Raw genomic sequence first — 115,343 nt, forward strand, 5'->3', positions numbered from 1 at the left:
TATTATGGGTGGGTATCCGCATACAGGAGCGACAGTGCGCTACAATATCAGTCAGAATGACCGTGATAAAACATTTGAATTTGCACAGGGATGTCCAAAAGGAACTATGATTTATAACAACACAATTTACTCAGATCAGCTTTTAGAGAGGGGAGTCTTCTTCTTATCAAATACAGGAGCTGGACAAGGGGTAAATGATACCTTTGCATTTAATAATGTGTTCCACTACCCAGAAGGACAGAAATTCTATGGAGGAGAAACACAAAATCTAACAACGTATATGAAATTATATAATAATGCATATACTGGTGGGATAGAGGCGTTTGAGGGGGATGATAACCCATTGAAAGCGGAAGATGCAGGTCTGACAGCACCTGGAACCGGCCCGGAAGTAAATGAGAGTAAAACAGCAGTAACCGGATCCTCTGGAGCGCTGGATGGATATAAATTGGAAGATACTTCCGTGTTGATCGACAAGGGAATTACAGTAGACGAAGCATGGAAACATTTTGGAGGTACAGAGTTAGTTGACGGAAGAGGTATGTCTCCAAGAAATCTTTTTGAGCAGGCGAAAAATGGAAATAGTATTGACTATGTGATGGGAAATAACTTCCCGCAAATCAATGGGGTTGGATATGACAAAGATTTCTTTGGAAACAGCCTTGCCGATGGAAAGCCTGATATTGGAGCTGCTGAATTTTTGGCATCTGTTCCGGAACAACCAGATCCAGAGCAGCCAAACCCAGAACAGCCAAACCCAGAACAGCCGAACCCAGAGCAGCCAAATCCAGAGCAGCCAAACCCAGAACAGCCGAACCCAGAACAGCCAAACCCAGAACAGCCGAACCCAGAGCAGCCAAACCCGGAAAAACCAAACCCAGAACAACCAAAACCGGGACAGCCAAAACCGGATGGAGAAAAGCCGAATGGGCAAACAGCTCAAAAACCAAGTAAGGGAGAGTCGGTAAAAACAGGAGACCCTGTTGTAGTTACCGGGTTGATTTTGCTGCTGATAGTATCGGGAGGCGTTATTATGATTTGTTTTTGTGTTTCAAAAAGAAACAGGAAAACAGCAAATAGAAAAGAAAATTAATAATAGATAAAAGTATTTATGAAAAGTACACCTTGCTGAGAGATTTTTAGTAAGGTGTATTTTTTAGTTGATGGTATACGTTGCTAATGGAGAAAAAAGGGTGACTCTTATGCAACATTATAGTTTATTTTGTTGATGAACAACTTTTGATGACTTTCTTTTTTTCCTGTGGTAGAATAAGAAATAGCAGTTGCAGGAAATGGGAAAGGCAAGAAAGGATGAACAGAAGATGAATCAAAAACAGATCATAGGTGCGGTTGTTGCCGCAGGACTTTTTATTGTGACAGGAGTTTCCAGTGTGCTGACAAATACATTATCTGAGCGAATGTTGGCGGATACGGCAAAAAAGACAGAGGATGCGCTGTTAGGAGGAAATACGACAACCCTTCCGGGAGAACCATATATTGGAATTGTTGCTGTGGAAGGGACGATTCAGGAACAGACTTCTTCCGACGGTATATTTGATACTGTGGCAGGCTATCAGCATGATACCACATTGGATTATATTGATCGGATGATGGAGGATGAGAAAAATCAGGGGATTTTACTTCGAGTTGATTCCCCGGGAGGAACCGTATATGAGTCGGAGGAACTATACCGGAAATTAGTAGCATATAAAGAAGAAACCGGACGTCCGGTTTGGACTTACATGGAGCATTATGCAGCGTCTGGCGGGTATTATATTTCTGCACCATCCGATAAGATCTATGCGAATCCCAATACGACAACAGGGTCGATTGGTGTGATTATGTCCGGATACGATATGAGTGGACTGTATGAGAAACTGGGAATCCGCTCTGTGAGTATTACTAGCGGAAAAAATAAAGATATGAGTAAGCTGACAGAGGAACAGATTGCGATTTACCAGAGTTCTGTTGATGAGTCTTTTGATCGGTTTGTGGAAATTGTTGCAGATGGAAGAAAGATGACAGAAGAGACTGTCAGAGAAATTGCAGATGGGAGAACTTACACCGCAAAACAGGCAAAAGCAAATGGGTTGATCGATGAGATCAGTCTGTATGAGGAAATGCAGGAAGCAATGGAACAGGAAACAGGATGTACAACATTTTATGAACCTGAGCAGGGAGTGTCTCCGCTCGCATCTTTGTTTTCTAAACTGGAGACACTCAAACCAAAATCTGAGGCAGAAGTGCTGACGGAATGGAATGAGGATCTTGGAAGCGGGGTGCTGATGTATTATGCAGAACAGTTACAATAAAGCCGGAGAGCCGGCTGTATGTGCAGGATTTTTTGTCCGGATGGCGGCGCACTTGATTGATATGCTAATAGTTGGAGGAATCTTGTTGTTTGCAAGGATTCCGCTTGCTTTGCTTTCGCTGTTCCTTCCGACGGAACTTTTGGAGTATAGGGTGTTGTTTTCGTATACGATCAAGGATATTTATCTGTATCTTGGCGGAGTGTTGTATTATATTTTGCTGACGTATTATACCGGCACAACACTTGGGAAAAAGCTGATGAATCTCCGTGTAGTCTCGGAAACGGGAGAGAAACTTACACTTTTTAATGTAATCTACCGGGAAACAATCGGAAGATTTCTGTGCAGCTTTTTTGGGGGAATCGGATATATCATGGCAGGAATTGATGGACAGAAGCGGGGATTGCATGATATGATTTGTGGTACGCGCGTGATTTACGAGAAGCGAGTGAAAGTGACAGTTGTCAATAGCGGAGTACCGCAGGGATCATATGGGATGCCACATCATCCTATGCAGAATCCAGCTGTGCGGGCAGGATCAGAGCAGAGACAGAGCGTGGAGAAAGAAGATAAAGAAGTTTGCCGGCAGATGCAGGGAGACAGAATGAATGAGAAGATAGAAGAACGGCAAGAAGTGAAGGAGACGGAAGATGAGAAAAGAAGATTTTAATTTTGATTTACCGGAGGAATTGATTGCGCAGGATCCGCTGGAGGATCGATCCAGTTCCAGATTGCTTGTACTGGATAAGGAGACGGGAAAGACAGAACATCATGTGTTCCGAGAAATCATAGATTATCTTGAGACGGGGGATTGCCTTGTGATCAATGACACAAAAGTGATCCCGGCAAGGCTGATTGGTTCCAAAATCGGAACAGATGCAAAGATTGAAGTATTGCTGTTAAAGAGAAAGGAAAACGATGTCTGGGAGACATTGGTAAAACCTGGGAAAAAGGCTAAGATCGGAACAAGGATCAGCTTTGGGGACGGATTGTTAGTCGGAGAAGTGGTGGATATTGTAGAAGAAGGAAATCGTCTGATCCATTTTGAATATGAAGGGATTTTTGAAGAAATCCTTGACCGGCTTGGACAGATGCCGCTTCCGCCGTACATCACACATCAGTTGGAAGATAAGAACCGATACCAGACGGTTTATGCAAAACACAGCGGTTCTGCAGCGGCGCCGACAGCAGGACTTCATTTTACACCGGAGCTGTTAAAGAAGATTGAGGAAAAAGGAGTGCAGATTGCGAGAGTGACCTTGCATGTAGGTCTAGGGACATTCCGCCCGGTGAAAGTAGATAATATTTTAGAACACCATATGCATTCTGAGTTCTATCAGATTGAGGAAGAGGCAGCAGAGAAGATTAACACTGCAAAAGCAAATGGCAAAAGAGTCATTGCGGTCGGTACTACAAGCTGCCGCACTATTGAGTCTGCGGCAAAAGAAGATGGAACGATCGCCCCAGTGAGTGGATGGACGGATATTTTTATTTATCCGGGATATCAGTTTAAAGTACTGGATTGTCTGATTACAAACTTCCATCTGCCAGAGTCCACACTTGTTATGCTTGTTTCGGCATTAGCAGGAAGAGAGCATGTATTAAATGCATACGAGGAAGCAATTAAAGAAAGATATCGTTTCTTTAGTTTTGGAGATGCGATGTTTATCCGGTAAAAAGGCAAAGTGATCAGTTGGTAGGATTGATCACTTTTTTCTATTGATAAAATCGATAAACAATAAGTTTTTGCAGAAAAAATCAATTAGACGAAAAAAGAATCTTCCGTTAAAATAGGTATGGTTCCGGTAGGATGCCGGATATCAAGATGTTACAGAGATTTTTCAAGGAAAAATTTAGGAGGAAATACGTTTATGAAAAGAAAAGTAATAGCAGGTCTTCTGGCAGCAACGATGTGTATGTCGCTGTTGTTTACAGGATGCGGTGGTGCAAAGGAGAATAAGGGAACCGCAGAAAAGAAGGAAACAAAAGAATCAGAAATGCATATTGCAATTTCTGCGAATCCACCATCTCTTGACCCTCAGTCAATCAATTCCAATATTGTAGGAGGGCTTGGAGTTCATATTTATGAGCCGTTGTTTGCAATGAGTGAAAATTATGAACCGACACCAGTGCTTGCAAAATCTTATGAAGTCAGTGAGGATGGAACGGTCTATACGATCAAACTTCGCGAGGGTGTAAAGTTTCACAATGGAGAAGAGATGAGGGCAGATGATGTCGTTGCTTCTATGAACAGATGGTTGGAAGTTTCTGCAAAAGCAAAAACATTGATCGGAGGCTCTGTATTTGAGAAGGTGGATGATTATACAGTGACATTGAAAGTGAATCAGGCTTCCTCAGATATCATCATGATTCTTGCAAGTCCAATCCAGTTTGCAGCAATCTATCCGGCAGACGTGGCAGAGACAGCCACAGCAGAGGGAATTAAGGAATATATTGGAACTGGTCCGTATAAGGTAGCAGATTGGAAGCAGGATCAGTATGTAAAGCTTGAGAAGAATGAAGCATATCAGCCGGCAGAAGAGGTATCTACCGGACTTGCGGGGGAGAAGAAAGCTGCCACAGAAACACTTTACTTTGACGTTGTGACAGATACTGCAACAAGGATTGCCGGAGTACAGAGCGGACAGTATGATATTGCGGAAGAGATTCCAGCAGATAACTATGAAGAACTTTCCAAAGATAAAAATTTGGAAATGAGTGTAGAACGCGGCGGTACACTGAATCTGTTCTTAAATACAACAGAAGGAATCATGGCAGATGTCAATATGCGACAAGCAGTTTTGGCGGCATTAAATTGCGAAGATATTTTGCTTGCAAGTTATGGAAATCCAGACCTCTTTGAAGCAAATGCAAGTTGGAGCATTCCAACAGATGCACAGTGGGGAACGGATGCGGGAAAAGAATATTACAATCAGAATGATGTAGACAAAGCAAAAGAGTTACTTCAAAAAGCGGGATACAATAACGAAAAACTTGTGCTTGTTACAACACCAGATTATCAAGAAATGTATAATGCAACACTTGTTGTTCAGGAACAGTTAAAGAAAGCTGGAATTAATGCGGAAGTAGAAAGCTATGACTTCAGTACATTCATGGAACATCGTGCAGATCCGAAGCAGTTTTCTATGTTTATTACAAGTAATAGCTATAACATGTTGCCAATCCAATTATCTGTACTAGATAAAGGATGGGCAGGGCTTGACAGACCGGAAGTATCAGAAGGAATCGAGAAGATCCGTTCTGCAGCAAATGCGGAAGATGCTTCTGCTGCATGGGCAGATTTGCAGACATTCTTATACGAATACGGAGCAGCAACGGTTATTGGACATTACACAGGAATCAGCGCGATGCGTGCAGAGGTAGAAGATGTGGGATATTTGAGATTTCCGATTTACTGGAATGCGACAACGACAAAATAGTAGAAAAAAAGAAGACGGCGGGATGCAAAAAAAGGCACTCCGCCGCTTTTCGGTGAAGGAGAGGGAAAAACAATGTTATCTTATATATGGAAACGATTTTTATCTTTGCTCCCGGTGCTGTTTGTGGTATCCTGCGTGGCGTTTCTCGTCGTCTATATGATTCCGGGAGGACCGGCGACAGCGCTACTTGGGATGGAAGCTACACCGGAGCAGATTGCAGAATTGAATACGGAACTAGGATTTGATCGGCCGTTCCTTGTACAGTATGTGGACTGGTTTGGCAATGTACTGCAGGGAAACTGGGGGGAGTCTTATTTTCTGCACCAGTCTGTGCTGGAGTCAATCCGGGAATATTTTCCACCTACATTAAGCCTTGCTATTTTTGCGCAGGTCATTGCTATTGTACTTGCAGTGCCAATGGGAATTATTGCAGCATACAAAAGAGGAACCGCATTTGATTTGACAGCAGTATCTGTTTCGCTGCTAGGGGTGGCACTTCCGGGGTTTTTGCTGAGTATGTTTCTGATGTTATTTCTCAGTGTATATAATCAGTGGTTTCCGGTTGCAGGCTATGCGGTGCTGTCGGAAGGTCTGGGGGAACATTTGAAATATCTGTTTGTTCCGGCATTGTCACTTGGAATTGTGCAAGCTGCTTACATTACAAGAATGACAAGGGCGGCGCTTTTGGATGTACTTTATAAAAATTATATCCATACCGGCAGAGCGAAAGGATTGAAAGAGTGGGCAGTCATCATGAAATATGGACTGAAAAATGCAGCTCCGGCTATCCTTACGGCGGTTGGACAGTCTTTTGGCAGTCTGATCACTGGAACGATTGTGACGGAAACGCTCTTTAATATTCCGGGACTTGGAATGCTGACAATTGGATCTATCAACCGGAGAGATGTGTTTGTGATACAGGGAGTTGTTTTGTTTGTCACATGTCTATATGTGTTTGTTAATCTTGCGGTCGATATTTTATATGGATTTGTAGATCCGAGACTTCGGCCGGGGCGCAGATAGGAGGAGATAAGATGCATTTTACAAGAAAAACTATTTCAGAATCGAGTGGACTGATTATAAAAGAACAGCGGCAGATTCGAAAAGAACGTTTGCTTGCAAGTCCGGCGCTGATAATTGGATTTACCGGATTTATGCTGATCTTGCTTGCGGCAGTTTTGATTCCACTTTTTAGTTCTGTTGATCCAAATGCGATGACAGTGGCAGAGAGATTGAAAGCGCCGGGAGGAAAATATCTTCTCGGGACAGACGAGTTTGGAAGAGATATTTTTATCCGTCTGATGTACGGAGCGAGAGTGTCGTTGTGGGTGGGGGGCTGTGTGGCTGTGTTTTCCTGCCTGCTGGGAACAATTATTGGAATATATGCAAGTTACTTTAAAATATTGGATCAGATTTTGATGAGAATCTGCGATGGATTGATCGCAATTCCGGGAATCCTTTTGGCAATCGCATTGATTGCAGGACTTGGAGCATCAAGCTGGAACGTCGTGATTGCTCTGACTGTTGTCTATACGCCGAGTGTGGCGAGAACGGTGAGGGCAAGTGCGATGGTCATCCGGGAACAGCCGTATGTCGAGGCGGCAAAGGTGCAGGGATTCGGTACACTCCGCATATTGTGGAAATTAATTTTGCCGGGAGTTGTGTCACCATTGATTGTGCAGGCATCTTTCATTTTCGCACAGGCAATTATATCAGAGGCATCACTCAGTTTTCTAGGGGCAGGTGTTCCGGCTCCTGCGGCGAGTTGGGGAAATATGCTTCAGGCAAGTAAGCTTGTGTTTTCAAAGGCACCATGGACAATGCTCTGTCCGGGTATAGCAGTAATCCTATGTGTACTGAGCCTGAATCTGTTTGGGGACGGGCTAAGGGACTATCTGGATCCAAGAGTAAAAGGAGGGGCGAAAAAATAATGGAAGAGCAAATGAAACAGAGCGAAGAGACAATACTGGAAGTAAAAGACTTAAGTGTTTTCTTTTCGGTTCATAAGAAATGGCTTGCAGCGGTAGACGGTGTGAGCTTTTCGGTAGCACCGGGGGAAATCACAGGCATTGTAGGAGAGTCTGGTTCTGGAAAAAGTGTGATGTCACAGTCTATCTTGAGGCTGAGAGATCATGATACAGTGGTAAAGTATAATGGAGAGATTCTTTTTGAGAGAGAAGATCTTTTGAAAAAATCACTTTCAGATATGCAGGAGATCAGGGGAAATCAGATTTCTATTATTTTTCAGGATCCACTAAATTCGCTAAGTCCAGTACATACAATCGGTGAACAGTTAAGTGAAATTTTAATGCTTCATAAAAAAATGGGAAAGCAGGAAGCAGGAAAGCGTGCAGTCCAAATGCTGGAACTTACAGGAATTCCAGGTGCAGAAGCATGTATGAAGAAATATCCTTTTGAGCTGTCAGGAGGAATGCAGCAAAGGGTAATGATTGCGATGGCACTGGCATGTGAGCCGAAACTTTTGATTGCAGATGAGCCGACTACTGCACTTGATGTTACCATCCAGGAGCAGATTTTATATCTGATTCAGGAACTGAATGAGAAACTGGGAATGTCGGTGTTGTTTATTACGCATGACATGGGAGTAGTGTCTCAAATTTGTCACAGTGTAAAAGTAATGTATCTTGGTCAGATTGTAGAGGAGGCGAAGACAGATCGGCTGTTTGCTGAGCCGCTTCATCCATATACAAAGGGGCTTCTGGCAAGTATTCCGCATTTAGGAGTAGAAAAAGGGAAAAAACTTCCGACAATTCCGGGAACGGTGCCTCCTCTTTCGAAAGTTCCGGAAGGATGCCACTTCTGCACGCGATGTTCGGAAGCAACGAAACAGTGCAGAAGCGAGCAGCCACCATCTGTGGAAGTACAGCCGGGACATTTTGTAAAATGTTGGAAATACGCAGAGAAACAAGGACAGAAGGGGGGAGCATAGGGATGGAAGAATGTTTGCTGGAAGTCAAAGGATTGAAAAAAACATATCCGTTACATGGGAGTGGAGGCAGGTTTTTTGGAAAGAAAGAACAAATGTATGCGGTAGATGGAATAACATTTGAGATTAAAAAGGGAGAAACATATGGGCTTGTCGGGGAGTCTGGATGTGGAAAGTCTACAACTGGGCGTGCAATCGTAGGCTTGGACAAACCGGATGCCGGTTCAATCTTTTATCAGGGGAAAGATCTCTGTAAACTGAGCGAAAAGGAATTTCGCCCTCTACGAAAAGAGTTACAGATGGTGTTTCAAAATACACTTTCTGCATTAAATCCACGTCAGAGGATTGGTTCGATCCTTGAGGAGATTTTGATTGTTCACGGAGAAAAAAATGCTTCAGCACGGAAAGAGCGGGCGCTAAAAGTGCTCCAACAAGTTGGACTTTCTGAGGAGCATTATTTCAGATATCCACATGAACTTTCTGGAGGACAGGTACAGCGGCTTGGGATTGCAGGTGCACTGTTGATAGAGCCTAAGTTAATCGTATGTGATGAGCCGGTATCAGCGCTCGATGTATCGATACAGGCACAGATTTTAAATATGTTGGTGGAAATTCAGAAGACATCAGGAATTAGTCTTTTATTTATTTCCCATGATATCGGTGTGATTCGATTTATTTCAGACAGAATTGGAGTGATGTATCTTGGCACACTTGTTGAAGAAGCAGATGCAGAAAGTCTTTTTGAAAATCCTCTGCATCCGTATACCAAAGCATTGCTTGCTTCCGCACCGGATCCATATGTTGTGCGAGGGAAAAGAAATATTCTGCGGGGGGAGCAGCCAGTTCGCACAGGTGAAATGAAAGGATGTGCATTCTGCGGGCGCTGTCCATATGCGGAGGAGATTTGTAAAGAAAAGACACCGGAAATGAGAGGGGTACAGAAAGGGCATCGAGTGGCATGTCATCTGGTGGGAGCGAAGTAGATTTTGTATAGTGACAGTGAGAAAGAAGCGATAGAAATAATTGGGAAATCACTCCGGAGAGGTTGACAGCAGGGCAAAAGATGAGTAACATAGAAATGATTAGACTCAGATATATTTTAGAGACAGAAATAGAAATAAGGGGAGAAACTAGATGAGACCAAATCGGAAATATCGGGAAACCCTCAGAGTAGGATGCGCTGCTTTGTCGTTATCGATGGCGTTAAGCTGCGCACCGTTGGCAGTATCTGCTGCCGAGACTGAGAATGCAAAAGAGAAGGCCGAGATTCACTGGACGATTAGTGATGCAGCAGAGATACAGACCTCACTTCCGCTTATGATAGAGAATCAGTTCTATGTGACTGTTGGAAATGTACTAAAAGTAATTGATGTCACAACCGGAAAGGAGACTGCTTCCACAGAACTAGCAGCGGATGCATCCGAATCGGCAGTCATCGAAAATGGGGAGGGCATGTTGTTTGTCCCACTTTCAGACGGAAGGATTCAGGCGGTGAAGACATCTGATCTAAGCTCTGTATTTTTGACAGAGAAGCCTGCGGAAGGATTTTCGGTACAGAGCCAGATTTTATATCATGATCATATGATTTATGCAGGTTTTAGTCCGGTGGCACAGGAGCAGAAAGTATCAGGATATTTTGCCGCATTTAAGACAGACTCTAGGACAGGAACTGATGCAGTTGCACCGGAGTGGAAGTCAGCAGAACAAAAAGAAGGAAATTATATCGGTACAAAAGCAGCTATTCTCGGAGAGAATGTACTATTTGCAGGAGACTCTGGAAAACTGGTACTTGCAAATGCAAAGACCGGAGAGGTGAAAGACAAGAAGGATGACATCACGGGGAAAGTGAGAAGTCCGCTTGTAGAGGCAAATGGATCTGTGTGGTTTGCGACAGATGAAGGAATTCTTTACAAGGTTACACTCAGCAGTGATGGGAAGGTGACAGAGAAAGCGACTATTTCGCTGCCAGATAAAGGAAATGCGATTATTTCGATTCTGGAAGGGAAGGTGTTTGTGACAGGCGGAAGCGGTCAGGGTTACATAGCGGTGTACTCTGAATCGGATGCTACTGAGATTCTGTCACAGAAGACAGATCATCCAGTCGTTAGCCAGGCGGTCACAAAATCAGGTGAGAATTTCTATGTGTATTTTACACAGGAAGAAGACTATGCAAATTTGTATGTGGCCAAGTTTGACGCAGACAAAAAGATGACGGTGGAGACCGTCTATACTTCGGAGACGAAGAAAAATGGAGAAGATTATCTTCTGATTGGCGATGATGGGAAAGTGTATTATGGAAATACCGGAAATGGAACGATCACATCTGTGGATGTTCCGAAGGAGGAAAATCCAGAACCAAAACCTCCGGTAGAGCCAGATCCAAAACCCCCAGTAGAGCCAGAAAATCCAGATCCGCAACCTCCGGTAGAACCGGAAGAGCCAGAGAAACCGGAGACAGATCCACCGCAGGAGAATCAATCATCGAAACCAGATGGGAACCAGCAGGGCAATACACAAGGAACTACGGACAACAGCGGGTCGGAGAATCAGAATACAACGAGAAATCCTTCCAAGAGTCAGTCCACAGGAAGTTCAGGTGGAACCTCAGCAGGAAACACAGTGGGAAGTATTGCTGAACCGACATTGCTTGAGAATATCAATGCAGCGATCAAGGGTGGGAGCAATTCTCTTGTCAACGGAAGTAAGCTATATAAGCTTGACAAGGAAATTTTGACTGTCCTTGCTAAAAATCCGAACTTTGAGCTGACGTTAGAGTACGATAATTACTCTATCAAGATCAAAGGGGCAGATATAAAGAATCCGGAAAATGAGCTTTTTACAAAACTTATCGAGAAAAATGTTACGCTTTCCAAGAAGGAATCGGACAAAATCGGTGCGTACCAAGTATTGGAATTCATGATGAGCAAAAACTTTCCGGGGAAAGTGACGGTTATCTACCAGCTTCCAGAGCAGTTAAAAGGTGCAGAGAAATTGTTCCTCTATGAGAGAAGCAATCTGGACAAAGGAACAGAGATTGTGGTAGATCGGGATAAGGTGACTTTGATCTTTGAAAAAGGCGGGGAATATGTGCTCGCAAAAGAGAAAGACAAAGCTGCTGGCGAGACAGAAAAAGAAGATACAGAAGATAAAAAAGAAGTGTCAAAGAATACAGAGAAAGAAAAGAAACACTCTTTTCAGTTGCCGAAGCTTCCGACACCGGTACTTGTGGCGGCAGGGGTAGCACTTGCGGCGCTGATCGGTTTGATTGTTATTATGCTGATGGAGGCGAGAGCAAGAAAAATCCGCGAAGCCAAACGCCAGAAGATTCGTGGAGAGAAAGGGGAACTTTCGGGAATTATAGAAGAGATTAGTTCTGAAGAAGCAGACCCAGAGCTGGAGAAGGAACTGGACAGTGAGCTTGCTGAACTTGAGGAAGAAGCAAAGGAACTGTCAGAATCACAACTAGATGAGGAAGAAAAGGCGGAGACATCTTTAGAAGGTCTGGAAGAAGAGAAGACACAGGTATTGCCGGCGCTTCCGCTTGTAGAGAATATCCCGGATCCGGAAGAAGAAGCACTTTTGAAGAAAGAAGAAGAAGACTGGAACAAGATCCATGAGGCACAGAGTCAGGGTGCAGCAGAAGTGTCTGAAACAGAGGAAATGCCTGAAACAGAGGTAATACCTGTGGAAGAGGCAGAAAAACCAGATGATTCAGAGAAGATAGAACAGAAGGAATCCGAGGAAGAACCAGAAGTTCAGAAATCTGAACCAGAATCTTCCAAGAAAGAGAAGGACGATACGCAGAAAGACGAATAAATCATTTTTTAGATGAGGCGCAGTCGGAAATGTGATAAGATAGCATTTCCGACTGTTTTTTTGTATGAAAATTTGAAACGATATGGCAAAAAGCGCCTATTTATGATACGATGAATGCAGTATACTGACATAGTTATAAGAACAAGGGAGGTTTTTCAGATGGCAAATAAGTCGACAGTTCCATTTCAGGGAACGAAAGAACAGGAGACGGTACTGCGTGAAGTGATCGAAAAGAGAAAAAGCGAACAGGGGGCATTGATGGCAGTATTGCAGCAGGCACAAGAGATTTATGGATATGTTCCTACGGAAGTACAGACGATTATTTCGGATGAGATGGATATCCCGCTTCACAAGATTGAAGAGGTTGTTGATTTCTATCCACAGTTTACGTTGAGCCCGAAGGGAAAATATCAGGTATCGATCTGTCTTGGAACGGCATGTTTTGTGAAGGGAGCAGGAGATGTCTACAATAAGCTGACAGAAGTACTTGGAATCGGTGGTGGAGAATGTACTGCCGATGGAAAATTTTCGCTGGACGCAAGCCGGTGCATTGGAGCATGTGGCATGGCACCGATTCTGATGGTGAATGACGATGTGTACAACCATGTGAAAGCGGAAGATGTAGAAGAGATTCTTGCAAAATATGAATAACAAAAAGAAGGGACCTTGCGATAGGAAAGGTCCTTTTTTTGAATGGAGTGAATGGAATGAAAGTAATTGATTTTCAGAATGCGAGCTGTAAGCACTGTTATAAATGTGTGAGAAATTGCAGTGTCAAGGCAATCTCTGTCCGACATGAGCAGGCGCACATTATGAATGATCACTGTATTCACTGTGGGAAATGCCTGGAAGTCTGTCCGCAGAATGCAAAGCGTTTCGCAAGTGACCTAGAACTGATCAAAGCCTATATTCGACAGAATATGAAGATTGTCGTATCAATTGCACCATCGTATTTGGGAGTGATGAATTATCGGACGCCGGGACAGGTTGTCGGAGCACTTCGGAAGCTTGGATTTGATGAAGTGCGGGAGACATCAGAAGGTGCGGCACTTGTCACGAGAGAGTATCAGAAACTGCTGCGGGAAGGGACGTATAAAAATATCATTACAACTTGCTGCCCAAGTGTGAATGAACTTGTGGAGAAGTATTATCCGGAATTGACAGACCAGCTTGCTCCGGTTGTCTCTCCGATGATCGCGCACGGAAGACTGATCAAAAAAATGTATGGGGAGCAGACAAAGGTAGTCTTTCTCGGTCCCTGTATTGCGAAAAAGCAGGAGGCAATGGGAGATTCCCGCGTGTTTGGCGCAGTGGATGCGATTCTGACATTTGAGGAATTGGAACAGTGGCTGGAGGAAGAACAGATTGTTCTGGAAGAATGTGAAGATCTTCCGATGGCAAACCCGGATTGTGGTGTGAACCGTCTTTATCCGGTCAGTGGTGGAGTTCTTCAGTCTGTGATGGTGGATTCTTCCGAAATGCGGGAGAAAGAGCAAGGTGAAGAAAAAAAACAATACCACAAAGTGTATGTCGATGGACTGGACAATTGTATGGAAATGCTGGAAAGTTTGAAAAGAGGCGAATTGGAGCACTGTTTTATCGAAGCGAATGTCTGCGATGGTGGCTGTGTCAAGGGACCGGCATCTGGAAAATGGAATGTGTCGTTTATCAAGGCAAAAGTGGAGATGGAGCGGAGAGTGGCTGCCCATCAGAAGGCACAATATGAGCCACAGTCTTTGGAAGTCGAACTTTCCAGACAATTTGCGCCGCATCCGCCAAAAGAGCAGCTTCCGACCGAGGAGGAACTTTCTGCAATTTTAAGAGAGACAGGAAAGTATTCTGAGAAGGATGAATTAAACTGTGGTGCGTGCGGATACGCAACCTGCCGGGAGAAGGCGATTGCAGTTTTTCAGAAGAAAGCAGAGAATAGTATGTGTCTGCCGTATGCACTTTCCAAAGCAGAGTCCATGTCGAATGTAGTGATGGATGTGACGCCGAATCTTATTTTCATTATAGATAGGGAGATGCGGATCCGGGAATGCAATAAGAAGGCGCAGGAGTTGCTCGAAATCAGCAGAGAAGAAGCGCTGGAAAGATATCTGTATGACTTTGTGGATACAGCAGATGTAGAGGACGTTTTCCAGACGAGAGAGTCGATTACATACAAGAAAGTGAAGCTGGAGCAGTTAGGCATGAAAGCTGAGGAAAAGATCATATATATTCCGGAGATGGAGTCGGTGCTGATTATTTATCAGGACATCACAAAAGAAGAAAAAGCAAAAGAGAAACACTATAATCTGAAAATGGAGACGGTGGAGATGGCACAGCGTGTCATTGATAAACAGATGATGGTCGCACAGGAAATTGCCGGGCTGTTAGGAGAGACGACCGCAGAGACAAAAGTGACTCTGACAAAGCTTCGGGATTCGATTCTCCTTGATGGAGAGGGGGACTAGCCATGGGAATCAGTGTAGATGTTGCGTGGAAAAGCCTGAATAAGCACCACGAGGAGCTATGCGGGGATAAAGTGGAAGTATTAAAGACTGCGGATTCGGATATTGTGATTTTGGCAGATGGTATGGGGAGCGGTGTCAAGGCGAATATTCTGGCTACGCTGACCTCAAAGATTCTTGGAACAATGTTGTTTAACGGGGCGACGATCGAGTCTTGTGTGGAGACGATCGCAAAGACGCTACCGGTCTGTAAAGTAAGGGAAGTTGCCTATGCAACATTTAGCATTCTCCAGATTTTTCGGAATGGAGAAGCATATCTGGTGGAATTTGACAATCCAAGCTGTATTTTTATCCGGGATCATAAAGTACAGTCTTATCCATACGAGGAGCGGAATATAGAAGGAAAGCAAATCCATGAATATCGTTTCCGGGTAGAGTTGGGTGACTACTTTGTTCTGATGAGTGATGGGGTGCTCTATGCAGGTCCGGGAGATTTCCTGAATTTTGGTTGGACATGGGACAGTATGGCGAAGGCGGCGATCCGCTGCCTGTCGGAGGAGATTTCCGCATCAAGATTGGCGGTTTCGCTTGCAGATACCTGTGATGAACTTTATGGACATCGTCCGGGAGACGATACGACAGTTGCTGTTATGCATGTGATCCCGCGGCAGATCGTCAATATTTTTACCGGGCCGCCGGAGAATAAGGAGGACGATGAGCGGGTTGTGAAGTCGTTCATGAAGCAGGAAGGAAAAAAGGTGGTATCCGGAGGGACAAGCGCCAATATTACAGCAAGGGTGCTTGGCAAAGAAATTTACACTTCATTGAAAGACTATGATCCGAAAGTGCCGCCGATGGCGCTCATCGAAGGAATCGACCTTGTGACAGAAGGAGTACTGACGCTTGGATTGGCGTTGAAGCTCTTGAAAAAATATGTGAAGAAGGAGATTGACGCCACATTTTTTGAGGAGCTGGACAAGAATAATGGAGCATCCAAACTTGCCAAAATGCTGATTGAGGAATGCACAGAGATTCATCTGTTTGTTGGAAAGGCAATGAATGTGGCACACCGGAATTCTAATCTTCCATTTGATCTGAGTATTCGCATGAATCTCGTTGAACAGCTGGAAGAAGTTGCCGAAAAGATGGGGAAATCAGTTACGATCCAATATTTTTAAGTTGACAGGTTTTTCAAAACTTTGTAGAATAACCGTATATTGACTTTGGCAGATGCCAATGAAACAGGGAATGCGGTGAAAGTCCGCAACAGCTCACTCTACTGTAAGGGATGACGAACCCTGCATACCACTGTGTTCGGATGAGTTTCGGATGCGGGAAGGGCAGGAAGTAGGTTTTAGTCCTAAGTCAGGATATCGGTCAATAGGTAAGTAACATCTTTCGGTGAGGAGAAGAGTATACACAGCTTAGAATGATTTTACAAAATGATTTTATGAGAGATGCGGAAGCATTTCTTTTCCGTGTATAAAAAGACAGCCGAAAGGCTGTCTTTTTATCGTTGAGAGATGGGCCATTTGTTTTTAGAAGACTGGAAAAGGAGATGGACAGATGGAGAAAAAAAGGCTTCGCGCAGGATATACAACAGGGACATGCGCCCAGGCTGCGACAAAAGCAGCAGTATGGATGTTGCTTTCCGGAGAAGAGAAAACATCGGTGGATGTAATCCTCCCGAAAGGAAAGGAACTGACGCTTCTTGTCTGTGAGATTGAGATGAAAAGGCAGGGAGAAAAGATTGAGCGTGTCAGCTGTGCCGTCAGAAAGGACAGCGGAGATGATCCGGACATTACAAACGGTATATTTGTCTATGCATCGGTCAGAAGAAAAGATGGAACGGAAATTGAAATTGACGGAGGGCGCGGAGTTGGGAGAGTGACCAAAAAAGGATTGGACCAGCCGGTAGGAGCTGCCGCTATCAACAAGGTGCCGCGACAGATGATCAGAAAAGAGGCAGAGGAGATCTGCGACTGTTATGGATACGAAGGAGGACTTGAGATCATCATTTCTATCCCGGAAGGAGAACAGCTTGCGAAGAAGACGTTCAATCCTAAGCTTGGAATTACAGGTGGGATTTCCGTGCTTGGGACAAGTGGGGTTGTGGAACCGATGAGTGAACAGGCATTGATCGATACGATCCGTGTGGAAATTCAGATGCAGCTGGCAAATGGGAACGGTTGGCTTTTGGCTGCACCGGGAAATTACGGGTTAGATTTTCTGAAGGAAACTTATGGGATCAGCCCGGACCGTGCAGTCAAATGCAGCAATTTCGTCGGAGAGACGATTGATCTGGCAGCGCAGTTTGGAGCAAAAGGGATATTATTTGTGGCGCATCTTGGTAAATTTGTGAAAGTGGCGGGAGGAATTATGAACACACATTCCCGGTGTGCGGATGCAAGGATGGAAATTTTCGGGGCGGCAGGACTTCGGGCAGGGATAGATTCTGCAGTGGTCCGGAAGATTCTGGACTGTACGACGACGGAAGAGGCTTTGGAACTTCTGGGCAGAGAAGAACGTGACGCGGTAATGAAAGAGCTGATGGCGCGGATGGAACATTATCTCGAATGGCGGACAAAAGGAGAACTGCCAACTGCCGCGATTGTATTTTCCAGCGGGATAGGGAAGATTGGAGAGACCGCATGCGCGGAAGCATTTTTAAAGAAGATTGCAGAAAATGAGGAGACAATAGAGGAATGATAGGAAAATTATATGGAATTGGAGTAGGACCGGGAGAGGCAGAACTTTTGACTTTGAAGGCACTGCGGATCATGCGGGAGAGTGATGTGATCATTGTTCCCGGAACAGATGTAGAAAAAAGTGTGGCATATCAGATTGTGCTCCCGGTATTCCCGGAGATCACAGAAAAAACAAGGGTTGCGGTAAAGATGCCGATGACGAAAGATCCGGTGCGCTTAGAAGAGAGCCATCAAAAAGCGGCAGAGGTTATTGAGATATTTTTAAGGGAAGGAAAGCAGGTGGCCTTTTTGACACTGGGAGATGTCACAATCTACTCAACTTACCTCTATGTTCACCATAGAGTGGCAGAAGCAGGCTATCCTGTGGAAATCGTCAATGGAATTCCATCGTTCTGTGCAGTGGCAGCGCGGCTGAATATGGGACTGGTGGAAAAATCAGAAATGCTGCACATCATTCCTGCATCGTATCAGATCGAGGAAGCATTGAAGCTTCCGGGGACAAAAGTATTGATGAAGGCAGGAAAACAGATGGGACATGTCAAAGAACTGTTGAAGCAGGCAGATGCCACGGCAGTCATGATTGAAAATTGCGGGATGCCGGGAGAGAAAATTTATAGTACTATCGATGAAATCCCGGAAGATGCAGGTTACTATTCACTGATCATTGTAAAGGAGAAAAAGGAATTATGATACATTTTGTAGGGGCAGGCTCCGGGGCGAAAGATCTGATTACCGTCCGGGGACAGCGGCTGCTTGGAGAAGCGGATATTATTATCTATGCAGGATCCCTAGTCAATCCGGAGTTGCTGGATGAGAAAAAAGAAGGATGTGAAGTCTTTAACAGCGCAAAGATGACACTGGAGGAAGTGCTGACGGTGATGGAAGAAGGCGATCAAAAAGGGTGTGAAATTGTCCGCCTGCATACAGGGGATCCTTGTGTGTATGGGGCAATCCGGGAGCAGATGGATGCACTGGATGAAAAAGGGATTGTCTATGATTACTGCCCGGGCGTTAGTTCTTTCTGCGGTGCAGCGTCGGCGCTGAATCTTGAATACACACTGCCGGATATTTCTCAGAGTGTGGTCATCACTCGCATGGCAGGGCGGACACCGGTACCGGAAAAAGAGTCGATTGAGTCGTTTGCAGCTCATCAGGCGACGATGGTCATTTTCTTAAGCACTGGAATGTTAGAAGAATTGTCTCGGAGGCTGGTTGAAGGAGGTTATCAGGAGAATACTCCCGCGGCGATCGTCTACAAAGCTACATGGGCGGACGAGAAGAAATATGTTTGCACTGTAGGAAGTCTGGCACAGACCGCGAGGGAACATGGTATTACGAAGACGGCGTTGATCATTGTAGGTGATGTTATTTTGCCGCAACAGTATCGCAGATCGGATTTATACCATCCGGAATTCACGACAGAATTTCGAGAGGGGAGAAGTCAGGAAGCAAGTGAGCGAGAAAGGACAAAGTAAGAAGCATTGACAGAGCAGCAGAAAAAAATAGAAAGCAAAAAGAAAAGGCTTGTGATCGTCAGTTTTACCGAGGCGGGTACCCGGCTTGCAAGACAAATAGAAACACTGGCAAAAAATACCGCATATGAAGTTTCTCGTTATGTGAAGAGCCGGTATGTCATGGAAGAAGAGGTGCCGGAAACAATGAGGGCAACGGCCATTTTTGGGAAACTAAAAGAGCAGGTGCAAGTATGGATGCGGCAGATGGATGGAATTGTGTTTGTCGGTGCTGTCGGGATTGCGGTGAGAAGTATCGCGCCGTTCATCGAAAATAAAGCGAAAGATCCAGCGGTGATCGTTTTGGATGAAGAAGGCATGTTTTGTATTCCGATTCTTGCAGGGCATCTGGGGGGCGCCAATGCATTGGCACTCTGGATTGCAGATGCAGTGGGTGCAGTTCCGGTCATTACGACGGCGACAGACAGAAAGAAACGGTTTGCAGTCGACTTGTTTGCAAAAGAAAATGATTTAGAGATTTCTGATCTGAAATTGGCAAAAGAGATTTCCGCAGCATTGCTTGCAGGAAAAAAGATCCCGATATGTTGTGAGAAAGAATTGCCGGAGATTCTTCCGGAAGGACTTTACTGCTGCGAGGATTTTGCAGAAGAGCCAGCACGTCCGGGAATCTATATCGGAATTAAAAGATGCGGGGAAAAAGGAGTATTATCGCTGATCCCCAAGGCAGTGACGGTAGGAATTGGATGTCGGAGAGGGACAGATAAGGAAAAAATCGATCGGTGTGTGTATGAGGCTTGCAAGGAAGCGGATATCGACAAAAAAGCAATCAGCCGGGTGGCGAGTATTGACTTGAAAGCGAGGGAGCAGGGCATTTTAGAGTGGTGCAGGGAATCAGGGATTCCGTTTGCGATCTATCCGGCAGAAGTTTTAAACGATGTGGAGGGAAGTTTTACTTCTTCTGCATTTGTAAAAGAGACAACGGGAGTAGACAACGTGTGCGAGAGAAGTGCACTTCTTGCAAGTGACGGTGGGAAATTGATACAAAGAAAGACAGCGGTGGATGGTGTGACAGCGGCACTGGCTGTGAGAGAATGGAGGATTCATTTTGCATAAACTATATATTGTTGGAATTGGACCGGGAAACTATGAACAGATGACAATCCGGGCTGCGGAGGTATTAAAGACATGTGATGTCATTGTTGGTTACACGGTGTACATAGATCTGATTCGGGAACATTTCGGAGAGAAAGAATTTTTGACAACACCGATGCGGCAGGAAGTCAAACGATGTGAAATGGCATTTGAGACGGCGATGGAAGGAAAGACGGTCGCAATGATCTGCAGCGGAGATGCAGGAGTCTACGGCATGTCGGGGTTACTTTACGAGATGGGTGCGCGTTATCCCGAGGTAGCGTTGGAAGTGATCCCGGGAGTGACGGCAGCCACCGCAGGGGCGGCGGTACTTGGAGCGCCGCTGATGCATGATTTCTGTCTAATCAGTCTTAGTGATCTTCTGACGCCGTGGGAGAAGATTGAAAGACGGCTGCGGGCTGCAGCGGAGGCAGATTTTGTCATTTGTCTTTACAACCCTTCGAGCAAAAAGAGAAAAGATTATCTGCGGCGGGCCTGTGAGATTTTACTGGAGTATCAGAGTCCGGACATTGTCTGCGGAACTGTGGTCAATATTGGAAGAACCGGGGAACAGAAGAAGGTTCTGTCGTTAGAAGCGCTGAAGGAAGAGCAGGTTGATATGTTTACAACAGTATTTATCGGTAATTCACAGACGATGTCACTGGAAGAGATGATGGTAACACCGAGAGGATATCGGAATGTGTAGGGTAATAGTATTTGCCGGCACAACCGAGGGGAGAAAACTGTCAGCATTTCTGGAGGAAAGACAGATTCCAGCCATGATCTGTGTGGCAACAGAATACGGGGAATCTGTTCTGGAAGAATATGCACAGCTGGAAGTACACCGCGGGAGAATGGATCAGGAAGATATGAGGAAACTTTTTGAAGAAAAGAGGCCGGAAGTTGTCATTGACGCTACTCATCCCTATGCGGTGGAAGTGACAAAAAATATCCGAACTGCTTGTGAGAAAGGTGGAAGAACATATATCAGAGTTGTCAGAAAATCCGAAGAATATAAAAAATATGGAAAGAACATCTATGTAGATTCTGCTGCGGAGGCAGCCCGGTACTTAAGTGGGACAGCCGGAAATATCTTTTTGACAACTGGAAGTAAGGAGCTTGGAGCATTTACCGAGATTCCTGACTATGAAGAGCGGGTTTACGCGCGAGTTCTGCCGGCTCCGGAGATTATCAGTGTATGTGCCAAGCTTGGAATCCGTGGAAAACATGTAATCTGCATGCAAGGACCGTTTTCAGAAGCATTGAATGAAGCAATGTTTGCACAGTGTCATGCGGCTTATGTCGTGACAAAAGAGTCGGGAACAGCAGGTGGATTTCGAGAGAAGGAGCAGGCAGCAGAACAGCTTGGAATTCCGCTTGTGATCATAGGAAGACCAAAGAAGGAAGAAGGGCTTTCTTTGGAGCAGTGCAAAGAAATGCTAGAAAAACAGTTTCAAAAGGAAATAGACGGAAGAACAAAGGAAATGAGAAATCAGTCGGAGAAAGGCAGAAGACGACGGGTATCTCTTGTGGGAATCGGGATGGGATCTGCTGAGACGATGACTGGGGAAGCCAGCCGTATATGCAGGGAGGCAGATCTTCTGATCGGTGCGAAGCGGATGACAGAGGCAGTCAGACAAGAAGGACAGCAGATTTTCTGCGCCTACCGTGCGGAGGAAATACTGGAATATATCAAAGAACATCCACAGTACGAAAATGTTGCGGTTGTACTTTCTGGAGATGTTGGCTTTTTCAGTGGAGCAAAGGATTTCCTTGGCCATGTAAAAGAACAGGAGGAGAACTTGGAAGTCCGCGTGATCCCCGGAATTTCGTCTCTTGTCTATTTCTGTGCGAAGCTGCATGTCCCATGGGAAAAAGTGAAGGCGATCAGTGCCCATGGGAGAGAGGAAGGGCTGGTTTCCGGTGTACGGGAACATCCTATGGTTTTTGCGTTGGCAGGAGGAAAGAATCAGATTGCAGAACTTTGTAAGAGATTGACAGCGTACGGCTTTGGGGACTGTGAAATTGCAGTTGGGGAGAGACTTTCTTATCCGGAGGAGCGAATTTTTCAGGGAAATGTGAGGGAATTCTGTGAGTTGGAAACCGATTCGCTCGCAGTTTTTCTAATCTGGAATCGGAGAGCAGAGCGGCGTGAGGTCGTTTGCGGGATTCCGGACGAGCAGTTTTGCAGGGGAAAGGTTCCGATGACGAAAGAAGAGGTTAGAAGTATCTCCATTTCTAAGCTGAGGCTTTGGAAGGATGCTGTGATCTATGATGTGGGTGCAGGAACCGGATCGGTTGCTGTGGAAATGGCGTTGCAGGCTCCTGATGGTGTCGTTTATGCGGTGGAGAAAAACGAGGAGGCAGTAGCGCTTCTGGGGAAAAACCGAGTGGCATTTGCTGTAGATCACTTGAAGATTGTTCACGGAAAAGCGCCGGAGGCACTGGAAAATCTTCCCGCCCCGACACATGTATTTCTCGGAGGTTCCTCGGGAAATCTCAAAGAAATTCTGGATATCGTCCGCAAAAAAAATAAAGCGGTCCGGGTTGTGATCAATGCAATTACCTTGGAGACCGTCACAGAGGCGCTTACTTATCTGAAAGAGCAGGAAATTTCCGGTGCAGAGGTTGTCTCTGTTCAGACAGCGCGTGCACGGGAAGTCGGAAGATATCATATGATGACCGGACAAAATCCGGTCTATGTCATTTCGTTTGGAGGAGAAAGGCAGGAAGGATAAATGAAAGGAGAAAAAATGCCACGATTTCTGCTTGGAGCACCTGCGAGCGGGAGTGGAAAAACGCTGATCACCTGTGGGATTTTACAGGCGTTGCAGGCACGGGGAAAAGCGGTGGCTTCCTTTAAATGTGGACCGGATTATATCGATCCGATGTTTCATACAAAGATTATTGGAGCGAAAAGCCGGAATCTGGATGGATTCTTTTTAAATCAGGGGCAGATCTGTCGCGAACTTACTTCTGTAGATTGTGATATTGCAATCCTAGAAGGGGTTATGGGGTATTATGACGGAATTGCAGGAATTTCCACGCGCGCAAGTGCGTTTGAAGTGGCAAAGTGGACGAAGACACCGGCGGTGCTGATCGTGGATGGAAAAGGAATGAGTGTATCAGTCACAGCCTTGATCCAGGGGTTCCTTACCTATCAAACAGACAATCAGATCGAAGGAGTGATTTTCAACCGGGTATCCCCAATGCTGTATCCGAGACTTCGCAAGATGGTGGAAGAGCAGTTGGGAATTCAGGTGTACGGATATGTGCCGGAACTGAAAGGATTCAAACTGGAAAGCAGGCATCTGGGTCTGAAACTTCCGGAAGAGATCAAAGAGTTGAAAGACCAGATGCATCTGTTGGGAAAACAGATGGAAAAGACGGTTGATCTGGATGGACTGTTAAAACTGGCAGCGCAGGCGGAGGACATCCCTGTGGCAGAGAAGAAAGATGATCTTGTAAGAAAAGGAGATCAGGGGAAAAGGGGAAAAAGCATTGTGCAAAGAGAGAAAGTCCGCATCGGGGTGGCAAAAGACGAGGCATTCTGCTTTATCTATGAGGAAAATCTAGAAGCGCTTCGTCGGGCAGGGGCAGAAGTTTGTTTCTTTTCACCAATACATGATGCCGAACTGCCGCCAGAGCTGGAAGGAATTGTGCTGTATGGAGGGTATCCGGAACTTTTTGCGGAAAGGCTCAGCACAAATGTATCAATGCGGACGGCGGTTTGCGAGGCAATTCGGCAGGGCGTGTGCTGCATTGCAGAATGCGGAGGATTTATGTATCTGCATGAGACTTTGAAAGATATGGAAGGAAAGGAATATCCGATGGTAGGTATCTTTCCGGGAAATACTTTTTATACCGGAAAACTTTCGAGGTTTGGGTATGTGACACTGACGGAAGGGACTGTGTTCGGAGAAAAGACAGATCCGATCACTGCGCATGAATTTCACTATTTTGACTCTACAAACTGTGGAGACGATTTTCTCGCAGTGAAACCACTCAGTGAACGATCCTGGAGATGTATGCATGCAGGAGAGCGGATTTTGGCGGGGTATCCACATATTCATTATGGGGGAAATCCACAGATCGCAGAACTTTTTATTAAAAAATGCAAGGAAAGAAAGAGGTAAGAGATGTCAGCACAGTCCCTTCAGACAGAAGGAAAACTTCTGAAAGAAACAATGAAAAAAATATGTCCGCCGGATACAGCGGCAATGGAGCAGTGTCAGCAGCGGTGGGATAGTATTGCAAAGCCCCTTCACAGCCTTGGAAGGCTGGAGGAAGTACTGATTCAGACGGCGGGAATGACAGGAAGCGATGAGGTACATTTTGGGAAGAAAGCGCTTATTGTCATGTGTGCCGACAATGGGGTCGTGGAGGAAGGAATTTCCCAGACCGGGCAGGAAGTCACTGCGGTTGTAGCGGAAAATTTCCTGAGTGGTGACACGAGTGCGGCAATCATGTGTAAGGCGGCAGGGGCAGATTTGTTTCCGGTGGATATTGGAATTGCAAGAGATACGAAGCTGCGAAATGAAAAGATTGCATACGGCACGAAAAATATGGCGCGGGAGTGGGCGATGACAAGAGCACAGGCAGTCTGTGCGATAGAAACAGGAATCCGTATGGCAGAGGAACTCGCAGAGAAAGGATATGAGATTCTTGCCACCGGAGAGATGGGGATCGGAAATACGACAACAAGCAGCGCGGTAGCAGCAGTACTGTTAGAAAAGCCGGTCGAAGAGATGACAGGCAGAGGGGCAGGACTGACAAGTGCGGCACTGAAGCGAAAGCAGGAAGTCATCAAAAAAGCAGTGGAATTGCATCAACCAGACCGGACAGATGGGATCGATGTTCTTGCAAAAGTGGGCGGATTTGATCTCGGAGGGATGGCAGGCATCTTTCTAGGAGGGGCGGCAAAGAAAATTCCAGTGATCATCGACGGATTTATCTCGGCAGCGGCAGCCCTTCTGGCAGCGACTATTTGCCCGGAAGCCAGGTCATATATGCTAGCTTCACATTTGTCAAAGGAGCCGGCGATGCAGATGATACTGGAAGCGCTGGGCAAGAAGCCACTGCTCACATGTGAGATGTGTCTTGGAGAAGGAACTGGAGCGGTAGCGATTTTTCCGTTGCTTCAGATGGCGGAGGACGTTTACAAAAAGATGAGTACGTTCGGGGAGATTTCGATAGAAAGTTATAAGGAGTTGAAGTAGATGTTTCAGATTGTGACCGGAGGAAGCGGAAGCGGAAAATCTGCTTTTGCGGAAGCGCTGGCAATGGAACTTGGAGAAAAACGGTATTATATTGCGACGATGTATCCTTTCGGGGAAGAATCTAAGCAAAAAATTGCAAGACATCGGGCAATGCGGGCAGAAAAACAGTTTGAGACAATTGAATGTTATACAAACCTGAAAGCAGTACGGTTGCCATCGGAAAGCACAGATGGAAAATATTCAGATGGTCACTGGGATACTGGAGAAAGACTACAGGAATGTGTAGTACTTCTGGAATGTATGTCCAACCTCCTGGCAAATGAAATGTATTCTGAGGATGGGGCGAAGGAGCGGGCAGTAGAAGAAATCCTTCAGGGAATCCATATGCTCCAAAAGCAGGCAGCGCATCTGGTCCTTGTGACAAATGAAGTATTTTCTGATGGGATCGTCTATGATCCCGATACGATACAGTATCAAAAACAGTTGGCGAAGATCAACCAGGTACTGGCAGCAGAGGCAGATGAGGTTACAGAAGTTATCTATGGAATCCCGTGGAAGTTAAAAGCAAAGAAGGAAGAAGGAGTATAGGGAAGATGGAAAAGGGAAAAAGACTGTATGAAAGTTTTAAAATCGCATGCTCGATGTACTCAAAGCTTCCGGTTCCACAAAGCGACTGGACGGAGGAAAATATGCGGTATGTCATGTGCTTCTTTCCATGGATCGGCGCAGTGATCGGACTTTTCTTTGCGGGAGTGTGGAATGTAAAAGAGTGGCTGGCAAGTTGCGGAATCTATTATCACGAATTGTTTTATGCGGCAATTTTGACAGTGCTTCCGATCTTTGTGACCGGAGGGATTCATATGGATGGTTTTCTGGATACGTGTGATGCGCTCAGCTCGTGGCAGGAAAAGGAGCGGCGGCTGGAAATTTTGAAAGACTCTCATGCCGGTGCATTTGCGATTCTTTCGTGTGCCGTCTATCTGATTTTGACTTGTGGTGCAATGACGAGTCTGCGGACAGAGCTCATCCCGGTAGTCGGACTTGGTTTTTTGATGTCAAGAAGCTTAAGCGGACTTTCTATCGTTACTTTTCCGATGGCAAAAGGAAGCGGACTTGCTGCGATGTTTGCCGATCGTGCAAAAAAGAAGATCGTACGAAATACAATGGCCGTCTATTTGGTGATGCTTGCAGTGCTGATGATTGTGGTCGGAAAACTTTCAGGGCTTCTGGCTGTTGTGGCAGCCGGGGGGATATTTTTCTACTATTATAAAATGTCTGTCAAAAATTTCGGCGGCATTACCGGAGATCTGGCAGGATGGTTTCTGCAAGTCTGTGAACTGGGGATTCTGTTGTCGGCAGTGATCGGTGGAGGAATTTTCCGGTAAAACGATGGAAGAGATAAAAGGAGGCAGAGCAGATGAAATTAGTGATTGGAGGAGCCTATCAGGGAAAGCGTGCCTATGTGGAAGAACATGACTCTATTCAAAAATGGGCAAACGGGGAGATTTGCCCTGAGGAAGAAATTTTTTCCTGCGAAGGAATGGTAGATTTTCATCTATATTTGCGCAGGCTGCTGCAGGAAGGAAAGGAGCAGTATGTAAGAGAACAGCTGATTCCAAAGCTTTTGCAGGAAAATCCCGGGATTGTTCTTGTGACAAATGAACTCGGTTATGGAATTGTGCCGATCGATCCATTTGACCGCAGTTGGCGGGAGCTGACCGGAAGAATCTGCACAGAACTGGCAGAACATGCCGACGAGGTCACTCGGGTTGTCTGTGGAATTCCGGTTGTACTAAAATAAGATGAAAGGGAAATAGAAATCGCATAAGACGACAAATAGAAACAGTGATAGATTCCTTGTAAATTGATGGAGAAATATGAAAGAAAGAAATTTAGAACAGAAGAAAACACCGATGTGGATCGATTTGGTCCGCCACGGAATGACAAGGGGCAATGAGGAGCGCAGATACATCGGGATCACCGATGAACCGCTTAGTGAGAGAGGAAGAAAACTGGCAGAACAGTGTATGTATGAGATGCCGGAGATTGTGTTTTCCAGTCCGCTGAAGCGCTGTGTGGAGACGGCAGAAATTTTATATCCCGACCAGGATATTTATATTATAGAAGAATTAAGAGAGTGTGATTTTGGAATCTTTGAAGGCAAAAATGCAGAAGAACTGTCCAAAACAGAAGCTTATCAGAGGTGGATCGACAGCAATGCAACGATTCCTTTTCCCGGTGGAGAAAGCAGGGAGGGGTTTCGCAGTCGGTGTCTTTTGGGCTGGAAGAAAGTGATTTCTGTCTGCCAAGAGCAGCAAAAAAAGTCTGCCGCTGTCGTGACACATGGTGGTGTGATTATGAATTTGATGGAGACCGTCACAGCGTTTGAAAAGTCGTTTTATGAATGGCATGTCAAAAATCTGTGCGGATATTCTATTTATATAGAAAAGGAGTTAGAAAAGAATGGGAAATTGGATCTTACCTGCGGTACTGACGGGTTTTCTTATGGATCTTTGCATTGGTGATCCAAGATGGATGTATCATCCGGTCTGTATGATCGGAAATGCCATCACTGCCTGCGAAAAGTGGCTGCGGGCGTGGTTCCCGAAGACAAAAAGAGGGGAACAGATGGCGGGAGGAGTGCTTGTACTTTGCATTGTGAGCGGGTGTGTTCTGATTCCGGGAGGGCTTTTATTTCTCGCATACCGTCTGCATCCTGCAGCAGGATTTATCCTGGAATCGTGTATGTGCTGGCAGATGTTGGCGACAAAATCTCTGAAAACAGAAAGCATGAAGGTCTATGAACGATTACAGGCAGAAGATATCGAGGGGGCGAGAAAGGCTGTTTCGATGATTGTGGGACGAGATACTGCCGCGCTTACCGAGGAGGGAATCACAAAAGCTGCGGTAGAGACAGTTGCGGAAAATACTTCCGATGGGGTGATTGCGCCACTGCTCTATATGATGCTTGCAGGAGGTGTGGGAGCTTACTTTTATAAGGCAATTAATACCATGGATTCTATGGTTGGATACAAAAATGAGAAATATAAAAATTTCGGAACTTGCGCCGCCAAACTGGATGATCTTGTTAACTACATTCCAGCAAGGCTGTCTGCATGGTTTATGGTTGCAGCGGCGGCGGTAGAAGGGCATCACTGGAAAGATGCGATCCGAATTTACAGAAGAGACAGAAGAAATCATGCCAGCCCGAATTCTGCTCAGACAGAGGCTGTCATGGCAGGGGCGCTTGGAGTGCAGCTTGCGGGAAATGCATGGTATTTTGGAAAATTATATGAAAAGCCGACAATCGGAGATGACAAACGAAAGATAGAGGCAGAAGATATCCGGAGGGCAAATCAGATGTTGTATGGAACAGCGGTGATCGCAGTGCTTGCATTTACTATGCTGTATATAGAAATTTGTCTGTAAGAAAGCATGAAAAAGAGATGGAAGTATCAAGAGAAGAAAGGCAGGAGAAGAGAATATGAAAAAACTGATCCACGGAGGAGACGTTTACCGGAATCCGGATTGTATCGATTTCTCGGCAAATATTAATCCGCTGGGACCACCGGACAGTGTAAAAAAGGCGGTGGCAGCGTGTGTAAATGACATCGCACATTATCCGGATGTGCAGTGCAAAGAGTTAAAAAAAAGGCTTGGATGGGCAGAGCAGATGGAAGAAGAGGCGCTGATCATTGGAAATGGTGCGGCGGAGCTGATCTTTGCGCTTGGATACAGTCTCAGACCGAAGCGGGCGCTCCTGCCGCAACCGACATTTGCAGAATATGAGCAGGCGCTTCTGGCAGCAGGCTGTGAAGTTTTCTATTACCCACTATCAGAAGAAAATGGATTCCGGCTCACAGAAGACTTTTTGCAGGTGCTGACCGGGGAGATAGATATGGTATTTTTGTGTAATCCAAACAATCCGACCGGAGTTTTGACGGAGAGAGATCTTCTGATACAGATTCTGAACCGGTGTAAAGAGAAACAGATTTTTTTAGTTGTAGATGAATGTTTCCTCGATTTTGTAGAGGAGGCGGAAGCATTTGAATTAAAGGAAATGACAGAGTTATACTCAAATTTGTTTCTTCTCAAAGCATTCACAAAGCGCTACGCAATTCCGGGGCTTCGGCTTGGGTATGGAATTTGCCAAAACAAGGAACTGCTAGAAAAAATGGAACAGGCAGTGCAGCCGTGGAATGTCTCGGTTCCGGCTCAGGCGGCAGGAATTGCGGCATTGGAAGAGGATGCGTATGTAAGAAGAGCAAAAGCGTTGATTCGGGAAGAGAAAGCATATCTCAGAAAAGAACTTATCCGGCTTGGGATGAAATGCTACGCATCTGAGGCAAACTATATTTTTTTTCGGGGAGAAAAAGGGATGTGTGAAGGGTGCCGCAGGCAGGGGATTCTTATCCGGGATTGTCAGAATTATCCAGGGCTCTCGGAAGGGTTTTATCGTGTGGCAGTGCGGACGAGAAATGAAAATAAAAAGCTGATAGAAGGGATAGAAAGATGGCAAAAGCAATTATGATACAGGGCACGATGTCCAGTGCAGGAAAGAGTTTGATTGCGGCGGGGCTGTGCCGGATCTTTCGGCAGGACGGATACCGGTGTGCGCCGTTTAAATCACAGAACATGGCACTGAACTCCTTTATCACAGAAGATGGTCTGGAAATGGGAAGAGCACAGGTAATGCAGGCGGAAGCAGCAGGGATTGAGCCGTCTGTATGGATGAATCCGATTCTCTTAAAACCGACCAACGATATGGGATCTCAGGTCATCGTAAATGGAGAAGTGATCGGTACGATGAAGGCCAGAGATTATTTTGCTTATAAGAAACAACTGATCCCAGATATTCTGCGCGCATATCAAAAATTGGAGGCAGAATATGATATCATCGTAATCGAAGGTGCCGGAAGCCCGGCGGAGATCAATCTGAAGCAAGATGATATTGTGAATATGGGTATGGCAAAATTGGCCAAAGCGCCGGTTCTTCTCGTGGGAGACATTGATCGTGGAGGTGTGTTTGCACAGCTTCTTGGGACACTTCTTTTGTTAGAGGAAGAGGAAAAACAGATGGTCAAAGGTCTGATCATCAATAAATTCCGGGGAGATAAGACGATTTTGGATCCGGGTGTCGTGATGCTGGAAGAAAAAGGAGGGATTCCGGTTGTAGGAGTTGCTCCGTATCTGCAGGTGCAGTTAGACGATGAGGACAGTCTGACCGAACGGTTTTGGATGAAAGAGGCGGCAGGAAAGATTGATATCGCCGTGATCCGTCTTCCGAGGATTTCCAATTTTACAGATTTTAATGCGTTGGAAGTGGCAAAGGAAGCGTCTGTCCGCTATGTGGAACATGTGAGAGAATTGCAGAAGCCGGATTTGATCATTCTGCCAGGCAGCAAGAATACAATGGAAGATCTCAGATGGCTTAGGGAAAGCGGTATGGAGGCAGCAATCTTAAAAGCACACGCAAAAGGGACAGTTATTTTCGGGATCTGCGGAGGATATCAGATGCTTGGGGAGACAATCAAAGATCCCGAGCAGATGGAGGCTGGAGGAACGATCCAGGGGATGGGACTGCTTCCGGTGGATACTGTATTTTCCACAGAAAAGACAAGAACTAGGGTGGAAGGAACCTTTAGTATGCCGGGAGGAACATTAAAAAGGCTTGCGGGGATTCCGCTTTATGGATATGAGGTGCATATGGGACAGACCGTATGTCGAGGGCAGACGCTGACAAAATTACAGGAAACATCCCATAAAAGAGAAGCATTCCAACTAGAAAAAGAAGGGGAGAAGGCAGATGGATGCTGGAAAGAAAATGTATATGGCACTTATGTGCATGGCATTTTCGATGGGGAAGGCGTTGTGCCGGCAATCTTAGAAGCGCTTGCAGAGAAAAAGGGGATTACACTTTCCGATTTGGAACAAGTGGATTTTGCAGCTTTTAAAGAAACGCAGTATAATCTTCTCGCAGAAGGATTGCGTGCACATCTGGATATGGAAAAAATCTATGAGATTTTGGAGACAGGAATATAGAATCTGTCAAAACTGAGAAAAGGAGATATCGATGAAGATTGCATTAGAAAAAGTAGAACCGGCACAAATCGAAAAGAGAAGTTTTGAAATCATAGGAGAAGAACTGGGTGAGCGGAGCTTTCCAAAACTGCACGAGCCGATCATTAAAAGATGTATCCACACAAGTGCAGATTTTGATTACGCAGACAACCTGGTCTTCTCAGAGCATGCGGTGGAAACAGCTCTCGCTGCGCTGAAGCGGGGAGAAGCGATCATCACTGACACAAACATGGGAAAAGCAGGGGTCAATAAAAAAATCTTGCAGAAACTAGGAGGGGAAATCTATTGCTTTATGGCAGAGGAAGACGTGGCGGCTGCGGCCAAGGAGCGAAAAGAGACACGTGCGGTAGTCAGCATGGAGAAGGCGGCAGAATTAGGAGGACATCCGATCATTGCAGTAGGGAATGCTCCGACAGCGCTTGTGCGCCTCTATGAATTGATTCAGGAAAAGAAAATTTCTCCGTCATTGGTCATTGGAGTTCCGGTAGGTTTTGTCAATGTGGTGCAGTCCAAAGAGCTGATTATGGAAGCTGGAGTGCCATATATTGTGGCAAGAGGAAGAAAAGGGGGAAGCAATATTGCAGCTTGTATCTGCAATGCACTGTTGTATATGATTGAGAGAGATGGAAAATAAAGAGAAACACACGCCTTGTATAGACTGAAAAGCAGCCTTACAAGGCGTGTGTTGCATTTGAGATCACCAGGGAGTATACAGCTCTAAAATGGCCTATGCTTCTGCCAGTGCATCTTCGATATGCTGGAGAAATATTTTACGGATCGCTTCATATTCTCCAAGTCCCTTTAAGATGCATGTCACCGGATATCCAAGTGACTGAAATTGTGATTGCCAGGAATCTTCGTCTTCTCCAGCCATATCGTTTACAGCGTGATCCCCTGCAACGATCATAAAAGGAGCAAGATAAATCTGCTCTGGGTGGGTTTGATCAACGAGGCGCAGCAGCGTATCCATATCGGGATAAGCTTCTACTGTTCCGACAAAGATATTTGGATATCCCATCTCTTTGAATTGATAATCCAAAGCAGCATAGATTGCATTGGAATAATGTGTAGTTCCATGTCCCATAAGTACGAGAGCATCTTTTGGGGAGAGAGACGAGAACGTCTCGGTCACTGCGGCGATCACGGCCCGATTATCTGCTTCGCTTGTCAGAAGTGGAGTCCCAAACCGGATGGAGCGAAAAGCGTCACGGAAAGAGAGGGCATGCTCTTTCATCAGATCATTCTCAATTCCGTTAATAACATGGGTTGGCTGGATAATGACATCTGTGATCCCATCTGCGAGCATCTGCTCCATCGCCTCGATTACGGTGAAGATTTTCACATGGTCACGCTTCAGGATTTTTCTGATGATCATCCCACTTGTCCATGCACGGTAAATCGCAAAGCCCGGAAAAGCGGATGCGATTTCAGATTCAATCGCATCGATCGTAACTGCGCGGGTGTTTTCATGACTTGTGCCAAAGCTGACAACAAGGATTGCTTTTTTTTCGATAAAATTCATAATACAGTCCTCACTTTATATGGATGAAAATATGGTTTGCTTTCGGTGATTGTTTATTTACTGGATGCTTTTTTGCATCATCGGGTAATGCTTCCAGTCGTTGTTCAAGTTCTGTTAAAGTTCTTGGGACGGGAAGTTCTTTTGATAAAATATGCTTCCTGCACAGTGTCTGAAAAAGCGGAAGGACCGATGGCGGTCTTAAGTTGGTCCGTGCCAGTGCTTCTGTATCTGAAAAAACATCAAGCGGTGTCCCGCTTTTTAAAACACTGCCTTCGTGGATCAGAACCACTTCATCTGCCCAGGCAAATGCGTAGTCGGCATCATGAGTGGCAATTAAAATCGTCATATCATTGTCGCTAAGTTGATCGATCGATGCCCGCACAATATCGGTATGTTTCGGGTCAAGAGAAGCGGCAGGTTCATCGAGGATCAGAATTTCCGGCTGCATAACAAGAATATCTGCAATAGCAACCTGCTTTTTTTGTCCACCGCTCAGTGCATGGGTCGGTTTCTCCTGAAATGGTGTGATCTCCAATTTGGAAATGATATTGGAGACAGCCTGTCTCGCTGTATCTTTTGAAACGCCGAGATTTAAAATTCCAAAAGAAATTTCTTCATAGACACTGGCGGAAAAGAGTTGGTTATCCGGATCCTGAAAGACGATACCGATGTTACTCCTTAGCTCCAGAAGTTCTCTGCGGGAATAACCGATTTCTTTTCCGTGAAAAAACAGATTTCCGGAAGAAGGGCGGTGGATTCCGTTGCAGCAGAGGAAAAAGGTAGATTTGCCGGAACCGTTAGATCCCATCACTGCAATTTTCTTCCCTTTTTCAATTTTCAATGAAAAATCATTGAGAGAATGTGTCTGATCATTGTCATAAGAGAAATATAAATGTTTTGCTTCTAAAATCGTTTCTGACATTATGGCAGTCCTTTCCATGAAAAGTAGAGTAACAATAGTTCGTAACCGATGCAAAGAAAGAGTTCTTTTCTCTTAACAGGATACTGTTGATGGAGAACACGAATTGTTCCATCATAGCAGCGTGATTCCATAGCATCATACAGCCTGCCCGATTTCTGAATGGCACGGATGAACAGAACGGATAAAAGTGCACCGAAGGAAGAAAAGGAAGTGCGAAAATTCCGGTTGCCAAGCCGTGCCTTCTGGGCTGTGGAAATAGAAGAGGCAAGCTCGGCGAGAACAAAGAGAAATCGATAGATCAAAAGCATCAGTTCGATGAACAGAGAAGGGCAGTGCAGTCTTTCTAAAACGGCGATCAAATCAGTCATCGGTGTGGAAAGTGATAAAAAATAAAGGCAGGACACAGCTCCGAATGCGGTGCAGAAAATCTGAACGGCAAAGAGAATCGTATCCTTTCCGGCTGTGATGTAAAAAGTTCCGAGGCAGATCGCATATCCTGACAGTGGTGTCTTTGAAAAATTAATGACCACTGTCAAAGTACTCAAAAGAAGGAAGAAAAACGGAATACATAAAAGCCGTATGTAGCGGGTAGCAGGAATGCCACCCACACATACGGTCAAAAATCCGGTAGTTGCAAAGACGATCGCTGCGATCACAATGGAGCGGTTCCAGACACAGATGAACAGTGTCAGCACGGTGAAAGCAAATTTTATCTCTGCATTTCTCTCTCTTAGTTTTGAATGATAACAAAGTGTGTCGATTTCAAACATAGACAGTCCTTTCCGGGAAAATGATAATATAGGAAATAAAAAACGGTCGTCCGTCTTTATTTTGCAGGTTGAGATTCTGCTTTGGATTCGTGTTTTGCGCGTTCTCTCAGCACACCGAGCAGATATCCAAAGACTCCTGCACCAAGCCCGGCCTGAAGACAGAACAGAAGACTTTCTGTCTCACCTCCCGGTGGCTCCAGAATCGGGGAAGCCCATGCTTCATAATCTGGGTTGATTTCTGTGATGGCAGTTTCTGCTTCGCCGTCTGCACCGCCAAATTCAGAACCTTTATTTTTGCTCATCGTAAGCGGGATTACGGCAATTAGTACGCAGAGCAGTAATAAAATAATGATAGATTTTGCTTTACTTGACATTTGCAGCACCTCCTTTGAAGTATCCAAGTGCAGATAATTCAGATTTTGCGTAAGATTCCAGACTCATGATAACGACAACCGTCAGAAGTCCTTCGATGATTGCAAGTGGCACCTGAGTCGCTGCAAAGATCCCCATGAACTTCACTAAAGAAGCAGAAAATCCACCGACTTCGGAAGGGTAGGCGAGAGCGAGCTGGAAGCTTGTAATACAATAAGTAAATAAATCGCCGAGAGAGGCCGCAAGAAAGATTGTGACCATTCGATTCAGTTTTAATTTCTGACAGAGCTTATAGATTCCAAATGTCAGAAGCGGACCGGCGATTGCCATGGAAAATGTATTTGCTCCAAGTGTCGTAAGACCTCCGTGAGCGAGAAGTACTGCCTGAAATAGGAGGACGATCAGTCCTAAAATTCCGGTGGCACATGGTCCGAACAAGATCGCACCGAGTCCTGTTCCTGTCATATGAGAACTGCTTCCTGTAACAGATGGGATTTTCAGGGCAGATAAAACAAAGGCGTAAGCTCCTGCCATTGCTAAAAGGATCAGAGTCTTCCGGTGTTCCTGAATTGTTTTCTTCAGAGAGAAGAATCCTGCGATCAGAAATGGAATACAGAGAATGCCCCATGCGATGCAATAAGTAACTGGAAGATAGCCTTCCATAATGTGCATTGCATTTGCGGCAGGATAAATACCAAAACCGATGGCAAGTATGGTTGATAAAGTGACGAGTTTCTTTTGTGTTTTGTTCATTGATTATTCCTCCTGCATTTTGCTGCTTATTTTGTAAAAGAAAATTTTTACAAAATAAAAACCTGTCATGCAAAAAAAGCAGACAGGTATGCGCGATAAAGGGGCTGTCATAAAAGAAAGTTTTACAAAAGAAGCAACCGGTATCTGTCCAGATACAGGCTGTCACTTGCTCAGATCTTCTATATTTATGACACCCTCTTTATACACCTAGTCATCGCTCGTAACTATGTGTGAATCTTATGCAACAGACAGGTCTTCTGACTCAGGTATCAACACCGTCAGCCGCCTTCCCAGTATCCCAGTGGCATATTGGCTGACGATTCCTCCAACACAGTGGCGGGACCGTATGAGAATCTCACTCATTTCCCTATTATCCCTTGCGGGCATCTGATTGCACTCAATTATATCAGAAGTGTATCGTGTTTTTTCTTCTCTGTCAATGGTGAATGTTGTAAGAAAACAAGTGTTTCTGCTATACGGACAGTAAAATAAAAATGTTCGCGATATGCGGAAAAAAGTCTTGAAAAAAATGTCAAAATAGAGTATGATAAATACAAATGGTGATAATACTGAATCACAATTACACGGAGGGAAAAATAAGATGAACGATAATAAAATGTGGGCACTTGTAAAAGAAACAGCAGCTCCGGGACTTGCATTAAAAAGAGTACCGATTCCGGAAGTTGGTACAAACGATGTGAAGATCAAAATCCATAAGACAGCAATCTGTGGAACAGACGTACATATCTACCAGTGGAATGAATGGGCACAGCACACCATTGCCGTAGGACAGACAGCTGGACACGAATATGTTGGAGAGATCGTAGAGATGGGATCTGGCGTAGAAGGATTCAACATCGGAGATATTGTATCCGGAGAAGGACATATTGTATGCGGAAAATGCCGTAACTGTCTGGAAGGGCACAAAGAGAACTGTAAAGATGCAAAAGGTGTCGGCGTAAACCGCGATGGAGCATTTGCAGAATACCTTGTCATCCCTGCTGCTAACGTATGGCCGACAAATCCGGCAATCCCGGAAGAGATGTATGCAATCTTTGATCCATTTGGAAATGCGACACATACAGCACTTTCTTATGAAGTATTAGGAGAAGATGTGCTGATCACAGGAGCAGGACCGATCGGAATCATGGCAGCGGCAATCGCAAAATTTGCAGGAGCAAGACACGTTGTTATCACAGATTTTAACCAGTATCGTCTGGATCTTGCAAAGAAACTGGGAGCAACAAGAACAGTAAATCTTGCAAATGAGAAATTGGAAGAAGTCATGAAGGAAATCGGAATGACAGAAGGATTCGACGTTGGTATGGAAATGTCCGGAGCACAAGCTGGATTTAGAGACATGATCGACAACATGAAGCACGGCGGTAAGATTGCAGTATTAGGACTTCAGAGACCAGATGCACAGATCAACTGGGAGACAGTTATCTGGAATGGACTGAATATCCGCGGAATTTACGGACGTAAAGTATGGGATACATGGTATAAGATGACTACAATGCTTCAGGCAGGACTGGACATCTCTGATATCATCACACATAGACTGAATATTAAAGATTACAAGGCAGGATTTGAAGCAATGATTTCCGGACAGTCAGGAAAGGTTATCCTGAACTGGGAAGACTTAGATCAGTTAGAGGCACAGTCACAGGAATTTTAAGATCGAAAACGACAAAAAAGTTGTCTGAAAGAAAGGAAGATTTCAACATGGCACGTAAAAATGATATTTTAAGTATCTACACAAAAGAAGTAGAAGACATTAAAGCAGCAGGATTATTTAAAGGAGAAGCTCCGATCGTTTCTCCACAGAGCGCAAAAGTAAAACTGGAGGACGGAAGAGAAGTTATCAACATGTGTGCAAATAACTATCTCGGACTTGGAGACAACCAGAGACTGATCGATGCAGCAAAGAGAACATACGATGAGAGAGGATACGGAGTTGCATCTGTACGTTTTATCTGTGGAACACAGGATATTCACAAACAACTGGAAGCGAAGATTTCAGGATTCCTCGGAACAGATGATACGATTCTTTACTCTTCTTGTTTTGATGCCAATGGTGGGTTGTTTGAGACAATTTTAACAGCAGACGATGCCGTTATCAGCGATGAATTAAATCATGCTTCTATCATCGACGGAGTACGTCTCTGCAAAGCAAAACGTTTCCGTTACAAAAATAATAACATGGAAGATCTGGAAGCAAAATTGAAAGAAGCAGATGAAGCCGGAGCAAGAATTAAACTGATCGCAACAGACGGTGTATTCTCTATGGATGGAATTATCTGTAACTTAAAAGGTGTATGTGATCTTGCAGACAAATACAATGCACTCGTGATGGTAGATGACAGCCATGCGGTAGGATTTGTCGGAGCTCACGGACGTGGAACAGCAGAGCATTGTGGTGTAGAAGGATGTGTGGATATCATCACAGGTACTTTAGGAAAAGCACTTGGTGGAGCGTCAGGCGGATACACATCAGGAAGAAAAGAAATCATCGATCTGCTTCGTCAGAGAAGCCGTCCGTATTTATTCTCCAACTCTCTTGCTCCGGCAATTGCAGGTGCAAGTATTGAAATGTTCAATATGTTAGAGGAAAGTACAGAACTTCGTGACCACTTAGAAGAAACAACAGCATACTATCGTAAACAACTTGTAGACAACGGATTTGATATCATCATGGGAACACATCCATGTGTACCTGTAATGTTATATGATGAAGTGACAGCAGCAGAATTTGCAGAGCGTATGAGAGCAAAAGGGGTATATGTTGTTGCATTCTCTTATCCGGTAGTTCCGAAGGGAAAAGCAAGAATCCGTACACAGGTATGTGCAAGCCATACAAAAGAAGATATCGACTTCATTGTAAAATGCTTCATCGAAGTAAGAGAAGAAATGGGATTGAACAAATAAATATTGCTTACGCCATGATTAACTATTATAAAGAAAAGGCATCCACGATAAAAAAGTGGGTGCCTTTTGTGTTATTGCTTTTGCCTAAAATGGAAAAATGGTCAGTGAAAAAAGCTAAGGAAATCAGTAAAAATAAATTGATACAACATGATTGAAATTCATATAAACATAATAAATGCAATATTTATTGTATAAAATACACAAAAATGTAAATATAAAATAAGTAAAATATACAAATTATATTATTTACTTAGTAAAAATGTTGACTTTTTACTAAGTAAATAATATAATAAGCACATATTAAAAAGCGAGGAGGAAACGATATGAAAAAGAAACTGGTGGGAATGCTTATTTTGGCAATGACAGCGACGACAATTTTAGGTGGCTGCGGCAGCAAGGAAGGAAAAGAAGAGACAAGTGACGGAAAAGTGAAGATTCGTTTTGCTTCCTGGGATACTGCCGAGGATGTAGAGCGTCAGCAAAAACTGGTGGATCAGTTTAATGCAGAGCATGATGATATTGAGGTGACGCTGGAGGCATACGGAAGTGATTTTGATACGAAAATCAGTGCGGGTATGGGTTCAGGAGATACCCCAGATGTGATGTATATGTGGAATTATCCTGCATATGCAGATGGGCTGGAACCGTTAGACTCATATATCGAAAAAGAAGGGGAAGATTATAAATCTAATTTCTATGATACATTGTGGAATTACAATTCACTGGATGATACAACTTATGGTATTCCAGTAGGATTTACAACACATGCATTATTCTATAATAAAGATTTATTTGCAGAGGCGGGAATTGAAGAACCGACAAACGACTGGACATGGGATGACCTTCAGAAAGCAGCAAAGACCATTTATGAGAAATGTGGTGTCAAAGGTTTCTCCTTCCAGATGAAGCCGGATCCATATGATTTTGAAATGTATCTGTGGAGTGATGGAGCAGCTTACACAGATGAAGACGGCAATCTTGAGAAGAATCTGAACTCTAAGAAATCAAAAGAAGTATTTGAAATGTTCCAGGAGATGGAAAAAGAAGAATACGCAGTTGCTACAGAGAAAACAGGTACGGATGAATTTCGTGCGGGAAATACAGCGATGTATGTATATGGATCCTGGGCGATTAATTCACTGGAAGAAGACGGCATGAACTATGGTGTAGTGAATATTCCGTCATTTGCAGATGCAGATCATCCGTCCGTAAGTATTCTTAGTTCTTCGGGAATCTCAATTTCAAAAGATTCAAAACACAAAGAAGAGGCATGGGAATTTGTAAAATTCTGGACAAGCGAAGAGATGAACAAAGAAAGAATCGGCCTGGAACTTCCAGTGTTAAATAGTGTTGTGGAATCAGAGAAAATTATGGAACAACCACAGTATGCACCATTCTACACGATGTTGGAACAAAGTGACGGATATACTCCTGCAAGTTTTATTATTGACGAATGGTCAGAATTATCAGAAAGTCTGTCTTTATCTTTTGAACAAGTATTTAATCCGAGTGTGTTGGAAAAACCATCTGATGTACTAGATGAAGCCGCACAGCAGTAAATAATGATAAAGGAACCCGAATGGGAGGAAAGAGAGAATGAAACAAAAGAAATTTCTGAAAACTGCAACTCCGTATCTGTTTATTATGCCGTGGATTATTGGATTTGTAGTGTTTACAGTAGGACCGTTGATCTTATCTCTGATCATGAGTTTTTTTGACTGGCCTCTTACGGCTACGCCGGAATTCAGAGGACTTGGCAACTATATGGAGATGTTCACAAGTGATAAGCAGTTTTGGAAATCGCTGACGATTAGTTTGAAATATGCAGCAATCTTTGTGCCACTGAACATGGGAATCGCATTGTTTCTTGCAATGCTGATCACACAGCCGGTCAAAGGTGTGAAGATTTATCGTACAATTTTCTATATTCCGGCAGTAATCTCTGGTGTTGCAACATCGATTATCTGGGGATGGATCTTAAACGGAGAGTATGGAGTGTTAAACTATCTGTTATCTCTTCTTGGAATCAAAGGACCGAAATGGCTCGTCGATCCTGCGTGGGCACTGTTCGCGGTAATACTTGCCAGTGCGTTCGGTGTTGGTACAATGATGCTGATCTTTTATACAGATATTAAAAACATTCCGATTGATGTGTATGAGGCTGCTTCCATAGATGGAGCAAGTCCGGCAAGACAGTTTTTTAGTATTACACTGCCAATTATCACACCGACGATTTTGTTTAATCTGATTACATCGATTATCAGTTCCTTCCAGCAGGTAACACTTGTTATGCTGCTTACAGGAGGAGGTCCGCTGAAATCTACTTATTTCTATGGGCTGTATACATATAACAATGCGTTTAAGCATCATAAGCTTGGATATGCCAGTGCAAATGCATGGGTTATGTTTATTATCATTCTGCTTCTGACAGCTCTTGTATTTAAATCTTCTTCTGCATGGGTATTTTACGAGACAGAGGCGGGAGGAAGTAAAAAACAGAAGAAACACAAAAGAGGGGGTAGAAAGTAATGAAAATGTCAAAAAAATCAAAAGTCATTATTTATGCACTGCTGACACTTGTTGCCGTTTACTTCTTGGCACCTTTTGTGTATATGCTGTTTACAACATTTAAGACAGAGGCAGAAGCGATCGCATATCCGCCAAAGCTTTTTCCGGAAAAATGGCTTTTTGGAAACTTTAAAGAGGCGTGGGAGGCACAGCCTTTCGGAACTTATTTATTGAATTCTATACTGGTAACAGTCGGAACAACGGCAGGTCAGGTGCTTTCCTGTTCACTTGTTGCATATGGATTTGCTAGATACAATTTTAAGGGAAAGAATATTCTCTTTATGATCCTTCTCTCTACAATGATGATTCCATGGGATGTTACAATGATCCCACAGTATATGGAGTTTAAAATGTTTGGATGGATCAACACATTGAAACCGCTGATTATTCCGGCATGGTTTGGATCGGCATACTATATATTCCTGATGAGACAGTTCTTGATGGGAGTGCCGAGAGATTTTGAGGAGGCAGCAAGAATTGACGGTGCGAATGCATTTCAGATTTACTGGAAGATCTTTATGCCAATTTTGAAACCTTCCTTAATTCTGGTCGGTGTGCTCAATATGATTAGTGTATGGAACGATTACCTTGGCCCATTGATTTTCTTACAGGATAGAAGTAAATATACACTGGCGCTTGGACTTGCTTCCTTTAAAGGAGTACATGAAACACAGATCATTCCGATGCTCTGTATTACCGTTATCATGATCATTCCACCGATTCTGATTTTCATTTTTGCACAGAAGTATATTGTGGAAGGTACAAGTGGTTCGATTAAATAAGAAAAAAAGAAAATAGAGTCGCAGGAATTCCTGTTTGCAACAGGTACAAGGAACCAGGTATCAAAAATAAGAGGAGTTTCCTGCGAACATAAGAAAAATAAGATAAGACGAGGAGATTTATACATGGTAAGGCGAGAAAGAAAAAGATGGGAAGATATAGCAGTAGAACAGATCGGGAGACGAGAAGCGAGAACTGCCTTCTATCGGGATTCCGCTCCGAAAATGACATTGAATGGAGTGTGGAACTTTTTATATCTAGAAGCGCCGGAATTATCTCCTGAAGGGTTTATGAATAAAGAAATAAGCAAAGAGGGATGGGATCAGATTGATGTCCCATCCGTTTGGCAGTTACGCGGATACGATCATATGCACTACACGGATGTATTGTATCTGTTTCCGGTTAACCCACCATTTGTTCCGACAGAAAACCCGACAGGAATTTATAAGAAAACGATAGTTCTGGATGAAAACTGGATAAAAAATGATACAATTTTAAAATTCCACGGAGTGGACAGTGCATTTGATGTGTGGGTAAATGGTGTTCATGCAGGATATAGCAAAGTAAGTAGACTTCCGAGTGAATTTGATATCACAGAACTTGTGAAAGAAGGAGAAAATGACATTACAGTCCGAGTGTATAAATGGTCGGATGGAACCTATCTGGAAGATCAGGATATGTGGTGGATGTCCGGGATTTTCCGGGATGTAGAACTGATCAATGAGCCAAAAAACAGTATCTTGGACTGTGCTGTCGAAGGAACACTGGATGACAGTTACAAAAACGGAATTTTAAATGTTTCTGTAAAAACAAAACATAATGTGACACTGACTTGGAAACTGGAAAAAGACGGACAGATAATCGCAGAGGGCGAATGCCGAACAGAAGAAAAGAAGGCAAATTGGTCAGAAAATGTTGGGGAAATCAGACCGTGGACAGCAGAGACACCGGAACTTTATGTGTTGACTGTTTCAGCAGGAGAGCATGAAGTGCAGGTGAGAACTGGATTTAGAAGAATTGAGATCATTGACAATAATTTCCGTGTCAACAATACTGTAATTCTGTTAAATGGAGTGAATCATCATGATTATAATCCAAAGGAAGGAAGATGTGTCACCTATGAACAGACAAAGGCAGACATTGTTCTGATGAAACAGCACAATATCAATGCAGTTCGGTGCTCACACTATCCGGCAAATGAATATCTCTATGATCTGTGTGATGAATATGGATTGTATGTGATCGACGAGGCGGATCTAGAATGTCATGGATTTGAGTGGACAGGGAATTACAAATGGATCACAGATGATCCGGAGTGGGAAAAATCTTATGTGGACCGGAGTGTCAGAATGGTCAAACGAGATCGCAATCATCCATGCATCATTATGTGGTCGATGGGAAATGAGTCAAGTTTTGGACATAATTTTCGCAGTGCAGCAGAAGCCATTCGTGAATTGGATGATACAAGACTTGTACATTATGAGGGAGACTTTGAGGCAGAAGTGTCGGATGTTTACTCTACGATGTACACAAGATTAAAACCACTCAAAGAGATTGCAGAATATAAAATCAAAGGAGATAAACCGCATGTGATGTGTGAATACGGACATGCGATGGGAAATGGACCAGGAGGTCTGAAAGAACATCAGGAGTTGTTCCGGAAATATAAAAGACTTCAGGGCGGATTTATTTGGGAATGGTATGATCATGGAATCTACACGGAAGAGAATGGGTATGAATATTACCGTTATGGAGGAAATTATGGAGATTTTCCGACAAATGGAAATTTCTGTATTGACGGACTTCTGATGCCAGACCGCACTCCGTCCCCGGCATTGGCAGAATATAAGCAGGTAATCGCACCAGTGGAAGTGACAAAAGTACCTGGAAAATATAGAGAAATCCAGCTGAAAAATTATTATGATTTCCGCAATCTATCCCATTTGGAACTGAGATGGTGGATTCAGGCAGAAGATCAGACAGTGCAGGAAGGAAGAATTACAGAACTTGCGGCAAAACCTCAGGAGGCACAAAAGATTCAGATTCCATATGTACCGTTTGAGGCTGAGAAAAATGTAGACTACTATCTAAACATTTCTATCTGTGAGAAAGAGAAAACGCTTTATGCATCGGCAGGACATGAAATTGTAAGAGCGCAGTTCCCGATGGAAATCCACTCTGAAGTACTGGAAGAACGTCCGCAGGGAGAGGCACTTAAGGTGACAGAAAAAGAAGGAATCCTGACTGTACAAAATGAGAAGATTACAGTGCAGTTCCACTCAGTATTTGGGAAATTACTTTCTGTTTCTGCTGATGGCAGAGAATTTTTAACTGCAGGACCAGAGATGAGTGTCTACCGTGCAACAATTGACAACGATATGTACAAGAAAGAAGACTGGATGAATAAATATTTTATTCAGAAACCGTGTGAGCAGACAGAATACTTCCGTTATCATGAAAAAGAAGATTGTGTGACAGTAGAGATTGGAAAGTATTTTGGATGTTATAATCAGTCATGGGGATTTATATGTGACTATGAGTACAGAGTCTATTCTTGCGGACAAGTGAAAGTAACACTCAACGCAAAGACTGTGCAGAATGGGAAAGAAGAACCAGAATTTCTCCCGCGTATTGGAGTTCAGATGAAAGGAAACAGAGAACTTCAGAATGCGATGTGGTATGGAAGAGGATTTGGAGAAAACTATGTGGACAGCAAAGAGGCTGCCTTTATGGGAATTTATAAGAGCGGTGTAGACGGTATGATGACAAATTATGTATATCCGCAGGAGAATGGACACCGGGAAGATGTGAAATGGTTCTCAATCGGAGATGGCAAAAATGCAATGCTTTGCATGATGGAAGCACCGCTCGGATTGAATCTGTCCAATTATACGGACGAGAGTCTGGAAAAAGCCGGCCATGCATGGCAGATGGAGAAAGCAGAGAATGTGATTATTCATCTAGATTACAAACATTCCGGACTCGGAAGCAACAGTTGCGGAGAAGAGCAGATTGAACGTGCCAAAGTAAAACGCCAGGATTTTTCGATGGCATTTACACTGCAGATGATAGAAGCGGGAACAGAAAAAGAGACTGCAAAGAAAAAATATCTTGACTAAAGGAGTGAAGGAAGATGATAAGAGATAGATTTTCAGAGAAATTACAGACATTGCTGGGTGGTGACGAATGGCTGATTCTCCAGGATGAATATGATGCGGCGGAGAATCTGAACTATGAGAGTCTGTTCTGTCTGACAAACGGGTATCTGGGGACAAGAGGAAGCTATGAGGAAGGGACGGTGAAGAGTCTTCCGTGTACATTTGTCAATGGTGTGTTTGACAAATCCGAGACATTTATGCGGGAACTGGCAAATCTTCCAAACTGGCTTGGAATTAGATTGTATGTAGAGAAGGAACTGATTGGGATCGAGAATTGCAGTATTCTGGAATTTAGCCGGGTACTGGACATGAAACATGCGATGCTTGTGAAGCGGTTTCTTCTGGAAGATAAAAAGGGAAGGCAGACACTGGTAGAAGGAATTCGTTTTGTGAGCCGGGCAAATGTACACCGGATGGCAGTTAAGCTGTATGTGACTCCGATCAATTATGATGGTATCATTGAAGTCGAAAACATTGTGGATGGTTCTGTGATCAATTTCGCAGATGCGCCGCGTTTTAAAGTGAAACACACTTATCTTGTGGCAAATGAAAGACTGACGGAAAACGGCGTATATATTGAGTGTGCGACAAGGGATAATCATCTTCATGTAGGAACCGGTGCATTCCTTGATGCAGAGAGAAACGGAAAGAGCGTGATCAAGACAAGACAGTTCTATGCGTTTGGAGAACAGACCATAGAATTCCAAGATTTTGATGCAGAGCAGGGAGTGACAACAGAAATTACGAAATATGCAAGTATTTACACAGAACGGGATCTTCCAAAATACGAGCTGCACAGTGCTGTGAAAAACGAGATTGATGCATTTGTGGAGCGAGGATTTGAGCAGGAACTGGCAGAGCATTTCAAAGTGTACGAGGAGATGTGGAAAGAAGCCGATATTCAGATTCAAGGAGATTTTGATTTGGATCGCGCAGTGCGTTTTAATATCTTTCATCTGATGAGTACAGGAAATGAGCATGATGATCGTGTGAATGTAGGGGCAAAGTTGCTTCACGGTGAGGAGTACGGTGGACATGCTTTTTGGGATACCGAATTGTTTATGCTTCCATTCTTTGCTTATGTTTTTCCGAAAACAGCAAAAAATCTGGAATCTTATCGCTATCGACTTCTTGATGCTGCGCGCGCAAATGCGGCAAAGAACGGATACAAGGGCGCACAGTATCCGTGGGAATCTGCAGACGATGGAACAGAGCAATGTCCGGATTGGACAATCGAACCAGATGGAACCTGCTACCGCTGTTATGTAGCGGATTATGAACATCATGTGACGGCTGCTGTCGCCTATGGAATTTACGATTATGTGAAGATTACAAAGGATACTTCTTTCTTATTAAAAAAGGGAGGAGAGATTCTTATGGAAACAGCAAGATTTTGGGCAAGCAGATGTGAATATATTACAGAAAAAGATCGTTATGAGATCCGCAAAGTGACGGGACCAGACGAGTGGCATGAACCGGTGGACAATAACGTGTATACCAATTACCTTGCAAAATGGAATTTAAGATATGTAATAGCTCTGATCCAAGATTTAAAAGAGCATCACAGAGAAGATTATGACAGAATCGCAGAGAAGATTTCACTGACAGAGAAGGAAATAGAAGAGTGGAATCTGGTGCAAAGTAAGATATATCTGCCGAGAAAAGAAGGAACACAACTGTTAGAGCAGTTTGAAGGTTATTTTGACTTGCAGGAAGTGACGATTCAGGAGTATGATAAGAACGATTGGCCAATCAGACCAGCTGAATTAAAGACAATGAAGACGAAGGAAACTCAGATTATCAAGCAGGCGGATGTTGTCATGCTCTTGCACTTGATGGGGGAAGAATTTGATGAAGAAACGACAAAGTTAAATTACAGCTACTATGAGAAGCGTACACTTCACGGATCTTCTTTAAGCCCGAGCATTTATTCTATCATGGGGTTGAAAGTAGGGGATGACACGAAGGCATACCGTTATTTAAGAAGAGCGGCATTTATCGACTTGATTAATCTCCAAAAGAATACAAGGGAAGGAATCCATGCAGCAAATGCAGGAGGTGTATGGCAGACAGTTGTATTTGGGTTTGCGGGGCTTTCCATTGATGCAGATGGAATTTTAAATATTACACCTAAGATGCCAAAAGAATGGGAAGGAGTGACTTTCCGGATTCATTATTTAAATTCCTGGCTGGAAATCAGTATTGATGCCAAGAATAACGCAGCTGTCAAAGTGCTGGAAGGGGCACAAACAGATGTAAAAGTGAATGGAAAACTTATGAGAGTCTAGGAGGAAACAATATGAATCATTATCTTGCAATTGCCGGGCTGGTAGTTGTGACTATCATCTGGGGCGGAGGTTTTGTGGCGAGTGATATGGCGCTTGAGAGTCTGCTTCCGTTTCAGATTATGGCAATCCGCTTTTTCCTTGGAACGGTGATGATGGGAGCAATCAGTATCAAAGGATTAAAGGGGATTAAAAAGCAGGAAGTAAAGGCGGGGGCGCTGATGGGTGCAGCCCTCTTTACTGCCTTTGCATTACAGATTATCGGACTGCAGTATACGACACCGTCAAAAAATGCATTTTTGACAGCGCTCAATGTGGTGATGGTTCCGTTTATTGCCTTTATCATTTGTAAAAAGAAAATTGGGGTAAAAGGAATTATCGGGGCAGTGATGGCAGTAGTTGGAGTTGGCATTTTATCTTTGGAGAAAAATCTAACATTGGGATTGGGGGATGCACTCACGTTGATCTGTGCGGTTGGATTTGCCTTCCAGATTTTCTTTACAAGTATTTATGTGAAGAAATATCGTGCCACTGTTCTGAATTTTATTCAGATGCTGACAGCATTTGTGCTGTCCGTAATCAGTATGTTCTGCTTTGGAGAAACACAATTTGCAGTGACGACGAAAGGATGGATCAGCGTGTTATATCTCGGTGTTGTCAGTACAACGCTCTGCTATCTTTTGCAGACAGCCTGCCAAAAGCATGTGGATGAGACAAAGGCCGCGATTATCTTGTCGATGGAGTCTGTGTTTGGAACCTTATTTTCCATCATCATTCTGCATGAGCAGATCACACTTCGGATGGTGATTGGATGTGTGATCATTCTTGCAGCAGTCATCATATCAAATCTTGCAGAAGTGCAGGAAGAAACATAAAAGTAAAGAGAGAATTTGCTGAGAATAAATAGGATGTCTGTAAAGAAATGGACACAAATAACAGAAGAATTATGAAGAGGGAAAATTACAGAAAAACAGTAAAAGAAAAGAGGGACATGGTATGAAGTATCAGGCAGTTATTTTTGATCTGGATGGCGTGATCTGCCATACAGATAAGTATCACTATCAGGCGTGGAAAGAAATCGCAGATGAACTGGGTATTGAATTTAATGAGATGATCAACAATCGTCTGCGTGGTGTAAGCAGGATGGAGAGTTTTGAGATTATTTTGGAAAAATACAATGGGAAAATGTCCGAGGAAGAAAAAATTCATTATACAACAAAGAAAAATGAAGTGTACAAAAAACTTCTGAAAAATATGTCGGAGAAAGACCTGACTGCAGAAGTGAAAAGCACGCTGGAAAGATTGCGGGAGTATGGGTTGAAGCTGGCAATCGGTTCTTCCAGTAAAAATGCTGGTTTTATATTGGAAAGACTTGGACTTGGCAATTTCTTCGATGCTGTATCTGATGGAAATAATATCACAAATTCGAAACCGGATCCGGAGGTATTTTTAAAGGCGGCAGAATTTGTCGGAGAAAAACCGGAGGATTGTCTCGTCGTAGAAGATGCAAAGGCAGGGCTTGAGGCAGCAATTGCAGGGAAGATGGACTGTGCGGCGATTGGAGATGCTGTCGCATGTGGAATGGGTACATATAATTTAAAATCTTTTGCAGACCTTCTTGAGGTAGTATCTTAAGATTGTCAGTGGCACCCGATGATACTTGCGGATGAAAAACAGGTATGATAAAATAATACTATTAAAAATAATTTTTTTGGAAAAAAGCAAAAAAATTGTTTTTATTGAGAGTGTTAACGGATGGAGGAATGGATTACGTGGCAACGATTAAGGAGATAGCAGAACTGGCGGGAGTGTCGTTAACTACAGTATCACGGGTGCTGAATTATGACGAAACATTAAATGTCCAGGACGAAACGAGGAAAAGAGTATTCGAAGCGGCGGAACAGCTGGAATATACGATAAAAGGAAAGAAAAAGAGAAAGAAAAAACTGAAAATCGGTGTTCTTTGTTCTTATTCTCTGGAGGAAGAACTTGAAGATACGTTCTATTTGTCTGTACGGGTAGCGATTGAAAATAAAATTGAAAGAGAAGGATTCAAGAAATATCAGATACGAAATACAGACCAGGCAGAAGCAGTGGCAGCGCTAGATGGTTTGATTTGCCTTGGAACATTCAGTAAGTCCATGGTTGATCACATTGCATCATTTGGTAAGCCGGTGGTTCTTGTGGATGCCGCAGCAAAGAGAGAAATCTGGGATTCGATTGTCACAGATACAAAAAGGTCTGTCCATAAGGTACTCGATTGCTTTTTGAAATATGGTCATCAGAAAATTGCATTTATTGGTGGGGATGAAGTTGATTCCGATGGAAATGAAGTAATCGATGAGAGACTAATTGCCTATCAGACATATATGCAGGAGAAGGGATTGTTTCAGGAGAGTTATATTAAGATTGGAGGCTATACTCCAAAACATGGCTATCGTCTGATGAAGGAGTTGCTGGAATTAGAAGATCGTCCGACAGCGATCTTTGCAGCCAATGATTCTCTGGCAGTTGGATGTTACAAAGCGGTGCAGGAGAAGGGGCTTCATATTCCGGAAGATATTAGTATCATTGGCTTTAATGATATTTCAATGGCAAAATATATGATTCCACCATTGTCGACAGTGCATGTTTATATGAAATTCATGGGAGAACAAGCTGTGACTCTTCTGGCAGAGAGAATCAGCACAGAGAGAGAGATTAGTATGCATATATCTATTCCGGCAGAACTTGTGCTTCGGGATAGTGTGGGAAAAAATAAAGCGGTTTTGTAAAATGTGCAGTGGAGAGAGAATGAGGAAGAGTGAAGAAGGTAGAATGTATGAATGAAAAAATTTTAGAGCAACTTTTAAGTGAAATATCAGTATCTGGTTATGAAGAGCCGGTACAAAATGTAGTAGAAGCACAGATGAGTGATTGTGTAGATGAGATTAGGCGAGACGAGATGAGTAATCTGATCTGTGTGATCAATCCGGAAGCAGAAAAACGGATCATGCTTTCTGCGCATGCCGATGAGATTGGTCTTATGATTTCTAATATTACAGAAGATGGTAGGATTCAGGTGATTGACCGTGGTGGAATCATTCTGGGAACGTATCTTGGACAGCAAGTTCAGATTAAGACTGCAAATGGAATCATCTACGGTGCGGTTGAAGCTTGCCGGGAGTTAACAAAGAAAAGTGACCTAAAAACATCAGATTTTCGGATTGATATTGGAGCGAAGGATAGAGAGGATGCTCTTCGTTATGTAAGCCTCGGAGATCCGGTCGTTCTTGATACACAGATTCGCAGAATGGCAAATGGAAGAATCACTGCGAGAGCGTTGGATGACAGAATTGGTGTATTTATTATCATGGAAGCATTGAGAAAAGCGAAAGAGAGAGGATGCAAGGCGGGGGTCTATGCGGCATCGACAGTTGGAGAAGAGACGACAAAGAGTGGTGCTTATTGGACAAGCACAAGAATCCGTCCGAACCTGGCAGTAGTTGTTGATGTGACATATACAAGCGATTATGAAGGAATGAATCCGGCAGATGCAGGAACTGTTGTGCTTGGCGGGGGACCGGTATTGTGCAACAGCCCAATTGTTGTTAAGAAATTGAATGAACAGATGAAAGCCTGCGCGGAAAAAGCTGGAATTGAAGTGCAGATCGAGGCAGCAAGTCGTTTGAGTTATACGGATGGGGATAAGATTCATTTCTCAAATCAGGGGGTTCCGATGGTGCTGGTATCGATTCCGCTGCGGTATATGCATACGCCGGCGGAAGTTGCAGATCTGAAAGATGTACAGGGCTGTATTGATCTGATTGCAGAATTTTTATTGGCACAAAGTGCAGAGAAAAACTAATCTGAAGAAAGAGAAAGTAAGAAGAGAAAACAGAATAAGAGAGCTTTTGAAAAGAAAATGATATGCTCCCTTCCGGGCAGATAAGGAACAGCCAAGCTTATCGCCGGGAAGGGAGTATGTTTTTATTACATGGAAAATCTCGCTTACGAGATTCTTTGTTTATAGAAGAGTATTCTATGTGTCTGCCATCTGAGATAAGTATTCCATCGCGCGCAGCAGTTCTTCTTTTTGTTCCGGAAGTCTTCCGCGCAGCGTGTAAGTGTTTAAAACAGTCGTATCTTCAAAAAGACAATCTTTTACTGTGAGATTTTCAAGAAGCAGATACTCTTCTCTGAGTATTTCTTCAGGTGTCATTGGATCAAAATGTCCTCGTTTACTCTCGCGATACAGAGGAGTACCCGGGAACAGGTGAAGCTTCAGACACCAGATATCTTTTGGATGGATCGTATTTAAAAATTTTGCAGTTTCAATTGCGTGAAGTCTCGAGAACGTGCGACCTCCAAGACCGAGAATGACGGTGACATAATATCCGATCCTGGCACGATCCAGCATGTGAAAACCTTTGCGCATATCGGCAGAAGTTACACCTTTATTCATTACATCAAGAATTGGATCGCTGCCGGACTCCAGACCAAGATGCAGGTCAGAGAGTCCGGCTTTTTTGAGCAGTTCCAGTTCCTCAGGAGTCTTTCGAAGTACATCGTCAATGCGCGAATACATTGCAAATTTTTTTACTTGTGGCATGTAGGTCCGCACAAGGGAGAACAGGCGCAGCAGGCGCTCACTCTCGATGACAAATGCATTTTCTCCAAGGAAAAAGACACGGGGATTCTCGGGTTGGAGTTTTGAAAGTATTTTTAGATTTTCCTCGATTTTTTCATCGGAGTGAAGGGAAAATGTATCTTTGGCAAAGTCGCAGAACCGGCATTTTCCCCAGCTGCATCCGAGCGCTACTTCCAGCGGGGCAGACTGTTCCTCCCAAGGAGGAAGATAAATGGTATCGTGTGTATAGATTGATGCGTATAATTCTTCACGTGTCATAGAAGAACACCTTCTTTCCAGATTCTGGGAATGATTAGTATCCATAAGAGCCGTCTAAAGATTCATCGTGTGCAATCCATTCTTCCACGTCGATGACCCGGTAGTCATCTTTGGTGTCGCGGATGTATACTTTGTCAATTCCGGCATTGATGATCATTTTTTTGCACATGGAACAACTGTTAGAATTTTCGACATAGTCGTTCGTCTTCATGTCGATTCCGGTAAGATATAAAGAACTTCCAATCATTTTATCGCGGGAGGCGCTGATGATCGCGTTGGCTTCTGCGTGTACACTGCGGCATAATTCGTAGCGTTCTCCTCTTGGGATTTTTAATTTTTCGCGGATACACATATTGATATCTGTGCAATTTTTACGACCGCGAGGGGCACCGGCATATCCGGTGGAGATCACTTCATCATTTTTTACGATGACTGCGCCATAGTGTTTTCGCAGACAGGTACAGCGCTGAGATACCATTTCTGCAAGGTCAAGGTAGTAGTTGATTTTATCACGTCTCATATTAGTTTTCCTCTCTTAAATGATAAAGTGTTCTATAAAAATCTGGGTAGGAGACATCCACACAAGAACTGTTTTGGATAGTGGTTGTTCCGTCTGCGACCAGTGCTGCAATCGAAAATGCCATGGCAATCCGATGATCGAAATAGCTGTCTATCACAGCACCGTGAAGGGGTGTCTTTCCACGGATGATCATACCATCGTCAGTTGGTGTGACATCTGCCCCCATTTTCTTTAAATTTTCTGTCACGGTGTCAATCCGGTTCGTTTCTTTGACTTTCAGTTCGGCAGCATCCCGGATGATAGTTGTCCCTTCCGCGCAGGCAGCAAGAACAGCGATCATCGGGATTTCATCAATGAGTGTCGGAATCTGGGAACCCTCAATGACGGTGCCGTGAAGTTCGCTTGTGCGGATAAGGAGATCAGCAGTAGGTTCTCCGCCGTCATTGGTCTTGGAAAGGTAGGTGATATCTGCTCCCATAGCCTCGCAGACAGATAAGATCCCGGCGCGTGTCGGATTGATTCCGACATTTTTTATAACAATCTCGGAGTGTGGGACAAGCAGTCCGGCAGCGATAAAGTACGCTGCGGAAGAAATGTCGCCAGGTACAAAAATTTTCTGACCAAAAAGTTCGTTGCATGGCTGGATCATAGAAACAGCTCCGGCATCTGTTTTTGTGCTTGTAAGCTCCGCACCGAATGCCCGCAGCAGACGTTCGGTATGGTCACGAGACAGTTCCGGCTCTGTTACGGATGTCTCACTGTCTGCATATAGACCGGCAAGAAGTATAGCAGATTTTACCTGCGCGGAGGCAATGTTGGAAGAGTAAGAGATTCCATGCAAGTCAGCAGGGCGGATTCGAAGAGGGGCACACCCATTGCCGGAAAGACTTGTGATGTCTGCTCCCATCATGGAGAGTGGGGTGATGATCCGACCCATCGGTCTTGTGTTGAGAGAAGCATCTCCGGAAAGTGTCGTCTCAAAAGGCTGTCCGGCTAGGATACCGGAAATCAGTCTTGTCGTTGTGCCGCTATTCTTTGTATCCAGAGCAGAAGATGGACGGCGAAGTCCACGGAGTCCTTTTCCGTGGACAAGCACGGTATCTTGATTGTTTTCGATAGAAATTCCCATTTGTGCAAAGCAATCGATGGTGGCAAGGCAATCTGCCCCTTGAAGAAATCCGTGGATTTCTGTCAGACCATTTGCAAGTGCTCCAAACATCACCGCACGGTGAGAGATAGATTTATCTCCCGGAATAGTAACGGTTCCTCGTAGTTTTGTTGTAGGTTTAAGTTCCATTGTAAATCCTTTCTGAAAGAAAATGTTTCAAAAATTTTAGGTATGAATCTGAGTGAAAAAGGAGAAGTGCGTTTCTCCATACCAAGTATTATCTTTCGTATACAATATAGCGATACTTCTGAAGAAGTTTCACTGCTTTCTGTGAGGAGAGTTCTTCGTAAAATTCAATGCGAAGAACACCTTCTTCAAACTCTCGGTTGTGAATGATTCCGATATTTTTTATACTGATATGGTTGGAAGCGAGGATGGTTGCAATGGTTGCAATTCCGCCGGCTTCGTCAATAATATCACAGTAAATAACGAATTCCTTTTTGATACAGCCAAAGGAACTGTCCGGAATAGAATTCCTGTAGTTGTTTGCGCGGTCAAAGAAGTCATAAAGCTGCTCGGTATTACAGGTTTCTACAGACTTCTTTGTCTCAATCAGGAGATGAATATAAGCATCCAGAATCTCAGAAATCTGTTTGTGATTCTTTAGACAAATATGCTGCCACATAGTAGGAGAAGATGAGGCAATTCGCGTAATATCCTTAAATCCTCCGGCGGCAAGCAGTTTCATATATTCATTTGCCGTATCCGTCTGTTCTACAAAATTTACTAGACCAGAAGCAATGATATGGGGCAGATGGCTGATCGTTCCGGTGACAAAATCATGCTCCTTGGCATTCATAATAATCGGGATTGCTTTCAAGGAGGCGATGAAATCTTTGTAAGCAGTTACTTTCTCCTGCGAGACTTTTTCTGACGGAGTCAGGACAAAATATGCATTTTCAATTAGAATTGCTTTTGCATTTGCAAATCCGCTCTTTTCAGAACCGGCCATCGGATGTCCGCCGATAAAATATTCTTCCAGCTCGAGCTTTTTGACTGCTTCGTGGATAGAATTCTTTACGCTGCCGACATCTGTCAGAATACAGCCTTCGTGCAGATAGGTTTTCAATTGTGCCAAATAGGCATTGTTATAGGCGACAGGAGCACATAGAAACAGATATGTGCAGTTGCAAAAGCTGTCGTTGATCGAAGAACATGCGGTGTCGATGATGCCTTCCTGGGCAGCGAGTGCCAGTGTTTCTTTTTGCTTATCAAATGCGACCAGTTCAAAGTCCGGATAGTATTGCCGGATTGCCTTTGCGATCGATCCTCCAATCAGTCCAAGTCCGATAAAACCAATTTTTTCTTTCATATTTCATATGTCCTTCCAGTATATATCAATCAGAAAATTTTATATGAATTATTGTAAGCTATTTTTTCATATTTGTCAAAGCTATGATGCTTTAAAGTGAAAAAGAATATATTGTATAAAATTTGTATAAATTACATAAAAGAGTTGTAATTTATATATTTTTTTAGTACAATATACACATGACAAAAACGTGCTAGAAGGAGGCAGCAATATGAAGGTTTACAGAACGGATGAAATTAGAAATGTCGTGTTACTTGGACATGGCGGCAGTGGAAAAACAAGCTTAGTGGAAGCGATGGCTTTCGTATCAGGGGTGACCAACCGTATGGGAAAGATTTCTGATCACAATACGCTCAGCGATTTTGATAAAGAAGAGCAGAAGAGAGAATTTTCCATCCATACAACGTTATATCCGATTGAATGGGAAAAGGCAAAGATCAATGTGCTTGATACTCCGGGATATTTCGACTTTGTCGGGGAAGTAGAAGAGGCGGTCAGTGCAGCGGATGCGGCTGTCATTGTTATATCAGGAAAAGCAGGTGTGGAAGTCGGAACAGAAAAGGCATGGGAGCTCTGTGATAAGTATAATCTGCCTCGTATGGTCTATGTGACGGAGATGGATATGGATGATGCGAGTTTCCGTAATGTTGTGGAAGAATTGACAGCGAGATATGGAAAGGTTATTGCACCGCATTTCCAGCCGATCAGAGAGAACGAACAGCTGGTAGGATATGTCAATGTCATCAAGAATGCAGCAAGAAGATATACGGGCATTGGACAGCGAGAAGAATGTGAGATTCCAGATTATTGTCTGCCAAACCTTAAAATATACAGAGACACATTGTTAGAGACAGTTGCCGAGACAAGTGAAGACTTGATGGAGCGTTACTTTGCAGGAGAAGAATTTTCCGTAGAAGAAATTCGTTCTGCGCTTAGAGTAAATGTGATGGATGGAAGTATTGTTCCGGTTGGAATGGGATCTAATACGATGGCACAGGGAGTGGCCAACCTTCTGTCAGATATCGTAAGGTTTTTTCCAAGCCCGGATAAGAGAGAGTGTGTTGGATTTAACCGTACGACAAAGGCGATCTATGAAGCAAATTATGACTTTGCAAAGGCAAAGACAGCCTATGTCTTCAAGACCATGGTGGATCCTTTTATCGGAAAATATTCGTTTGTCAAAGTATGCTCTGGTGTTTTAAAAGGAGAGGACGTTCTGTATAATACGAGTACAGATGCAGAAGAAAAACCAGGAAAATTATATACCATGCAGGGAAATAAGCCGGTAGAAGTGCAGGAGCTGCATGCGGGAGATATCGGTGCCATCGCAAAATTAAGTGCGACTAGAACCGGAGACACGCTTGCCACTAAGAATACGCAGGTTGTATATCCAAAGACAGATCATTCTGTTCCGTATACATATATGAAATATGTTGTAAAATCGAAAGGAGACGAGGATAAAGTATCTCAGGCGCTGGCAAAGATCATGGCAGAAGATGTGACTGTCAAGGTAGTTAACGACAGTGAAAATCATCAGACACTTCTCTATGGTATGGGTGAGCAACATTTGGAAGTCATCGTCAGCGAACTGGCAAACCGCTATAAAGTAGAGGTTACGCTGGAGACACCGAAAGTTGCATTCCGTGAGACGATCCGTAGGACTTCCGATATCGATACAAAATATAAGAAACAGTCCGGTGGACATGGTCAGTATGGACATGTCAAGATGAAATTTGAACCATCAGGCGACCTGGAGACACCATATATTTTTGAGGAGACAGTCGTAGGGGGAGCAGTTCCGAAGAATTATTTCCCGGCAGTCGAAAAAGGTCTTCAGGAATCTGTAGGCAAGGGACCTCTTGCAGGATATCCGGTAGTCGGTGTGAAAGCAACGCTGTATGATGGATCTTATCATCCGGTTGACTCCTCTGAGATGGCATTCAAGACTGCGACCATGCAGGCGTTTAAGAAAGGAATCATGGAGGCTTCTCCGGTTCTCTTAGAGCCTATTGCAACATTGAAAGTGACTGTGCCGGATGAGTACACTGGGGATGTCATGGGAGATTTGAACAAACGTCGCGGACGTGTACTCGGAATGACACCAGTGCAGGGTGGAAAACAGATCATCGAGGCGGATATTCCGATGACGGGAGTGTTCGGATATTGCACAGTGCTTCGTTCTATGACCGGAGGACGCGGAACTTATGAGTATGAATTTGCAAGATATGAGCAGGCGCCTTCTGATGTACAAGAGAAAGAAATCGCAAAGCGCGCAGCGGAAGAGTAGATTGTATATAAAATAGGAAAGCAGTGATAGAAATAGAAATCTATCACGGAACTGGCAGAGAGTCTGAGACGGCGGAAGCAGTCCCGGATTCTCTGTCTTTTTGTATCTGAAAATCAGAGAATAGTCTCTTGAAAAATATGGTACATCTTCTTGGGTTTTGTATGCTGTGAAGAGATGGCTGAGAGGGATATTAAAAGAAAATAAAAATATGTAAAAATACATTAAAATTACATAAAGATTTCCCTTGACTTTCTAATAGAAAGTGTTATAATTTGCATGCTGATTATCGGTTTAGACAATGAGTAATTTACAAAATGAAAAAGTAATGTGAGAAAAGAGGAAAGTGCGATGAAAATTGTAATTATAGGAGATGGGAAAGTGGGCTTTAAGCTTGCAAAACAACTCTCTGAAGAAAATTATGACATCGTTTTGATCGATCCAAATGAGGGAAAATTGAAAGAGACCATCAACAGGCTGGACATTTTCTGTATCACTGGAGATGGAGTCAGTGCAGAAGTGCAGAAGCAGGCGGATGTACCCCACGCAGATCTGGTGATTGCCTGTGCGTCTACGGATGAACTGAATATGTTAAGTTGTCTGATTGCCAGAAGGCTGGGAGCCAGACATACGATTGCCCGTGTAAGAAATCCGGTTTATCTGCAGCAGCTTGATATTTTGAAGGAAGATCTGCATTTAAGTATGGCAGTAAACCCTGAATTGACAGTTGCAAATGAGATTTCCAGAGTACTGATCTTCCCGGTTGCAAGTAAGGTGGAAACGTTTGCAAAAGGAAGAGTGGAACTGGTAGAATTTCCGCTTCAGCAGGAAAGCTCGATTACTGGAATATCCCTTGCAGAATTTTATAAAAAGTATAAGATTAAAGTTTTGATCTGTGCAGTACAGCGAGGAACACAGGTTTATATTCCGGATGGGGAATTTGTCCTGCAGCCAGGAGACAGGCTTCACATAGCGGCATCTCATCGAGAGATGGAAATTTTCTTTAAAAAAATTGGAAATCGTAAAAATAAAATCAAAAAGGTATTGATCTGCGGAGGAGGAAGAGTTGGATTCTATCTCGCGAAGCAGTTGACGAAGCTTGGAATGCAGGTAAAGATCATAGAGAAAGACCTGGCAAAGAGTGAAGGACTGTGTGAGGCGCTTCCGGAAGCTACTATTATTCATGGGGATGGATCGGATAATGAACTTCTGATCGAAGAGGGAATCGGTGATGCAGATGCCTTTATTGCACTTACGGGAATGGATGAAGAGAATATCATCATGGCACTTTTTGCAAAACAGCAGGGAGTTCCAAAGATTGTGGCGAAAGTCAATGAAGATTCCAGGGCAGAGATGGTGGCAGGATTTGGGATCAACAGCATTGTATCTACAAAATCTGCGACTGCCGATGCAATTTTAAGCTATGTGCGCGCACGCCAGAATTCAATCCGCAGTGCCAATATTGAGGCAATGTACCATCTTGTAGATGATCGTGTTGAGGCACTGGAATTTATTATAAAAAAACAGACCTCCTATGTGGGAGTACCACTGAAGAGCCTGGAAACTAAGAAAGATGTGCTGATTGCATGTATTGTAAGGAATCGAAAAATTATTATTCCCGGAGGAGAGGATTGCCTCCAGATCGGGGATAGTGTGATCGTAATTACATTGAAATGCAAAGTACAGGATTTTCATGATATTTTAGTGTAGTGGTGGAAGAAAAATGAATTACAAAATGACAGCTTATGTATTAGGAAAAATGTTGGGGGTGGAAGCACTTGTACTTTGTATCCCGGCAGCAGTATCCTTGATTTATGGGGAAACTTCAGACATGGCAGCATTTGGGATTACAAGCGCTGTGCTGTGTGTCTTTTTCCTTCTCTTTGGTAGAAAAAAACCAGAAAATGGAAGAATCTATGGGAAGGACGGGCTTGTGATCGTAGCCGCAGCATGGATATTGTGGTCTGTATTCGGAGCACTTCCATTTTATTTATCAAGAGAGATTCCATCGTATGTGGACGCTCTGTTTGAGACCGTATCTGGATTTACGACGACAGGATCTACCATTCTTACAGATATAGAGGCGCTCTCTTATGGAATGAATTTCTGGAGATGTCTGACGCACTGGATTGGTGGAATGGGTGTACTTGTGTTTGTTATGGTAGTGACTTCTCTGGATGATAAAAGTTCTATGCATTTAATGCGGGCAGAAGTTCCAGGACCAGAAGCGGATAAACTTGTTCCGAAAGCGCGAGAGACCGCAAAGCTTTTATATGCAATGTATCTGGCACTCACTGTCGCGGAGATCATTTTCCTTCTGGCGGGAGGAATGAACTTATATGATAGTATCATTCACTCCTTTAGTACCGCAGGAACCGGAGGATTTGCAAATCATAACAGCAGCGTTGCCTACTATGACAGTGCTTATATTGACGGGGTGATCACCGTTTTTATGATCCTGTTTGGAATCAACTTTAATATGTATTTTCTTCTTTTAATAAAAGATGTAAAATCTGTCTGGAAAAATGAGGAAGTCAGAGCATATCTGGGAATTATAGTGGCGGCAACTTTGGTGATCACCTGCAATGTTCTCTCTATTTACAAAGAACCGTTAAAAGCTTTCCGATATTCGATTTTTCAGGTTGCATCAATTATTACAACGACAGGATTTGCCACGGCAGACTTTAATTTGTGGCCGGAATTGTCAAAATGTATTTTGCTTCTCATTATGGTGATTGGTGCATGTGCCGGCTCTACCGGAGGTGGAGTGAAAGTGTCCAGATTTTTGATCTTGTGGAAAAGTATTTTGAAGCAGGTGAAAGGAATGTTGCATCCGAAATCGGTTAATGTTGTAAAAGTAAATGGAAAGAAAATCAGCAATGAGACGTTGCAAGGGGTGTATGCATATTTTAGTGCATATGTATTTGTATTTGGAATTTCTGTGCTTCTTGTGGCACTTGATAATTTTGATTTTGCAACAACCATATCGGGAGTGCTGACTACATTGAGCAATGTAGGTCCGGGAATTTCAAGAGTAGGTCCGATAGAAAACTTCCAGTCTTTCTCGGTGTTATCTAAAATTGTATTTTCTATGGATATGCTGATCGGAAGGCTTGAAATCTTCCCGTTTCTTATGATTTGTTCTCCAAGTTTCTGGAGAAAACATTTCTAGATTCTATTGTTTATAAGAAGTTTATAAAATATCATCAGACATTGTTTGCGCTGATGATATTTTTGTATTATACTGTTCATTATAACTTATTGATATATAGAAAATGGAGGATGTTATGAAAAAAGCAAAGGCAAAAATAATTGGAGCGATTGTGCTTGCGATTGTTGCATTTTTGTATTACTATTTTACACTGCCGGCAATCAATATCCACTCTCGTGATTTTTGGTTCTTTATTGGGATTTTAGTTGCAGTTCTTGCGCTGATCTACGCGTGGAAGAAACGGCTTCGTCCAGATGAGATTAAGACGAGTAAAGGGATGAAGGCGATTCTATTTGTACTGGCAGCAGTTGTTGTTGTGTATCTTGTGGGAGCGTTACTTTCTTCTCCGATTGTAAATGCGAAGAAGTATCAGAAGCTTCTTAAAGTAGAGGAGGGAGAATTTACAAAGGATATCGAAGAACTTTCCTTTGATCAAATCCCGCTGCTTGACAAAGAGTCTGCAACACTTCTCGGAAATCGAAAGATGGGAAGTATGGTAGATATGGTATCTCAATTTGAGGTGGATGATATTTACAGCCAGATCAACTATCAAGGAAGACCGGTACGTGTTTCTCCGCTCAAATATGCCAGTGGTATTAAATGGATCACGAATCAGTCTGAAGGAATCCCGGCGTATGTCCGTATTGATATGGCCACACAGTCTACAGAGCTTGTAAAATTAGAAAAAGGTATCAAGTATTCTACAAGCGAATATTTTAACCGGAACATTTACAGACATTTGCGCTTCAATTATCCGACTTATATTTTTGACCAGTTAAGTTTTGAGACAGATGATGACGGAGTTCCATACTGGGTATGCCCGGTGAAGAAGTTTAACATTGGTCTGTTTGGAGGAGAGACAGTTGGAAGAGTTGTACTGTGTAATGCAGTGACAGGAGAGACGAAAGACTATGCGATCGATGATGTGCCGAAGTGGATTGACCGTGCATATTCTTCTGATCTTCTTGTACAGCTTTATGATTACTATGGAGCGCTGAAGCATGGATTTTTGAACAGTGTGCTTGGACAGAAAGACTGCCTGAAGACGACAGAAGGATATAACTATCTTGCGATCGATGACGATGTATGGGTATATACGGGTGTGACATCCGTGAGTGGTGACCAGTCCAACGTCGGATTTGTTCTGATGAACCAGAGAACAATGGAAACAAAATTTTATCCGATCGAAGGTGCTACAGAGGCTTCTGCAATGTCATCTGCAGAAGGTCAGGTACAGAACTTGAAATACAAGGCGACTTTCCCGCTTCTTTTAAATCTCTCCGGAGAGCCGACTTATTTTATCGCATTAAAAGATGATGCGGGCCTTGTTAAGAAGTATGCGATGGTAAATGTACAGAAATATCAGCTTGTAGCAATCGGAGATACGGTAAGCCAGTGTGAGGAAAAATACAATGAACTTCTTCTGACGGATGGTGTGATCAAGGAAGAGGAAGACAAGCGAGAAGTACAGACGATGGAAGGAACCATTGCGAAGATTGCACAGGGAGTCGTGGAAGGAAACTCACATTACTATATTCTTCTGGAAGAATCAGAGGAGATTTTTGATGTGTCGGTAGTAGACTTTATTGATGTCATCCGCTATGAGCCGGGACAGAAAGTGACGATTGAATATAAGCAGGATGAGAAGGTAAATACAGTTTTAAGTATTAAATAGAGCAGGATTTGCAATGAAATCAGCATTTTTGGAAATGCATTTTATAGAAAATGCCGATAGAATAGAAAGAAGTGAAAAAAGAAAAGTAAGGATGTGGAAAAATGGGAGAGAAGAAACAGAGAGTAGCGGTAATCTTTGGAGGGCAATCCTCTGAGCATGAAGTTTCCTGTAAGTCAGCAGTTACAGTGATCTCGCATATTGACCGGACAAAATATGAGCCGGTTTTAATCGGGATCACAAAAGAGGGATGCTGGCTGGAAGTGGAAGATACAGAAGCAATTAGAAATGATACCTGGCGTGAAAACGGGAAGCGGGCAATTCTTTCACCGGATGCCGGAGAACATGGAATTCTCGTGTTGGGGGATACTGTGGAGAAGATCCAGGTAGATGTGATCTTTCCAGTTCTTCACGGAATGTACGGTGAAGATGGAACCATCCAGGGATTGTTTGAACTTGCGAAAATCCCTTATGTCGGATGTGGGGTACTTGCATCAGCGGTATCCATGGATAAACTTTACACGAAGATCATTGTAGATCATCTTGGAATCCGTCAGGCAAAATTTGTTGGAATCCATGCATATGAGCTTGAGGAGATCGACAAGGCGCTTGACAAGGTGGAGGAAATGCTTCCGTATCCGGTATTTGTAAAGCCGTCCAAAGCAGGGTCTTCTCAGGGAGTCAATCAGGCAAAAGACAGAGAAGAATTACAGGCAGCATTGCTTGAAGCGGCAAAGCATGATACAAAGATTCTTGTAGAAGAGACGATTAAAGGGCGTGAGATTGAATGTGCCGTGCTTGGTGGAAAGAATGTGAAAGCATCTGACGTCGGTGAAATTAAGGCAGCAGATACGTTCTACACTTATGAAGCAAAGTACAATAATCCGGATTCTAAGACAGATACTCATCCGGAACTGCCAGAAGGAGCATTGGAAAAGGTGAGAGAAGATGCTGTTGCAATTTTCAAAGCGGTAGATGGCTTTGGACTTTCCAGAGTGGATTTCTTCCTGGAACATGGTACAAATGAAGTGATTTTCAATGAGATCAATACATTGCCTGGATTTACGAATATCAGCATGTACCCAATGCTTTGGAGAGAAAAAGGAATCGATACGACAGAGCTTGTGACAGAGCTGATCGAGCTTGCATTTGAAAGAAAATAGAGTATACGAAAATAGAAAAAAGATAAGAGAAAAGCCTTGCGGTAGCAATTACTGCAAGGCTTTTAAACGTAATGGAAATTGTGAACTATTAACTTTTCCATTTGAATTGCTTCGTTGTTTTAATTAAGAAGTGCACAGTCAGTCAAGTCAATTCCGTTTAACTGGTCTTTCTCTGCACTGATACTTAAATAGAAATTCACATCATGTCTCTTAGAGATATTTTTCAACCGTTCAATGAAGCGAGGCATATTCTCAGAAGAAATATTGGCATGTTTTAAAATACCATCGATAAAAATAGCCTGAATATCATGGTTAGCACTAAGCATTCCATAGATAAATCCAGTGTAGTCGTCAATGTTCTTGATGGAAGGATAGTCATCCATACAGATTACTCTGATATCAAAAGATAAACTGTATGTATCGTTGTGACTGTTCTTGATAAACGTTACATTGCCGTCACACTGCTTTACTGTCTCATTTGCTAATTCGATCATCTGTTGTGTTTTGCCGCTCCCTTTAGGGCCTGTTAATAAATTTACCATGGCACTATCTCCTTTATAATGTTTTTTCGTTCTGTCGATTATGTAATGTATTATACACTAATTATAAGAAAATGGCAATAAAATATAAAAATTTATGCGAAATTTACAAAAAAATACAGCTTTTCCCAATGCCTTGACAAATAGTCTTCGTATGATAAAATAGAAATATCATTGAAATTGTGATGACAGATTGAATCAGACAATGGCAAAGAAGAGGAGTAGTAAGAGCCTATCGTTTTCAGAGAGCTGCCGGCAGGTGTGAGGCAGCAGCGTAATCTCCGAACTCACCTTGGAGCCCTTCTATTGAACGAGAGATACAGAATACACTGTATGGAAGTAGATAGAGGCGGGACTTCCCGTTACAGAAGCAATGAGTGCGTACAGTGAGATGCTGTATGAATAAGAGTGGTACCACGGAAATCAGCCTTTTCGTCTCTTGATGAGATGAGAGGTTTTTTTTATTGCATAGGAAATTGATTTCCGCAGAGGGAATTCTTGGAGAAAAAGGAGGAAAAAAGAATGGCAGTACCTTATAATCATAAGGCGATTGAAAAAAAATGGCGTGAAAACTGGGAAAAGCATCCAGTGAACGTAAAAGAAGATGAAAATGGAAAGAGAGAGAAATATTATTGTCTCGATATGTTCCCATATCCATCAGGAAATGGTCTCCATGTCGGACACTGGAGAGGATACGTAATCTCTGATGTATGGAGCAGATATAAGTTATTACAGAAATACTATATTGTACATCCAATGGGATGGGATGCATTTGGACTTCCGGCAGAAAACTATGCAATCAAGATGGGTGTGCATCCATCGATTTCTACTGCTGAGAATGTAAAAAATATTAAGAGACAGATCAATGAGATCGCAGCTCTCTATGACTGGGATATGGAAGTCAATACAACTGATCCAGAATTTTATAAATGGACACAATGGATCTTTGTAAAAATGTTCAAAGAAGGACTGGCATACGAGAAGGAATTCCCGATCAACTGGTGCCCTTCCTGCAAGACAGGTCTTGCGAATGAAGAAGTAGTAAATGGTAAATGTGAGCGCTGCGGAACAGAAGTGACAAAGAAAAATCTTCGTCAGTGGATGCTTCGGATCACAAAATACGCAGAGAGGCTTCTTGCAGATCTCGATAAATTAGACTGGCCGGAGAAGGTAAAGAAGATGCAGGCAGACTGGATCGGAAAATCTTACGGTGCAGAAGTTGATTTCCAGGTAGAAGGAAGAGAAGATAAGATCACTGTCTATACGACAAGACCGGATACTCTTCACGGCGCGACATTTATGGTACTTGCACCGGAGCATGCGCTTGCTAAGAGTCTTGCCACAGACGAGACAAGAGAAGCGGTAGAACAGTATATCTATGATGCTTCTATGAAGTCGAATGTAGACAGACTTCAGGATAAGGAAAAGACAGGAGTGTTTACAGGATCTTATGCGATCAACCCATTAAATGGAGCAAAGACACCAATTTGGCTCTCTGATTATGTTCTCGCAGACTATGGTACCGGAGCAATCATGTGTGTGCCGGCTCACGATGATCGTGACTTTGCATTTGCAAAGAAATTCGATCTTCCAATCGTACAGGTAATTGCAAAAGATGGAAAAGAAATTGAAAATATGACAGAGGCCTATACAGAGGCAGCAGGAACGATGATCAATTCTGGTGAGTGGAACGGAATGGAATCAGCTGTTTTGAAAAAAGAAGCGCCGCATATCATCGAAGAACGTGGATTTGGAAAGGCAACTGTCAACTATAAACTGCGTGACTGGGTATTCTCGCGCCAGCGTTACTGGGGAGAACCAATTCCGATTGTACACTGCCCGGATTGTGGAGCAGTTCCAGTACCGGAAGAGCAGCTTCCTCTGACACTTCCGGAAGTAGATTCTTATGAGCCGACCGGAACAGGAGAATCTCCGCTTGCAGGAATTGAAAGCTGGGTAAATACAACTTGTCCAGTTTGTGGAAAACCTGCAAAACGTGAGACAAACACAATGCCACAGTGGGCTGGATCTTCCTGGTATTTCCTCCGCTATGTGGACAGCCATAATTCCGAAGCACTTGTATCAAGAGAAAAAGCAGATGAGATGCTTCCGGTAGATATGTATATTGGAGGAGTAGAACACGCGGTACTTCATTTATTGTACTCTCGTTTCTACACAAAATTCCTCTGTGATATTGGGGCAATTGATTTTGATGAGCCATTCAAGAAATTATTCAATCAGGGAATGATCACTGGTAAAAACGGAATCAAGATGAGTAAATCAAAAGGAAACGTCGTATCTCCGGATGATCTTGTAAGAGATTACGGCTGTGACTCTCTGAGAATGTATGAATTATTCGTAGGTCCACCGGAATTAGATGCAGAGTGGGATGACAGAGGAATCGATGGTGTTTACCGTTTCTTAAATAAAGTATGGAATCTCGTTATGGACAGCAAAGACAAAAATGTCAGCGCAACAAAAGAGATGATCAAGATCCGTAATAAAATGGTATATGATATTACAACACGTTTGGAAAGCTTTAGCTTAAACACAGTTATTTCAGGATTTATGGAGTACAACAATAAGCTGAATGAGATTGCAAAAAAAGCAGGCGGCGTGGATAAAGAAACATTAAGCACACTGGCAGTACTGCTTGCTCCGTTTGCTCCGCATATGGCAGAAGAGTTATGGCAGCAGCTCGGACACGAAGGAACCGTATTCAATGCGGGATGGCCGACTTATGATGAAGAGGCGATGAAAGACGACGAGGTCGAAATCGCTGTACAGATCAACGGAAAGACAAGAGCTGTCGTGACACTTGCGGCAGATGTATCTAAAGAAGATGCAATTGCAAAAGGAAAAGAAGCAGTGGCAGATAAACTGACAGGAATGATCGTAAAAGAGATTTACGTTCCGGGAAGAATTATTAATATTGTGCAGAAATAATTGAGAAGAAATTCTCACAACAGAATAAAGTGCTTGGAAATATTGAAAAGTTCGCTTGAAATCAAGGGTTACAGACATTTTTCTTCAAAGAAAAGGTATCATAGAATACCGTAAAATATCGTAACAGATTTTTAAAATGGAGTAAATTTGGAGTAAAGATTGAAAGAAAATGGAGTAAATATTTCAAGGAGACATTAAAGGAATGACGCAGATGGTAGAGATATTGTCTGCGTTGTTTTTGTAACTTGTAATATATTCAAAATTTGAGAAAAAGTATATAGATATGGTATATGATGCAGAAATTGTAAGAAAAAATATAAAGTATATGAGGAGGTTTTATGGTGTTACGCAGACAGAACTTTCCAAAGTGTTAAAAGTTGAACAGCATAGTGTTTCGCAATATGAAACTGGAAAGAGAAGTTTAAATTATGAATATGTACAATTGTTAGCAAATTATTTTAGAATACCTATTGAGAAATTTGTAAAAGAAGATTTGTCTAATATAATGGTTTATAATTTAGATGTTGATATAGATTTTATATTTGAATTTTTAGATATAATTTTCCCTAAATTTTTGGTTTCTGAAACAATGGAAGATGTTTATTTTCAAAAGGGGTGTAAATGTCTAAATAGTATTCGGGAGGATTTTAAAAAAAATAAGGTTATATCAATAAAAAAATATGAAGAATGTATAGACTTGTTTCTTCAATCATACAGAAAGTTTCAAACATTAAAATCGATTGCTAATACATTGGGAGTTATATTAGTATTTTATGCACCTCAATTCACAGGAGAAGAGGAAGAAGAGGTTGGGAAAGAGATATATAAACAAAGGCGAATATCGAAACAGGTATTAAAAAAATATTTTTTGAGAGAAGAAATTGTAAATAATCCTATAAAAAAGGAATTCATAGAAAAATATAATGATTTCGTAATGGAAGGAATTCGCATTTTAAAGGAAATTCCTGAATGGTCACAGTTAGGGGACTATTATCTTGCACTCAGATATATTATAGGAATGGTAGAAAATGACAATAATCAAGATATGAATATTTTAATAGGGGAGGAATTTATGATAAATCTGTTTGAATTAGACAATAAATATGCAACACTGTATTTAGAGAAAAAAAGCAGTTTTTTTCTTGAAAAATAGTTAAATATCTCGGCTTGTGATTAGATTTTTTGACATTTAGGGTGTAAAATAAAACAAAAAACTAAGGAGATATTGAAAATGATAGAATTTACGAATGAATTTGAGAATATTTTACAGCAGTGTAAAGGAAAATCGGCAAATTACATTACCCATGCGTTGAAAATGCTTGGGGGTGGAGAAAATGGTTCTATGGCAGAAGGTATGATGAGAATAATAGAGGTTTTTAAAGAAGATAAACGGAACAGCGTTCAATCCGCAAAAGGAAAATATGGAATGGGTGGTCTTGTTCTAGGAATTAGTGTAACAAGCATTATGGGATTGTATTTAAGAAAGAAAGAGAATGAAAAGCATGAAGAAGAAAAGAAAATTATCCTTAAAACATTTAATAATGAAATTGGAGCAAGTAGTACGGAAGAATGTTCAATAGCAAGGGAGAACAAAGAAGTCGAGTACTAAGTAGGGCAAATTATAAAAGTTTTTCAAAAAAATCAGAAATATCGGCGTGAAAAATTTTACATAAAGCGACCAATTCGCTGACTTTTATGTTCATACGGTTTGTTTCAATTTTGGCATAAGTACTTTTGGAAATTTCAATTCCAAGAAGTTGTAATTGTGCGATAGTCTGGTCTTGTGTAAGACCAGATTTTTTTCTGAGATATTGGATATTTTGTCCTATATCCATATCAGGACGGATTTTTTGCATAGTATTATAAACCTCAATATATATATTTCGCAATAAGGAAATCATTCTTGCTTTTACTTATTATTCCGAGTATAATATTTCGTAATAAGGAAATGTTTCGCTATAAAGAAATGTTTTGTCAAGAATAAAAGGATTGAGAGGTAGAAAGATGAGCAGTAGAAAAAGAAAGGATTTATGGGAATTCTGTTAAATTTCATTTTGGTTTTGATTACAGGCGGTTTGTGATTAAAATGGATATTGATTCGGTATTTGAGGAACAACAGCTAAATTTAAATTATAGGGGGAAATACAGATGAAAAAATGGTACGTAGCGTTATTGGTAATGATGTGTGGAATGTTTTTAATTTCATGTGGCAATAAGGAAAAAGCAAAAGAAAAAGTAGAGGAAAAGGTAGAGGCTCTTAAATACAATGTTGAATTGGAAGTAGAATGTAATGAGAATTTATTGCTCAGTAAGTATGATGTCAGAGTATTGGTTAATGATACTGAACTGGGAATTCTTGAACATGGTAAAACAGAAAAATATTCTGTTGAACTAGAAAAAGGAGAGTATGTTTTTCGAGTGGAGAATGAAGAGGATAATACTATTGACGGAACAATAAAATTTGATGTTACAGAAGATATGAAATTAAAATGTAAATTGTATTGTAAAGGTGATCAAATTAAAATAGAACAAATGCAAGAAGTTAATCCACCGATAAGTACAGACGAATTGGGAGATAAAAAATATAAAGAAATAAAGCAAGCATTTGAAGAAGCTGGATTTACAAATATAGAGAAGAAAGTTATCAAAGATTTAACAGAAGATAAGTTGAATGAAAAAAATATTGTATCTACAATTAAAATAGGAGATGTTTCATCATTTACAATAGATGATAAATTTATGGCTGATATAAAAGTTATCATTGAATATCATACGCAAGCTGATATTAAAATGTCTCAAAATGTTTACTACTATGAGGGAATGAATTGTCAAGATGTGGAAAATGAGTTTAAAAGTATGGGATTTACAAATATTGAATTAGAAACTGATTCAAGTATATTTTCATCAAATGAACATGGGGAGGTATCAGATGTAAAAATTGATGGTAATAGTTTTGAAGAGGGCGATAGATTTCCACCAAGTGCAAAAGTGGTAATAACATATTGCGAGATTGAGGGATTGGCAGAAGCAGAGAGAGGAGAAACTATTACGATTGAGAATAATAGTGAATTGGCATACATTTTATCAAGCAAAGATGAGTTTGATTCGAAGATACAGGAGTTTGCAAATAAATATGCAGGAGAGATGATAGAATTTGATGCCCATACTGCTGATGTTAGTAGAAATGAAGATTATAAAACAAGATTTAATTATTTAATTCATGCAGGAGATTATAGCACCACTTCTGTTAGTGGTCCGAATTTTCAATTCCATGATGTGAGTTATGGGGATTTAAATTTAGTTGGAAATAATGTTCCGGAAACATTTGGAGTAGGACTTAATATTCATGTTATTGCAAAAGTGGGAGAATATAATGCGATTAACGGACTGTTTGAATTAGAACCTGTGGCAATTACTATGAGATAGTAATTGTAGTGAAGTCAAGGAACAAGGCGAAGCCGATACGCCGTAGGGCAGTCCTTGACGGAACGGACACAGCCAACAGCATCATGATACAGCAGAGGACTTGTAAGGTCAGAAACCTTGCAAGTCCTCTTGTCTGTTACTGGGCGTTATGCTTTAAGTAAAGTGCTTCTTTTACCAGTTCTTTTTCAAATGCTTTTATGTGACCGCTCTGTATTCCATTGTCGATATAAAAGCAGTCGTCAGCTTGTAAGTAGGACAACGTGGTAACTTTCGGTTCATAAGTCTTTGCATCAATTCCATAATAATAGACGGTGGCAGTTGAAAGTTCCACATTGATACTGTCAAAATCTCTTGTAAAAACGCTGTGCCTGTCTGCATGGAAAAAATCAGACGGACATTCGTAGAACTCGGAACTATCTTCTCTTAAAAATAAAGGCAGTATGTGTACTTCATTTTCGCTTCGGTTGACAAGGACATAAAAGCGTGGAATGAGGGCGGAATACTGTGTTTTCATTGCGATATACATATCATCTAAATCATCAAGAAGATACTCGGAGCAGGAGTTGTTGTAAAAGACGTATTGCAGGGCAGTATTATTTCTTTGAGTATTTTCCATAGGCACATTTTCCCCGTAAAGCCAACGCAAATCTACATCTAAAGAGTCAGCAATCAGTTCCATTTTATCGGCTTTCGGGTTGTACTGTCCCGAAAGATAAGAACTGAACGCCCCTTTGCTGATACCTGTATCTTTGACTATATCCACCTGTTTTTTATTTTTTGCTTTCATGGCAAATTTAATCCGTTCTGCGATTGTATTCATCTGAAAACCCTCTCTTTCCATATCTCGTTATAACTTTTCGTATTTTATCGTCTAAGGACACTATACCACAAGTTCAGAAAAAAGAAAACAAAAAGTTTATAAAAAACTAAACTTTATATTGCGAAACGTATGTGTCTGTGCTAATATACAATTAAGTTCAGGAATAACTGAACTAAAAACGGCGTCGTAATAAGAAAATGAAAATATGAGAAGCTGACCTATCGGTTCAACGGGGAGAAAGGAACGTGTATGCAGATTACATTGACAAAAGAACAGGTAAAAGAAGCGTTTGGAGAACTTCGTTTTATGGGTGCGGATAACTGTTACCGCTATGATAAAGACAGTAAGAAGAAAACAGAGGAAGTGGAAGCCTTAAAACTTCATCTTGGAAGCATGAAGCTTGGGAACAGCGTGGATATTCGCTTGGAAGCAACGGAACTTCCGAAGATTGAGCCTTATGCGGTGGTGGAACTGGAAGAACCAGTATATGCTCCTTATGTGCAGAGAGGAAACTTTCCTGTATTAGTGGAGAAGATTACCTGTAAGGGTATCCGCCCAGTTCCAAACAAAAATATGTAGGCGGTCAAAGTTCCTGTCCTCGTTCTGACGTACCAAACGGCAGGTTGAGGGCAGGGCAATGGCAACGCCATTGCAGATAAGGAGGTTTGATAAATTTGGAAGAAAGAAGCGGAAGTTTTCTTCCAGAACTCCCCTACACTAACAGGGGAGTAATACGACAGAAAGAAGAATTAAGTGCCTTGATAGACTGGTGTCAGATAACCGTTAAGGAAGTTCCGTTAGAAGCAGTTATAGAAGATGTACTGAGAATACCTTTGGAACTTATGACCGTAACGGGCTATGAAAAGGGGATTGCAGGACATGAGGTTGTGGCAATCTTCGATAATATCAAGGTGCTAAAGCCGACAGGAAACGCACAGTATCAGGGCTTTCAGATTTTGATGAGTGGGAAAGGCTGTCGCAACTATGAGAATTTTTTACAACTCAATGAGGAAACATGGTTTGATTTCTTAAACAGAGTTTGCCAGTATCATATCAATGTTCCTCGGATTGATTTGGCGATCGACGACAGAAAACCGTATTTGAGTATTCCCGATTTGATTGTACGGACAAAAGAGGGATTGCTTTCCACAAAACTAAGGGAGATAGATTTTCACGACTCGGGAGAACTGAAAGAAGAAGTGTTTCAGAGTAAAGGTGGTAGTCTTTATCTCGGCAGTTCAGCCAGTAATTTGAGATTGGTCTTTTATGAAAAGGGATATGAACAGAATAAAAAGTATGGAACAGAATTAGACGAAAATTGGAATAGATATGAGTTGAGATTTCGGCAGGAAATGGCAGTAAGTGTAGTACAGGAATTATTGAGATATAGAGATGTGGCAGGACTGGCAATGGAAGTGTTGAACAGCAAAATACGATTTTTAGAAAAGCCGACAGACAGCATGACAACACGAAAAAGGCTTTATCCAACCTATCAAGCGTGGGCGGAACTGATGAAAGATATAGGCAAGGTGAAACTTACCATGCAACCACAGAAGAAAAGTCTGCAAAAGGTATGGGAGTGGTTGGAAAAGTATGTTGCCCCGTCTTTGAAGCTGTTTGCAGAGGTTGGGAAGATAGAGCAGAGAGATTATATCGGTAATCTCGTAGCAAATGGAGAAATGAATATCACACAGAAGCAGTTGTATGATGATTATATAAAAGCAAGAAAATTAGACGAAAGGGGGTAATCGTATCGAGAAAGCATTACTAAATATAAATGAATTTTGTGAGTATATGGGGATTGGGAAAACAAAGGCAAGAGAACTGTTGAACAATCCGAAAAATAGATTTACAGTACGCATTGGTAATCGGTTGTATGCAAATAAGAAATTACTTGATGAATGGCTGGAATATCAATGCAAAAGGGCTTGAAAAGAAAATGGGGTGTGGATATAATGAAAATTGAAATATTTACTTTACCATATTTCTTTCAGTAGAAGAAAGGAAAGTTGGTATGGGTAAAGATTTAAAAGGAAAAGAACTCGGTAAGGGAATTTCACAGAGAGCAGACGGACGCTATATTGCAAGATTTACAAGCAAAACAGGAAAACGTAAAACGCTTTATGATTTTAAACTGAATGAATTAAAACGGAAGTTGCGAGAAGCGGTTTATGAAGATGAACATGGATTGAATGGCAATGGCGAAAATATCACTCTAAACGCATGGTATGTAACGTGGACGGAATTGTATAAGAAGAAAACAGTCAAAATGACTACAATATATAAAAACCACAGTTACTACAATTCAAGAGTGAAGAACTCTATCGGAAAGATGTATTTGCAGGATATTAAAACATATCACGTTCAAAAGTTTTTGAATGACTTGATAGACAGCGGTCTTGCACATGGAACGGTATCAAATATTAGATTTATGTTAAGCGATATGTTTGATAAAGCCGTATTGAGTGAATACATTAGAAAAAATCCCTGTATCGGTGTGGAAATGCCAAAAGAAGTGAAAAAAGAAAGACGTGTATTAACAAGAGAAGAACAGGAGAAATTCTTTGCATTTGCTTCTTCTTATATACACATCAATGTTCTGAAATTTGCTGTGACAACAGGTTGTCGAATTGGAGAAGTGCTTGGACTAAAATGGGAAGATTGTGATTTTGAAAAAAGAGAAATTATAATCAATAAGACAATCCATTATTCAAAGGCTTCCAGTCCTGTTGAGGGTTCAAAGTTTTTCTATACGACTGCAAAAACCATATCCAGTAATCGTGTAATTCCTATGACAGATGAAGTGTATGAGATTTTGCAAAATCAGAAGATAAAGCAGACAGAGCAGAAGATGTGGAAACGCTCGATATGGAAACAACACAAAGAATTTCAAAATTTGGTATTTACCTGTTCAGATGGTTCGCCAGTTTACTATTATAACGTCAATAGTGCAATCAAAGACTATGTGGCAAAAATCAATGTAATAGAGATTGAACTGGCAAAGGAAGAAAACAGAGAGCCGAAGATATTTGAACTGTTTACCTGTCACACTCTGCGACATACATACGCTACAAGGTGTTATGAAAACGGAGTAGACCAACAGGTAGTGCAGAAACTCTTAGGTCACTCCACATTGGCAATGACAACCGATTTATACACGCACGTTTCAGAAGAAAAGAAAAAAGAAGAAGTAGCCGAACTGAAAATATTGGCTTAAAATTGGAGTAAAAATGGAGTAAATCATAAGATAGATAGCGAAAAACAGCGTAAAATCAACATTTTCGAGTAGATATAAATATTGTGCAGAAGTAGGCAGTGCAGATAACGGAAAAGATGGACTTATCCTGTTTATAGGAATAAGGCCATCTTTTTTGGTATCTATAGGGCATATGCCTGTCAAGCAAACGAGCTAGTCTAGTGAGCTTGTATAGCACTGCTGTAGAATACTGCAAAATAGCGTAACAGGTTTGTGAAATGGATGTTACCAAAATGGAAACAAGGGAAATACATACTGGCACTTTTATTTTGGATTTTATCGTTATATGATGAGAATGAAAGAGAGGTATGGAGTATGGCGTTAAATGATAACATCAAAAAATTCAGAGAAGAAAAAAATCTTACTCAGCAACAACTTGCAGATAAGTTATATGTTTCAAGGCAGACAGTTTGTCGCTGGGAAAAAGGTTCAAGATGTCCGGATTTGATTACAGCAAAAAAACTGGCATTAGAACTAGACGTAAGTGTGGACGAACTTATATCTGATGAAGATGTAAAGGATCTTCAAGTAAATTATGGAATATGGAAATCTGAAAGAATAAAAGATAAAAAGCATTTGCAGGTACTTCAAAAAAGGATATTAGACTTTATACAAATTGTGGGAGCTGTATTTTTAGCAATCACGATTTTGCTACGAGTACAATTAGATATGAGAGTGCCTGTATGGTGTACAATCGTTTGCTTTATTATTGTAGCAGGAGCATTTCTCTGTAGTTTCATAGTTTCTAAAAGGTTGAGAGAGATGTAGTGTGCATTCTTGACTTCAAACATGAAAAGTGGTATATTTATAACATAAAGTGTTAAATATACCACATAGAAGGAGGTCTATTATGAAGTGTAGGTATGGCTTTTTAGGTTTTTTCTCTCTCATTGGCTTGCTGGGATTTTGGACAGATAATCCTATGTTTTTCCCGTTTTTAGGTTTTGCCTTATTTTTTGAATATTTCTTTGTGGAAACAGATGAAATGTTTGTTCAAAATATGAGAAAAGCTGCTGCGTGGGCGTTTTTCTCTGAATTAGTAATAACAGCCATTGTCACGTTCTATTATGCAATCATAGAGCATAATTCTAATGTCGCGCTTGTAAAAGGGATTGGTTTGGGATTTGGGTTTTCCATAATTGTCTTCTGCTTTGTTACTGCTTATTTTGATTGGAAAGATAGGTGTGGTGTATCCGATGATTAAAAACAGAATTAAAGAGTATAGAGCAAGATTTGATATGAAACAGGAAGAATTGGCTGCAAAAGTAGGTGTACGCCGAGAAACTATAGGAAACCTTGAAAAGGGAAAATACAATCCATCATTGGTTTTGGCATGGAATATCGCAAAGACATTCCATGTTACGATTGAAGAAATTTTTACAGTAGAAGAATAATTTTCTAAAATCTTTACTTACATTTAACTTGTAACAGTGATCTAAAATGGTAAAATTATCGTAATAGAAGTAGAAATCGGAGGATGGTAATATGTTCTTGATAATGATAATTAGTATGATCATTGGATTGGCCCTTTCTTTTTTTCTTGCAAGAAGATATGATATGAGTGAAAAAGTAGACAAAGGGGTTGAATTTTGTTATTGGAAATTGAGTTATAGACGAAAATTAATCAGAACATTATGGATGATACCTGTATTGATAATGATAAACATCGCATTTTATAAAGCGTTTCCGGCATATTCCTATGCAAGGATTATTGGCGTGATTCTTTTTCTGCCGGTTTTTATTCAGGCTGCGTATAATTATAAGAAGTGGAAAAACGAAACAGCGCAAGAAGAGGATGTCAAGTATTAAAAAATATGATATGCTAAAGATGGCAAAAAGAAAAGTTTAGCAAGGGGAAAAGAGATGGCAAGGCAAAATATTTATGATGACGAATGTTTTTTTGAAGGTTACAAAAAGATAAGACAGAACGAAATAAATGCCAATACCTTGTTTGAGATTCCCGAATTGTTTGCATTATTACCTGATTTAAATGGAAAAACAATATTGGATATGGGTTGCGGTTTTGGGGAGCACTGTACAAAATTTGTGGAATTAGGTGCAGCAACGGTTGTAGGAATTGATATTTCCAAAAAGATGTTGGAGGTTGCAGAAGCAGAGAATGGACATCCTTCTATTTCCTATATCCATATGCCTATCGAAGAAATATCAAAATTGCATAAAAAGTTTGATATCGTAATCAGCTCTCTTGCGATGCACTATGTTGAAAATTATGAGGCGGTTGTCAGGGATGTGTATCAACTGTTGAAGGATGGAGGCATATTTGTGTTTTCGCAGGAGCATCCGTTGACTACTTGTTTTTCGTCGGGTGACAGATGGACCAAAGATGAAAACGGGAAAAAGCTATATTTAAATCTTATGGATTATGGAGTAGAGGGAGAAAGAGAAACGACATGGTTTGTCGACGGCGTCAAGAAATATCACAGAACATTTTCAACAATGCTCAACACATTGATTCAAGAAGGATTTTCTATAGAAAGCGTGATAGAGCCGCTGCCGACAATTGAAATTCTGGAAAAATATCCGGATTATGCAGATCTTTTTCATAAACCTGATTTTTTGCTGATAAAAGCTGGTAAGAAAAATTGCAGAAACTGTGACTAACTCACAGAGTTTCTGTCAATCATGAGTATAATAAGAGATAACAAAGGAAATGGAAAAAGACCTGATGAATGTCAGGCAGACCATAAATCATTGCAGGAATAGAAAGGATGGAAGAAAAATGGCAGCAATTCAATTAACAAGCGAAACATTTCAAAAAGAAGTATTAGAGGCAAAGGAACCAGTTTTAGTAGATTTTTGGGCACCATGGTGTGGACCTTGCCAGATGGTACTGCCGATCATTGAGGAACTGGCAGAAGAAGTGACAGATGTAAAAATCTGTAAAGTCAATGTAGATGAGCAGATGAAAATTGCAAAGGAATACCGCGTAATGTCCATTCCGACACTGATCTTATTCAAAGATGGTAAGATTGCAAAACAAGAGCTCGGGGCAAAGACAAAAGAAGAGTTACTGGAAATGATCCATGCATAAGTGCTAGGAGAACGAAAGCAGAAACGATGCAAAAAATATGATAAAGCAAGGAAATGTCTAAATAGCTGTAAAAAGCAGGACATTTCCTTTTTGTATTTTGGGAATAGTTTTACAAGCGTATGAAACACCTGATCTAGAAAAATGGTATTTACAGGGTAAGGGAAGTCAGACCGGCGCGGTTGGTGATGTGTACATTTCCGCGAGAAAGTTCGACATATCCTTCGGAGGAGAAATATTTGAGCATCCGGGTGACGACTTCTCTGGCGCTGCCGACGAAGCGTGCAATCTGCTCGTGAGTCATGTGGATCGTGTCGGATTGTTCGTTGGCGGATTCCTCCAAAAGAAAGAGGGCAAGCCGTTTGTCAAAACTCATGAAAAGCACCTGCTGCATTGCCCACATGACGTCGGAGAAACTTTCAGATGCCAGCTTGTAGGCGAAGGCTTCCACATAAATATTTTCCTGCATGATCTGTGAAAAGGCACAGGAATTTGTCTGAAGAAATTCACAGTCGGAAACGGCATCGATATGGACATCGAATGTGATTGACTGAAGAACGCAGGAAGCTGATAGAATACAGATGTCTCCGTCATACAGCCGATAAAGAGTAATTTCCCGCCCATCTTCTGAGAGGATATATACCCGGACAGAGCCTTTTTTAATGAGAAGGACACCGACACAGTCTAAGTCAGCACTGTGGATAGAATCTCCTCTTTCATAGGAGACAGCAGTCGTTCCTCCAATTAGAATATCTTTTTGATGAGGGGATAGTTTGTCCCAGAAAGTAAAATGTGATTTTAAAAGTTGAATATCGTGTTCTGTCATTTGTGTCACGCTCCTTTGCATAGTGGTATTGTACTATGAGATCGAAAAAAGGGCAAATGATTTTGCGGGAAAACTAATAAACAGAAAAATTTCTCATATATTTGATAGTACGGACAGAGCGAAAGGTTCGCTTTGCATCGAAATTTGAAATATGGGAGGAGTTATGCTAGAGAAAATAGGACAAATCAACAGTGTGGTAAATGCGTTCGTATGGGGGCGGGGGATGCTGGTTATTTTCCTTGGCGCCGGAATGCTTTTTACACTGCGAACCGGTTTCTTTCAGTTTAAGGGTTGGAAAGTCTGGATGGGGGATACACTTGGTGCATTGTTTCGTGACCGGAGAGTCAGAAAGGCGCAGGATCATCAGTCTATTTCACAATTTCAATCGTTTTGTACGGCGTTAGCAGCAACGCTTGGCACGGGGAATATTACCGGAGTTGCCACAGCAATTGTGACCGGAGGCCCGGGAGCAGTCTTCTGGATGTGGGTGTCTGCATTCCTCGGGATGATGACAATCTATGCAGAAAATGTGCTCGGGATCAAATATCGTTACAAAAACTCCGAAGGTGCATGGGTTGGGGGTGCGATGGTCTATATGGAGCGGGGACTGGGGGCGAAGTGGCTTGCGGTTTTCTTTTCTATATTTTGTCTTTGCGCCTCTTTTGGAATGGGAAATATGACACAGGCTAATGCGATTGCAAAAGGGCTGAAAACTACATTGAAAATTCCGGAGCAATTTACAGGAATGGCATTAATGGTACTTGTGGCTGTTGTGATTCTCGGTGGTGTTCAGAGAGTCGCGATGGTAGCAGAAAAAATCGTTCCGTTTATGGCGGCATTCTATATTCTGGGAGGTCTTCTTGTCATTGTGATACATTATGAGAGAATTCCGGAAACATTTTTATGGATTTTCGGAGAAGCATTTGGGCTGCGTGCAGTTGGAGGCGGAGTTGCTGGATATGGTGTGAAGATGGCGATGAAAATGGGTATTTCCCGCGGTGTTTTTTCCAATGAGGCCGGACTTGGATCTTCGGTGATGGCACATGCGGCTTCTGACGTAAGCTGTCCGCAGATTCAAGGTATGTGGGGAATGGCAGAAGTGTTCATAGATACGATTGTTGTCTGTACAATCACAGCACTTGTAATACTGACTTCAGGCGTATATGATCCACAGAGATGCATTTCAAACATTGCAGATGGAGTCGAAAACATTGACGGCACGACGTTGACGGGAAATGCCTTTGCAACAGTATTTCCAAATGGGGACAAATTTCTTGCTATCTCCATTGCGCTGTTTGCGTTTGCGACCATCATCGGCTGGGCATATTTTGGAGAGCGGACAGCAGCATATCTTTTTGGAGAACATGCAGTTTTTCCATATAAACTGATCTACATATTGCTTCTTCTGCCGGGATCTGTTCTTGCACCGAAGCTTGTTTGGGAACTGTCTGATACTTTTAACGGGTTGATGGCAATTCCGAACTTGACAGCGTTGATCCTTCTGCATGGAGAGGTCATTCGCATGGCAAAGGAGTATAAAAGAAATCGAAAATAGCTGTAAAGCAAACACAAGAGTATAGCCGTGCCAAGAAGATAAATTTCATAAAATCTTAATAAATCATATCGCCTATCTTAAAGTTCTTTTTGTATAATAAAGTTAGTTCAAAAGAAAGTAATCAATAAGATAAATGGAAGGAATGATTTGTATGAGAAGACAAAGAAAAGGGTTTTTAACATGGATAGCTTCTTTGATCCCGGGAGCGGGAGAGCTTTATATGGGATTTGAGAAGCAGGGAGTCAGTCTAATGATTCTATTTTGGGGAAGCGTGGCACTGATTGCAATGCTTGGCATGGGCTGGCCGATTTTTTTACTGCCGGTTATATGGTTTTACAGTTTTTTCCATGTGCATAACTTAAAGACAATGAACCCGGAAGAATTTTACATGATAGAAGACAGATATTTACTTCACATGGATGAATTGGCGAAAGAGTTTCGAAGCGATAAAAAAGGATTTTTCCAGTCTTACCGTTCTATCATTACGATTCTGATCATTCTGATCGGTGCAACCTTGCTGTGGGATGGAATTTCCTCTCTGATCTATGTCATTTTGCCGGGATTTATGTATGATGTTCTTTGGAATATTGGAAATGTATTGACAAAGGGAGTGGCAGGAGCAGCAATCATTGCAGTCGGAATTTACTTTTTCCGTTGCACAAAAAAAGAAGAAGATCAGTTCCGACAGGAGAAAATGACAAGAAACCAGGAGGAGGCACAGAATTCTGCGGCGAGAGAGTTTATGGCAGGTACTTTTGGAGCAGCCATGAATGAAACAGAAAAAGGGGAAATGTCTTTTTCGGGGAATCCGATGACCGGAGAGCAGGATTTTATGAAAAATGAGGTGCCAGTGTCACAGCCTCTTTTAGGAAACCTGTCGATAGAGGAGAAGGAAGTAGAGGAGAAGGAAGAATCTCCGAAAGATTGTGCATCTGAGCAAGTGGAAAAGTAAATACGATAAAAAACAAACAAAAACTTCAGCAAAGAACCAATTTGAATCTGTCGAATCTTAGAAGAAGGACAGGGCAAAAGAGTTCTTGCTGAAGTTTTTTTGTTGCATCAGAGATATTTTTGAAATGAAATTAAATAATCTTCGTTGTCCATTTTGTGCAGTCCCAAACTTCATTTACCACATCCTGATAGAAGTCAGGCTCATGGCAGATCAGAAGAATGCTGCCGTTGTATTCTTGAAGAGCTCGTTTCAACTCTGCCTTGGCATCCACGTCAAGGTGATTGGTCGGCTCGTCCAAAAGTAAAATGTTTGTCTCTCGGTTGATCAGTTTGCACAGACGTACTTTTGCCTGTTCTCCACCGCTTAACACACGAACCTGACTTTCAATGTGTTTTGTCGTCAAACCACATTTGGCTAGTGCAGAACGGACCTCATATTGGGTGAAAGATGGAAATTCACTCCAGATTTCTTCAATACAGGTCGTTTTATTGTCTGGTGCAGATTCCTGCTCAAAATAACCGATCATAAGATTTTCCCCAAGTTCCACAGAACCTTTCAGAGGATGAATCAGGCCAAGAATGCTTTTTAACAGAGTGGTCTTTCCAATTCCATTGGCGCCGACGAGCGCAATTTTGTGACCGCGCTCCATAGAAAGGGAGAGTGGTTTGGAAAGAGGTTCGTCATATCCGATCACGAGATCTTTCGTTTCGAAAATGTATTTTCCAGGAGTGCGTCCGACTTTGAAGCGAAATTCCGGTTTCGGTTTTTCGGCAGCAAGCTCAATGATATCCATCTTATCCAGTTTTTTCTGGCGGGACATCGCCATGTTTCTTGTGGAAACTCTTGCTTTGTTGCGGGCAACAAAGTCTTTTAGTTCACTGATTTCTTGCTGCTGACGGCGGTAAGCAGCTTCCAGCTGAGATTTTTTGACTGCGTAGACTTCTTGAAAATGATCATAGTCACCGACATAACGATTTAATTCCTGATTTTCCATATGGTAAATGATGTTGACTACTTCGTTTAAAAATGGAATATCATGGGAAATTAAGATAAAGGCATTTTCATAGTCAAGTAAGTAGCGCTTAAGCCACACAATGTGTTCCTCGTCCAGATAGTTTGTTGGCTCGTCGAGAAGCAGGATATCTGGTTTCTCTAAAAGCAGCTTGGCAAGGAGTACTTTTGTGCGCTGTCCTCCGCTTAAATCTGTGACATCTCGCTCCAGACCGATATCAAGTAATCCGAGTGCGCGGGCAACTTCTTCTACTTTAGAGTCAATGATATAAAAGTCCTGAAGTGTCAGGGTATCCTGGATTGTTCCCAGCTCCTCCATCAGCGCTTCCATTTCTTCTGGATCTGCATCGCCGAGAGAGTCGCAGATTTGATTCATTTTCTCCTCCAGTGCAAAGAGATACTGGAATGCCGACTTTAAGACATCACGGATCGTCTGGCCCTTTTCCAGAACTGTATGTTGATCCAGATATCCAGTACGTACATTTTTCGCCCACTCAATCTTTCCCTCATCTGGCTGTAATTTTCCGGTTACAATATTCATAAAAGTGGATTTTCCTTCTCCGTTTGCACCGACAAGTCCGATATGCTCACCTTTTAACAGTCGGAAAGAAACATCTTCAAAAATCGCACGGTCCCCAAAGCCGTGAGATAAATGTTCTACATTTAAAATACTCATAAAATAGCTCCTCAATTCTTTTGTTCTTTTGTCAGTTAGATATCATTGTACAGGATAAAATATTTTTTGTCATTAAGAAAGTAAAGAATTCTTAGGATTATAAGAAAAGTTGGAGATTTTAGAAAAGAACCGTATGTATGTCAGCATCGGAGAGGTTTCCAAACACAGAAAGCCGCCTCTCCGGCTTCGGTACAGTGATGCAGCAGGGGAGGCGGCTGAAAAAAATTAGTGCATTGTCGGTTGGGTCAGAATGGATTTGACATGATTTACTTCTTGTTCCGTTGCCTTTGCAGCAGGGACATAGTAACTTTTCTGGCGTGCGACTTCATACAGTTTCTCCTGTGACATTTCACAAGAATTTCGGATCTGTTTCAGACATTGTTTTAATTCTTTATTCTCTGTCTGTGGAATCATTTCTCCAAACATTTTTAATTCTCCGTTGATACCTACCAGTGCATCTGCGACCATTGTTTTTTCGTTCATTTTGATGTCCTCCTTATAAAAATCTCATCAGTTCCTGTTTGTTTTTCATTGCACTGTCTGCAGCATCCTGGAACAATTTTTTGATTTCGGGATCGGTTGTCTGAGAAGCATAATCTGTCATTTTGCAGTGTGTTGTGTCATATCCTCCGATCAAATGACGGAGATTTTGTAAATCTAAGATAGAAATATCAGCCATTGTTAAGCCCTCCTCAAGTTTTTCATATTACGTTTCCCTGTCTAGTATGGCAGAAAGACAGAAGATTATACATCTTGGAAAAGAAGTTAAAAATATCTGTCATTGTGTTTGCAAATTGAAAAAATGTGCTATAATGTATGGTAAATGGAAGTAGAAGATGTATTTTTTAACAGAAGTCTTTACTTTTTTGCTAGAAGATGATAGAATACAAAGGCATTTAAGTAAGACAGACAATCGCAGCTGCAATCACCGAAAGGTGGCAGGTGAGGAAAGTCCGGGCTTCACAGGGCAGGATGCCGGATAACGTCCGGTGGAGGTGACTCCAAGGCTAGTGCAACAGAAATATACCGCCGGTCATCTGGCCGGTAAGGTTGGAAGGGCAGTGTAAGAGACTACCGCCTCTCTGGTAACAGCGAGGGCATATGTAAACCCCATCCGAAGCAAGACCGAACGAAAACAATGTGGCGGCCCGTCACGTTTTAGGTAGGTCGCTTGAGCCTTCCGGTAACGGCAGGCCTAGATAGATGATTGTCCAACGACATAACCCGGCTTATCGTCTTGCTTAATGCTTTTTGATTTTACAGGAGGGACCGACTATGGGAAAAGGTAGAATCAATTACAGAAGAATCAAAGAATCTGAGTTGTCTGTGTCACTGTTTGCTGACTTTGACCGCTATCAGGAAGTAAATCGCTGTTGGCGGAAGGAAGACGGTGAATGGGTATTGAAGGACATCGTATTTAACGAACAGTGGAGTGATAGTGACTATCGGTATCTGACGGAGTGTCTGATCCACACGATACAGACAGGAGGAGTTGTCTTCGGTGCGTTTGTGGAGGAACGCCTGAAGGGATTTGCATCGGTAGAACACGAGTTTTTCGGACAGGAGAAGCAGTATTTGGAACTGACCAGTATACATACTTCTTATGATTGCAGAAACAGAGGAATTGGACGACAGCTTTTTACAAGGTGCGTGGAAGCTGCAAGAAAAATGGGCGCAAAGAAGTTATACATTTCTGCACATTCCTGTGAGGAGACACAGGCATTTTACAAAGAAATGGGATGTGTGGAGGCAGTCGAGTATAATCAGAAGAGCGTGGAGAAAGAACCGTGTGATTGCCAGTTGGAATTTGTATTATAATTGCAATTGTGAATAATAGAACAGAAAAAAGGTGCTCCTTTTCGGGCAGACAGGCAATAGATTTTTTGCCTGTCGTTCGAAGAGGAGCACCTTTTTGTTACAAAGGAAATCCTTTTGGAATCCAATGCAATAAAAATATATTCAATTAGTGATTTTTTCTGTCGTATTTTTCTTCACAGTATTTGCAGCGGTATACTTCTTTTTCCGAATCAGTCAGAACAAATACATGCTCCAATTCCTGCTCAATGGAAGTGATACAGCGAGGATTTTTACACTTGATCACATTTGTGATTTCTTTTGGGAGTTCCAGACGCTTTTTCTCAACAACTTTGTCATTCTGGATGATATTGATCGTGATATTGTGATCGATGAATCCGAGAATGTCAAGATCAATGATGTCGATCGGACACTCAATCTTCATAATATCTTTCTTTCCCATTTTGTTGCTTCTTGCATTTTTGATGATTGCGACACAGCAATCCAACTTGTCCAGGCGAAGGTAGTGATAGATATCCATGCTTTTTCCTGCCTGAATATGGTCTAATACAAATCCTTCTGAGATACTGCTGACATTTAATGTATTGTTTTCCATGATAAACTCCTTTCTGCCGTCTAAACTTCGATTTCTAAAAGTGTGAGAATCAGCGCCATGCGGACATAGACACCGTACTGTACCTGTTTGAAATAAGCGGCGCGAGGGTCTTTGTCCACTTCCACGGAAATCTCATTGACTCTAGGCAGTGGATGAAGTACAAGCATATCTTCTTTTGCCAGAGACATTTTGGCAGCATCTAAAATATAGAAATCTTTCATGCGGACATAGTCTTCCTCGTTGAAGAAACGTTCTTTCTGAACACGTGTCATGTAGAGGAGATCCAGTTCTGGCATTGCCTCTTCCAGATTGATGACTTCTTTGTAAGGGATGTTATTCTTATCTAACACATCTTTGCGGATATAGCTTGGAAGGCGAAGTTCTTCCGGGGAAATCAGGACGAACCGTACATTTTCGTAGCGCACAAGAGCGTGGATCAGAGAATGGACTGTTCTTCCGAATTTTAAATCACCGCAAAGTCCGATTGTAAGATTTCCAAGGCGTCCCTTTAACGAGCGGATTGTCAGAAGGTCTGTCAATGTCTGTGTTGGATGCTGGTGTCCGCCGTCCCCTGCGTTGATGACCGGGATGGAAGAGTGGCGGCATGCAACCATCGGAGCGCCTTCCTTTGGATGGCGCATTGCACAGATGTCCGCGTAGCAGGATACCATGCGGATCGTGTCGGATACACTCTCTCCCTTGGAAGCAGAGCTGGAGTCAGCGGAAGAAAATCCGAGGATGCTTCCACCGAGATTTAACATAGCTGCCTCGTGGCTTAGTCTTGTGCGGGTACTTGGCTCATAAAAGAGAGTGGCAAGCTTCTTCCCGTCACATGCATGTGCATATTTGTCTGGATGTGCTTCGATATCATTGGCAAGATCTAATAATTTGTCTAATTCTTCTACGGTAAAGTCCAAAGGACTCATTAAGTGTCTCATAACTTCCTCCTATTTGTATGTTAATAATTCAGAAACAGTCTTTCTCTTCGGTGGTTCCGGGGAAATGTCCGGATATCCGACTGCAATCAGAGCTGCAAGCTCTTGCTCCTCAGGGATGTTGAGAAGGTTGCGGATACCATCTTCGTCAAAAATTCCCATGATGACTGTTCCAAGTCCGGCTTCATGCGCTGCAAGACAGAAACTCTGACAGGCAATTCCTGCGTCAAACATCTGCCAGCGGTCTCCTTTTTTCGTGGAGTAAGAACCGTCGCGTTCAAACCCAGAGCGCCCCTTTACCATCGTTACCGCAACTAACATGGATAACTGACTGACAATATTAGAATTGTAGGAAGGGGTATAATCATCAGCGATTTTTTTGAGAATGGAAGAGTCTTCAATCGCGATATAGCGAGTGATCTGTGTGTTCTTCCAAGATGGAGAATAAGATGCAGTTGAAATAATAGATTCTAACAAAGTGTGATCGATTGGATCAGGTTTGTACTTTCGAATGCTTCGTCGTGTCTGAATACATTGCGTTGTGTCCATAATAAGAGCCTCCTGCATATTGAATTATTTTATTTATCATATAATAAAATGACAAGATTTTCAAGTACAAAAAGGGAGGCTTTATGGGAATCAATGTGATCGCTCTGACTTGGAAAGGAGTCTTTCAAAGAAAAGTCCGGCGCCAAACCATAGTGGGGCATAGTCGAGGCGGATCAGACCGCAGATATTCCATCTGGCATTGCTGTAATCCCATGGACAGAGATCGTATTTTTTTAAAAGAGAGCCGGAACAGAACTCGCCTAGAAAAATCAGGCATGCATAAATACTGCCGCGGAGCATCACACTTTTTCCGCGCAACATCTCAAAGAGAGGCGTCAGTATGCTTGCCATTCCGTAGATTGGGAACATCCAGACGGAAGTTTTCCCTGATAATTTGTAGTCTCTGTGAAAAAGAGAATGCAGGCTTGTAAAAAGGATTTCCATGCACCAGCCTGCTGTGCCGCATAAGATAAATTTATTTTTCATAGTAACAGTATTTTCCAAAATCTAGATTTTATCCAGAAATTGTAATATAATAGGAAAAATACAAAGTGCAGGACAAAGAAGCCGGAGAGCTTTCTGCGACAGCATAGTTTGGTAAAAAAGATAATGAGGTGAAAGACAGATGATACCATTAAGTGAAATCAGAGAACAACTGGATGAAATTGACAGCCAGATTGTGAGATTATATGAGAAGCGAATGGAATTGTGCACAGAGGTAGGACTCACAAAGATCGCATCAGGTAAGAAAGTATATGACAAGGAGAGAGAGATGCAGAAGTTGGCGACACTCTCACAGATGGCATCCAATGAATTTAATCAGAGAGGAATCACCGAACTGTATGAACAGCTGATGGCAATGAGCAGAAAACTCCAGTATCAGATTCTGACAGAGCATGGAGTGATCGGGAAGACGGCATTTATTGGGATTGATTCCCTCGATAAGAAAGGTGCCAGACTTGTATTCCAGGGTGTGGAAGGGGCATACAGTCAGGCGGCGCTCCACAGCTATTTCGGGGAGGAGTGTGACAGCTTTCATGTGCAGACGTTCCGTGACGCGATGGAAACATTGGAGGATGGACTTGCGGATTATGCAGTACTTCCTATTGAAAATTCATCTGCAGGGGCTGTGAGTCAGGTATATGATTTACTTGTTGAATTTGAAAACCACATTGTAGGGGAAATTGTACTTCCAATCCGACATATGCTTGCAGGGCTTCCGGGAACAAAAATAGAAGAAATTGAGTGTGTATATTCTCATCCACAGGGGCTGATGCAAAGTGCCAGATTTTTAGATGAGCATCGGAACTGGCAGCAGATCAGTGTGGCAAATACAGCAATCGCAGCACAGAAAGTGCTAAAGGAGCAGAAGAAGACACAGGCAGCGGTATGCAGTGAGTATGCAGCAAAGATCCATCATCTGGAGATTCTGAAAGAGGGAATCAATGATAACAGTAATAATTCTACTCGCTTTATCATTGTCTCTAATCAGAAGGTATATTTGAAACAGGCGGGAAAGATCAGTATCTGCTTTGAGATACCACATGAGAGCGGGTCTTTGTATCACATCCTCTCTCATTTTATTTACAATAATCTGAATATGACAAAGATCGAATCAAGACCGATTGAAGGACGGACATGGGAATATAGGTTCTTTGTGGACTTTGAAGGAAATCTTAACGATGCCGCTGTAAAAAATGCCATCCGTGGTATCCGGGAAGAAGCGAGAAATCTCAAGATACTTGGAAACTATTAAGGTGAGAAGAGCTCAGAGGTGATATTTCCGGTGTTGATTTCTTTGTAAGATATCAAAAAAAGATATAAGTGCACAAAAAAATATAAAAATACAGCAAAAAAATATGGAAAATGCACAGTGAAAATGATATAATACCGATAAATCAACACAACGGAGGAAAGCCTATGAGAAAATGGAAAAAAGCAGGTACGATAGGATTGATTGTAGTAATGCTCTGTGTATCTGGAGCTGGATGTAAGAAGAAAGCAACCCCGGAACGTCTTTTTAAAGATATGGCCAAGAATGGTGAGACGATTGAGTCTATCTCGGGAAAGATGACTGCGAATATGGAATTTGCGGTAGAAGGTCAAAGTGTGGGGATGAAAATGGATTTTGATCTCGCATCGGTAGAAAAGTCAGAAGGGTTCCAGATGGAAGGAAAGCTCTTGATGGATATTGCAGGCACAGAGGTTTCGATGGATATGTCGAATTATCAGGTAAAAGAAGATGATGGGCTGATGAGCTATACTTATGTGAATAACATGTGGACGAAATCACCTGTGGAAAGTGGAGAGGAAGAAACCACATTGAATGCGGGTATGGTGGAAGAATTGACAAAGCAGGCAAAGGCATTTACCTTATCAGAAGAACTCGTGACCGTAAATGGAAAAGAATGCTTTGAGCTTAAGGGAGATATTGGTGGTGAATTTGCAACAGATGTGTTGGGAGAAGATATGCTGGATGCTTTTGGAATGGGAGGAGCAGTATCGGAGGAAGAATTGAAAGAACTGGAGATCCCGTGTACTATCACTGTATATAAGAAAGAGATTCTTCCTGCAAGCATTTTTATTGATATGAAAGATGTACTCATGACAGCAATGGAAGAAAGCGGAGAGATGGAGATCCAGGAACTGAATCTGGAAATGACTTTTGATGAGTATAATAAAGTGAAAGAAATCAAACTTCCAAAAGAAGCAAAAGAAGAAGCCATAGATGCAGATGGAAGCATCAATGGATTGCTGGGAGGAGAGATGGGAGAAGATCTCGAAGAAGATACAGAGGAAGAGGTCGAGAAGGAAGACACTGCAGATGTGGATGAGACAGAAAAGAAGGGAACCGTTTCCTGGGAATCCTTAGAGCTGAATGTAAGTGGAAAAACAGTGACGCTTCCGTGTAAGGTTTCAGAATTAGAGGCAGCAGGCTTAAAGGTTGATGCCGAAGAAGTACCGGCAGATAAGATGGTGAAACCGGGGGAAACAGAATTTCCAATGTTGAAGGACAAAAATGGAAATCAGGTAGGCGTGTATTGTGAAAATACAGGAGATAAGGATGCAAAAGTGTCAGATTGCACTTTGACCGGATTCTATATCACAAGCCGTGATGGAGAGGGCATTGTTGATATTGCACTTCCGGGAAATGTCCGCCTTGGCATGACAGAGGCTGAATTACTTGAAAAATATGGAGAGCCGAGGGAAAAATCAGAAGACACTAAGACTGGAATTCTCACTTACAGTTGGGACGATGAATTATTTACACGTTCTTTGGGAATTGAATTTGACAAAGATTCTAAGAAGATTATTAGTATTATGATCGATATCTGGGACTATTAATTAGAACAAGAAGGAAATGAAAAAACTGTCGCATCAGAGAAAACCGATGCGGCAGTTTTGTTTTTTTTTGAGCTTTTGAACATATGTCATTTAATCAGTCTTCCAGCTGCTTGATCTGTGAAATATCTGAGTCGATCATCAGTGAGTAGTTGGTATAATATACGACAAATCCAGGTTTTCCTCCCTTTGGTTTTTTGACATGTTTTTTTTCAATATAATCGATCTCAATCTTTTCACTTCCGCGGTTCTTCGAATAGTACGCGGCGAGTTTTCCAGCTTCCTCGAAGGTACGGTCCGGCAATTCTTCTCCGTTTGTCTTTACAATGACGTGAGAGCCAGGGATTCCTTTGGCATGGAACCACCAGTCATTTCCAGAGGCAAAGTGGAAAGTAAGTTCTTCATTTTGAAGATTGTTTTTGCCGACATAAATATGATAGCCATCACTGGAGAGATAATGGAACGGCTTGCTTGTAATCTTTACTTTCTTTTTCGTAAATTTCCGGCGGATGTAGCCGGATTCAATCAATTCTTCTTTGATCTGTGTCAGATCATCTTCGCTGAGTGCAATATCGAGCGCATTGCTGACAGACTCTAGATAGGAAATATCATCTCTTGTCTCCTCAATCAGAGAAGTCAGTGCCTCGAACGTCCGTTTTTGCTTATTGTATTTCTCAAAATATTTCAGTGCATTTTCCTGTGGCGTCTTTGTGCTGTCCAACGGAATTGTGATCATTTCATTTGTGTAATAATTCAGCGCTTCCAGCTTTTTCGCACCAGGCTCCAGATTGTAGCCATAGGTGTGGATCAGTTCCCCGTAGACCTTGAATTTTTCACGGTTTTCTGTGTCTCGGAGTTGTTTCGCCTGTAAGTCATATTTTTTGCGGTTCCGCTCTAGGGCAGTCTGCACGACACGGCGAAGGTCGACAGATTTCTGGCGGATGCGGGTCAGTGTATTCTTTTCTGCATAATAGTCTTCCAGCAGGCGTGAAATGGAGTCATATTCTTTTCTGATGTACTGGGAGAAGTGTGTCAGTGGAAGTGCACTGAATTCCTTCGGCTCTGCACCATGATAATAGATTGCCGGAGAAAAATGTCCGGCAGACACTTCCTCAAAGTACAATGTAAACTGACGGTAAAGGTGTGTCAGGAGATCTTCGGAGAGTTCTCTTGGCGTGAGTGAAGAGTCGATTCCGGAGAGATAACAGATCTCTTCGGCGACGACAGGGCTGATGCCGGTAAAACTTGTATAGACTGCTTTGGCAAGCGGCATCGGTTTTTCGGTCAGTACCCGTTGAAATTCTGCAAAAGACACCGAGAGAGGATCGGACTTTTCCATCGTATCCGGAATAAAATATGTGCGTCCCGGTAAAACTTCCCGGACAGAACTCATCTGGGACGATACATGTTTGATACTGTCAATGATCGTTCCGTCCTCATTACAGAAAATGATATTACTGTGTTTCCCCATGATCTCCACAATCAATTCTTTTTTACAGAGATCTCCAAGCTCGTCGAGATGTTCGATTTCAAAATGGATGATCCGTTCCAGTTTTGGCTGCCAGATTTTCGTAATGCGCCCGTTGTTGATATGTTTGCGAAGCAGCATACAGAAATTCGGGGCAGTCATTGGACTTGGTTTGTTTCCCTCTGTCAGATAGATTAGCGGCAGCGAAGCGCTGGCAGAGATACTGAGCCTGCGCTGTCCACCGGGTGTCTTGATTGTCAGCAGTAATTCATCTGTCTCAGGCTGAGCGATTTTGTTGATTCTTCCATCGAGCAGATTTCTATTTAATTCGTGTACAATATTTGCGATTGTAATTCCATCAAAAGCCATATGTAATTCCTCTTTTCTTAAATGTGATCAGGTGTATGAAAATGAAAGATTCCATGGACACCGGCAGGCAGAATGGCTGCCTGGACATTTCTGTAATAGTATACCATGACTTTTGGATGAGGTAAAGAATTGCGATTGACGATAAAGAGTAAATCCATTATAATAAAGTCTAGCAAAAAAGACCGAAAGAAAAAGTAAAGAGGGCAGAAATTATGATAAAAAGTATGACGGGTTTTGGACGGTGTGAGATCGCAGAGTCAGAACGTAAATTTATTGTTGAGATGAAGGGGGTGAACCACCGGTATCTTGATGTAAATATCCGTATGCCGAAAAAGTTGAATTTCTTCGAGTCGGCAATCCGTACGCTTTTAAAGAAATATGTGCAGCGTGGGAAAGTAGATATTTTCATTACTTATGAAGATATGTCAGAAGGGCAGATCTCATTAAAATATAATGAATCCCTGGCAGCAGAATATCTTAGATATTTCCGGGAGATGTCAGAGAAGTTTTCGCTGGAAAATGATATTCGTGTATCAACACTCTCAAGATATCCGGAAGTGTTTACGATGGAAGAGCAGACCGTAGATGAAGAAGAAATCTGGAATGGGTTGAGCAAAGCATTGGAAGGAGCATGCCGCCAGTTTGTGGAGACGAGAAGTATGGAAGGGGAACATCTAAAGAAAGATTTGATTCAGAAATTAGATGGAATGCTCGAAAAAGTGACTTATATCGAAGAACATTCTCCGCAAATCGTTGCAGATTACCGCGCGAAGCTGGAAGCAAAGATGAAGGAACTGCTTACCGATACACAGATTGACGAAGGAAGAATTGCAGCAGAAGTTGTAATCTTTGCAGATAAGATTTGTACCGATGAGGAAGTTGTACGCCTGAGAAGCCATATTGAACATATGAAGCAGACACTGGAAGAAGCCGAAGGAATCGGAAGAAAGCTGGATTTCATCGCGCAGGAGATGAACCGGGAGGCAAATACTATTCTGTCTAAGGCGAACAATCTGGAGATTTCAAATCGGGCGATCGATCTGAAGACCGAGATTGAGAAAGTAAGAGAACAGATTCAGAACATAGAGTAAAAAACAGAAGAAACAGCTATCAAATAGCGAACAGAGAATTGTGAGGAAGAACAGATGGAACAGAAAGGAATCTTAATTGTAGTTTCCGGATTTTCGGGAGCGGGCAAAGGAACATTGATGAAGGGACTTTTGGAAAAGTATGATAATTATGCACTTTCGATTTCTGCCACAACGAGAAAACCGCGCGAGGGAGAAGAGGAAGGAAAGGCATATTTTTTCAAAGAAACTGAAGAATTTGAAAAAATGATTGCACAAGATGAACTTATAGAGTATGCTAGATATGTAAATAATTATTATGGCACACCGCGCGCATATGTCGAAGAACAGTTGTCGAAAGGGAAGGATGTCATTCTGGAAATTGAAATCCAAGGGGCATTGAAAGTGAAAGAGAAGTTCCCGGAGACACTGTTATTGTTCGTGACTCCGCCGAGTGCTGCTGTATTAAAGGAGCGGCTGGTAGGGCGCGGAACGGAGACAATGGAAGTGATCGAATCCCGCATGCAGAGAGCCGCAGAAGAAGCTGAGGGTATGGAGGCATACGACTATCTGATCGTCAATGATGATCTGGACACCTGTATCGAGGAGATGCATCAGATCATTCAGGGAGAGCACAGAAGAAGTTTTCGTAACCGACAGTTCATGGCTCAGATCAAAGAAGAATTAGATGAAAATTTGAAAGGAGAATCATAGAATGTTACATCCATCTTATACAGACTTAATGAAAGTCGTAAACCAGGACGTAGAAGAAGGGGCTACAAAGATTGTCAACAGCCGTTATTCTATTGTACTTGCAACAGCAAAGAGAGCAAGACAGATCATCGGAGGAGAGATGCCGCTTGTCCGTGCAAAAGACGGAGAGAAGCCGCTTTCTATCGCAATTGATGAGTTGAACAAAGGGAAAATCAAGATCATCGCAGAGGATGATTCTAACGAATAGAACCGCAGAGGCAGATGCATAGGTATCTGCCTTAATAAATATGTAGGAGAAAATAGCAGATGAATATATTATTTGTATCACTGGGATGTGATAAGAATCTGGTAGATACCGAGGTGATGCTGGGCATGCTGGCATCGAGAGGTTATCAGATGGTAGAAGATGAGAGTGAGGCAGACATTATCGTCATCAACACCTGCTGCTTTATTCACGATGCAAAGGAAGAGAGTATCCAGACGATTTTGGAGATGTCAGAATTGAAAAAAGAAGGCAGACTGAAGGCACTCATTGTGACCGGCTGTCTTGCTCAGCGTTACCAGCAGGAGATTATTGATGAGATTCCAGAAGTGGATGCAGTCCTTGGAACAACTTCTTACGATAAGATTTTAGATGCCGTAGATGAAGCGCTGGAAGGACATCATTATCTGAAAATGACAGATATAGATGCACTTCCGACAGTAGATAGTAAAAGGCTTGTGACAACAGGAGGACATTTCGCTTATCTGAAGATTGCAGAAGGGTGTGACAAACACTGTACATACTGTATTATCCCGAAGATCCGCGGAAATTTCCGCAGTGTTCCGATGGAACAGCTGGTTCGTGAGGCGGAAGAACTTGCGGAGCAGGGGGTAAAGGAATTGATTCTTGTGGCGCAGGAGACAACGCTTTACGGAAAGGATCTTTACGGAGAAAAATCACTTCATAAACTGTTGAAGGAATTATGTAAAATTGCGGGAATCCGTTGGATTCGTGTTTTATATTGTTATCCGGAGGAGATCACAGACGAATTGATCCAGGTAATGAAAGAGGAGAGCAAAATCTGCCATTATCTAGACCTGCCGATCCAACATGCAAGCGATGGCATTTTAAAGAGAATGGGACGCCGGACTTCCAAAGCACAGTTGATCGAGATCATTGAAAAATTAAGAAGAGAGATTCCGGATATTACACTGCGTACAACATTGATTACCGGATTTCCGGGAGAGACCGAAGAGCAGCATGAGGAATTGATGGATTTTGTAGATCAGATGGAGTTTGACAGGCTTGGCGTATTTACTTATTCTCCGGAGGAGGATACTCCGGCAGCAACGATGCCGGATCAGATTGAGGAGAGCGTCAAAGAGGACCGTCAGGCGGAACTGATGGAGCTTCAGCAGGATATCGCGTTTGAGCAGGCAGAAGATATGATCGGAAGAGAAGTGCTCGTGATGATCGAAGGAAAGATTGCCGATGAAAATGCATATGTTGGAAGAACTTACAAAGATGCACCGAATGTTGATGGATTGATCTTTGTAAATACCGATGAAGAGCTGATGTCCGGGGATTTTGCAAGAGTAAAAGTGACTGGGGCACTGGAATATGATTTGATAGGAGAGATAGTATAATGAATTTACCAAATAAGCTGACGGTTGTCCGTGTATTGATGATCCCGTTTTTTGTATGGTTCATGCTTCCGTCCCTCGGTGGAGAGATGGCGGCAAGTAAGTGGATCGCACTTGCGATTTTCTGTATTGCAAGTCTGACAGATCTTTTAGATGGAAAAATTGCGCGGAAATACAACCTTGTGACAAATTTCGGAAAATTTATGGATCCGCTGGCAGACAAACTGCTTGTCGGTGCGGCAATGATCTGTCTTGTAGAGATGGGAAGACTTCCGGCGTGGATCGTCATTGTGATTATCAGCCGTGAATTTATCATCAGTGGATTCCGCCTGATCGCTTCGGACAATGGAATTGTAATCGCGGCAAGTTACTGGGGCAAGTTTAAAACCGTGTTCCAGATGGCGATGATCATTGTATTGATCGCGGCATTTGAAGGAAGTGTATTCGCAGTAGTGGAACAGATTCTTATCTGGGTGTCATTGATCCTGACAATCGTATCTCTGGTAGATTATATTAGGAAGAATAAAGAAGTGCTGACACAGGGCGGCATGTAAGAAGATGGAAAGATTGTGCTGCCAAAAGGGCGGACAATCTTTCTTTTCGATTCAGGCAAAGAAAATCTAATATTGAGGAATGCCAAGATTCCGAAAGGGCGGAAAAGCATAGTTGTTTTCAGAGAGTTCTTTGTCAGTGCAAGGTTGATGAGGATGATTAGTTGTAGAGCAGAAAGAAGGAAAATAAAATGAGTCTGGAAGAAAGAATCGTAGAAAAACTGGAAAAGAGAGGTCTGTATCTGACCACCGCAGAGTCCTGCACGGCAGGGCTTTTGGCAGGGCGCATCATGAATGTGTCGGGGGCTTCGTCAGTCTATAAAGAGGGATATATCACTTATGCCAATGAATCGAAAGAAAAACTGCTGCATGTGCGGCATGAAACTTTGGAACAATATGGGGCGGTCAGCACACAGACGGCAGAGGAGATGGCAGAGGGCGCTGCAAAGGCAGCAGGAGCGGATGCGGCGCTCAGCGTGACCGGGATTGCAGGACCACTTGGCGGAACGAAAGAAAAGCCGGTAGGACTTGTCTATATCGGCTGTTATCTATGTGGAAGAACTGTCACAAAAGAGTGCAGATTTCATGGGACAAGGCAGGAAAACAGAAATGCATCGGTGGAGGAGGCACTCAAACTTCTGGAAAAGCAGTTGGAAGAGGAGTCTTCGACAAAATAGTGGAAAAATTATTGTGAAAAGTGACAAGGAACGACAGTTTTTTTCATCTTTCCCACATGGGAGTGTCGAAATATGAAAAAAAGTGAAAAAGATATAGACGAAATCGGAAGTTTATGAGAAAATATAACATATATGTGATGTTAAAGTTATAACAATCATCATAAGTAAAATCATACATATTTGAAAGGAGTCTTAACATGATTTATTCACATGAAGTACAAACAATGTGTCCGGTAGCTCAGGGCGTTAATCACGGACCAGCTCCAATCCCAGAAGAAGCAAAATGGGTACAGGCAAAGGAAGTAAAAGATATTTCCGGATTAACACATGGTGTGGGCTGGTGTGCACCACAGCAGGGAGCCTGTAAGCTGACATTGAATGTAAAAGACGGTATTATTCAAGAAGCATTAGTAGAGACAATCGGATGTTCAGGAATGACTCACTCAGCAGCGATGGCTTCTGAGATCCTTCCGGGAAAGACAATTTTAGAAGCACTTAACACAGACTTAGTCTGTGATGCAATCAATACAGCTATGAGAGAACTTTTCTTACAGATCGTATACGGAAGAACTCAGAGTGCATTCTCAGAAGATGGACTTCCAGTAGGTGCTGGTCTTGAAGACTTAGGAAAAGGACTTCGTTCTCAGGTTGGTACAATGTACGGTACATTAGCAAAAGGTCCTCGTTATCTTGAAATGGCAGAAGGATATGTAACAGGTATCGCTTTAGATGCTGACAATGAAATCATTGGTTACCAGTTCGTAAGCCTCGGAAAATTAACAGACTTTATCAAAAAAGGTGATGACCCTAACACAGCATGGGAAAAAGCAAAAGGACAGTATGGACGTGTGGATGATGCAGTGAAGATCATCGACCCAAGAGCTGAATAGTCTGCTTCGTTAGTAAATAGAGAAAAATCAGGAGGACGTAGAAAATGGCTTTATTTGAATCATATGAAAGACGTATTGACAAGATCAATAGCGTATTGAACAGCTATGGTATCGCTTCTATCGAAGAAGCTGAAAAAATTACAAAAGACGCTGGATTAAATGTTTACGATCAGGTAAAAGGAATTCAGCCGATCTGTTTTGAAAATGCATGCTGGGCTTACATCGTAGGTGCTGCAATCGCAATCAAAAAAGACTGCAGAAAAGCTGCTGACGCTGCTGCTGCAATCGGAGAAGGTCTTCAGGCTTTCTGTATCCCAGGTTCTGTTGCTGACCAGCGTAAAGTAGGTTTAGGACATGGTAACTTAGGAAAGATGTTATTGGAAGAAGATACAGATTGTTTCGCATTTCTTGCAGGACACGAATCTTTCGCAGCTGCTGAAGGTGCAATCGGTATCGCTGAGAAAGCAAACAAAGTTCGTAAAAAACCATTAAGAGTTATCTTAAATGGTCTTGGAAAAGATGCAGCACAGATCATCTCAAGAATCAACGGATTTACATACGTTGAGACAGAGATGGATTACCATACAGGAGAAGTAAAAGAAGTATTCAGAAAATCTTACTCTGACGGACTTCGTTCCAAAGTAAACTGCTACGGAGCAAATGACGTAACAGAAGGTGTTGCAATCATGCACAAAGAAGGTGTTGACGTATCTATTACAGGTAACTCAACAAACCCGACACGTTTCCAGCACCCAGTAGCAGGTACATACAAAAAAGAATGTATCGAACAAGGTAAGAAATATTTCTCAGTAGCTTCTGGTGGTGGTACAGGACGTACACTTCATCCAGATAACATGGCTGCTGGTCCTGCTTCTTACGGTATGACAGATACTATGGGACGTATGCACTCTGATGCTCAGTTTGCCGGATCTTCATCTGTTCCTGCACACGTAGAAATGATGGGACTGATCGGAGCAGGTAACAACCCGATGGTTGGTATGACAGTTGCTGTTGCTGTAAGTATTCAGGAAGCAGCTGAGAACGGAAAGTTCTAAGAAACAGCGTATTTTCAAGGATTGTTCAGTGTGGGCATCCAGTGAAAACCTTGTGAATCTTACTACATAATACACAAGTAATACACGGGTAATACACAAGGATATGCAGAGGTAATACACAAATTTAAATAAAAGAAAATGCTATACTGGGATAATTTCCGGCATAGCATTTTCTTTTTTAGTATTTAATTTTTCTGGATCAGAATAATATGCGGCTGTCATCCAAAAAGTTTCTAGATTATTTTACGAATCCCCACTCAACGGAGGAAATGCCGGTCATGGACCGGCATGTTATGAAAAAGAAAAAGTTTTATCTATATAAAAAAGGTGTTGTCCTTTGTTTGATTACTATCATACAAAGGAAATGTGACAAAATTGTGATGAAAAAACAAGAAAATGATGAACAAATGGAAAAGAAATTTGCAATCGTGAAAAACGGTGCTAAAATGGAAGAAAAAGCAAAAGATACAATGGGAGGTGGCAGAATGCAGTATGAAGGACAAATTTGCAGGGCGCCGATGGAGCGGGGATCTTATATGCTCCCGGTCGCGGTCGGATGCTCTTATAACGCATGTAAGTTTTGCACACTTTTTAAACATTTACAGTATCGGGAATTGCCGATTGCACAGATTGAGGAGGAATTGCAAAGAGTAAAAGGGCTGAATGGAAGGCCGAGGAGAGTGTTTCTTGGGGATGGAAATGCATTTGGAATGAAGACGGAGAGGCTTCTTAAGATTTTGAAACTGGTTCGCGAGTATTTTCCGGATGTCACGGAGGTGAATATGGATGCTACCGTGACAAATATTCAGGAGAAGAGCGATGTAGAATTGAAGAAGCTATGGGAAGCTGGAGTGCGGCATTTGTATCTTGGAATCGAGAGCGGACTTCCGGATGTGCTGGAATGGATGCATAAAGATCATACGCTGGAGGAAGCATATACAGCGATTGATAGGATTAAACGTGCGGGAATGATCTATGATGCCCATATTATGACTGGAGTTGCGGGAAGAGGCAGGGGGACGGAAAATGCAGAGAAGACGGCGGAGTTTTTAAATGTGACAAGACCGAGGCATGTAATTAATTTTTCAATGTTTTTGCATCAGGAGGCACCGTTATACCGTGACATCGAGCAGAGAAATTTTTTGCCGGCAGATGAGCTGGAAAATTTGATGGAGGAAAAATGTCTTTTGGAACATTTGCAGGTGGATGGGTTAAAGTATGATGGTTTCCATGATTTTGTACAGTTCCGTGTCAGAGGAACCTTTCCGGAGGACCGGGAGAAGATGCTTCGGAAAGTGGAAGAGGCAATTGAGAAAAATAAAAAAGAAAAGCCGGTTTTTGCAGTGATTTAAGGTGATTTTTCAGAAAAATTATGTTATACTGTATCACAAGTGAAGCGTTGCAGAAGAATTTTATCTGTGGCGATGTGACAAATAGAAAAAGGAGGCATTACAACGATGTATGCAGAATTTGATGAAAGTTTAGTAACAGGAAATGAGATGATCGATTCCCAGCACAAAGAGTTGATCGCAAAGATTAATTTACTTGTAGAGAGTTGTGAGAAAGACGGTGGAAAGGTTGCAGCGATCAAGATGTTAGATTACCTTGCGGAGTACACAGAATTTCATTTTAATGCAGAGGAAAAGCTGCAGGAGGAAATTGAATATCCGGGAATCGAGGAGCACAAAAAGCAGCACCAGGAATTATATCGTGTAGTAGACGAACTTCACGAGATGTTAGAGGAGCAGGAAGGACCGACAGAAGAGTTTGTAGAGCAGGTAAATAGAAATGTGATTCAGTGGCTTTACAAACATATCAAAGGTTTTGACCGTTCCGTAGCTGAGTATAAAAATTTAAGAAAGAGCAGTGAACTTTTGTAGGAACACAGGAATAGAAAGGATTGCAGGCATCGAAATAGTAGATGCTGCAATCCTTTTTGCTGTCTGAAGACTTATTTGAAAAACAGAAAAATATATGCTGCCACGGCGATAATGAGAAGAAACAGAATGATCATGATAGTAAGAATGACTTTGTCCTTTGTCTCGGAAACATCTTCTTCGTCCTCAATCTCAAGCATATTCCGATAATTCTCGCGAATGGTGCGCTCGGATTTTTCACGAATATGCTTTGGTGGAATATTGGAATACGTCTGCTGTTGTGACGGAAGTTTATATCTTTTTTTGCAAGTATGGCATAAGCCGTAGGAGCTGTCTTTTTTACTGATGGCAAGCTCCTTACCACAGTGTGGGCATTTCATAATGACTACCTCTCTTTGCTTTTGTTTATACGAAAATTATAACAAACTTAAATCTAATGTACAAGTTAGAAATCGGATGAAATTCAAAATAGGATATGATATGATTGGAGTACGAAAAAGTGAGGGGGCAAAGAGGATGAGAAAGAATCTGGAACGGTATTTTGCAGAGCGCAGAGAGAAGAAAAAAACAGGGAATATCCGTGTCACCTATGAGGAATTGATTGAGCAGGCAGCGGGAAACAAAGAGAGGAAGCTCCTGGAGATTAGAACCGGGAGAGTGAGGGAGTTTCAGCAGCTTTTGGAAGCGTTTGTTCAGGAGGGAGTGCTAAGTCCGGTGAAAAGAAGTAAGAAACCGGGATACATGGCGACGGTCTATGAACGGTATGAGATTGTCGGCAATAAAGAAAAAGTGGTGGAAGATCCGGAATATCTTGCTCTTTTGCATTCCTATGTGGGCACGAAGGTGCTTGAATTTTATAAGAGAAACCGGAGAGCGTTTGAGCAGGATCGGGAAGCGATTGGTATACTCTATAACTACTATTGCAGGACAGAGAAAGTATGGATGACTGCAAATGAACTTGGCTATTACCTGTTCGGTGATGAGAAAGCATTCGAACAGCCGGAGGGAGAAAAAGGGAAGCAAGTGTCAGATGAGCAGGAAATGAGTACGGAAAAGGATGGTAGGGGAAGGCACAGGAAAAAGGCCGGAGCTTACACACATCTGTTAAATCGGATGGGATTTGATATAGAGACGGATCTGCATGCTTTCTATACGAAGGAGCCATTTATTTGTCAGGTACGCCCATCTTTTTTTGAAAAGAATATCAGGAAAATTTTGATCGTAGAAAATAAAGATACGTATTTTCGGATCAAGAACGGAATATATGGAACGGAATATGATTGTGTGATTTACGGGGAGGGGTGGAAGATTATAAGAGCCTTTTCTCTCGCAGAAGAAACTGGTATAATGGAGACAGATACCATAGAATATTTTGGAGATATCGATCCCGAAGGGTTTGCGATTTATTATGAATTAAAAACGCAGTATGCATCGTATTCAATCTGGCTGAAGATGGAGTTTTATGAGAAGATTTTAGAGGCAGTCAGAGGAAGTGAGAGAAAGCCCGGGAAAATCAGAGGGAAGATTCAGAATCGGGCGCGGGAGGTACTACCATCTGCCCTTCAGGAATTTGATACAGAGACAGCAGATTTTTTGCAGAGAATGATGTTGAAAAATCTGTGCTATATCCCGCAGGAAGCACTGATTCTTGTCGGGGAAGCAGAGGTGGAAAATACTACAAGGAGAATCAGAAGTAATGGAGTTACATAGAAATTTGCTTGAGGAGATCCGGGCAGAACAAGGGCTTCGGATGGAGAGTATGAAAAAATATTATCCATTTTTTGAGATTGTCAGTCATGATCTGAAGCAGTTTCAAAATGGAAAATACAAGTCGATTGACATAGGATATGTGTTGATGGCAGTGCTTAGAATGTTGATCGAAGAAAATAATTTTAACAATACCGGAGTAACTTATACGGACTATTTAAATTTTGTCATTCCGTTTTTGGAGAGTGAGTTTGCACTGGACTGTACACCGGAAGAGTATGCTCAGCTTGCAGGGTATGTGTTTGATAAGATAAAAAATGACGGAAAGCCGTTCTCCTATGAATTTTATGATCCAGAGGAGAAGATCCGGAAGGTTGCCAGAGTATGGCTGATGAAAAGTCATTTTCAAGAAGGAAATATTTATTATTACATTACGGAGAGTGGGATTGAATTTTATCTGAACACAAAGGAGTTCAAAGAAGAAAGCAAGATCAGTATACAGCAGCTTCTTTTGGAGAAGATGATCCGCACCCAGAACTTCAAAGGCGGTCGTGAGATTGTAAAGCGAATCTGCAATGAGGTACTCAAACTGAAAATGCAGAAGAGAGAAGTACTGCAGGTACTTGTGCATGATTTGAAAAACGGACTTTCTCTCTACCGGGAATTTTTTCAGGAGAGTGTCTGCTGGTTTGATGAGGAACACGATCTGTTTATGAAAAATACGAGGCTGATTGCCGGGGCAATGTCCATGCTATCTCCGGTTGATCAGATTAAAAATAAAGAAGAGATCTTTTTGTTGGATAGCGAACTGAAGCGGGCGATGGCGATGCATTCAGAGTTATTGAGTGAGTGTATGGATTTGAGGAGAAAAGTCGACAGTATGGTGGAACAGGGGACATTAAACGCGATTCGTCCGGTTGTCTATTTCCGTCAGTTTCTTGAGACGGCCCTTGCAAAAGATGATGTGGAACAATTGAAATTGCTTGCGGAGCCCTTGTTTCAGGCGAAAAAGAAGAAGATGTTTGATCTGAAGCGGCTGGATGAAATGCTGGCATTACGCCGCGGTATGGATGAGGAACGTGAGGAGATCGAGTCAGAGGAAGAGGCGGATTATGTCTATGATGACGAACTGGAAGAACAGCGGATCAGCAGCAATTACCGGATACTTGTGCGGGAATTGTTTGCGATGTTGAAGAAAACAGACTGTTTCACGCTGCGGGAGTGGAATGAGCAATTAGAGGTACGGTATGGACAGAAGATTTTTGCAAATGGAGATTATTATTCGTTCCTCGTCAATCTGTGCCAGAAGCATGAGATTGTAATTCGGGATGCAGTAAGACACCCGGCGACAAATTTTGAGGCAGTTTTGAAACAATATTTTGAAATAGAAGGCACCGAGGAAGAGTTGCAGATGGATTTTTGTCTGGAAACACTGACGGATGAGGAACCAGTTACTTTTCTCGAATGTTTTTCGGTGACGAACATAAGAGTGGAAAGGATGAATGGAGATGACAGAGCAGACGCTGGAAACAGGGATTGAGATTTTTGCCAGACTGATCAATCAGGAGGCAGTAAAATATCAGGGTGAACATACGAAGCTCTATGAGGCATATACGCAGAATGGAGACATATTTGATACGGTAAATAAGATTACAAAGGCGCTGAATCTGGAGATTTATGATTACCGGGGAGGGTTGTATCTGACACCGGGAGAATCGAATCATGTTTTTGGATATACGAATGAAGAACTAAAGGAGATGATCGGACTTCGGCTCAATCGGGAGTTGTTCCTTTGCTACTTCATTATTTATCACATCATCACAAAATTTTATACAGATTCAGCGACTTATACTTATCAGGAGTATGTCAAGGTTCCGGAAATTGTGGAAGCAGTAGATGCTTCTTTTCAAGGGTTAGCAGAGAAAGTGGAGACGCTTGCACTGACAGAGGTGGAGGAATACAGTTTTGAGCAGATGGCGCTTGCCTGGGATTTGCCACTTCTCACCAATGAGGATAGTTCCGTGATCCGTGCAGAAAAAGGTTCCCGGGCAGGAATGGTAAAGAAGACATTTCAGTTTCTGATCCGTCAAGGATTGTTTCTGGAAGTGGAGGATCGATATTATCCGACAGACCGTTTTTCGACGCTGATCGAGAGCTATTTTGAATCGGAGCAGAGTCGTATTTATGAGATTATGACAGGAGGTAGAGACGATGCCGCATATTAACAGAATCCGGGTAAACAATATCAAATATAACGTGGGAACTCAGTTTTATGACGACTTGTGCCTTCGGTTTCAAGGGAAAAACAGCCTTTATGATCTGGCAAATGGAGGGGGAAAGAGTGTTCTGATGCTTCTGCTTTTGCAGAATCTGATCCCAAACTGTACACTGGATGACAAACAGCCGGTAGAAAAGTTGTTTCGGGGAAGCACCGGGAGTAGTGTCATCCACTCTTTGATCGAGTGGGACCTTGACAGGCCGGATCAGGAAGAGTGTGGATTTCGGTTTATGACGACTGGATTCTGTGCACGAAAGAAGGCAGATCGAATCAAAGAGGGGGAGGAGGAAGTCTCATCTTCGGCGATTGAATATTTTAACTACTGTATTTTTTATAATGAGTTTAATGATTATGATATTTTAAATCTTCCTCTTGTAAATGGAAAAGAGCGGATTACCTTTAAAGGGCTAAAAGAACTCATCAAACGGCTTCAGGCCGAATCAAACCGGAAGCTTTCAGTGAAAATTTTTGAAAATTCCAAAAATGAATATCAAAGTTTCATTGCAGGCCATGGATTATATGAGAGTCAGTGGAACATTATCCGTGGGATCAATAAGACGGAAGGTCATGTGCGTACTTATTTTGAGAGCAATTATAGGACAAGCCGAAAAGTAGTAGAGGATCTTTTGATCGAGGAGATTATCCAAAAGGCATACCAGCTTCAGACCGGTAAGGAAAAGGATGCTGAAGAACTGGCACAGACACTGTTGGATATCCGGGAACAGATGGTAGAACTGTCAAAGAAAAAGGAGCAGATTTCTAATTATGACAGGCAGATTACGGTGATTCAAGAGTTTCTGACAAAGTTTGAGCCATTGTTACAGAATTTTGAACTGTGCAGGGAAAATGAGCAGAAGACAAGCGTATTTTATCATACCCTCTTTGATGAAAGAGGGCGGATTGAGGCAGAGGCGGAGCAATTGGAAGAAGCGCTGCAGAACATGCAGGAACAACAGCAGGAAACGGAGCGAATCTTGTTGACTTTAGATCTGCAGGAACTGGAATGTCATCTTGATGAAGCCAATTATGAAAGAGAACAGAAGGAAAAGCAGAAAGAGCAGTTGAAAGAGGCAGTCGAAGAATTAAGACAGACTGTGACAGAGAAAGAGTCTGTCCAGTATTTTCTTAATTACGCAAAAGCACAGTCGCGGGCACATACTATCGAGGCAGAGATGGAGCGGATGAAGCAGGGAAATGAGGAACTCTACCAGTCTTTACTGGAGATGACTGCCCAGAAAAAAAGAAAAGATGAGCAGATTTTTGAACAGCTTAACAGGCAGAAAGATGAGGCTGAGAAAAATCGAGAGACTTCCAGAAGAGAAAAGGAAGAGGCAGACAAAAAGGAGCGGGAAAGCGATAATGCCCGCGCTGTATTAGAAAGCCGTCTTATAGAAAATGAGAAAGAGCGCACCGCTCTGCAAAAAGAAATCGGCGAGGGGATGAAAGCATTCCCATTTCTTCTCCGGGAGCAGATTAAGGATACGATCATAGAAAAAGAAAAGGAAGAAGATGCCGAGCGAGAGTCGAAGAGAACGCTGGAACAAGAGTGTGAGACGATAAAAGAACAGCTTCAGTCAGACAGGCTGATGGCTAAGGATCTGGAGCATGAGGCAAAGGAATTGCATACAAAAGAGGAGGAATGTCAGGCACAGCTGGCAATCTATGAGGAGCTGACAGAAAAAGTAGCACAGAGAATGGAAGTATATGGCGAGAAAGATGTCTACCGGTTACTGGAGTTGTTAAAGGAGAAACAGCGGGAGACGATCATTTTGCTCCATGACGGACAGAACCGTCAGTCAGAACTGCAAAAACAGCTGGAGCAGCTTCAAAAAGGAATTTTATTCCAGGTAACTCCGGAAGCAGAGCAGCTGAAAGAGTTTCTTTACCGAAAATACGGGGATGGAGTGCTTGGCACAGAGTTGTTAGAGCAGATGCAGGGGGAGAAAAAGGAAGAGGTGCTTGGCCGGATTCCATACTTGCCGTACAGCATTGTCGTCGGGCACCGGATCTACGAGAAGATCCTTGCAGAACCAAAACCGGAAGAGTGGCAGAATGTAAGCTGGATGATCCCGGTCGTGGATCAGACATATCTGGAGCATGGACAGTTTGATGCAGGGGACGGAGTGATGTTTGCAGGAAAAGAAACTGCGTATTTTCTGGAAAAAGAGCAGCTGGAAAAAGAAATACACCGGACAGAAGAAGTATTGAATCTGGAACATAAAAAGCAGGAACAGTTGAGAGAACAACAGAAAGTGCTGACAGCGGACACAGATGGCGTGCAAGAGTATGTGACAAACTATTTCGAAAACTATGCCGGTTGGCTGGAAGAACAGCAGGAGAGAAAAGAAAAAAGAGCACAGGTGATGGAGGCACAGGAACAGTTAAAAGAGAAGGAAAAGAAACTGTGTGCAAGAGCTGCAGAGCTGGAGAGAAAGATTCCTGAAAGTGCAGCAAAGATTAAGAAACTGGCAGAGGAGATCCTGTCCTTGCAAAGGCTGGAGGACATATTTAGAAAGTCAGATCTTGTGGAAGCAAATCAAAGGGAGTGGAAGGAAAAGAAAGCAGAGCTGGAACTGGAAAAGGAAACACTTTGGAGACTGGTGCAGGCAAAAGAGCGGGAGATTTCTGAGGCAGACGGACGAATCAGGCAGATTACGGCACAGATTATGGAACGGAAGATGGGATGGGAGAGATATGCTGCCTATTATAAAGAAGAGATTCCGATCCAAGAACCGATTCCGGAACGTCTGGAGGAAGAGTTGGATGGTGCCATCGCAGCATTTGAAAAGGAAAATAAAGATGTAAGAGAAAAAAGCGAGACACTTCAGGTCATCCGGGAACAGATTACATCCTATCTGCGAGAATTAAGAAGCAGAAAGGCAGATGTAAAGATGCTGGAACAGCTCTATGAGGAGCAGAAACTTGCGGAAGTGTCCGACGAAGAGATTGAGGCGCAGAAAGAACATCTGATGGAGGAAGAGAAGCTATTACAAAGATGTGAGAAAAAAGTATCGGAGCTGGTACTTGCATGTACGCGATTCCAATCACAAGCAGATGTGATCGCCGGGCAGATCAGGGAGAGATTCTACCGAATCGAGCGGCTCCCGATTGCAGCAGGGACGATTGAGATAGAGAAGGAACGGCAGAAAGAGCTACAACAGCAGTGCAAGAGAGAACTGGCAGAATTGTTCCGGAAACAGAAGGAAACTGGAAAAGCGCAGGAAGAAATCCAGACGATGATCAGAAAGATTACATGGGTTGCAGAAGAGTATCACATCAAAGATATGTCCGTCAAGACACTTCCAGGATTTGTTATCTTAGACTGGAAAGAAACCGAGCGTCAGATCATGAGTGGATGGCAGAAGATGAAAGCGAGAAAAACAGCGGCAGAAACTGCATTTGGCAAGGCAAAGGCGTGGTGTGAAGAGACGCTGACCGGACTTGGCGCAGGAAGTTTTGCACTGCAGATGAAAGAACAGATCCCGGTTCCGCAAAGTTTTGAGGAGGCAGATAAGACGATTAAGCGGTTGGAAGAAGCATGTGTGATGATCCAAATGGGAAGAGATCAGATTGAGGAAAGCCTTCGTGATATCGAGAAGATTAAAAGTAGTTTTGAAAATCAATGTTTACAGCGGTGCAATACGATCCGCATGGAACTGGATAAGTTTCCGAAACTCAGCAGTATTATGATCGATGAGAAACTGACGCAGATCGTCCGGTTGAAGATTCCATATGTGAGAGAAGAACAGCAGCAAATGCAGATTTCCAATTATCTTGGACAAGTGATTGAAAACCTGAAAAAATACGAGACCGAGCAGGAAAAGAAAAAATATCTCATTCAAGAACTGTCGATGAAGCGAATGTTCTCGGCAATCGTCACAGATATGAACCGTATCAGTCTGGAACTTTACAAAAGAGAGCGGATCAAAGAACAGAGTCGCCACCTAAGATACGAGGAGGCAGTTGGAAGTACCGGACAGTCGCAGGGAATCTACATCCAGTTTTTGATCGCAATCATCAATTACATTGCAAGTATTCATTCCTACCATGCAAATGAGGAGTCTCTAAAAAAAGTAATCTTCATCGACAATCCATTTGGTGCGGCGAAGGATACATATATCTGGGAACCAATCTTTGCGATGCTTGCAGCAAATCGGGTGCAGCTGATCGTGCCGACAAGAGGTGCGACACCTGCGATCATCGGCAAATTTGATGTCAACTATCTGCTCGGGCAGAAGATGGTCGGACAAAAACAGCAGACCGTTATTGTAGATTATCGCAGCAAGATCGATGTAGAAGAAGCTGAGTATGTAAAAATGGAATATGAGCAGGCAACACTGTTTTAACAGAATAGATGCAGGGAAGGTGCTGCAAATGAAATAAGCGTGCAGCATCTTCATGCACAAGAGAGGAGTAGAATGTTAGATAAGAAAGAATTTCTTCAGAAATACAGAATTTCAGAGCAGGATTTTGAGGAGGCAAAGATCAGTTGGGAAGAACTGACAGCAATCTATGAGAATTACCAGTCTATGGAGACGACGCTCCGGGAGATCGGAAAAGATTTTGTAGATGAATACCTCTATGACATCCAGAAGGCGGGGATTCATTCTTACCGCTACCGAACGAAGGAACCGGGACATCTTCTGGAGAAGATTATCCGGAAACGAAGAGAAAATTTCCGGAAGTTTGACCGGATCGACCGCTGGAATTTTCACAAATATTTTACAGATTTGATCGGTATCCGCGTGTTCTTCCTCTACCGTGAGGACTGGATTCATTTTCATCAATATATCACGTCGGTGTTTGAAAATGATCCTGCCCAGTATGTGGAAAATCGTCTGGAAGATTTTGATGAGGATGCGGATCACTATTATATTGCAGAGCGGCCAAAAGTGTATAAGCGGGCGGGAGACAGTCGAATTTACGATGATCAGCTGATTGAGATCCGTTCCGGGGGAATTTACCGTTCCTTGCACTATATTATCAAATATAAAGGGCATTATGTGGAGATTCAGGGAAGAACGCTCTTTGAGGAAGGGTGGAGTGAGATTGACCATGATATTGTGTATCCATATTTCAAAGATGATATTATGTTAAATGATTTCTCTACATTGCTGAACCGGCTTTCCGGGATGGCAGACGAGATGAGTTCTTATTTTCGGCGCATGAAAATGATGCGTGTTGAGGAGGAGCAGGAGAAGGAGCATGAGAGATCCGTTTAAAGTACTTGGCATTGAGCCAACTTCAGATAAAAAACAGATCAAAAAGGTGTATGCAAAACTAGCAGCGCGCTACCACCCGGAAGAATACCCGGAGAAATGGCAGGAAATCCACGAGGCATACGAAGCAGCGATCCAGTTTGCTTCCGCAATCGGGGAAGATGCTTGGACAGAGGAAGAAGAGCAGAAAAAAAGTGATTCTTTCAGTGGCTTGGAGAACAGAGCAGAAGCTGATTCTATTGTTGTTTGGGAAGAAAACACAGAGCAAAAGACTGCGGTAGAAGTAAGCGCAGAAAAAGAATATATAGACAAAGATGCTGTGCCGGAAAGCGTTCCGGAGGCGATTTCCCTGGAAAAGTCAAAGGATATCGAGGAAGAGGAAACTGCTTTTGATTTTGAGCATATTCTTTCAAAACTGGAGAAAGTTCAGAAAGAAGAGCAGGACCGCATCTTGCAGGAGCTTCTAACCTTTTTGGAACCGTTAAGAGAGGAACCGGAACAGGAAGCAGTGTTGTGGAATGTGTTTTTTCAGTCTGCAGTTTTTCGGGAAAATCAATTTCAGCCGGTGTTATGGGAACTTTGTGGAGGAATTTTTGCCGAACGGAATGTTTCTGAAAAGTCATTTCACATCATCTGTCGACAGATTGCGCTGACCAGACAAGAGCTGGAGGAGAAACTACAGTCCTCCGGGTATATTCCGGAACATCTGGAGCAACTGAATCAGACACTGAACAGAGTTGCGCGTGCACTGGAAGCAGCAAGGAAACTTCCTCCGACAGGGAAAAAGAAACCTCAGAAGCACAATGGAAACATCCGAAAAATGATCTATCTGCTAGTGGCAGTATTTAGTCTGCTTGCATTCCTGATTCTTCCAAGAACGAGGGAGGACAGTGAAACATGGGATCAGCAGAGAGAAGAGCTGGCAGAAACTATGGATGCAGCAGATAAGCTGATCGAGGATACAAAGTCTGCCGAACGTGACCTTCAGCTGGCAAAAGAGGAACTGCAGAAGGAAGGGGAACAGTCGCTGTTAACGTATCTTACGGAAAAATATGCGGGTACGGAAGTTAGCGTTCCGGAATATCATGTCTATGTTTCTTCGGTTTCGGGATGGGATCATACTTACATGGGTGTAGAACTGCGAAAGAAAGGGACCGAGAAAGTGTTTGCGTGGTTATGGAAAGATGAAGATGGAGAGAAATACTTTGACACTTTGCAGGCAGAAGCGGTGGAAGCAGCCATGCAGGCGGAAGTTGTGGCAGTAACTGGAAGTGAGGAAGCATTTGTAAAAACAGAAGTGGCAGAGATCAACAGCACTTATGGGAAACTGCAGGTGCCATGGCTGGGACAGACCGGATATCATACAAAATTTGAGCAGGATCTGGAAAGCTTCTGGAAGCAGGAGAAACAGTATCGTCTGACGAAGCCGGGAAGTGATCAGATGCTGGAGGCATTTGCCGGAGAAAATCAGAATACAAGATACTGTAATGACTATTTTGTATTCTGTCTGAAGGATCCCGTGGGGACAACATTGGAAAACTATGTGAATGTGATGCCGACGAGGGCAGAAGAGTTTGCCCGGTATGAGGCAGCGCTTTGGCAGCTGCAAGAAAAATACAGTATAGAGCTGGAAGTGGCATTGTACCTTCCGGAAGAACGGATGCCGGTGACGATGCTTTATAAAAAAGGAAAGGTCTGTGCACTGGAAGGAATTATTGTGACGGGAGCAGAAGCAGAAACAAAAAAAGAAGAAGCCTATCAACTGATTGAGGAAGTCTATGAGAGAAAGGGTGGAGGAAAATGAGAACGATTGGAATTGACTTAGGGACAACGAACTGTCTGGCAGCCGTGTGGCAGAATGGGAAGAGTGTGCTGATCCCGGACAGCAGCGGGGAATATCTGACACCGAGCTTTGTGAGCGTGGATGGAGATCGGATTTATGTAGGAAAGACGGCAAAGGAGCGGATGATTGCACATCCTGATGAGACGGCAAGTGTATTTAAGCGATATATGGGGACGGATAAGCAGTTTTCCCTCGGCGGTCGACTGTTTCGTCCGGAAGAACTTTCTGCATTTTTGTTAAAGAAGATGAAAGAAGATGCGGAGGAATTTTTGCAGGAAGAAGTCGGTGAGGCAATCATAAGTGTTCCGGCATATTTTAACGATAAAGCGAGAGCTGCCACAAAGCGTGCCGGGGAGCTGGCAGGACTACGGGTAGAGCGTATCATCAACGAGCCATCTGCAGCAGCGCTTGCCTGCCAAAATATAGAACAGCGGGAAGATGCCACAATTCTTGTCTTCGATTTTGGAGGAGGAACTTTAGATGTCTCCCTTGTAGAATGTTTTGACAATGTTGTTCAGATTGAGGCGGTCAGCGGGGACAATCATCTTGGAGGAAGTGATTTTGACAGTGTGATCGCAAAATATTTCTGCGAGAAACAGAATCTGTTGTGGGATTCACTGGATGAAAAGTTAAGAGCAGTGATCATAAAAGCGGCGGAGCGATGCAAGATGGAACTGACGACTGCGAAAGATGCAGTGATGCGGGTAAGATATGAGGAGCAGTCATGGGATCTGAGTCTGACCAGACAAGATGTAGTGCATATTGGAGCAGAGATTTTCCGAAGGATGGAGAAACCGGTGAAGCGTGTTCTGCTAGATGGAAAGGTTTCGCCAAAAGAACTGACAGAGGTTGTTCTTGTGGGCGGTTCCTGTAAAATGGAGATTGTAAGGCAGTATTTAAGTTATATTTTGGAAGGAAGAAAGATTGAGATGTGCGATCCGGACCGGATGATTGCGCGGGGGCTTGGTGTTGTCGTCGGGATCAAAGAGCGGGACAATGAAATCAAAGATATGCTTCTGACAGATATCTGTCCGTTTTCGCTTGGAGTCGGCGTTCGGAATCATGATGGAAGTGACAGAGATATGATGAGCATACTAATTGAGCGGAATACTTCTCTTCCTGCCAGCAGAGAAAAACGGTACTATACTTCCCATGACAATCAGACAGAGGTTGTCGTCAATGTCTATCAGGGGGAAAATTACTACGCAGATGACAATCTGCCTCTCGGACAGATCAAATTTCATGTTCCTCCAAAAAGGGCGGGAGAGGTTTATATTGATATCCGGTTTACCTACGATATCAATGGTCTTTTGGAAGTACAGTTACATACGCCGGAGACCGGTCAGAGACAGACGATAGTCATCCAAAAGGAGGATGGTTCCATGACCGAAGCTGAAAAAGAGGCGAAGCTAAAAGTGTTTGAAAAGCTGAAAATACATCCAAAAGAAAAGGAGGAAAATCAGTATCTCATAGCCAAAGGGGAGGCTCTCTATGTGCAGTCGACAGGCGCTCTGCGCGATGCTATCGGGGAGTGGCTTGGATATTTTACAAGCCTTTTAGAAGGGCAGGATGAAGGGAAGATTAGAAAACAGCGGAAAAAAGTGGAAGATGCCTTTGCACAGTTGGAACAGATACTGCAATATCAAGGAGTACCAATGGGAATGAATCCTTATACAGAAAACTGGTATGAAAGAGATCCAAAAGAAGCGGTGATTGAGGATTTTGAAGCATGGGTAGAAAGACATCGAGGGGAGTCATAAAATACGCTGTTTTTAAAGAATTCAACAAGATCATGAAGATGCTTTTGTATCATACAAGTAAAAGGAAGATTAAAAAGACAAGAAGTTTTTACGAGTTATGCAGTGTGGTTTTGAGTTTTTTGCTAAATTTGGTCCTTTGTCTTCTGGCAGAGGATTTTATAGGAATGTTTATCCATTTCTCTGATAGTAAAGTATATATTTTGGCAATCATAGTCTCTGTTTTGTTGACTGTATATGGATTTTTGCATGCGAATCACATTTATATAAAGCATTATGCGATTCCGTTGGAAGATAGGAAAAATCCTGTTAAGATTGCTTTTTTGAGTGATATCCATACGGGAACGTTTGTAAACAAAAGGCAGCTGAGAAAAATCATAGATCAAACAAATTCAGATTGCTTGTCGATGAAATCATAGAGACAGAAGATTTTATAATTATCGGGCGTGATGATATAAATTCAAATCCAAAACGTAAGGCCCTTACAGAAATTGTGCAGAAAATTTGTTCAGATAAGCCTAAAATATTGATGGATCACAATCCGGTGGGAATTGCAGATGGGATTCAAAACAACATAGATCTAGTAGTATGCGGACATACACATAAAGGACAGTTTTTTCCTGCGAATTTATTTACAAAATGGTCTTATGGAAAGCAGGGATTTTACGGATATTCTAAAACGAACAAGACACACAGCATTGTTTCTTCGGGTGCTGGATATTTCCAAATGCCGATAAGAATTGGAACAAATAGTGAGATTGTGCAAATTGATATTACATAATGTGAGTGGAGAAAAATGCCGATGACACTAAGAAAATTAAATGTAAAATGGATCAAAGAGATGATGGAGTTTGATCAAGTTTGTTTTCCGACAGATTTTTGGGAAGAAAGAGACTGGCGCAGTTTATTAGAAGACGAGCAGGCAATTTATTACGCGTTATTGGATAGCGAAAAAATCGTAGGGCAAATTTTTGTTTACAATTGGAGTGGAGAAAAAGATTATGTAAAGATTATGAGCCTTGCAATTCATCCGGATAAGAGAAAGCAAGGACTTGCCCATCAATTATTGGATCATGTCACAAAAGAAATGGGCCAAGGTGAAGTGAAATATTTTTGCGGAGAAACAAGAGAGTCTAATAAGGCAATGCAAAAAGTTTTTGAAGATTGTGGTTATGAATTAGATGGAATAGAGAAGGGATATTATATTCATCCAGGGGAAAATGCCTATAAGTATATTCTTCGATTATAAGGAAAAAAGAGACAAAAACTAATTTAGGAATTTCTCAGAGAAAAAGCTGAGGAATGATACCTCAGCCTGAATGGATTTAATGTAAAATTTTTCTCATAATAATGGTCAGCCGCTGCGCAGCAATTGCTGATAGCACACACAGGACAAAATCTCCGGCTACAGTTAAAAGGAAGCAGTTGATCAGAACAATTTTCCACGATACGGTAATGTGTGCGATGTAGTTGCTGACAAAGTAGAAATAGAGGTTGCCGGATAAGTACATCACAAAGAGCCCTGCCATGGAAATAAAAAAGTAAGTGAGAAACCGCTTCGGGGCAAATCGGTCGGTCAGCATTCCAACAACACCTGCAGCCAAGAAAAATCCGAGCAAAAATCCAAAAGTTGGTTTTAACAGGTAGGATGGTCCGCCACCGGATGCGAAGATCGGAACACCACAAAGTCCAATCATCAGATAGATGCCGATACTTAAACTGCCAAGTTTTCCCCCGAGCAAAAATCCTGCCAGCAGTGCAAAGAAAAATTGCAGTGTAAAGTGCATCGGAATGGGTTCTACGGGGATATTAATTTGAATAAATGCGCCGATTGCAGTCAGTGCAGTAAAAAGTGCACATAAAGTGAGGTCTTGTACTTTCCAGGTTGTCTTTTTCATTGGTTGTCCTTTCTTATTGTGAAATTCATCGTCATTTCTTTCGGTCTTTATCATAACAGTTTCAGAAAAGTGTGGCAACAGTTATTTTATATGAGGTATGATTATCTTGAAGAGAATAAACGAAGTGGCTAACAGTTGACAAATATCAGATTTGATGATATTTTAGAAACAATTTTCGGATTTAGAATCGGAAAAGAGAAGAG

105 protein-coding genes, 1 other RNA gene, 2 riboswitches and 1 other annotated feature (1 of these 109 only partly in view) are annotated in these 115,343 nt (G+C 42.4%); of the genes, 83 read left to right on the forward strand and 23 right to left on the reverse strand.

From position 1 onward, the window contains the following. The 29 genes from ACESPO_RS07635 to ACESPO_RS07775 form a co-directional block, all read left to right on the forward strand. On the forward strand, positions 1–1,093 hold the final stretch of the coding sequence (locus ACESPO_RS07635; protein ID WP_336305229.1) for an InlB B-repeat-containing protein. 2,249 nt of this gene lie to the left of the window's left edge; 1,093 of the gene's 3,342 nt are visible here — the last part of the coding sequence; its start codon lies off the left edge, out of view; its stop codon occupies positions 1,091–1,093. A 229-nt stretch (positions 1,094–1,322) separates the two neighbouring features. Next, the gene (gene sppA / locus ACESPO_RS07640; protein ID WP_117500538.1) at positions 1,323–2,312 is read left to right on the forward strand and encodes a signal peptide peptidase SppA; all 990 of its coding nucleotides are present in this window, start codon (positions 1,323–1,325) and stop codon (positions 2,310–2,312) included. After that, positions 2,293–2,979 carry an RDD family protein gene (locus ACESPO_RS07645; protein WP_336305230.1) on the forward strand — a complete coding sequence of 229 codons (687 nt, stop codon included), beginning with the start codon at positions 2,293–2,295 and terminating at the stop codon, positions 2,977–2,979. Before sppA ends, ACESPO_RS07645 begins: the two co-directional genes overlap by 20 nt. Continuing rightward, a complete protein-coding gene (queA, locus tag ACESPO_RS07650; RefSeq protein ID WP_336305231.1) occupies positions 2,960–3,985 on the forward strand; it encodes a tRNA preQ1(34) S-adenosylmethionine ribosyltransferase-isomerase QueA in 1,026 nt (341 codons plus the stop codon). Before ACESPO_RS07645 ends, queA begins: the two co-directional genes overlap by 20 nt. A gap of 195 nt (positions 3,986–4,180) precedes the next feature. Then, the gene (locus ACESPO_RS07655) at positions 4,181–5,749 is read left to right on the forward strand and encodes an ABC transporter substrate-binding protein (protein WP_499788656.1); all 1,569 of its coding nucleotides are present in this window, start codon (positions 4,181–4,183) and stop codon (positions 5,747–5,749) included. 72 nt (positions 5,750–5,821) lie between these two features. Then, on the forward strand, positions 5,822–6,772 hold the full coding sequence (locus tag ACESPO_RS07660) for an ABC transporter permease (RefSeq protein WP_117577698.1): 951 nt from the start codon (positions 5,822–5,824) through the stop codon (positions 6,770–6,772). A gap of 11 nt (positions 6,773–6,783) precedes the next feature. Then, positions 6,784–7,680, forward strand: coding sequence for an ABC transporter permease (locus tag ACESPO_RS07665; protein WP_499788657.1), 897 nt, complete (start codon positions 6,784–6,786; stop codon positions 7,678–7,680). After that, positions 7,680–8,699, forward strand: coding sequence for an ABC transporter ATP-binding protein (locus ACESPO_RS07670; protein WP_117577702.1), 1,020 nt, complete (start codon positions 7,680–7,682; stop codon positions 8,697–8,699). Before ACESPO_RS07665 ends, ACESPO_RS07670 begins: the two co-directional genes overlap by 1 nt. A gap of 2 nt (positions 8,700–8,701) precedes the next feature. Beyond that, the gene (locus tag ACESPO_RS07675) at positions 8,702–9,679 is read left to right on the forward strand and encodes an ABC transporter ATP-binding protein (protein ID WP_120091766.1); all 978 of its coding nucleotides are present in this window, start codon (positions 8,702–8,704) and stop codon (positions 9,677–9,679) included. 151 nt (positions 9,680–9,830) lie between these two features. Next, a complete protein-coding gene (locus ACESPO_RS07680) occupies positions 9,831–12,512 on the forward strand; it encodes an outer membrane protein assembly factor BamB family protein (RefSeq protein ID WP_499788658.1) in 2,682 nt (893 codons plus the stop codon). A 159-nt stretch (positions 12,513–12,671) separates the two neighbouring features. Further along, the gene (locus tag ACESPO_RS07685) at positions 12,672–13,163 is read left to right on the forward strand and encodes an NADH-quinone oxidoreductase subunit NuoE family protein (protein ID WP_008975060.1); all 492 of its coding nucleotides are present in this window, start codon (positions 12,672–12,674) and stop codon (positions 13,161–13,163) included. Positions 13,164–13,219: 56 nt separating this feature from the next. After that, positions 13,220–14,968: a [Fe-Fe] hydrogenase large subunit C-terminal domain-containing protein gene (locus ACESPO_RS07690; RefSeq protein WP_016438420.1), complete on the forward strand. Its 1,749-nt coding sequence runs from the start codon at positions 13,220–13,222 to the stop codon at positions 14,966–14,968. A 2-nt stretch (positions 14,969–14,970) separates the two neighbouring features. Then, on the forward strand, positions 14,971–16,143 hold the full coding sequence (locus tag ACESPO_RS07695; protein ID WP_008975062.1) for a SpoIIE family protein phosphatase: 1,173 nt from the start codon (positions 14,971–14,973) through the stop codon (positions 16,141–16,143). Positions 16,144–16,166: 23 nt separating this feature from the next. Continuing rightward, a riboswitch (cobalamin riboswitch) is annotated at positions 16,167–16,361 on the forward strand. Between the two features lie 170 nt (positions 16,362–16,531). Next, a complete protein-coding gene (gene cbiD / locus ACESPO_RS07700; protein WP_336305234.1) occupies positions 16,532–17,674 on the forward strand; it encodes a cobalt-precorrin-5B (C(1))-methyltransferase CbiD in 1,143 nt (380 codons plus the stop codon). Further along, the gene (cobI, locus tag ACESPO_RS07705) at positions 17,671–18,363 is read left to right on the forward strand and encodes a precorrin-2 C(20)-methyltransferase (protein ID WP_116441352.1); all 693 of its coding nucleotides are present in this window, start codon (positions 17,671–17,673) and stop codon (positions 18,361–18,363) included. Before cbiD ends, cobI begins: the two co-directional genes overlap by 4 nt. Continuing rightward, positions 18,360–19,148, forward strand: coding sequence for a precorrin-4 C(11)-methyltransferase (cobM, locus tag ACESPO_RS07710; protein WP_119987959.1), 789 nt, complete (start codon positions 18,360–18,362; stop codon positions 19,146–19,148). The genes cobI and cobM overlap by 4 nt, the downstream gene beginning before the upstream one ends. Before the next feature lie 6 nt (positions 19,149–19,154). Next, a complete protein-coding gene (locus ACESPO_RS07715; RefSeq protein ID WP_119987962.1) occupies positions 19,155–20,258 on the forward strand; it encodes a cobalt-precorrin 5A hydrolase in 1,104 nt (367 codons plus the stop codon). Then, a complete protein-coding gene (cobJ, locus tag ACESPO_RS07720) occupies positions 20,251–20,982 on the forward strand; it encodes a precorrin-3B C(17)-methyltransferase (protein ID WP_009262270.1) in 732 nt (243 codons plus the stop codon). Before ACESPO_RS07715 ends, cobJ begins: the two co-directional genes overlap by 8 nt. Continuing rightward, a complete protein-coding gene (cobK, locus tag ACESPO_RS07725; protein ID WP_336305235.1) occupies positions 20,975–23,014 on the forward strand; it encodes a precorrin-6A reductase in 2,040 nt (679 codons plus the stop codon). Before cobJ ends, cobK begins: the two co-directional genes overlap by 8 nt. A gap of 15 nt (positions 23,015–23,029) precedes the next feature. Then, entirely contained in the window at positions 23,030–24,412 is a 1,383-nt protein-coding gene (locus ACESPO_RS07730) for a cobyrinic acid a,c-diamide synthase CobB (RefSeq protein WP_336305338.1), read from the forward strand. Between the two features lie 3 nt (positions 24,413–24,415). Further along, positions 24,416–25,495 carry a nicotinate-nucleotide--dimethylbenzimidazole phosphoribosyltransferase gene (cobT, locus tag ACESPO_RS07735; RefSeq protein ID WP_499788659.1) on the forward strand — a complete coding sequence of 360 codons (1,080 nt, stop codon included), beginning with the start codon at positions 24,416–24,418 and terminating at the stop codon, positions 25,493–25,495. Next, positions 25,496–26,083 carry a bifunctional adenosylcobinamide kinase/adenosylcobinamide-phosphate guanylyltransferase gene (locus ACESPO_RS07740; protein WP_117577718.1) on the forward strand — a complete coding sequence of 196 codons (588 nt, stop codon included), beginning with the start codon at positions 25,496–25,498 and terminating at the stop codon, positions 26,081–26,083. A gap of 5 nt (positions 26,084–26,088) precedes the next feature. Further along, entirely contained in the window at positions 26,089–26,880 is a 792-nt protein-coding gene (locus tag ACESPO_RS07745) for an adenosylcobinamide-GDP ribazoletransferase (RefSeq protein ID WP_016438430.1), read from the forward strand. A gap of 32 nt (positions 26,881–26,912) precedes the next feature. Further along, positions 26,913–27,296, forward strand: a complete 384-nt coding sequence (locus ACESPO_RS07750) for a bifunctional adenosylcobinamide kinase/adenosylcobinamide-phosphate guanylyltransferase (RefSeq protein ID WP_016438431.1) — start codon at positions 26,913–26,915, stop codon at positions 27,294–27,296. Positions 27,297–27,372: 76 nt separating this feature from the next. Then, on the forward strand, positions 27,373–28,020 hold the full coding sequence (locus ACESPO_RS07755) for a histidine phosphatase family protein (protein WP_009262263.1): 648 nt from the start codon (positions 27,373–27,375) through the stop codon (positions 28,018–28,020). Then, entirely contained in the window at positions 27,959–28,924 is a 966-nt protein-coding gene (gene cbiB, locus ACESPO_RS07760; RefSeq protein WP_499788660.1) for an adenosylcobinamide-phosphate synthase CbiB, read from the forward strand. Before ACESPO_RS07755 ends, cbiB begins: the two co-directional genes overlap by 62 nt. A gap of 55 nt (positions 28,925–28,979) precedes the next feature. Further along, on the forward strand, positions 28,980–30,026 hold the full coding sequence (gene cobD, locus ACESPO_RS07765; protein WP_009262261.1) for a threonine-phosphate decarboxylase CobD: 1,047 nt from the start codon (positions 28,980–28,982) through the stop codon (positions 30,024–30,026). Next, on the forward strand, positions 30,008–31,537 hold the full coding sequence (locus ACESPO_RS07770; protein WP_016438433.1) for a cobyric acid synthase: 1,530 nt from the start codon (positions 30,008–30,010) through the stop codon (positions 31,535–31,537). Before cobD ends, ACESPO_RS07770 begins: the two co-directional genes overlap by 19 nt. 31 nt (positions 31,538–31,568) lie before the next feature. After that, positions 31,569–32,210 carry a precorrin-8X methylmutase gene (locus tag ACESPO_RS07775; protein WP_016438434.1) on the forward strand — a complete coding sequence of 214 codons (642 nt, stop codon included), beginning with the start codon at positions 31,569–31,571 and terminating at the stop codon, positions 32,208–32,210. 93 nt (positions 32,211–32,303) lie between these two features. Here ACESPO_RS07775 and ACESPO_RS07780 read toward each other — a convergent pair whose 3' ends face one another. From ACESPO_RS07780 to ACESPO_RS07800, 5 genes are read right to left on the reverse strand one after another with little or no spacing between them, the layout of a single operon-like run. Continuing rightward, positions 32,304–33,098 (reverse strand): sirohydrochlorin cobaltochelatase, encoded by a 795-nt coding sequence (locus ACESPO_RS07780; RefSeq protein WP_016438435.1) that lies wholly within the window; start codon positions 33,096–33,098, stop codon positions 32,304–32,306. A 10-nt stretch (positions 33,099–33,108) separates the two neighbouring features. After that, entirely contained in the window at positions 33,109–34,020 is a 912-nt protein-coding gene (locus tag ACESPO_RS07785) for an energy-coupling factor ABC transporter ATP-binding protein (protein WP_016438436.1), read from the reverse strand. Next, positions 34,020–34,790 (reverse strand): cobalt ECF transporter T component CbiQ, encoded by a 771-nt coding sequence (cbiQ, locus tag ACESPO_RS07790; protein WP_016438437.1) that lies wholly within the window; start codon positions 34,788–34,790, stop codon positions 34,020–34,022. The genes ACESPO_RS07785 and cbiQ overlap by 1 nt, the downstream gene beginning before the upstream one ends. 56 nt (positions 34,791–34,846) lie before the next feature. Beyond that, positions 34,847–35,164, reverse strand: coding sequence for an energy-coupling factor ABC transporter substrate-binding protein (locus ACESPO_RS07795; protein ID WP_008975082.1), 318 nt, complete (start codon positions 35,162–35,164; stop codon positions 34,847–34,849). Then, positions 35,154–35,915: an energy-coupling factor ABC transporter permease gene (locus ACESPO_RS07800; RefSeq protein WP_008975083.1), complete on the reverse strand. Its 762-nt coding sequence runs from the start codon at positions 35,913–35,915 to the stop codon at positions 35,154–35,156. The genes ACESPO_RS07795 and ACESPO_RS07800 overlap by 11 nt, the downstream gene beginning before the upstream one ends. 230 nt (positions 35,916–36,145) lie before the next feature. Then, positions 36,146–36,322, reverse strand: a riboswitch (cobalamin riboswitch). A gap of 194 nt (positions 36,323–36,516) precedes the next feature. Between ACESPO_RS07800 and tdh the strand changes: the two genes are divergently transcribed. The 11 genes from tdh to ACESPO_RS07855 all read left to right on the forward strand — a co-directional run bounded on the left by tdh (position 36,517) and on the right by ACESPO_RS07855 (position 51,481). Next, the gene (gene tdh, locus ACESPO_RS07805) at positions 36,517–37,593 is read left to right on the forward strand and encodes an L-threonine 3-dehydrogenase (protein ID WP_119988002.1); all 1,077 of its coding nucleotides are present in this window, start codon (positions 36,517–36,519) and stop codon (positions 37,591–37,593) included. A gap of 47 nt (positions 37,594–37,640) precedes the next feature. Beyond that, a complete protein-coding gene (locus ACESPO_RS07810) occupies positions 37,641–38,843 on the forward strand; it encodes a glycine C-acetyltransferase (protein ID WP_499788661.1) in 1,203 nt (400 codons plus the stop codon). Positions 38,844–39,166: 323 nt separating this feature from the next. After that, entirely contained in the window at positions 39,167–40,402 is a 1,236-nt protein-coding gene (locus tag ACESPO_RS07815) for an ABC transporter substrate-binding protein (protein WP_499788662.1), read from the forward strand. A gap of 37 nt (positions 40,403–40,439) precedes the next feature. Further along, positions 40,440–41,372 (forward strand): carbohydrate ABC transporter permease, encoded by a 933-nt coding sequence (locus ACESPO_RS07820; protein ID WP_119988009.1) that lies wholly within the window; start codon positions 40,440–40,442, stop codon positions 41,370–41,372. Then, positions 41,372–42,193, forward strand: a complete 822-nt coding sequence (locus ACESPO_RS07825) for a carbohydrate ABC transporter permease (RefSeq protein ID WP_008975088.1) — start codon at positions 41,372–41,374, stop codon at positions 42,191–42,193. The genes ACESPO_RS07820 and ACESPO_RS07825 overlap by 1 nt, the downstream gene beginning before the upstream one ends. A 123-nt stretch (positions 42,194–42,316) precedes the next feature. Continuing rightward, positions 42,317–45,310 (forward strand): glycoside hydrolase family 2 TIM barrel-domain containing protein, encoded by a 2,994-nt coding sequence (locus ACESPO_RS07830; RefSeq protein ID WP_336305237.1) that lies wholly within the window; start codon positions 42,317–42,319, stop codon positions 45,308–45,310. A gap of 14 nt (positions 45,311–45,324) precedes the next feature. Further along, positions 45,325–47,637 carry a glycoside hydrolase family 65 protein gene (locus ACESPO_RS07835; protein WP_120105340.1) on the forward strand — a complete coding sequence of 771 codons (2,313 nt, stop codon included), beginning with the start codon at positions 45,325–45,327 and terminating at the stop codon, positions 47,635–47,637. A gap of 11 nt (positions 47,638–47,648) precedes the next feature. Next, a complete protein-coding gene (locus ACESPO_RS07840) occupies positions 47,649–48,509 on the forward strand; it encodes a DMT family transporter (protein ID WP_120105341.1) in 861 nt (286 codons plus the stop codon). 121 nt (positions 48,510–48,630) lie between these two features. Further along, the gene (gene pgmB, locus ACESPO_RS07845) at positions 48,631–49,269 is read left to right on the forward strand and encodes a beta-phosphoglucomutase (protein WP_120105342.1); all 639 of its coding nucleotides are present in this window, start codon (positions 48,631–48,633) and stop codon (positions 49,267–49,269) included. 137 nt (positions 49,270–49,406) lie between these two features. Then, positions 49,407–50,408 carry a LacI family DNA-binding transcriptional regulator gene (locus ACESPO_RS07850; protein WP_008975094.1) on the forward strand — a complete coding sequence of 334 codons (1,002 nt, stop codon included), beginning with the start codon at positions 49,407–49,409 and terminating at the stop codon, positions 50,406–50,408. 47 nt (positions 50,409–50,455) lie between these two features. Continuing rightward, entirely contained in the window at positions 50,456–51,481 is a 1,026-nt protein-coding gene (locus ACESPO_RS07855; protein ID WP_499788663.1) for a M20/M25/M40 family metallo-hydrolase, read from the forward strand. A gap of 174 nt (positions 51,482–51,655) precedes the next feature. Here ACESPO_RS07855 and ACESPO_RS07860 read toward each other — a convergent pair whose 3' ends face one another. The 4 genes from ACESPO_RS07860 to ACESPO_RS07875 form a co-directional block, all read right to left on the reverse strand. Next, entirely contained in the window at positions 51,656–52,522 is an 867-nt protein-coding gene (locus tag ACESPO_RS07860) for a B12-binding domain-containing radical SAM protein (RefSeq protein ID WP_499788664.1), read from the reverse strand. Between the two features lie 34 nt (positions 52,523–52,556). Beyond that, entirely contained in the window at positions 52,557–53,042 is a 486-nt protein-coding gene (locus tag ACESPO_RS07865) for a deoxycytidylate deaminase (protein WP_008975097.1), read from the reverse strand. 1 nt (position 53,043) lies between these two features. Continuing rightward, positions 53,044–54,339, reverse strand: coding sequence for a 3-phosphoshikimate 1-carboxyvinyltransferase (gene aroA, locus ACESPO_RS07870; protein WP_336305240.1), 1,296 nt, complete (start codon positions 54,337–54,339; stop codon positions 53,044–53,046). A gap of 88 nt (positions 54,340–54,427) precedes the next feature. Next, positions 54,428–55,522 carry a prephenate dehydrogenase gene (locus ACESPO_RS07875; protein ID WP_009262249.1) on the reverse strand — a complete coding sequence of 365 codons (1,095 nt, stop codon included), beginning with the start codon at positions 55,520–55,522 and terminating at the stop codon, positions 54,428–54,430. Positions 55,523–55,733: 211 nt separating this feature from the next. Between ACESPO_RS07875 and ACESPO_RS07880 the strand changes: the two genes are divergently transcribed. From ACESPO_RS07880 to ACESPO_RS07900, 5 genes are all read left to right on the forward strand, one after another. Further along, positions 55,734–57,809 carry an elongation factor G gene (locus ACESPO_RS07880; RefSeq protein ID WP_336305241.1) on the forward strand — a complete coding sequence of 692 codons (2,076 nt, stop codon included), beginning with the start codon at positions 55,734–55,736 and terminating at the stop codon, positions 57,807–57,809. A 348-nt stretch (positions 57,810–58,157) separates the two neighbouring features. Further along, positions 58,158–59,516 carry a Trk system potassium transporter TrkA gene (gene trkA / locus ACESPO_RS07885; protein WP_008975101.1) on the forward strand — a complete coding sequence of 453 codons (1,359 nt, stop codon included), beginning with the start codon at positions 58,158–58,160 and terminating at the stop codon, positions 59,514–59,516. A 13-nt stretch (positions 59,517–59,529) separates the two neighbouring features. Continuing rightward, positions 59,530–60,978: a TrkH family potassium uptake protein gene (locus ACESPO_RS07890; protein WP_009262247.1), complete on the forward strand. Its 1,449-nt coding sequence runs from the start codon at positions 59,530–59,532 to the stop codon at positions 60,976–60,978. Positions 60,979–61,093: 115 nt separating this feature from the next. Further along, positions 61,094–62,692 carry a hypothetical protein gene (locus tag ACESPO_RS07895; protein ID WP_016438443.1) on the forward strand — a complete coding sequence of 533 codons (1,599 nt, stop codon included), beginning with the start codon at positions 61,094–61,096 and terminating at the stop codon, positions 62,690–62,692. Between the two features lie 101 nt (positions 62,693–62,793). After that, entirely contained in the window at positions 62,794–63,852 is a 1,059-nt protein-coding gene (locus ACESPO_RS07900) for a D-alanine--D-alanine ligase family protein (protein ID WP_119988032.1), read from the forward strand. Positions 63,853–63,971: 119 nt separating this feature from the next. Here the strand turns inward: ACESPO_RS07900 and ACESPO_RS07905 are convergent, their stop codons facing one another. After that, positions 63,972–64,394, reverse strand: coding sequence for a hypothetical protein (locus ACESPO_RS07905; RefSeq protein WP_008975105.1), 423 nt, complete (start codon positions 64,392–64,394; stop codon positions 63,972–63,974). Positions 64,395–64,593: 199 nt separating this feature from the next. Continuing rightward, positions 64,594–64,834, forward strand: a binding site (T-box leader). Between the two features lie 79 nt (positions 64,835–64,913). Between ACESPO_RS07905 and leuS the strand changes: the two genes are divergently transcribed. The 3 genes from leuS (at position 64,914) to ACESPO_RS07920 (ending at position 68,946) form a co-directional block, all read left to right on the forward strand. After that, entirely contained in the window at positions 64,914–67,337 is a 2,424-nt protein-coding gene (leuS, locus tag ACESPO_RS07910; RefSeq protein WP_016438445.1) for a leucine--tRNA ligase, read from the forward strand. A 283-nt stretch (positions 67,338–67,620) separates the two neighbouring features. Further along, positions 67,621–68,490 carry a helix-turn-helix domain-containing protein gene (locus tag ACESPO_RS07915; RefSeq protein ID WP_336305243.1) on the forward strand — a complete coding sequence of 290 codons (870 nt, stop codon included), beginning with the start codon at positions 67,621–67,623 and terminating at the stop codon, positions 68,488–68,490. A 78-nt stretch (positions 68,491–68,568) separates the two neighbouring features. Further along, a complete protein-coding gene (locus tag ACESPO_RS07920) occupies positions 68,569–68,946 on the forward strand; it encodes a hypothetical protein (protein ID WP_336305244.1) in 378 nt (125 codons plus the stop codon). A 10-nt stretch (positions 68,947–68,956) separates the two neighbouring features. Here the strand turns inward: ACESPO_RS07920 and ACESPO_RS07925 are convergent, their stop codons facing one another. Further along, positions 68,957–69,193 carry a helix-turn-helix domain-containing protein gene (locus ACESPO_RS07925; RefSeq protein ID WP_336305245.1) on the reverse strand — a complete coding sequence of 79 codons (237 nt, stop codon included), beginning with the start codon at positions 69,191–69,193 and terminating at the stop codon, positions 68,957–68,959. A gap of 292 nt (positions 69,194–69,485) precedes the next feature. Here ACESPO_RS07925 and ACESPO_RS07930 point away from each other — a divergent pair, with 292 nt between their 5' ends. Beyond that, on the forward strand, positions 69,486–70,763 hold the full coding sequence (locus ACESPO_RS07930) for a DUF4839 domain-containing protein (RefSeq protein WP_336305246.1): 1,278 nt from the start codon (positions 69,486–69,488) through the stop codon (positions 70,761–70,763). 136 nt (positions 70,764–70,899) lie between these two features. Here the strand turns inward: ACESPO_RS07930 and ACESPO_RS07935 are convergent, their stop codons facing one another. Then, positions 70,900–71,583 carry a helix-turn-helix domain-containing protein gene (locus tag ACESPO_RS07935; RefSeq protein WP_336305247.1) on the reverse strand — a complete coding sequence of 228 codons (684 nt, stop codon included), beginning with the start codon at positions 71,581–71,583 and terminating at the stop codon, positions 70,900–70,902. A 249-nt stretch (positions 71,584–71,832) separates the two neighbouring features. On the opposite strand from ACESPO_RS07935, the gene ACESPO_RS07940 reads away from it, so the two are divergent. The 9 genes from ACESPO_RS07940 (at position 71,833) to trxA (ending at position 77,891) form a co-directional block, all read left to right on the forward strand. Continuing rightward, a complete protein-coding gene (locus ACESPO_RS07940) occupies positions 71,833–72,162 on the forward strand; it encodes a hypothetical protein (protein ID WP_004613680.1) in 330 nt (109 codons plus the stop codon). Between the two features lie 86 nt (positions 72,163–72,248). Next, positions 72,249–73,331 (forward strand): replication initiation factor domain-containing protein, encoded by a 1,083-nt coding sequence (locus ACESPO_RS07945; RefSeq protein WP_336305248.1) that lies wholly within the window; start codon positions 72,249–72,251, stop codon positions 73,329–73,331. A gap of 266 nt (positions 73,332–73,597) precedes the next feature. Continuing rightward, positions 73,598–74,800, forward strand: a complete 1,203-nt coding sequence (locus tag ACESPO_RS07950) for a site-specific integrase (RefSeq protein ID WP_336305249.1) — start codon at positions 73,598–73,600, stop codon at positions 74,798–74,800. Between the two features lie 354 nt (positions 74,801–75,154). After that, entirely contained in the window at positions 75,155–75,607 is a 453-nt protein-coding gene (locus ACESPO_RS07955) for a helix-turn-helix transcriptional regulator (protein ID WP_009262242.1), read from the forward strand. Between the two features lie 82 nt (positions 75,608–75,689). After that, positions 75,690–76,043, forward strand: coding sequence for a DUF3796 domain-containing protein (locus tag ACESPO_RS07960; protein WP_008975108.1), 354 nt, complete (start codon positions 75,690–75,692; stop codon positions 76,041–76,043). Further along, positions 76,036–76,233, forward strand: a complete 198-nt coding sequence (locus ACESPO_RS07965) for a helix-turn-helix transcriptional regulator (RefSeq protein WP_008975109.1) — start codon at positions 76,036–76,038, stop codon at positions 76,231–76,233. The genes ACESPO_RS07960 and ACESPO_RS07965 overlap by 8 nt, the downstream gene beginning before the upstream one ends. A gap of 163 nt (positions 76,234–76,396) precedes the next feature. Continuing rightward, on the forward strand, positions 76,397–76,648 hold the full coding sequence (locus ACESPO_RS07970) for a hypothetical protein (protein WP_270456866.1): 252 nt from the start codon (positions 76,397–76,399) through the stop codon (positions 76,646–76,648). Between the two features lie 54 nt (positions 76,649–76,702). Then, on the forward strand, positions 76,703–77,461 hold the full coding sequence (locus tag ACESPO_RS07975; RefSeq protein WP_119988035.1) for a class I SAM-dependent methyltransferase: 759 nt from the start codon (positions 76,703–76,705) through the stop codon (positions 77,459–77,461). Positions 77,462–77,579: 118 nt separating this feature from the next. After that, positions 77,580–77,891, forward strand: coding sequence for a thioredoxin (trxA, locus tag ACESPO_RS07980; protein WP_008975111.1), 312 nt, complete (start codon positions 77,580–77,582; stop codon positions 77,889–77,891). A gap of 148 nt (positions 77,892–78,039) precedes the next feature. On the opposite strand, the gene ACESPO_RS07985 is transcribed toward trxA, so the two are convergent. Continuing rightward, on the reverse strand, positions 78,040–78,714 hold the full coding sequence (locus ACESPO_RS07985; RefSeq protein WP_016438449.1) for a Crp/Fnr family transcriptional regulator: 675 nt from the start codon (positions 78,712–78,714) through the stop codon (positions 78,040–78,042). Between the two features lie 163 nt (positions 78,715–78,877). Between ACESPO_RS07985 and ACESPO_RS07990 the strand changes: the two genes are divergently transcribed. Together ACESPO_RS07990 and ACESPO_RS07995 are read left to right on the forward strand one after the other, a co-directional pair. Continuing rightward, positions 78,878–80,269, forward strand: coding sequence for an alanine/glycine:cation symporter family protein (locus ACESPO_RS07990; protein WP_336305251.1), 1,392 nt, complete (start codon positions 78,878–78,880; stop codon positions 80,267–80,269). Positions 80,270–80,420: 151 nt separating this feature from the next. Beyond that, positions 80,421–81,221 (forward strand): hypothetical protein, encoded by an 801-nt coding sequence (locus tag ACESPO_RS07995; protein ID WP_336305252.1) that lies wholly within the window; start codon positions 80,421–80,423, stop codon positions 81,219–81,221. Positions 81,222–81,351: 130 nt separating this feature from the next. Here the strand turns inward: ACESPO_RS07995 and ACESPO_RS08000 are convergent, their stop codons facing one another. The 3 genes from ACESPO_RS08000 to ACESPO_RS08010 form a co-directional block, all read right to left on the reverse strand. Further along, positions 81,352–82,908 (reverse strand): ABC-F family ATP-binding cassette domain-containing protein, encoded by a 1,557-nt coding sequence (locus tag ACESPO_RS08000; RefSeq protein WP_016438452.1) that lies wholly within the window; start codon positions 82,906–82,908, stop codon positions 81,352–81,354. A gap of 225 nt (positions 82,909–83,133) precedes the next feature. After that, a complete protein-coding gene (locus tag ACESPO_RS08005; RefSeq protein ID WP_008975116.1) occupies positions 83,134–83,391 on the reverse strand; it encodes a spore coat protein in 258 nt (85 codons plus the stop codon). Positions 83,392–83,404: 13 nt separating this feature from the next. Beyond that, entirely contained in the window at positions 83,405–83,587 is a 183-nt protein-coding gene (locus ACESPO_RS08010) for a hypothetical protein (protein WP_008975117.1), read from the reverse strand. A gap of 218 nt (positions 83,588–83,805) precedes the next feature. Here ACESPO_RS08010 and rnpB point away from each other — a divergent pair. Together rnpB and ACESPO_RS08020 are read left to right on the forward strand one after the other, a co-directional pair. Further along, an RNA gene (rnpB, locus tag ACESPO_RS08015) (RNase P RNA component class A) lies at positions 83,806–84,156 on the forward strand. Positions 84,157–84,183: 27 nt separating this feature from the next. Then, a complete protein-coding gene (locus tag ACESPO_RS08020; RefSeq protein ID WP_008975118.1) occupies positions 84,184–84,726 on the forward strand; it encodes a GNAT family N-acetyltransferase in 543 nt (180 codons plus the stop codon). Positions 84,727–84,871: 145 nt separating this feature from the next. On the opposite strand, the gene ACESPO_RS08025 is transcribed toward ACESPO_RS08020, so the two are convergent. The 4 genes from ACESPO_RS08025 to ACESPO_RS08040 form a co-directional block, all read right to left on the reverse strand. After that, complete coding sequence (locus ACESPO_RS08025; protein ID WP_008975119.1) at positions 84,872–85,318, reverse strand: aspartate carbamoyltransferase regulatory subunit; 447 nt, start codon at positions 85,316–85,318, stop codon at positions 84,872–84,874. 20 nt (positions 85,319–85,338) lie between these two features. Beyond that, positions 85,339–86,256, reverse strand: a complete 918-nt coding sequence (gene pyrB, locus ACESPO_RS08030; RefSeq protein ID WP_008975120.1) for an aspartate carbamoyltransferase — start codon at positions 86,254–86,256, stop codon at positions 85,339–85,341. A gap of 9 nt (positions 86,257–86,265) precedes the next feature. After that, a complete protein-coding gene (locus tag ACESPO_RS08035; protein WP_008975121.1) occupies positions 86,266–86,802 on the reverse strand; it encodes a nitroreductase family protein in 537 nt (178 codons plus the stop codon). 90 nt (positions 86,803–86,892) lie between these two features. Then, positions 86,893–87,288, reverse strand: coding sequence for a putative ABC transporter permease (locus ACESPO_RS08040; protein WP_008975122.1), 396 nt, complete (start codon positions 87,286–87,288; stop codon positions 86,893–86,895). Between the two features lie 139 nt (positions 87,289–87,427). Between ACESPO_RS08040 and pheA the strand changes: the two genes are divergently transcribed. Continuing rightward, a complete protein-coding gene (gene pheA / locus ACESPO_RS08045; RefSeq protein ID WP_008975123.1) occupies positions 87,428–88,558 on the forward strand; it encodes a prephenate dehydratase in 1,131 nt (376 codons plus the stop codon). Positions 88,559–88,722: 164 nt separating this feature from the next. Beyond that, positions 88,723–90,147 carry a DUF6612 family protein gene (locus ACESPO_RS08050; protein WP_270196015.1) on the forward strand — a complete coding sequence of 475 codons (1,425 nt, stop codon included), beginning with the start codon at positions 88,723–88,725 and terminating at the stop codon, positions 90,145–90,147. A 94-nt stretch (positions 90,148–90,241) separates the two neighbouring features. Here ACESPO_RS08050 and ACESPO_RS08055 read toward each other — a convergent pair whose 3' ends face one another. Beyond that, entirely contained in the window at positions 90,242–91,981 is a 1,740-nt protein-coding gene (locus ACESPO_RS08055; protein ID WP_336305253.1) for an Rqc2 family fibronectin-binding protein, read from the reverse strand. A 212-nt stretch (positions 91,982–92,193) separates the two neighbouring features. Here ACESPO_RS08055 and ACESPO_RS08060 point away from each other — a divergent pair, with 212 nt between their 5' ends. The 10 genes from ACESPO_RS08060 (at position 92,194) to ACESPO_RS08105 (ending at position 100,441) form a co-directional block, all read left to right on the forward strand. Continuing rightward, a complete protein-coding gene (locus ACESPO_RS08060; protein WP_008975126.1) occupies positions 92,194–93,072 on the forward strand; it encodes a YicC/YloC family endoribonuclease in 879 nt (292 codons plus the stop codon). 54 nt (positions 93,073–93,126) lie between these two features. Beyond that, entirely contained in the window at positions 93,127–93,762 is a 636-nt protein-coding gene (gene gmk, locus ACESPO_RS08065) for a guanylate kinase (protein ID WP_008975127.1), read from the forward strand. Between the two features lies 1 nt (position 93,763). Next, positions 93,764–94,009, forward strand: a complete 246-nt coding sequence (rpoZ, locus tag ACESPO_RS08070; RefSeq protein WP_008975128.1) for a DNA-directed RNA polymerase subunit omega — start codon at positions 93,764–93,766, stop codon at positions 94,007–94,009. Positions 94,010–94,068: 59 nt separating this feature from the next. After that, positions 94,069–95,391 carry a 30S ribosomal protein S12 methylthiotransferase RimO gene (gene rimO, locus ACESPO_RS08075; protein ID WP_116442455.1) on the forward strand — a complete coding sequence of 441 codons (1,323 nt, stop codon included), beginning with the start codon at positions 94,069–94,071 and terminating at the stop codon, positions 95,389–95,391. Further along, a complete protein-coding gene (gene pgsA / locus ACESPO_RS08080; protein ID WP_008975130.1) occupies positions 95,391–95,942 on the forward strand; it encodes a CDP-diacylglycerol--glycerol-3-phosphate 3-phosphatidyltransferase in 552 nt (183 codons plus the stop codon). Before rimO ends, pgsA begins: the two co-directional genes overlap by 1 nt. Positions 95,943–96,130: 188 nt before the next feature. Then, positions 96,131–96,616, forward strand: coding sequence for a CinA family protein (locus ACESPO_RS08085; RefSeq protein ID WP_336305254.1), 486 nt, complete (start codon positions 96,131–96,133; stop codon positions 96,614–96,616). 197 nt (positions 96,617–96,813) lie between these two features. Then, a complete protein-coding gene (locus tag ACESPO_RS08090; RefSeq protein ID WP_008975132.1) occupies positions 96,814–97,506 on the forward strand; it encodes an iron-sulfur cluster assembly scaffold protein in 693 nt (230 codons plus the stop codon). Positions 97,507–97,550: 44 nt separating this feature from the next. After that, the gene (locus ACESPO_RS08095; RefSeq protein ID WP_008975133.1) at positions 97,551–98,561 is read left to right on the forward strand and encodes a GGGtGRT protein; all 1,011 of its coding nucleotides are present in this window, start codon (positions 97,551–97,553) and stop codon (positions 98,559–98,561) included. A gap of 485 nt (positions 98,562–99,046) precedes the next feature. Further along, complete coding sequence (locus ACESPO_RS08100) at positions 99,047–99,913, forward strand: radical SAM protein (RefSeq protein ID WP_207637120.1); 867 nt, start codon at positions 99,047–99,049, stop codon at positions 99,911–99,913. 105 nt (positions 99,914–100,018) lie between these two features. Continuing rightward, positions 100,019–100,441, forward strand: coding sequence for a bacteriohemerythrin (locus ACESPO_RS08105; RefSeq protein WP_336305255.1), 423 nt, complete (start codon positions 100,019–100,021; stop codon positions 100,439–100,441). A gap of 71 nt (positions 100,442–100,512) precedes the next feature. Here the strand turns inward: ACESPO_RS08105 and ACESPO_RS08110 are convergent, their stop codons facing one another. Further along, positions 100,513–100,818, reverse strand: coding sequence for a hypothetical protein (locus ACESPO_RS08110; protein ID WP_008975136.1), 306 nt, complete (start codon positions 100,816–100,818; stop codon positions 100,513–100,515). Between the two features lie 136 nt (positions 100,819–100,954). Between ACESPO_RS08110 and ACESPO_RS08115 the strand changes: the two genes are divergently transcribed. The 9 genes from ACESPO_RS08115 (at position 100,955) to ACESPO_RS08155 (ending at position 114,491) form a co-directional block, all read left to right on the forward strand. Next, positions 100,955–102,148 (forward strand): Wadjet anti-phage system protein JetD domain-containing protein, encoded by a 1,194-nt coding sequence (locus tag ACESPO_RS08115; protein WP_499788665.1) that lies wholly within the window; start codon positions 100,955–100,957, stop codon positions 102,146–102,148. Further along, positions 102,135–103,685, forward strand: coding sequence for a hypothetical protein (locus ACESPO_RS08120; protein WP_117576709.1), 1,551 nt, complete (start codon positions 102,135–102,137; stop codon positions 103,683–103,685). The genes ACESPO_RS08115 and ACESPO_RS08120 overlap by 14 nt, the downstream gene beginning before the upstream one ends. Beyond that, positions 103,654–104,370, forward strand: coding sequence for a DUF6063 family protein (locus tag ACESPO_RS08125; protein WP_336305257.1), 717 nt, complete (start codon positions 103,654–103,656; stop codon positions 104,368–104,370). Before ACESPO_RS08120 ends, ACESPO_RS08125 begins: the two co-directional genes overlap by 32 nt. Further along, entirely contained in the window at positions 104,357–108,769 is a 4,413-nt protein-coding gene (locus ACESPO_RS08130) for a coiled-coil domain-containing protein (RefSeq protein ID WP_336305258.1), read from the forward strand. The genes ACESPO_RS08125 and ACESPO_RS08130 overlap by 14 nt, the downstream gene beginning before the upstream one ends. Positions 108,770–108,841: 72 nt before the next feature. Then, the gene (locus ACESPO_RS08135; RefSeq protein ID WP_009262203.1) at positions 108,842–109,645 is read left to right on the forward strand and encodes a RelA/SpoT domain-containing protein; all 804 of its coding nucleotides are present in this window, start codon (positions 108,842–108,844) and stop codon (positions 109,643–109,645) included. Continuing rightward, a complete protein-coding gene (locus ACESPO_RS08140) occupies positions 109,629–111,446 on the forward strand; it encodes a J domain-containing protein (RefSeq protein WP_336305259.1) in 1,818 nt (605 codons plus the stop codon). Before ACESPO_RS08135 ends, ACESPO_RS08140 begins: the two co-directional genes overlap by 17 nt. Further along, positions 111,443–113,245, forward strand: coding sequence for an Hsp70 family protein (locus tag ACESPO_RS08145; RefSeq protein WP_336305260.1), 1,803 nt, complete (start codon positions 111,443–111,445; stop codon positions 113,243–113,245). The genes ACESPO_RS08140 and ACESPO_RS08145 overlap by 4 nt, the downstream gene beginning before the upstream one ends. Positions 113,246–113,639: 394 nt before the next feature. Then, positions 113,640–114,023, forward strand: a complete 384-nt coding sequence (locus ACESPO_RS08150; RefSeq protein ID WP_009262199.1) for a metallophosphoesterase family protein — start codon at positions 113,640–113,642, stop codon at positions 114,021–114,023. 21 nt (positions 114,024–114,044) lie between these two features. Beyond that, complete coding sequence (locus ACESPO_RS08155) at positions 114,045–114,491, forward strand: GNAT family N-acetyltransferase (protein ID WP_336305261.1); 447 nt, start codon at positions 114,045–114,047, stop codon at positions 114,489–114,491. Positions 114,492–114,567: 76 nt separating this feature from the next. Here ACESPO_RS08155 and ACESPO_RS08160 read toward each other — a convergent pair whose 3' ends face one another. Continuing rightward, positions 114,568–115,140 carry a biotin transporter BioY gene (locus ACESPO_RS08160; protein ID WP_016438465.1) on the reverse strand — a complete coding sequence of 191 codons (573 nt, stop codon included), beginning with the start codon at positions 115,138–115,140 and terminating at the stop codon, positions 114,568–114,570. Positions 115,141–115,343: the final 203 nt, after the last annotated feature.

Origin of the sequence: Coprococcus sp. HPP0074 (assembly GCF_964238105.1) — a bacterium.
In the GTDB taxonomy this organism is placed as follows: domain Bacteria; phylum Bacillota; class Clostridia; order Lachnospirales; family Lachnospiraceae; genus Faecalimonas; species Faecalimonas umbilicata.

Coding starts and splice junctions, on each gene's coding strand:
- ACESPO_RS08115 (WP_499788665.1), top strand. CDS start 100,955: ATGAGAAAGAATCTGGAACGGTATTTTGCAGAGCGCAGAGAGAAGAAA.
- ACESPO_RS08000 (WP_016438452.1), bottom strand. CDS start 82,908: ATGAGTATTTTAAATGTAGAACATTTATCTCACGGCTTTGGGGACCGT.
- rpoZ (WP_008975128.1), top strand. CDS start 93,764: ATGTTACATCCATCTTATACAGACTTAATGAAAGTCGTAAACCAGGAC.
- ACESPO_RS08120 (WP_117576709.1), top strand. CDS start 102,135: ATGGAGTTACATAGAAATTTGCTTGAGGAGATCCGGGCAGAACAAGGG.
- ACESPO_RS07940 (WP_004613680.1), top strand. CDS start 71,833: ATGCAGATTACATTGACAAAAGAACAGGTAAAAGAAGCGTTTGGAGAA.
- ACESPO_RS07990 (WP_336305251.1), top strand. CDS start 78,878: ATGCTAGAGAAAATAGGACAAATCAACAGTGTGGTAAATGCGTTCGTA.
- ACESPO_RS07920 (WP_336305244.1), top strand. CDS start 68,569: ATGATAGAATTTACGAATGAATTTGAGAATATTTTACAGCAGTGTAAA.
- ACESPO_RS07950 (WP_336305249.1), top strand. CDS start 73,598: ATGGGTAAAGATTTAAAAGGAAAAGAACTCGGTAAGGGAATTTCACAG.
- ACESPO_RS08140 (WP_336305259.1), top strand. CDS start 109,629: ATGAGAGATCCGTTTAAAGTACTTGGCATTGAGCCAACTTCAGATAAA.
- ACESPO_RS08160 (WP_016438465.1), bottom strand. CDS start 115,140: ATGAAAAAGACAACCTGGAAAGTACAAGACCTCACTTTATGTGCACTT.
- ACESPO_RS08050 (WP_270196015.1), top strand. CDS start 88,723: ATGAGAAAATGGAAAAAAGCAGGTACGATAGGATTGATTGTAGTAATG.
- ACESPO_RS07775 (WP_016438434.1), top strand. CDS start 31,569: ATGAAGATTGCATTAGAAAAAGTAGAACCGGCACAAATCGAAAAGAGA.
- ACESPO_RS07965 (WP_008975109.1), top strand. CDS start 76,036: ATGATTAAAAACAGAATTAAAGAGTATAGAGCAAGATTTGATATGAAA.
- ACESPO_RS07755 (WP_009262263.1), top strand. CDS start 27,373: ATGAAAGAAAGAAATTTAGAACAGAAGAAAACACCGATGTGGATCGAT.
- ACESPO_RS07740 (WP_117577718.1), top strand. CDS start 25,496: ATGTTTCAGATTGTGACCGGAGGAAGCGGAAGCGGAAAATCTGCTTTT.
- ACESPO_RS07825 (WP_008975088.1), top strand. CDS start 41,372: ATGAAAATGTCAAAAAAATCAAAAGTCATTATTTATGCACTGCTGACA.
- cbiQ (WP_016438437.1), bottom strand. CDS start 34,790: ATGTTTGAAATCGACACACTTTGTTATCATTCAAAACTAAGAGAGAGA.
- cobK (WP_336305235.1), top strand. CDS start 20,975: ATGTGTAGGGTAATAGTATTTGCCGGCACAACCGAGGGGAGAAAACTG.
- pheA (WP_008975123.1), top strand. CDS start 87,428: ATGATACCATTAAGTGAAATCAGAGAACAACTGGATGAAATTGACAGC.
- pgmB (WP_120105342.1), top strand. CDS start 48,631: ATGAAGTATCAGGCAGTTATTTTTGATCTGGATGGCGTGATCTGCCAT.
- ACESPO_RS07890 (WP_009262247.1), top strand. CDS start 59,530: ATGAATTACAAAATGACAGCTTATGTATTAGGAAAAATGTTGGGGGTG.
- ACESPO_RS08125 (WP_336305257.1), top strand. CDS start 103,654: ATGACAGAGCAGACGCTGGAAACAGGGATTGAGATTTTTGCCAGACTG.
- ACESPO_RS07680 (WP_499788658.1), top strand. CDS start 9,831: ATGAGACCAAATCGGAAATATCGGGAAACCCTCAGAGTAGGATGCGCT.
- ACESPO_RS07915 (WP_336305243.1), top strand. CDS start 67,621: ATGGTATATGATGCAGAAATTGTAAGAAAAAATATAAAGTATATGAGG.
- gmk (WP_008975127.1), top strand. CDS start 93,127: ATGGAACAGAAAGGAATCTTAATTGTAGTTTCCGGATTTTCGGGAGCG.
- ACESPO_RS07975 (WP_119988035.1), top strand. CDS start 76,703: ATGGCAAGGCAAAATATTTATGATGACGAATGTTTTTTTGAAGGTTAC.
- ACESPO_RS07675 (WP_120091766.1), top strand. CDS start 8,702: ATGGAAGAATGTTTGCTGGAAGTCAAAGGATTGAAAAAAACATATCCG.
- ACESPO_RS08025 (WP_008975119.1), bottom strand. CDS start 85,318: ATGGAAAACAATACATTAAATGTCAGCAGTATCTCAGAAGGATTTGTA.
- ACESPO_RS07895 (WP_016438443.1), top strand. CDS start 61,094: ATGAAAAAAGCAAAGGCAAAAATAATTGGAGCGATTGTGCTTGCGATT.
- pgsA (WP_008975130.1), top strand. CDS start 95,391: ATGAATTTACCAAATAAGCTGACGGTTGTCCGTGTATTGATGATCCCG.
- ACESPO_RS07800 (WP_008975083.1), bottom strand. CDS start 35,915: ATGAACAAAACACAAAAGAAACTCGTCACTTTATCAACCATACTTGCC.
- ACESPO_RS07660 (WP_117577698.1), top strand. CDS start 5,822: ATGTTATCTTATATATGGAAACGATTTTTATCTTTGCTCCCGGTGCTG.
- trxA (WP_008975111.1), top strand. CDS start 77,580: ATGGCAGCAATTCAATTAACAAGCGAAACATTTCAAAAAGAAGTATTA.
- ACESPO_RS07820 (WP_119988009.1), top strand. CDS start 40,440: ATGAAACAAAAGAAATTTCTGAAAACTGCAACTCCGTATCTGTTTATT.
- ACESPO_RS07875 (WP_009262249.1), bottom strand. CDS start 55,522: ATGAAAGAAAAAATTGGTTTTATCGGACTTGGACTGATTGGAGGATCG.
- ACESPO_RS08130 (WP_336305258.1), top strand. CDS start 104,357: ATGCCGCATATTAACAGAATCCGGGTAAACAATATCAAATATAACGTG.
- ACESPO_RS07840 (WP_120105341.1), top strand. CDS start 47,649: ATGAATCATTATCTTGCAATTGCCGGGCTGGTAGTTGTGACTATCATC.
- ACESPO_RS07695 (WP_008975062.1), top strand. CDS start 14,971: ATGGGAATCAGTGTAGATGTTGCGTGGAAAAGCCTGAATAAGCACCAC.
- tdh (WP_119988002.1), top strand. CDS start 36,517: ATGAACGATAATAAAATGTGGGCACTTGTAAAAGAAACAGCAGCTCCG.
- ACESPO_RS08090 (WP_008975132.1), top strand. CDS start 96,814: ATGATTTATTCACATGAAGTACAAACAATGTGTCCGGTAGCTCAGGGC.
- ACESPO_RS07955 (WP_009262242.1), top strand. CDS start 75,155: ATGGCGTTAAATGATAACATCAAAAAATTCAGAGAAGAAAAAAATCTT.
- ACESPO_RS08035 (WP_008975121.1), bottom strand. CDS start 86,802: ATGGACACAACGCAATGTATTCAGACACGACGAAGCATTCGAAAGTAC.
- ACESPO_RS07905 (WP_008975105.1), bottom strand. CDS start 64,394: ATGGTAAATTTATTAACAGGCCCTAAAGGGAGCGGCAAAACACAACAG.
- ACESPO_RS07645 (WP_336305230.1), top strand. CDS start 2,293: ATGCAGAACAGTTACAATAAAGCCGGAGAGCCGGCTGTATGTGCAGGA.
- aroA (WP_336305240.1), bottom strand. CDS start 54,339: ATGGAACTTAAACCTACAACAAAACTACGAGGAACCGTTACTATTCCG.
- ACESPO_RS08010 (WP_008975117.1), bottom strand. CDS start 83,587: ATGGCTGATATTTCTATCTTAGATTTACAAAATCTCCGTCATTTGATC.
- ACESPO_RS07900 (WP_119988032.1), top strand. CDS start 62,794: ATGGGAGAGAAGAAACAGAGAGTAGCGGTAATCTTTGGAGGGCAATCC.
- trkA (WP_008975101.1), top strand. CDS start 58,158: ATGAAAATTGTAATTATAGGAGATGGGAAAGTGGGCTTTAAGCTTGCA.
- ACESPO_RS07665 (WP_499788657.1), top strand. CDS start 6,784: ATGCATTTTACAAGAAAAACTATTTCAGAATCGAGTGGACTGATTATA.
- ACESPO_RS07785 (WP_016438436.1), bottom strand. CDS start 34,020: ATGTCAGAAACGATTTTAGAAGCAAAACATTTATATTTCTCTTATGAC.
- ACESPO_RS07670 (WP_117577702.1), top strand. CDS start 7,680: ATGGAAGAGCAAATGAAACAGAGCGAAGAGACAATACTGGAAGTAAAA.
- ACESPO_RS08055 (WP_336305253.1), bottom strand. CDS start 91,981: ATGGCTTTTGATGGAATTACAATCGCAAATATTGTACACGAATTAAAT.
- ACESPO_RS08110 (WP_008975136.1), bottom strand. CDS start 100,818: ATGAAATGCCCACACTGTGGTAAGGAGCTTGCCATCAGTAAAAAAGAC.
- ACESPO_RS07860 (WP_499788664.1), bottom strand. CDS start 52,522: ATGACACGTGAAGAATTATACGCATCAATCTATACACACGATACCATT.
- ACESPO_RS07685 (WP_008975060.1), top strand. CDS start 12,672: ATGGCAAATAAGTCGACAGTTCCATTTCAGGGAACGAAAGAACAGGAG.
- ACESPO_RS08040 (WP_008975122.1), bottom strand. CDS start 87,288: ATGAAAAATAAATTTATCTTATGCGGCACAGCAGGCTGGTGCATGGAA.
- ACESPO_RS08105 (WP_336305255.1), top strand. CDS start 100,019: ATGTATGCAGAATTTGATGAAAGTTTAGTAACAGGAAATGAGATGATC.
- ACESPO_RS08020 (WP_008975118.1), top strand. CDS start 84,184: ATGGGAAAAGGTAGAATCAATTACAGAAGAATCAAAGAATCTGAGTTG.
- sppA (WP_117500538.1), top strand. CDS start 1,323: ATGAATCAAAAACAGATCATAGGTGCGGTTGTTGCCGCAGGACTTTTT.
- ACESPO_RS07995 (WP_336305252.1), top strand. CDS start 80,421: ATGAGAAGACAAAGAAAAGGGTTTTTAACATGGATAGCTTCTTTGATC.
- ACESPO_RS08135 (WP_009262203.1), top strand. CDS start 108,842: ATGTTAGATAAGAAAGAATTTCTTCAGAAATACAGAATTTCAGAGCAG.
- cobI (WP_116441352.1), top strand. CDS start 17,671: ATGATAGGAAAATTATATGGAATTGGAGTAGGACCGGGAGAGGCAGAA.
- ACESPO_RS07655 (WP_499788656.1), top strand. CDS start 4,181: ATGAAAAGAAAAGTAATAGCAGGTCTTCTGGCAGCAACGATGTGTATG.
- ACESPO_RS08155 (WP_336305261.1), top strand. CDS start 114,045: ATGACACTAAGAAAATTAAATGTAAAATGGATCAAAGAGATGATGGAG.
- cobM (WP_119987959.1), top strand. CDS start 18,360: ATGATACATTTTGTAGGGGCAGGCTCCGGGGCGAAAGATCTGATTACC.
- ACESPO_RS07745 (WP_016438430.1), top strand. CDS start 26,089: ATGGAAAAGGGAAAAAGACTGTATGAAAGTTTTAAAATCGCATGCTCG.
- ACESPO_RS07970 (WP_270456866.1), top strand. CDS start 76,397: ATGAGTGAAAAAGTAGACAAAGGGGTTGAATTTTGTTATTGGAAATTG.
- ACESPO_RS08145 (WP_336305260.1), top strand. CDS start 111,443: ATGAGAACGATTGGAATTGACTTAGGGACAACGAACTGTCTGGCAGCC.
- rimO (WP_116442455.1), top strand. CDS start 94,069: ATGAATATATTATTTGTATCACTGGGATGTGATAAGAATCTGGTAGAT.
- leuS (WP_016438445.1), top strand. CDS start 64,914: ATGGCAGTACCTTATAATCATAAGGCGATTGAAAAAAAATGGCGTGAA.
- ACESPO_RS07780 (WP_016438435.1), bottom strand. CDS start 33,098: ATGAATTTTATCGAAAAAAAAGCAATCCTTGTTGTCAGCTTTGGCACA.
- cobD (WP_009262261.1), top strand. CDS start 28,980: ATGAAAAAACTGATCCACGGAGGAGACGTTTACCGGAATCCGGATTGT.
- ACESPO_RS07830 (WP_336305237.1), top strand. CDS start 42,317: ATGGTAAGGCGAGAAAGAAAAAGATGGGAAGATATAGCAGTAGAACAG.
- cbiB (WP_499788660.1), top strand. CDS start 27,959: ATGGGAAATTGGATCTTACCTGCGGTACTGACGGGTTTTCTTATGGAT.
- pyrB (WP_008975120.1), bottom strand. CDS start 86,256: ATGAGACACTTAATGAGTCCTTTGGACTTTACCGTAGAAGAATTAGAC.
- ACESPO_RS07690 (WP_016438420.1), top strand. CDS start 13,220: ATGAAAGTAATTGATTTTCAGAATGCGAGCTGTAAGCACTGTTATAAA.
- ACESPO_RS07795 (WP_008975082.1), bottom strand. CDS start 35,164: ATGTCAAGTAAAGCAAAATCTATCATTATTTTATTACTGCTCTGCGTA.
- ACESPO_RS08095 (WP_008975133.1), top strand. CDS start 97,551: ATGGCTTTATTTGAATCATATGAAAGACGTATTGACAAGATCAATAGC.
- ACESPO_RS07925 (WP_336305245.1), bottom strand. CDS start 69,193: ATGCAAAAAATCCGTCCTGATATGGATATAGGACAAAATATCCAATAT.
- ACESPO_RS08060 (WP_008975126.1), top strand. CDS start 92,194: ATGATAAAAAGTATGACGGGTTTTGGACGGTGTGAGATCGCAGAGTCA.
- ACESPO_RS08100 (WP_207637120.1), top strand. CDS start 99,047: ATGCAGTATGAAGGACAAATTTGCAGGGCGCCGATGGAGCGGGGATCT.
- cobT (WP_499788659.1), top strand. CDS start 24,416: ATGTCAGCACAGTCCCTTCAGACAGAAGGAAAACTTCTGAAAGAAACA.
- ACESPO_RS07985 (WP_016438449.1), bottom strand. CDS start 78,714: ATGACAGAACACGATATTCAACTTTTAAAATCACATTTTACTTTCTGG.
- queA (WP_336305231.1), top strand. CDS start 2,960: ATGAGAAAAGAAGATTTTAATTTTGATTTACCGGAGGAATTGATTGCG.
- ACESPO_RS07880 (WP_336305241.1), top strand. CDS start 55,734: ATGAAGGTTTACAGAACGGATGAAATTAGAAATGTCGTGTTACTTGGA.
- ACESPO_RS07815 (WP_499788662.1), top strand. CDS start 39,167: ATGAAAAAGAAACTGGTGGGAATGCTTATTTTGGCAATGACAGCGACG.
- ACESPO_RS08005 (WP_008975116.1), bottom strand. CDS start 83,391: ATGAACGAAAAAACAATGGTCGCAGATGCACTGGTAGGTATCAACGGA.
- ACESPO_RS07960 (WP_008975108.1), top strand. CDS start 75,690: ATGAAGTGTAGGTATGGCTTTTTAGGTTTTTTCTCTCTCATTGGCTTG.
- ACESPO_RS07835 (WP_120105340.1), top strand. CDS start 45,325: ATGATAAGAGATAGATTTTCAGAGAAATTACAGACATTGCTGGGTGGT.
- ACESPO_RS08085 (WP_336305254.1), top strand. CDS start 96,131: ATGAGTCTGGAAGAAAGAATCGTAGAAAAACTGGAAAAGAGAGGTCTG.
- cbiD (WP_336305234.1), top strand. CDS start 16,532: ATGGAGAAAAAAAGGCTTCGCGCAGGATATACAACAGGGACATGCGCC.
- ACESPO_RS07935 (WP_336305247.1), bottom strand. CDS start 71,583: ATGAATACAATCGCAGAACGGATTAAATTTGCCATGAAAGCAAAAAAT.
- ACESPO_RS07730 (WP_336305338.1), top strand. CDS start 23,030: ATGCCACGATTTCTGCTTGGAGCACCTGCGAGCGGGAGTGGAAAAACG.
- ACESPO_RS07750 (WP_016438431.1), top strand. CDS start 26,913: ATGAAATTAGTGATTGGAGGAGCCTATCAGGGAAAGCGTGCCTATGTG.
- ACESPO_RS07930 (WP_336305246.1), top strand. CDS start 69,486: ATGAAAAAATGGTACGTAGCGTTATTGGTAATGATGTGTGGAATGTTT.
- ACESPO_RS07855 (WP_499788663.1), top strand. CDS start 50,456: ATGAATGAAAAAATTTTAGAGCAACTTTTAAGTGAAATATCAGTATCT.
- ACESPO_RS07770 (WP_016438433.1), top strand. CDS start 30,008: ATGGCAAAAGCAATTATGATACAGGGCACGATGTCCAGTGCAGGAAAG.
- ACESPO_RS07810 (WP_499788661.1), top strand. CDS start 37,641: ATGGCACGTAAAAATGATATTTTAAGTATCTACACAAAAGAAGTAGAA.
- ACESPO_RS07865 (WP_008975097.1), bottom strand. CDS start 53,042: ATGAGACGTGATAAAATCAACTACTACCTTGACCTTGCAGAAATGGTA.